Here is a 115343-nt window from a genome sequence, read left to right as displayed (position 1 = left end):
TTTGGTTGTTTATTTACTACTTTAATTCAACTTTGAAACCTAAAACTAGATAATTAGTGATTTAATAGATTTATCAACTGGGCGTTTGGCTTGGTTGTAGGGATATATATTATCAATTTATTTAAAAGCTAGTTATTTGTTTTGGGTTTACAATGAAATCTCGCGGACCTTTCTGTATTCGTAATGCTGCTGCCGACACTTTTGCAATGGTCGTGTTCTGTTTTATCTCTGGCATGATCATTGAGATCTTCATTTCAGGGATGACGTTCGAACAGTCTTTAGCGTCACGAACCTTGTCTATCCCGGTTAATATCGCGATTGCCTTCCCATATGGCTTGTTCCGAGACTATGTGCTGCGCCAAGGAGCTCGTATTTCTGATACTGGCGTAATGAAGAACATCTCTGACCTTGTGGCTTACGTGCTGTTCCAATCTCCGGTTTATGCCGCCATTCTATTTACCGTCGGCGCGTCAACCGATCAGATCGTAACCGCAGTGACATCGAACGCAGTGGTATCTTGCGGTATGGGCGTGTTATACGGTTACTTCCTAGATATGTGCCGCAAGTGGTTCCGCGTTCCGGGCTACTACCAAGAAGCTTAGTTAATAGTTAAATAGAAACGTAGCCAAATAGACGCTGCGTTGAATAATTCATGATCGAATGAGTTAGTTAATAACCAATCGGTCAAACAAAGGCGCTTTTTTTAGGGAATAGGCTTGACCTAACCTAATAGAATCATTAAATTAGCGCCTCGTTGGTTAACGAAACCAACCACAATTTGATTCGGTGAGTTGTCCGAGTGGCTGAAGGAGCACGCCTGGAAAGTGTGTATACGGCAACGTATCGAGAGTTCGAATCTCTCACTCACCGCCACATTCTAGAAAAAGACGTCTTAGGGCGTCTTTTTTTGTATCTGTGAAACAGTGAGCAAATTGAGTAGTGATACATCGCATATTTAATGGCTCAAAAACTTAGGATTGTTGCTTTATTGCCGCGTTTTTTCTTATACAACACGATCGTATTTACGGGCCGCGTTGACAGCCATACATCCGATAAGACTACCAGTTAAAATATACAGCAAAGAGTTTTTCGATTGGTTGCAGTGAGCCAAAAGCAAACCTGCAACAGCGCCAAGCCCCGCCCCTTGTAACTGCTCACTTGAAGGTTTGCCATGTAGTACTGTAGAGACTAAATGCTCACAGTTATTATCTAACACGCCATATTTTCGAGCTTTCTTAATCAACTTCTCTGCTTGATTAAACAACTCATTTTTCTTTTCTTCACTTAGATGGGTTAAGACTACCTTGATTGGTTTGCCATTTGCGTACTCTTCTAAGGCACAAATTTCTACGTTGCCATCTGGAGAGTTGTGAAGTACTCGCCCTTTACCTAGGTAGATTCCGGCATGTTCTACCAGCAGCTTTGAACGATAAAGTAGGTCACCAATACTAAGATTACTATTCATAATTCCCTCTTTTTGATTTAAAGTATGTGTATCCAAAATTAATATTGAGATGCGTAAAACGTATATCAATGCATTTAAATTATACTATGCACTTAATTGATCAAGTGTTATTTAGTTATTGGTGGTAAAAATGCAAGATAAAATGGTTTCTTACTCATCGATTCTGGGTGTGGTCGTCGCGAATAAGCGCAAAGAACTAGGCATAGAGCAGAGCGTATTAGCTGAAAAAATGGGCCTCTCACAAGCTAGCTACAGTCGTTTGGAATCAGGAAAGTCAACATTCTCTGTTGATCAGATGTTTGAATGTGCTAAAGCTCTTGGTATTGCTCCAGACGAACTTTTTCATTCGGTTGTGAATACAGTTAACAATCTCAAGGAAAGTGAACAGGTGTCTGTTCAAGCTCAACCTAGAGGTAACGCAACAAAAGCTAAGTCTGAAGGGGGGAGCAATGTAGGTACTTTCATTGCGGGAGCTGCCTTAGGAGCATTAATAATTGGATTGGCTGGCAAGTCCAAATAAACGTAACGAATATCAAGGTTATTTCAGAAGGGGTAACGAAGCGTGAGCTTCATCGAATGACAAAACGCAATATTGAATTTTGAGGTCAAAAATTCAACTTCAAGTTAAATTTTTCAGCTTAAAGAAGAAACTTTGATAGAATCCTGCATTATCAAAAAGTCTCGCCACTATGGATAGGAAGACATGATCAAGTGCCACCTTGCCCGCATGATGGGGGAGAGAAAACTGAAAATTTCAGATGTCATTCGTGAAACTGGTTTGAGCCGAAATACTGTGACACTTCTGTATAAAGAAACAGCGCAAAAAGTGGACCTAGAAGCCATAGATAAGTTGTGCGTGCTATTTAACTGTCAAGTTGGTGAGCTTCTAGAGCAGTCACCAGGAAATGATCAATAAGAACAATAACGAAGGACTGATATGAGCTTTACTGAAGATTCACGAGTAAAAATACCGACTATCCTGCACCTTATGCGTTTGGGGTATGATTACCTATCTTTGAAGGGGGCTAGCTGGGACAAAGAGACCAACATCTTCCCTGAGCTATTTTCAACAGCGGTAAGTCGTATTAACCCAGAATTAAAATCAGAAGACGTGGGTCGTTTGTTTGAAGAGGTCAAGCTTACTCTGGAAAACGAAGATTTAGGCAGAGCCTTTTTCAATAAGTTGAAAGCACGTTCAGGTAACAAGCTGATCGACTTTGAGAACTTTTCCAATAACAGCTTTCATGTCGTTACTGAGCTAAAATGCAAAAACGGCGATGATGAGTTTCGTCCGGATATCACCTTGTTAATCAATGGTATGCCGTTGGTGTTTATTGAGGTGAAAAAGCCCAATAATCGCGATGGGATCATTGCGGAAAGAGAACGCATTAATAAACGCTTTCAAAATCCTAAATTCAAGCGCTTTGCTAACATCACTCAGTTCATGATTTTTTCCAATAACATGGATTATGTCGATGGTGATCCTGAGCCAGTGCAAGGTGCCTTTTATGCGAGTAGTTCATATCACAAGCCTGTATTTAACTACTTCCGTGAAGAAGAAGAGTTAGATCTGACTGCACTTCTAAAGCAGTTAACTGATGACCAAGAGCTTGTAGTACTCAAGGATAACAACCTAGAGGTTATTCGCTGTAATCCTGAGTTTTTGAGTAACAAAGAGCCTAGTCGCCCTACCAACCGCATTTGCACATCCTTGCTTAGTAAAGAGCGTTTATCGTTTGTACTGCGCTATGCGCTAACCTACGTATCAGAAAGTGACGGCTTGCAAAAGCACATCATGCGCTATCCACAAATGTTTGCGACCAAAGCTATCGAAAGAAAGCTCAATGAAGGTGTTCGTAAAGGCATCATTTGGCATACCCAAGGAAGCGGTAAAACGGCGTTAACCTATTACAACGTTGGCTTCTTAACGGATTACTTCCAAAAGCAAGAGATTATACCCAAGTTCTATTTCATCGTAGATAGACTGGATTTGCTACAGCAAGCGCAACGCGAGTTTACTGCTCGCGGTTTGATTGTTCACACTATCAATTCACGTGAAGAGTTCACCCGTGATATTAAAGCGACCCAAGTGATCCATAATCACTCTGGCAAAGCAGAGATCACGGTTGTCAACATCCAGAAGTTTAAAGACGATCCTGATGTTATCTCAACTCAGGACTACAACGTCACCATCCAGCGTGTGTATTTCCTAGACGAGGTTCACCGTAGCTATAACCCTAAAGGCAGTTTCTTAGCAAACTTAACTCAGTCTGATACCAACGCAATCAAGATTGGTTTGACGGGCACGCCTTTACTTGGGGAAGACTATAATTCACGAGTTCTTTTCGGTGACTATATTCACAAGTACTACTACAACGCCTCAATTGCAGATGGTTATACTTTGCGCTTGATCCGCGAGGAGATTGCAACCAACTATAAAATGACACTTCAACAAGCGCTCGAAGAAGCCGAAGTGAAAATGGGTGATGTGGACCGTAAAGAAATTTATGCGCATGCGAGCTTTGTTGAGCCCATGCTGGATTACATCGTAACCGACTTTGAAAAAAGCCGTGGCACTTTGAATGATGCAACAATCGGCGGAATGATTATCTGTGACAGTTCAGACCAAGCTAAGAAGATGTTTGAGCTATTTAATGCAGTATACGCTTCAAAATCTCTCTCTACTGATTACAGTTCGGAGCAGGTACTTGAATCTGCTGTGATACAGGACAGTGCGTCGGAGATCGCGGAACCTGTTTCAAGTTACACGACAACAGCACAATTGGAGCCAACTAAGCAAGCGCATAAAGTGAAAAATGCAGCCTTGATATTGCATGATGTGGGAACAAAGCAGGAGCGCAAGGATTGGGTAGAAGACTTCAAAGCTGGAAAGATCGATCTGCTGTTTGTTTACAATATGCTACTTACGGGATTTGATGCTAAACGCTTGAAGAAACTCTATCTTGGTCGCGTGATCCGCAAGCACAACTTGCTGCAAGCACTGACCCGTGTAAATCGAACGTATAAAGACTTCCGATATGGTTATGTGGTCGATTTCGCCGACATTCGTAAAGAATTTGATGCGACCAACAAAGCCTACTTTGACGAATTACAGTCAGAGCTGGGCGATGAAATTGAAAGTTACTCTAAGCTGTTTAAGTCACAAGACGAGATCAAACAAGAGATAGAACACATTAAAGATGTGTTGTTCCGCTTTGATATCGACAATATGGAAACCTTCTGCGACCAAATCAGCCAGATAGAAGATAGAGAAACCGTCTTAGCGCTTAAAAATGCCTTAGCTGATGCGCGAAGCCTATACAATCTAATTCGCCTGCAAGGTGAATATGACTTCCTTGATGAACTCGATTTCGCCAAGCTAAATGTGCTTTATCGCGAAACCAGTAATCATTTGGATCTACTCAATCTCAAGCAAGATTTAGAGCAAGGAACTGATACAACTAACTTGTTGAATCGTGCACTGGAAGATGTGATCTTCAAGTTCGTTAAGATCGGTGAAGAAGAGCTCGTTTTAGCAGATCAGCTAAAGAATACACTGCGTCAAACCCGTGAAGCACTCGCGAGCAATTTTGATCAGCAAGATCCAAAGTTCATTAATTTAAAAGATGAACTTGAACGCTTGTTTAAGAAAAAGAACCTCAGCGAAGTCACGCAAGATGAAATGGTTGCCAATATTGATGCATTGAATAAAATCCACCAGCGCGTGAAAGAGCTCAATCGTCAAAACAACCAACTACGTCAAAAGTACTTGGGCGATACCAAGTATGCGCGCTTGCACAAGCGCTTGTATGAACGTCAACAGCAGCGACATGACATTACTGATTCTGAACGAAAGATTTTTCAGGCTCTTATGGGCGTTAAAGAGGACGCCGATAGGCAAGTGCTGGACAACACGTCTGTTCTCGATAATGAAAGTTACTTTGAGCGTCAGTTGATGCCAAAAGTTTACAACCGTTTTATCAAACAACAGAGCATTTCATTGAATGCAGAGGCGGTCCGTTATGTGAACCAGCTTGTCGTTGCAGAATATTTGAAAGAATTTAACACAGGTAGCCAATCCTGGTAAGAACATAAACCAAGGCAGTACTAACAATGGTCGAACTCGAATTTAGAGAAAAAACAAAAGCCCTTATAGATAGCTTGAAGAGTATCTGTGCAACCAATGGGTTAGGTAATAGCACGGGGGAGTTTGAAATCATCACTCAGGTATTTTTATACAAGTTCCTGAATGACAAGTTCGCCTATGAAGCCAAGAAAATTGACGAGAAGATCGCCAGTGCGGAAAAGTGGGAAGAAGCTCTGGTTGAAATGAGTGAAGAAGATCTAGACATGCTCCAGATCCAGATGGGCGGTGACACTGCTCGTCTCAAACCACATCATTTCATCAGCCACCTGTTTAATCAGCAAGACAAGCCAGGTTTTGCTGAATTGTTTGACGATACATTAATGGATATCGCTATCAGCAATAATGATGTGTTTGCTGTAATGACGGATACTGGCGAAAAAGTCCAACTGTTTACTCGCATCAGTGAAAACGTGACCGTTTCAAAGCGTGATGCTTTCTGCAAAGCGATTATCAATAAACTGATTGAGTTCAGTTTTGAGCGTATCTTTAATCAGAAGTTTGACTTCTACGCTACCATCTTTGAATACCTGATCAAAGACTACAACAGCAACTCTGGCGGTAAATACGCCGAGTACTATACCCCTCATGCAGTAGCACGCATTATGGCAGCAATTTTGGTACCTGAAGACCAACAAGGTACCGTACGCAATGTGAGCTGTTATGACCCATCGGCGGGCTCTGGCACCCTGCTAATGAATGTGGCTCACGCCATTGGTGAAAATCGCTGTAGTATCTATACGCAGGACATTTCAAAGAAATCATCAAACCTACTGCGTTTAAACTTAATTTTGAACAATCTCGTTCACTCGATCCCGAATGTGATTGAGGGTAATACGCTGTGGCACCCTCACCACAAAGAAAATGGTGATTTACGCAAGTTTGATTACATTGTCTCTAACCCGCCATTTAAACTGGATTTCAGTGATTTTCGCGATGAGTTGGACAGTAAAGAAAATAAAGAACGCTTCTTTGCCGGTATTCCTAAAATTAAAGCCAAGGCAAAGGACAAGATGGAAATCTACCAATTGTTCTTGCAGCATATTATCTACTCGCTAAAACCAGGTGGTAAAGCAGCGGTTGTGCTGCCAACAGGGTTTATTACCGCTCAATCTGGCATTGATAAAAAGATCCGTCAGTACTTGGTGGATAACAAGATGCTGGCGGGCGTGGTATCCATGCCATCCAATATCTTCGCGACCACAGGTACCAACGTCTCCATTCTGTTTATTGATGACAGTAACAAAGACCAAGTGGTACTGGTTGATGCATCCAACCTAGGTCAAAAGGTCAAAGAAGGTAAGAATCAGAAAACGGTTCTAACACCAGTAGAAGAACAGCAAATCATTGATGCGTTCAACAACAAGTGGACCGAAGAAGATTTCTCCGTTGCAGTCAGCTATGACGAAATCACTGCGAAAAATTACAGCCTCAGTGCCGGACAGTACTTCGAAGTTAAAATTGAATACGCAGATATTACCGCAGAGCATTTTTTGGAAAAAATGCAGGGCTTTAGCAGTAATTTGGACAGTTTGTTTAAACAATCACGTGAGCTAGAAGTAGAGATTAAAAAGCAGTTGGCAGGCTTGAAATATGAATAACATCCTCAGTGATAATCTTGGCAATTTAGTAAGAGCTGGCGGAGGTAAGATCCACACAGGTCCTTTTGGAAGCCAACTTCATGCTGCTGACTATGTTCAGGAAGGAATTCCATGCATTATGCCTGCAAATATGAAGAGCAACAGAGTCGACCTTTCGGATATAGCTTACATAACTGAAGGTGATGCTAATCGGCTTTCGAAGTATATCGTCAAGAAAGACGATATTGTGTATAGCCGTAGAGGAGATGTAACACTTAAAGCCTTAATAAGGGAAAAAGAAGATGGATACTTCTGTGGTACTGGCTGCCTGTTACTTCGTCCTGGTGACAAATTTGATTCTAGGTTCTTAACTTATTATCTCAGTACTCCAGCAATTCAGAACTGGATTGTTCGCCAAGCGGTTGGGGCGACAATGCCCAATTTGAACACAGGTATCCTTTCTAGCATACCGTTCATGGGGCCAAAGAAAGGAGAGCAAGAAAAGCTCGCAGATGTTCTTTCTACTATTGAAGATAAAATAGAACTCAACAACCGCATCAACTCTGAACTAGAAGCGATGGCGAAGACGCTTTACGACTATTGGTTTGTACAATTTGATTTCCCAGATGAGAATGGGAAACCATATAAATCTTCGGGTGGAAAAATGGTGTACAACGATACCTTGAAGCGTGAAATTCCGGAGGGTTGGTTAGAGCGGACTTTAGGTGATTTGATCAAGCTTGGACGAGGTGTAACTTATGGAAAGCAAGACGTCGTAAGCAAAAGTACTCTAGAGTCGGAAGGTGTGTTACGTGCAACTAACGTCACCGGAAACATAGTCGATAATGACGATTTGGTTTATGTATCAAAATCAGTTGTTGATGATTCTCAAAAAATACATTCATTTGATACCTTGATAGTTATGTCTAGTGGAAGCAAAGAACACGTTGGTAAAAATGGTATTTACTATTTTGATGAGCCTCTCGGGTTTGGGGCTTTTTGCTCAAAAATCACACCGCACAAAGAAGCTTTGTTTTTTGTCAATACCTTTCTACAGACAGACTGGTTTAAAGCGTATATTAAGAAACAGTGTCTTGGTACAAGCATAAATAATTTAACAACAAAACATATATTGAATTGTAATGTTGTGGTCCCTAATTCAGAAGTTCTACGATTGTTCGAAGAAACTGTTGAGCCACTATACAATAAAATAGCGATTAATACGCTTGAGAATAAGAGATTAAAAGAGCTCAGAGATTTTCTCCTACCTATGCTAATGAATGGTCAAGTAACGGTAAACCCAAGTGCAGAGCTCAAGAACGCTTAATTGGTTCCAATAAAAAGGATGATAAATGCCCGTACCAGCACAGCCTAAAATCTTTCATATTGTCCACGTAGATCGATTAGCTTCTATTCTCGGTTCGAACGGACTTTTGTGTGATGCCCAGATCATCGCACAACAAGCTGCAGGGACTACGATTGGTATGAATACGATCAAGCAGCGCCGTTTGACAGAGCTGACACTGGATAGTCACCCTGGTTTGTACGTTGGGCAATGTGTGCCGTTTTACTTTTGCCCTCGTTCAATCATGTTGTATGTGATTCATCGAGCAGACAGTGATGAGCTGGCTTACAAAGGTGGGCAGGGGCCGATTATTCACCTTCAAGCAGATCTCAATGCTACGGTGCAATGGGCGCAGCAGCAGGGGCATCGCTGGGCATTTACGCTGTCAAATGCAGGCTCTTATTACTTTGAAGATAGAAGTGATTTGGCTCAGTTACATGAGCTAGATTGGTCTGCAATTGATGCGAGGCTGTGGCAAGGTTGTAAGGAAGGAAAGCAAGCAGAGTTTTTGATTGAGCATAGTTTTCCTTGGCATTTAGTTGAAGAGATCACTGTCCAATCTCCACTTATTCATCAGCAGGTAGTCAACACGTTGCAAATGGCAGTTCACAGACCACCTGTTACAATTAACCCTAACTGGTATTACTGAGGAGGCCGTAGATATGATCGAAATTACTCGTGGTGACATACTTCGCGCTGATGCAGAAGCTATTGTAAATACAGTCAACTGCGTCGGTGTGATGGGGCGTGGTATTGCTTTGCAGTTTAAGAAAGCGTGGCCTGATAACTTCAAGGCTTATGCCGCTGCATGTAAAAACAAAGACGTTCAGCCAGGAAAAATGTTTATCTTCGAAACAGGGCAATTGGCGAGTCCACGTTTCATAGTGAACTTCCCAACCAAGCGTCATTGGCGTGGTGCTAGCCGAATTGAAGATATCGAATCTGGCTTAGCAGCATTGGTGGAAGACATTCAACGTCTGGGCATCAAATCTATTGCTATTCCTCCATTAGGTGCAGGCTTAGGCGGGCTTGATTGGCTGGTGGTGCGTGAAAAAATCGAAGCAGCGATGAAGCCGCTAACTGATGTCCAGGTTTTGCTTTATGAGCCATCAGGTGCCCCTCAAAATGACAGAATGGTAAAGCAGAAAGAAGTGCCAAAGATGACAGCTGGTAGAGCGGTATTGATAGAGCTAATGCAGCGCTACCTGAAAGGCTTGCTCGATCCATCGGTATCATTACTTGAAGTACATAAGCTTCTGTATTTTATGCAAGAAGCAGGCGAACCACTGCGTTTGAAGTATCAAAAAGCACACTATGGGCCTTATGCGCAAAACTTGCGTCATGTTTTGAACGCGATTGAAGGGCATTTTGTCTCTGGTTATTCGGATGGTGGTGATGCGCCAGATAAAGTACTTCAGTTAGTACCAGGTGCAATCAAAGAAGCACAAGCATATTTAGAACAGCACCCCGATACTCGTGAGAGATTTGAAAAGGTATCTCGATTGGTAGAAGGTTTTGAGTCACCTCAGGGCCTAGAGCTTCTTGCAACAGTGCATTGGTTAAACAAGTATGAGCAAGCGAGAAATACTGACCAGGTAATTGAAGGTGTTCATTCTTGGAATGCAAGAAAGCAGCAGTTCACGCATCGGCAAATTTCTATCGCAGAGAAGGTTCTTGGCAATCAGCATTGGCTAAGTGCTTAATGTGAAAATGGGCTCTTGATGAGCCCATTTAGGTGCTGACTAGATTAAAGGGCTAATCCAATAGAAGAGAATGTTGTACCCTCTATTCTGGCTGTGCGAGATACATGTCGACCAGCGTCAAAGTGTCTAAGTTTCTGGAAACGTTCATCTTGTAGATAGGCATGAACAATTTCTAATGGTTCGTCTAATTTCAGTCCAGAAGCGTCCAATTTACTCGAACCTTCAGCACGATAGTTTCCTCCATCATACACGTCTAATATGGCAGTTCTGCCAGTCAGTGCACGTAAAAACGTTGGTATATCATATAGCCAAATGTTTGAATGAAGCTTAATCATATCCATACTACCGCAGTTATGAACGAGTATAGGTACAATATAAGGGATTTCACTCTCAAGAATTCCATGCTGAATTGAGAAGCTCTGCAATAAATACGTTGTTATCTGATAAGTCACTTCTGACGTCAATTCCATTTAACGACTCAGCCAAGTTCAAGTTCATCCTCGAAACTATATTGGTAACTCCTAGTTCGAAAAGCTCGGACGGAGCATCAGGGCATAGTTCGGATTTTATGTTAACGTATTGTTCTGATTGATTTTCTATTACGTTGTTGATGAGCTTGTGTTCGCTCGTCGATGCTTGTGAAAAGTTCAAGTAACTAGAAAATTGTGTTTGTTGCTGTTTTAGTATGTTGATAACTTTCAAGGCACGTTCGTCACCTTCGACAATGGATTCAAGACGCTTGATGTTATGAAGTACTTCAGAGGGTAGTTAAGCATTGATTTAGCCGCTTGGGTTGCTCTGTGGCGGCGAATGTCAATCAGCGATGTATTCATGTGGCTCTCCCTTTTGCTGTTTAGATGTACATGTGTTTTTATAAACAGTATTTCAAGGGTTGGGGCAAATTTAATCCAATTTAGTTTGATGGTTACTCTTTATCGCACCTAATTATATTATTGCTACGTGCTTGGCTAAATGGGCATTTAATGTGAAATTCGTCACAAATTTGGCATGTATGACAGAGTGTATGTCTCCGAAAGTCGACTTGATATAAGTCTTTATTAATCAATAAGATATTGTGCTTGGTCGACTTCCTCACTCCCGCCACATTCTAAAGCCCCAGCAGAAATGCTGGGGCTTTTTCGTAGGTTACTGTTGAACACCGTTCGTATGCGTAAAAGTGGTTTGTACGCCGCAGTTACAGCTTACGGTGTAAAATTGCTTTCGTTTAGAGACTCGAGTTTTTTTGTTACCGCAGTTCAAACATGCTTGAACCATCGAAGTATTTGTTTTGCATTCAGAGCAGGTTACGTAGTAGCCGAATTTTCCATACTTTGGCTCGGTGTTGCTGCTTTCACATTTTTTACATTGAAACCATGATGAGCGATTATTTGAATCTATACATTTAGCGTCTTCATTTTTTGTTGTTTTCGCATCGCTAGCGTTAGCTTTTAAGTCTTCGGTAGATTCTTTTTGAGGTGGCAAATTTGGTGTGTGAGCGGCTAGTAGAAAATGCTTAATATTGTTGAGTTCGGATGAGCTGAAAGAAGGGTTAGGTTTTAAAATATTGCTGTTGCTGGAAATGATTTCTTTTACACGACTGCCAATTGCTTCCGCTTTAACGATTTTCGGTGAGAGTTTTGACGGAATATGTGAGCGGTCTATGATTGCATCGTTTGAAGCTGCACATAATATGTCCCAGCAGCGCCCGCCAAAATAACCTTGAAGTACTACTACAAGTACCTTTGCTAACATTGACTCTGCATTTTCATTTAGCAATTTTTTTAGAAGTTTTGCCTGTATTTCAGCTTGAGTGATTGGGGATGGCATTCCAACCCAACGTCCACGAACCGTTCTTTGCCATTCCAATTGGTCATTGATTTTCACCGTGCCTTTTATGGATTTTGACTCTACAAGAACGAATCCTTTTTTATAGACAATCAAATGGTCTATTTGGGCGAACTCTTGGTTATGTTCGATTCTTAGATTATTGAAAACGAAAATATCGTCCTGCTCTAAAAATTGACGCTTTAAATAAAAAGCCACATCACTTTCAACCTGATCACCGAGCTGCTTTTTATAATAGGTCGATACCGAAACATCTTTGTCCTTAATTATCATTATTCCTAGCCTGTGATTTTCTTTTTATGCTATCACGCTCTTATCATTCTTTGGACAAGCAACTGCTCTGGAACATGCTCAGTTTGTGACGCATCGTAAAAATAATGGTCATATATGAACGATGTTAACTCGCAATAACTCATTCTTTCCTAATACTTTATCGCCATATACACTCAAGATAGTTATTATGCCTTTAGGGAAACTTTTGGGTATAGCCATGGATGTAAACCTCTCTTTTTACGACGAAAATGCTGTTCAGTTGGCTGAGCAGTATGACTCTGTTGATTTTGAATCTGTACATAGCAGTTGGCGTTCATATTGGCCTCTGTCTGGTAGCCGAGTGCTGGATGTCGGAGCTGGTTCTGGCAGAGATGCTCAATGGTTCGATTCACATGGCTGCAAGGTTGTCGCTATCGAGCCTTCGAAAGGATTTCGTCAGTTAGGCCAACAGCGTACATCAGCTCAAGTGCATTGGGTCGATGCCCAGCTCCCAGACCTTAGTAGCCTAGACGCCTTATCCTATAGCTTTGACCTTATTCTTGTTTCAGCAGTGTGGATGCATATTCCTGTGGCTAAACGCTCTCAGTCTTTATGCTCCTTAGTAGAGCGGTTAGCTGACAGGGGCAGAATTGTCATTACTTTACGTCATGGTGCGTTCGGCGATGGTCGTACGAGCTTTGGTGTCTCTCTTGCAGAATTAGAACAACTTGCGCAGCGATTAGGTTTAGTAGTCTGTCACGTTGAAGATACTGAAGATGGACTATCTCGGACAGGTTTGAGTTGGCAAACAGTGGTATTAGAAAAAGCATCATCAGTGCAGACAAAGAGGAAGTAAGCCGTGTCTCTTGAGTTCTATGTTGAAAAGTTCCAGAACCTGAATATGAACAGTGCTGGTGGTAAGAAAAGCCCTCACAAGGTATGCATGTTGCTGACGGTAATGGATTTGATCCAAGCTGGCCATATCTCTACTAATAGGATTGAGTTCAACCAACCTTTGAAACAGCGCTTCACCCATCACTTTGAAAGTTTCGCACAAGGCAATGATCGTAACACTCCAGAGAATCCGTTCTACTACCTAAAAAGTGAAGGCTTTTGGCACCTGAGTTATCACGCTGGTTTTGATGAGACAAACACCAAAAGGTATTCATCCAAAGCGATTGAATGTGTCTATTTAGACCAGGAGCTGTTTGACTATCTGAATAGCCCTATTGTTTCAAATGAGTTGAAAGATGCGCTTGTAGCTAATCTCGCTGATCTCCCATCTTTGTTTCACCAGTGGCTGCTCGATATTGGTAAGTCAGAGAGTACTGCAAATAAATATGTAGCGGATATCCAAGGCGCTATCTCCAATTGGCTTGCAGATATTGGTGAACTCGAACAGCCACTCACCGAGGTTAAATCTTATAAGCAGTTTATTCGTTATGAAGAGCGAGTCAGGCAGTTGAATGAGTTTAAGATTCGGGACTCACGCGGTAAAGGGATGTATAGCGAAGCGTTAGATCATTACCACCAATTTTTGATCGATTTGTCCCAGATTGATATTAATGCCGATGTTCGTAATGTTATGAGTGATAAAAAACTGACGGAAACTGAAAAAACGATCTTGGTTAACACTCGAATGGGGCAGGGGCAATTTCGCTCGAGGCTGGTGGATATGTGGGGTGGTTGCGCGGTAACAGGCTATCGTAATACGCAGCTTCTGGTTGCTTCTCATATTAAGCCTTGGCGCAGTTCAAACAACGAAGAGAGGCTTGATAAGTTTAACGGATTGCTGCTCGTGGCGAACTTGGATAAAGCGTTCGATCTCGGGTTTATATCCTTTGATGATGGCGGTAAGGTGATGATCTCAAAGTACCTAGAAACGCCAGATGTTCTGGGCCTTAGAGAAGGGATGTCATTTAACATCAGACGAGAGAATAAGCCTTACCTCGGTTACCATCGTGGGGAATTGTTTAAAGGGTTCTAATGTCACAGATCCATCGTTGTGGATGTGGCCAATTTTAGTTGACCACTACACTCTCTGCTTCTGTCCAATTAGACGATTTCACATCCACTAAAGTAACTCCTGTCGGCGTAATCTTGGTTGGACCACGCTTTATCGGTCTTAATACTGGCTGCAATAACCGCAGTATCTTTTCCAACTTCAAACCATACGTTATGTAAAATCTTATGAGCATCTTCAAGATCTACAATCATGACGTGCTGCTTGTTCTTCGTCATTTCTTCTTCAAGAGAACCCTGTAATCCCAATGAATCTCCAAGTCGTTGAGAGGCATTTCGTTTGGTTAACGTCTCTGCTCTTTGGGCAGAAAAAACAATGTTACCTACGCTTGAAAACGGTACGTCATTCTGTTAGCGTTGAGTTAAATGATGTTAAGAGAGGAAGAGCAAATGGAAAAGCCTGTCGTATCGCTAATTGCTCTAGTGATTTTATCTGGTTGTAACGCGGATGATTCTAATACCACACCAGATGTGCGTACTGTAAAAATTTCAATTGGGTTAGAACAAGTCAGTGATGGTTTGGTAATCAAGTCACTTTCTGGTGATACGTGTATGCCACAAACTGATTCAATTGGTTTCCAACACAAAGTTGCGACTGACGGTTACTTACTTGAAGTATCTGATGCAGAGTATAATTTTTCAGAGTTCGTCACTCTTCCTCTTGAAAACTACGAGTTAACTATTCGTGGTTCAGCTGATATTTCTCTCACTCATCCGTCAGACACTTCTAGCACGACGCGTGACTGCTACACCGTTGAAAAAGCAACACATATTTCAGCAACTGACACTGACATATCGATGACCGCAGTGAATGGTAACTGGCAATACGTATCGGTTGAAAACTCAAATGCTGTCAATCTTATCTCTGTAAATGGTCAGGATCTGAATCATGTCTCCAAAAATGCGATGGTAGATTATGATTACGGGTTTACCTATGTGTCTCATGATTCAACGGTTACTCTGTTAACGGTGGATGGAGATGTGATTGATCAGGGGATTCTTCATGATGCAGATACTCACATTGAAGTGAGATATGGTGGAACGAAAGATAGGGGAATCGGTATTGGTGACCCAAACTTTGGTGGTCCTCTCTTTGGCGAGCCCATAGTCATTGAGCCTATTAAGCCAGTGCCAACCTATGACGCAGAAACCTCATGTCTTACCGGAGTTGTTGGTGGTCATTCTGGGTATTGGAATGCGAGCGACAATCGCTGTACTTTTACCGCTGGTAGTGATGTTAGTGATTTTATTGCACAAGAACATTCTACGTCTTTCGTTGAAGATACAGGGAATCATTGGGCTTACTCTGTCACTCCAGACGGTTTGACGACGTATGCACAATTTGGCCCAATTCCAGGCTCCTATGATGCCCAGTCGGTTTGTACTGCGGCTAAAGGGATATGGGATGGTTATGAGATTTGTGATGGGTTAACTAATTCGGCTGAGTCGCACCTATTCACTACTGAAAATCAAAAGCAGCTTGTTCAGACCTCCGGAGAGTGGACAAGCTTTGGTGGCAGCGCCCTATGGGATACATCGCCTTCTGAATGGTCATCGACTGGTGCCGCTAACAATGAGTTCGAATGCTACTCGCAAGTTGAAGGCGCTGGCTATTCACACTACGCTTGGGTTCAATCAGACACTCAGTGTTACGCTCCATATAATTCAGAAACGACTTTAGATAGCCTTAAATCTGCAGGGGCAGTAATCAAAAAAGTGAGAGCACCTAATGCAGAGCCAAATGGGTCTGATGAGTTCGGCTTCGATGGTATGATTGCTCTCAGCACACAAACACTTCAACAGGCTACAGATTACTGTGTTGGAATTGCAAAAGCATATGGCAGTGATACAGGTCTTCTTATGTATCATCCAAATAACATGATGTGCTTCTACAAAGTTGGAGGTGGTACGCCATACTCGTCAGTTGTCAGTAATTTCGACTACTACAACACTTTTCCCGTTCACTAAGTTCAAGTGGCTTTAGTTCCGAGGCATTTTCGAATGCCTCTTTGTTTATTGGGGATGGCGGTGCCGTTTAGTCTTAGTTAAATCATAGACTAAGAGCAAAAATGCAGTTAACGGATGTGTTACATCAAACAAAAAAGCCAGACATTACTGCCTGGCTCGTGAGCAATTCGGATTTGCGCATTTAACTAGCGGCGGAAGTTTCGACCACGTGATGATTTTGCTTTGTGCGCTGAAGCCGCTTTTGCTTGAGACTTCAAGATAGAGTCAACAGTCAGAGTCATCGGTTCTTTTGGTTTCAGACCATGCGGGAAGGTACGAGCGCGAGGAGGCAGATCATACTCTTCAGCTGATGCGCGAGGCATACGCTTAAAGCGGTAAAGATAAAAATTCTCTAGCTTTTCACGCGCCCATTCCGTTTTCTTAAGGTATTTCACGCTACTCGCAATCGTAGGCTTGGTATTGAAGCAGTTAAAGCGCATTGCGGTATCAAGAATGTCCCAACCATAGAAATCGACCAACTCTTGCAGCATGGTTTCTAGCTTCAGACCGTGCAACGGGTTGTTTTGCTGCAGTTCAATTCTTTCTTCATCAGTCATCATAATAAGCTCCTAGTTTCTACTTATCTAGCTGGTGGTTGGGTGGCTTTCGAGATCGATAAACGATGGTCGTTGGCCCTAAAAGTAATAGGGGGCGGATACTAGCAGAGTTGGTCATTTTTCCCTAGCAACAAGTGTGAACTATTACTTGATGGTAATCGCTGAATGTAAAGCTAACTATAAAACTTTACTTGATATAGCTATCTACAATGTGCTGCAGTGTGCCGTCTTTCTTAGCGTGATCGATCAGCTGATTAATTTGAGGGACAAGGCCAGCGCAAGGGGATAAACGAGAAATACCGAAGTAGACATCCGTGGTAGAAACAGGATAGGGCAGCGCAACAATCTTATGTTGGAGGTTATGTTGCTTAAGATACATTGAGGCGTCTAAATAGTCCTGAATAAAGTAATCGACTCGCTTCGCCAGCAACATTTTTATACTGTGTTCTTTACTTTTTCCTCTAAAGATATCCAATTGGTTTTGATTGGCAAAAGAATCGAACTCATCACCAAAGCTTGCACCGAGAGAAGCCATTCCGGTGAGGTGCTTCAAATCCTCAAAGGACTCAAACTTGAACTCATCTCCTTTGAGCACAAACAAGCGCGACTCATTGGTAAAATAGGCTGCTGAGTACTGATAATAGGAGGCGCGCTCTTCTGTCCAATATAACGCGTTAACAAGATCTGTCTTACCTACTCTAGTCTTTGCGAGAGTGCGCTTCCAGGGTGTTTTTAAATCGATTTTAACTGGGATACCGAGCTCGCTACCGATGAAGGTAATAAAATCATTGGCAATCCCAGTAGGTTGATTCGTCTCAGGATGCATATACGTAATAGGTAACCACTTATCGGCTCCTCCAACTTTAAGCATTTCACAATCTTGCGAATAGACACTGTGGGTAAAAAGTACGAATGAAACAGCATGAAATACAGCAGCTTTTCTCTTCATACACTTCCCCTGTCTCGCCTGTTAGTTCTACGGATTATAGTAGAGATGGGCGCTAGAGGTTGAATTCAAGAGATTGTAAAGTGGCTGAAGAGCTGCGCAAAACCTTGGTCTATTTATCTCAAATAGTCGGTAAATTTAAGGGTTGCAGTGAAAGAATAAATAACGCCACCTTGAGCGATGGCGTTTTTGTTTAGGGGGAGGTTTCGACTAAATTTATTGAGACTAACTGTTGATGAGCTCAGCCGCTTTCTTCATTGCTTCTTTGGTTGAACACTCAACCACGTTCGCGTTAGTAAAGCGCTGTGCATCTTTCACTTGAATGTCGTGAGCCAAGATAACCAGTTTAGCGTTAGCTACATCTAGGTCGGTAATGCGGTTCTGAATGCCGTTTTGACCTTGCGTTTCTACCTTAATCTTAATGCCTGCTGCTGCGCCTGCTTTCTCTAGCGCTTTCGCTGCCATGAATGTGTGCGCTACGCCTGATGGGCAACATGTAACTGCAACAACGTCGTACTCGCCTTCGCCTGCTGCTGGAGCCGCTTGAGCTTGTACAGGTGCTGCTGGTTCGATTTCTTCTTCTGACTCTTCAGCGACTGGTTTCCAGAAGCCTACGATAAGTGCAGTCGTTAGCGAGCCTAGCGCAATACCCACCACGTACATTGGGATGTTGCTTGATACAGGCGCTGTGATTAGGCCGCCCCATGGTGCATGTAGTAGTACGTCAGTCAGGAAGCCGAACACACAGCCCACGATACCACCTGCTACGATTGAAGGAAGCACGCGCATTGGGTCGTTCGCTGCAAAAGGAATCGCACCTTCAGAGATACCGATAGAACCCATGATAGCGGCTGCTTTACCTGCTTCTTGTTCTTGCTTAGTGAACTTCTTCTTGAATAGGAAGGTCGCTAGCGCCATACCTAGAGGAGGCGTACAGATAGCGATGCCCACACCGCCCATTAACCATGGTTGAGTGTCTACTTGAGTTTGAGCAAATAGGGTTGCTACTTTGTTGATAGGGCCGCCCATATCGAACGCCGTCATACCACCAAGAATCGCACCTAGTACTACTTTAGATGCGCCAGCCATTGAAGCTAGGAACTCGTTCATAGACGCCATGAACAGTTTGATTGGCTCACCGATACCCCAAAGAACGATACCAGCAGAAACCAGCGTACCGATAAGCGGGTAGATGAAGTAAGCGCCCAGTGCCGTCATGTTAGCTGAAAGTGGGATCTTCTTAAGTTGGAATACCACGCCACCGGCAATGAAGCCAGCCACGATACAGCCTAAGAAGCCGCCGCCCATATCCGCCATGATGCCAGAAGAGATCATCGCTGGTGCAAGCGCTGGTTTATCAGCGATAGAGTAGCCAATGAAGCCGCCAAGGATGATAGGGAATAGCACTAGGCCTTTAATACCGATATTGGAAATATCCGCCAGTAAGCCGTCAGCCGGAACCGCACCTTTACCTGATGCCATTACCGCCAATGCCAGAAGTACACCACCCGCAACAATAAATGGAAGCATATGAGAAGTACCGAATAAAAGGTGTCCTTTCATGGTGCTGAGTAGTTTTTTAAAATCGCTATTGTTAGTAGCTTGAGCTGTTAGGGTACTCATAATTACTACGCCTTATGAATTGATTAAAATATTAAGGATTTGTTGTTCGTCTTTCGCGTTTTGGATCTCTTCAATAAACTCTTCGCTGAATTTTCCGAACAGTTCTTGAAGGACATAAATATGGTGATCGGCGCCGTTATCTGGTGAGGCGATCATAAAAAATAGAGTGGGTTTGATACCGTCTTCATCGCCGTATTCGATGCCTTCACGCTTAACGCCAACGGCGATAGCAGGGTTGGTTACGGCTTGGCTTTTCGCATGTGGGTAAGCAATGCCATCCATAGAGGTAATGCTTAAGGATTCACGCGTTTCAATATCATCTAAGAATGCGGATTTATTATTAATGCACTGGTTGTCTAGCAGCATTTGAGCAAGCTCTTCAAACACTTCTTTTTTATTATTTGCTTGAAGGTTGCCAGTAATTAAATTGACGTTTGTTAGTTCAGTAATCATCTATTTTTGACTCATCAGTGCTTATGCAATGGAGTCAATTTAATCCTTGCCGCTAAACTCGGAAATAGTAAAAAAAATCCAACTACTAGACTTTTGTATCCGCTAATTTTAAGTGTGATAAACGTCATTTTTAACTTGTGCGGATGCTCACAAAATAAATTTAAATCAACAGCTTAGATAGAAATAAAAAAGCCCTGCATAAGCAGGGCATTGTGTTAGTGCTGACCTTGGGGGAAGGCAGGAGCACGTTGTTAACTGTATGCGCGAGCGACTCGACCGGTGCAGTCAATGGTGTACTGCTGAGCGAAAGCTGGAATAAACACCGATTGGCCTTTTTCGATGATGCACTGCTCGCCACAAATGTGGGTGAGGGTCATCGCTTCATCGAGTGGCAGCAGTATTTCTGCGCCTTGCGTGTCAATCTCTCGCTGCTCGGAGTGTTCAATAATGGCGAATTTAAAATCTTCGACCGGAATAGGGTATTCCAACATGCCATTATCCTTAGTCGGCTCTAACAGCAAGCTATCAATACGCTTTTCATTAAAACGAGTGCAAGAGACCAGCTCTTTCACATCCATATATTTTGGCGTGAGTCCGGCGCGAAGTACGTTGTCAGAGTTTGCCATGATCTCAAGCCCTGTGCCTTTGATATACGCGTGAGGCGTTTCGGCATCTAAGTACATCGCTTGGCCGGGTTTTAAGGCGATCACGTTAAGGATCAATGGAGCAAACAAGCCCACATCGCCCGGGTATTGCTCTTCTAGCTCAGTAATCAGGTTAAACAGTGGCGTCGGTGACAGCTTGGCTTTCATGATCAGCATCATCATCGCCATTTCTTTCTGTTCACCTTGCAGTGATAGTAATCCAGCGAAAAAGCTCGCTAGGCCATTGGGGGTTTGATCGCCCGATAAGTCGTTCACAAGCGAGTTAAGTTCAGGAATATCTAGGTAGTTGAAATGAGCAAGGATCTCGCTAATCGGCCTAAAGCCATTCATCGCCGTATACTCGGTTAACGCGTAGACCAGCTCTGGCTTATGGTTGGCATCCTTGTAGTTGCGGTTACTCGCAGAGAGCGGAATACCTTGCTGCTCTTCGTGTTCAAAACCAAGTTCGGCTTGTTGTTTGTTTGGGTGTACTTGGATAGAGAGTGCTTTTTCAGCGGCGAGTACTTTAAACAGGTACGGCAGCTCACCAAAGCGGCTAGCAATCTTGTCACTTAAGAACAGGCTAAGATTTTGGCTGATTAGGTTGGAGAGTTTAGTTTGCTCAGCGCCTGTATCGACCATTGAGCAACCATTTGGGTGAGCGCCCATCCAGATCTCGGCTTGTGGTTCACCTGCGCTGTTCGCAGTACCAAACAATTGAGTAAACGAAGATGGGCTGCCCCATGCGTAGTTTTGAATCACGTTGGTCATCGGGTAAAAAACGCGCTCAAGCAGCGATTCAGTATTGATAGTTAGTTCAGACATCGACATCACCATAAAGAGAAAAGTGGCTTGGACGCGTTGCCCAAGCCAATATCAGTAGAGAAGGATTAAGCCGCAGCGGCTGTGTATTTCGCTTTACGAAGGTTCTTTAAGGTGATGCAAGTCAGTGCGGTTACACCTGCACCTGCCGCCATACAAACAAGGGCTAGCAGTGGGTAGTTCATTGCGCCAAGTAGAGCAACAACTGGACCACCGTGAGCAACGCTATTGGTAATGCCGAATGAGAACGCCATAACCGCTGCAACCATAGAGCCCAGTACGTTGGCAGGGATCACTGACATAGGGTCTTGCGCAGCAAATGGAATCGCACCTTCAGAGATACCAACTAGGCCCATTGCGCCTGCGGCTTTACCTGCTTCAATTTCAGAAGACTCGAACAGGTCAAACTTGCGACCAAGTACCGTAGCCAAAGCCATACCCAGTGGAGCAACAGGGATTGCACATGCCATTGCACCCATAAATTGAGTTTGGCCGCTAGCAATCATGCCGACAGAGAATAGGAACGCGACCTTGTTAAATGGACCGCCCATATCAAAGCCAGCCATGCCACCAAGTACGATACCAAGTAGAACCACGTTACCTGTGCTCATGCTGGTTAGCATTGCGGTTAGGCCGTCCATTAGGCTTGCGATAGGCGCGCCGATGACAAAGATGAACAGACCAGCGATAAACAGAGAACCAGTGATTGGCGCGATCATGATTGGCACAAGTGGTTGAATAAACTTGTGGTAGTTGATTGAAGTGATCCACTTAACGAAGTAACCCACTAACAGACCAGCGATGATGGCGCCGATAAAGCCTGTACCTGCGTCAGCGCCATAAAAAGAGCCGTTGTTGGCAATCCAGCCACCGATTAGACCTGGAGTCAGAGCAGGGCGGTCAGCAATCGCATAGGCAATGTAACCGGCAAGAATTGGGATCATCAGGGTAAAGGCAACCACACCCACTTCTAAGATTTGGTTCCAAAGACTGCCATAAGGAATCGCCATGCCCGCTTCAGTTGGTTCACCACCAACCGCTAGAGCAAGGGCGATAAGTAGACCACCCGTCACTACGAATGGAATCATGTGTGATACGCCATTCATTAAGTAACGGTAAAGATCAGAACGTGCTTGAGAGGCTTTCTCTGTGACTGATTGTGGTGCGCTGGTGGTTTCTGCTTGGTAGGCCGGAGCATTCAGCGCTTGTGTAATCAAACCTTCTGCATCGCGAATCGGCGCTTTTACGTTGGTTTTAATCATTCGTTTACCGGCAAAGCGTGCCATATCAACTTGTTTATCACAGGCGACAACAATCGCATCAGCGCGAGCAATCTCTTCTTCTGTTGGGCTGTTCTTCACACCGATAGATCCGTTGGTTTCGACCTTAACGTCGTAACCCATGGCGTGTGCGCCTTTCTCAAGTGCTTCAGCTGCAAGGTAGGTGTGGGCAACGCCAGCAGGGCAACCAGTCACACCGACGATGAAGCCTTTAGTGTTTTCTAAAGGTTGCGTCTCTTCTGCTTGAGGTTTTTGTAGTAGCAACTCAAGCGCTTGAGCTGGAGAAGTCGCGTTGATAAAGCTTTCCACAAAGCCATCTTCAATCAGTTTAGAAGAGAGTTCTGCGAGCACTTCGATGTGGTGGTTATCACCGCCATCAGGAGAGGCGATCATAAAAAACAGTTTTGATGGCTGGCCGTCATCGGCACCGTATTCGATGCCTGCTTTGTGAATACCAATCACGACTGCAGGTTCAATTACCGCGGTACTTTTTGCGTGTGGGATGGCAATGCCATCTTCAAAGCCAGTGTTTCCTTCTGCTTCGCGCTTTTGGATATCTGCTAAAAAATCTGCCTTATTAGAAATTCGACCTTGTTGGTGCAGAACCTCAATCAGCTCTTCAAATACCTCTTGTTTGGAGGTGGCTTGCAGCTCAAGCTTAATTAAATTTTCGTTGATCAATTTGGTGATCATAGTGGACCCCTAATGCGTTTCTTGTTTTGTTAGGGATATTCTGAAATCTATCAGCAAGGCTCTGTAGTGAAGAAAAAATGCATTTACTGGAGGATTGTTGCGTCAGTTTTAGAGTGTGATTTTGATCGGTTGTAGGGCGCTTATTGGCTTGGTGTTGACAAAGTAGAGTCGCTTTTCATCCCTTTATCTATATGGGTTACGTCGGTTTTTCATGTTGGTTTTATGCGGTGTTTATGTGAATTTCTAACTGGAGTTTTATTGCTATGGCTGGATTTTTGTAACCTAGATCTCGAATTGTGATTTTGCTCAATAGCGCTATGTTTCACTAAGGAGTATATCTAGACCATTAGCACTGCAATGTGCGGATTTAGCTTGTAGTTAGAGATGATTCAACATGGTATTTCATGACCTAATCTCGTCGGTACTGAATGAACGAGAGCCTTTTCATAACATCTGGTTTGCCGGGGACTTTCATACCCCTCCGGCGTTTAGCTATCAGGTTAACTTTCCGCGTTTAGAACTTGTGCTGGATGGGGAATACGTCAATGAAATGGAAACCCATGAACGCAAAGTGACCAGTATTGTTGCCAAAGCGGGCGATGCGATCTTTGTCCCGCCTAACTGCTGGAATAAACCAGACTGGGATACCGACTGCTCGGTGCTGAGTATGTTGTTTGGGCGTAGGCAGCTAGGGCTAAGCTTGGTCAGTAAACGCAAAGGGGAAGCGAGCTTTTACGATATTCAAAAGCACAGTATTCAAACCCGTTCTGGCTTTGCCATCGATAATATTTTAGAGGCGCTGAGCGCATTGGCGAGAGAAAGCAATAAGAAGCCAATGGATGAGCTATTGCTGCAAGCGTTACTGCAATACAGCAAAACCATGCTTGATGCACCAGTCGAGAAGTCGCAAAGTCGTGTTCAGGATCTTTATCAGGGTATTTGTATCTACATTCAAGAGAACTTCCATCGCCAGATCACCCGTGACAGCATCGCGACTCGCTTTAGTATCTCTTCTAATCATCTTTCTCGACTATTTCGCCAGCAAGGGCATATGACGCTGGCCGATTACATTACCTGGGTACGTATTGATCGCGCTAAGTTCATGCTCAAAAAATACAACTTTAAGCTCAATGAAGTGTCGATGCGTTGTGGCTTTAAAGACGTCAACTACTTCTGTCGAGTGTTTAAAAGTCGCACCGGAAGAACGCCAACCGAATATCGTGGATCGGCTTAAAGATTAGATAGGAAAAATTAGATAAAAAATTCGAAGGTTAAGACAATAACTGAGACATGGAGTACATCAGCAGCGCTTGTAGATCAACGCTGCTTCGAGTGAGTTTAAGTCTTTCAGGCAGCTGTTCGCAAAGTAGATTTCGGGTGAGGTTAGTGGCAGCGATGATCTGCTCGCGAGTCGGTTTGGCAGGCATCACCAGTGCTATAGCAAGATGTACATCACCCATTTGTGAGGCCCAATCAATTGGAGTGTCACTGGCAATCACCGCAATGGCAATATGGTCGATATTATCAAACATCACATGAGGCAGGGCGATACCCGGAGTGACGCATGTGGAAGAGCGCTCTTCACGTTTAATAAACGCGAGCAGCAGTTCGTCAGGATGGCCGGGATGAATCAGTTGTGCTAACCCTTTTAAGTACTCAAATTTGGTCAACTCGGTGTGGGCCTTAGCATAGTGCCACTTGGTATCACTTGCCGGACACAGCTGAGGCAGGCGTTCAGAAAGCTGGCTGGAAAACTCATAATTAATCTGCGAGCCAATCAGGGTGTAATGGTCGGCAATCACATCTTTGAGGACAAAACAGGCCAGCTCTGCATCCATACCAACTGCCGTGATTTGGCACAGATCACCTTGAACCAAACCCACTTGCAGCATTGCCACCGCCTTAGTTAAGTCAGCGCTACGATTGCGAGTGATGTTAATGATCTTAATCGTACTTTTGAACTTCTTGGCTAAGCGACGCAGTGGCTGGGCGATATGAGCATTTGATTCGCTGCTTTCGACTAAAAAGGTGATTTGATATTCGTTCATAGTTAACGGCTTACGGCAGAGAGTCGTTAACGGCAGTGCAGTAGGAACACTTTATCAACATTGACTAAAACGTCTTCAATAGAAACACGAATCGCGTTACAGCCTTCAAAGCGCGCAGCTTGGTCAATATCAATGTCAGACACAATCAGCACTCTGTCTGCTTGTGCAATATCTTGCGGTGAGAGCAGGTTTTCGATGCCCATTGCACCTTGCGTTTCGACTTTGATTTGGACCTTATATTTGGGCGCGGCTTTGATAAGAGCATCGGCTGCCATATAGGTATGTGCAATGCCTGTTGGGCAGGCGGTGACAGCGACTATTTTCACGGTGTTTCTCGGCTTGTTATTTTTTCGGATATTAGCACAGCATAAAACGCTGGTTTTGATTTGGCACCATGATTCGACAGACGCATATCACAGTTTGGTGTGAGTGTTACAATAATCCAGTTAATGGTGTTTTCGTCCTATATCTAACACTATGGGCGGTGGTTAATCTATGTTCGAGCGTGAACATTGCAAGGTAAGTACAATGGACATTACTAATCTAATTGAGCCCGAGACGATTTGTTTGGATCTTCAGGCCACCACCAAAGCTGACGCGCTCAAAGAGTTAGTTGAGTTGCTCGATGCGGCAGGAAAATTAGCCGATAAAGAGCAGTTTTTATCCGATTTATGGAAACGTGAAGAGATCGGTAACACCGGCTTTGAAGATGGTGTCGCTATTCCACATGCGAAAAGTGATGCGGTCACAGAGCCTGCGGTCGCGGTGGGCATTAGCCGAACCGGTATTGATTACGGCGCTGAAGATGGTGAACTGTCGGATGTGTTCTTCATGCTCGCGTCACCCGATGGTGGCGATCATCACCATATCGAAGTGCTGGCACAGCTTTCAACCAAACTCATCGAAGAAGAATTCATTAGTCAGTTAAAAGCGGCGCAAAGTGTTGAGCAAGCGCGAGAACTTTTGACCGATATCCAACAGCCAAGTCATGAGTTTTGGGATGAGGAGCCGTTGCCTTTGCCAGAACCATTAAGTCCGTGGAAGGTTCGTTTAGCCCACATCAAAGAACACTTATTGTTTGGCACCTCGCATATGATCCCTTTTATCGTTGCTGGTGGGGTGTTGTTGTCCCTTTCTGTGATGATTTCTGGTCATGGCGCAGTCCCAGAAAGCGGCGTATTGGCTGATATTGCTAAAATGGGTATTGCAGGTTTAACCCTATTTACCGCAGTGCTTGGTGGCTATATCGCTTATTCGATTGCCGATAAGCCGGGACTCGCGCCGGGCATGATTGGTTCTTGGGTCGCAGTTGACCAATACCATACCGGATTTTTAGGTGCGATCGTGGTCGGCTTTTTTGCGGGCTTTGTAGTACGCATGCTGAAGAAGATTCGCCTGCCAGACAGCATGACCTCACTCGGTTCCATTTTTATCTATCCACTGGTCGGTACCTTTGCCACTTGCGGTTTGGTGATGTGGTTAATTGGATCGCCAATATCAGCCGCTATGGCAGGGCTCAATGATTGGCTCACTGGTATGGCGGGTGCGAGCAAAGTGATGCTTGGTACGGTATTAGGCGCAATGACAGCGTTTGATATGGGCGGCCCAGTAAATAAAGTCGCGACCTTATTTGCTCAAACCCAAGTTAATACCCAGCCATGGCTAATGGGCGGGGTTGGGATCGCGATTTGTACGCCGCCACTCGGATTAGCATTGGCGACTTTCTTATCACCGAAGAAATTCAAACGTGATGAGCGTGAAGCAGGTAAAGCGGCTGGCATTATGGGCATGATTGGTATCAGTGAAGGGGCGATCCCATTTGCAGCGGCCGATCCGGCGCGGGTATTACCTGCGATTGTGCTTGGCGGTATTGTCGGCAACGTGATTGGCTTTACGTTCCATGTGATTAACCATGCGCCATGGGGCGGCTGGATAGTGCTTCCTGTCGTCGATGGCAAACTCGGTTATATCGTCGGTACACTAGCGGGGGCATTAACTACGGCATTGATTGTTATTCTGCTTAAGAAAAACGTTCTTGATGAGGAAGAGGAGGCCGCGCTGGCCCGAGCTTATCACGCTATGGATGGTGGGGGAGAAGCGGAGATATTAGCCGTGACATCTTGTCCGTCTGGCGTGGCACATACCTTCTTAGCGGCTAAGTCGTTAGAGAAAGCAGCGTATACCATGGGTATCAAAATCAAGGTCGAGACCCAAGGGGCTAACGGCATCAACAATCGCATTACAGAAAAGGACATTAAGAACGCGAAAATGGTGATTTTGGCGCATGACGTGGCAATCAAAGAACCCGAACGATTCAAAGGAATGAAGACAGTAGAAGTTCCAACTCGTGATGCCATATTAAACGCGCGCGCCTTAATTTACAGAAGCCGCTAGCGCTGACAGATAATACAGCACCCTTAAGGTAAATAGTCCCCCTGACTATTATGCTCTTTGCTCCGCTAATTTGGCGGAGCTTTTTTGTTGATAAGTCTCGGGCTATTTATTGGTGACAACCAACTCGGTGAAGCCGGTGTTCTCATCGAACTCGCGAGCAAAACTCATATTGTGGTAACTATGGATTATCAGTTCTGCCGTGGTATCAATTAGGCATCCTTCTAGCAAGTGCCCACCAATTACCTCACCATTTCGCTTGGCAACGGAAAGATGAATATGTTGGTGATCTGGAGTGAGCGTCCCCATAATAGACACAATCTCAAGTGGCTCATTCAGCTCTAAGGTTTGGGTCGCCCCTGCTAAACGAATATTGAATTGAGTAAAGCAGCCAACGCACGAAGCAATAGTGCCTGCTTGAATGTTGTGCTCGTCCACAAGGTGTTGAATTGCGAGTTTTAGGTCGTCACCTTTAACAAGGCGTACTGCGATAGGTGTTATCAAAATAGGCCTCGTATAGATCAGTTAACAGAGTAGCGCTTTCCAGCTTTTGGTGTTTGTTCTATTTCTTCTTGAGCAGGAACTGCTTCTGAGCCGAGCTGTACCCATTTTAGGGCACCATTGGTTTCAAAATCATTGGCTTCTTTACACACCATATAGTGCTCACCCACTTGAAGAATCGCACCGTCAGAATAGGCTTGGTCTTGGTAATAGCAGACTCTTTTGGCGCTCTCTGAAGCATTTATCCCAATCACTGGCTTTGCTGGAGTGGTGATGATGTTTGCTAAACAAGGCACGCTAAAAAGAGATAGGGTCAAGAGTAGTAGTCGTATCATCGTGTTGCTCCTAAATCACGCCATATTTTCGTTCATAGCGCGGTAACATGCTTTCATTGCCCAGAATCCCGCCTTGGTGAACGTAGATAATCGATTTGTCGGAATTTTGTTTATACCATGATTGTAGACACTGCCACATCATCGGGTCATACAGTAGGTCAAACTCAATATCCGTTTGCTGAAGTAATTGATGCCAGATTTGATAGTCTTGCGGGTAGAGCTTACCGAAATGGTGTTTTGTCTCGAGTTCTAAAACCGTCGGGAAATCAGACTCGCCAAGTTCCTTAAATTGCTCAATCAGATACTCACTGCCACCAACACATGGGCAAGTGAGCACTTCGATGCCATGAGGTTTAAGATATTTGTGTAGGTAAAGCGCGGTGGTGCCAGTGCCTGCAGGAAGTGCGACAACAAAATTATGTTCAGGCTCGAACCGGCTCCAAGAAAGGATCTCACTGGCCAGTTGGCTGATGCCTTGTTTTGATAGAGAGCTTCTACCTCCTTCTGGCAATACCAAACAGTTTGAATCGGGCTGACGCTGTTGTTCGATATAGTCGCGAGGATGTAACCCGGTGTCAGCAACAGGAATCACTCTTGCACCCAGCTCTAACGCGCCGCGGAAATTACCTAGGGGTTTGTCGATCAACCAAGCAGGAATGCGGTCGACATAGAACTCCAGTTGCCAACCTTTAATCGCCGCTAAGGCTGACAGTGAATAGAGTGTATTGGCTTGCGCACTGCCGTAGCTGATAAGGGTTGTCACTTCCGGATAATCTTGCTCTAACACCGCCATAAACTTACGGGCTTTGTTGCCACTAAAATGACTGTGAAGTTGGTCATCCCTCTTCAAGAAAAACGGAATATCATAAAACTGGTGTTGGGTAATGGGCGTGTCGGCTAGTTTCATTGAGCAATAGGATAAGAGCAAAACGGACGATCAGTTTACCTGATTGCCGTCCGTTCGTATCAAGATGGATCAAATTTAATGCTTGCCGTACAACCTCGTTGTGGATGATTTGAGAGCTTGAATTCCCAACCATATCGCTGGCATAAGTCATCGACAATCAGCAGCCCCAAACCGTGGCCATCTTCATTTGGGGTGTCACTTAAGCCTGCACCATCATCAGTAATAGAAAGCTCGGTCTTATCAAGGCAAACACTGATCTGCCCATGTTCGGTGGCAGCAATCGCATTACGTAGCAGGTTACCCAGTACCATGCTAATGACGGCTTCTGTTGCACGAGTGCTCGGTGAGCCATTACAGGACAGCTGAATATCAAGCTTTTTACTCATGGCTTGCGCGGAATTGGCCTCGATAATGGCGGTGATCTCTTTCTCTAAGATCTCACGCTGAGGCGCATCGTCTATGTTGCGCTCATAGCGCACTATAGAGAGTAGTGCATCGACCATGGTGGCCATTTCTCGGCTTGCATCTTGGATTCGATGGATCTGGCGTTCTTGAAATGAGGTTAACTCAGAACGGGTTAATAATGTGTTCGCCCCTTTGATGACTGTTAGTGGGGTACGCAGCTCGTGGCTGGCATAGCGGGCAAAAGCTTGCTCGCGTTTTAAGGTCAGATTAAGCTCGCTACGGTATTGGTTAAGTCGTGCCGTAAGGAGCTGAAATTCTTGTGCCGATTGAGGGTGAATCGAAAAGGCTTTTTCGACATCAATGAACTCTTGGTCTAATTGTGTTGTGATGTCATTCAGTGGTTCAATCAGTCGGATGGAAAGGCGATACAATATGGTACCAAAGGTAAACATCAACCCAGCAACAAACAGAACCACAATCACGCCAGAGTAAATCAGCTCATCGACACCAAACTCGACCCGATCAATCAATGTCAGCAAGACAATGGGTTTAGCCTCACCATCTTGTGTGTATTGGCCTTTAAATACCATGTGTGACAAGGGGTTAAAGTCTTCACCGACTTCGCCGAGGTACTGCTGTTTATCTTCTAAGTATTGCTGATAATCATCAGGCACTAAACTCATGTCGTTATAGGCTGCGGTGAGCTCATCGATTTGAATCATGCCGTTTGCGCCATTAAGGAACTGAGCCACAGCCGCGTCTCGATCAATGAGGATGCGTCTTTCGCCGACACGATCTTCTGACCATTGCAGAGCCAAGTAGAAAATCAGAAAACTGACCAGTCCGACAACGATCGAAACCGCGGTGAAAAATATCGCAAGATGACCCGTCAGCGTTTTAGTGTTAGAGAAACTACGGTCGAGCATCATATCGCCTCTAAGCGGAAGCCAATTTTAGGGATCGTGGTCAGCATCGGTTTAGCGAAGGGTTTATCGAGTTGGTTTCTTAGTTGGTAGATATGGCTGCGAAGGACGTCATTATTCGGTTCACTTTCTTGCCACAGTTTTTCTGACAGTTCCTGACGAGTGACAATTTCTGGTGCTTTCTGACACAGCATTTCTAAGATGGTGTAAGTGGTTGGGTTGAGAGCAAGTAGCTTATCTTCGCGGTAAGCTTGACGCGTTTTTTGATCGATTCTTAAGTGAGAAAACTGCATTACCGTTGAGGCAACTTGGCCACGGTAGCGTTTGATTAATGCTTGAATGCGAGCTTCTAATATTTCGAGATCGAACGGCTTAGTCAGGTAGTCATCTGCACCGTGTTTAAACCCTTTGAGCATATCGTCACGGTTATCGAGCGCAGTCAACATTAATACAGGTGTATTCACTCCGGCCTCGCGAAGCATATTACAAACCGTTAGGCCATCCATTCTAGGTAGCATTAGGTCGAGAAGAATCAGATCAAAGGTGCCTTCTAACGCGAGTTGAAGACCGAGTTCGCCGTTATCGGCATAGTCCAATTCCATTCCTTCACACTCAAAGTAATCAAATAGAATACCGGCGACTTCGCGATTATCTTCAACCAACAGCACTTTATTCATAATTTTCTCTCTTTATTTGTTCTCGTTATGATCTCACACGGGCGTGAAAAAAACGTGAATCACAAGGTTTTCACAACACTATTGATAAATTTGATGTCAGTAGGCGATGGAGGGCTCCATCGCATTGATCAAATTCAAATAGTTAGGGGGGCTACATGGGTATTGTCACTTCAGTTCCAAGACAGACAAAATCCGCAGTGACGCTGAGCGTGATTGTGCCTTATTACAACGAACAAGAAGTGTTACCTGAGCTTCATTCTCGCTTAACAGCCGTACTTGAACAGCTGCCTGAAACCAGTGAAATCATTTATGTCGATGATGGTAGCACAGACCATAGTTTACAGCTTGTGAATCGCTTCACGTCTAGTCAATCGTCGATTCAAAGTGTGGCCTTAAGCCGTAATTTTGGCAAAGAATCGGCGATGAGCGCTGGGCTAGAGCAAAGTTCGGGCCTTGCGGTGATCCTGATTGATGCCGATTTACAAGATCCACCAGAGCTCATCCCAGACATGCTGGCCAAATGGCGAGAAGGGTACGATGTGGTCAATATGCAAAGAGCAGAAAGGCTAGGCGAAACCTGGTTTAAGCGTCAGTCAGCGGCGGCGTTTTATCGCTTACTTAATTCGATGGTGAAATCAGATATCCCTGAGAACGTCGGTGACTTTCGTCTGCTGGCGAGAGAAGTGGTGGATCACATCAATCGCCTGCCAGAGCGTAACCGTTATATGAAAGGCATTTTTGCTTGGCCGGGATTTCGTCAAGCAACGATTCAATTTCAGCGCGATGCTCGTTTTTGCGGTGAAACCAAATGGAACTATTTCAAACTGATTGGACTTGCGGTAGACGGCATCACTTCTTTCTCTATCCGACCACTACGTATTGCGACCGTTCTTGGTGGGCTGATTGCGTTCGCCGCCTTTGTCTATGGTGTCATCATTGTCTCTAAGACCTTGATGTTTGGCGACCCTGTCACAGGCTACCCATCAATGATGGTCGTGCAATTGGCATTAGGTGGAATCCAGCTACTGAGTATTGGTGTTTTGGGTGAGTATATCGGGCGCATTTTTATCGAAACCAAGCAAAGACCGCTTTATCTCATTCAATCAATTAATGAAAAACAACCTCAACAAAAACTGCAAGCTGTGGAGACAAGAGCGTGAGTTTAAACAAAGTCCATTTATGGGTGATTCTGGGCGCAGCCCTAATGATTCGACTACTGAGTTTGGGTGCCTACCCGCTAATGGATACCACCGAAGCAAGATATGGCGAAATGGCGCGTTTGATGATTGAAACGGGCAACTGGATCACACCACAATTTGATTATGGTGTGCCATTTTGGGGTAAGCCACCGCTGTTCACTTGGATGAGTGCTGCGGGAATTGAACTGTTTGGATTGAACGAGTTTGCGGTGCGTGCGCCTCATTGGCTAGCAGGACTTGCCGTAATCGGAATAATGGCTCTATTTGCACGTCGGCTCGGTTACAGCGCGTTGGTGACATCTTTAGTGCTAGCAACGTGTGGTATCTTCTCAATCGCGGCAGGCGCGGTGATGACTGATATGGCTCTGACCTTAGGCATGACGATGGCCATGGTCGGGTTCTATTTATGCTGGCTTAGCTATGAGCAGGGTGAGGGCAGTAAGCGTTGGGGTTATATCGGCTTTATTGGCTTAGCCATTGGGTTGCTGGCTAAAGGGCCGTTAGTGATTGTGTTGATGGGACTCGCTGTGTTTCCTTGGTTGGTGATTCAGCACGGAATTATCGGTTCGTTCAAAGTTCTTTGGCAACGCTTCCCTATTGTGACTGGCTTTCTATTGATGTTGATAATCGCGCTACCTTGGTACGTGATGGCAGAGCAAGCGACACCGGGCTTTATTGATTACTTTATTGTCGGCGAGCACTTCAAGCGTTTCTTAGTTAGCGGTTGGGAAGGGGACTTATATGGCAGCGCCCATGATGAAGTTCGTGGAACAATTTGGTTGTTCTGGCTTTATTCCGCAGCGCCTTGGTCAATCGTGTTACCAATTTTACTTTGGATGAAACGCAAAGCCTTCGGTTCAACGATCATCGCTAACAACGGTGTGTTCAGTTTCCTAATCTTATGGATGGTAGCGCCGCTTATTCTGTTTACGTTTTCGGGCAATATTCTTCCCGCTTACGTACTGCCAGGTGTGCCTGCTATTGGCCTGCTTATCTCGATCTTGATGTCGGACACCAAACAAGATGCGAAATGGCTTAAAGTCGTGGCGAGTATTTTGCCAGCGTTATTGATCATTGCGGTGGCTTACATTCATTTGGGCACTGGCGATAAAAAAAGTGACAAGGTGATTTTTTCGATGGCGGACCCAAACGTTGAGACCTTCTACATCGGGCATCGACCATTTTCGGGCCAGTTTTATAGCCAAGGGAAAGCGAAGAAGTTATCCGATGAATCGGTATTGGATAGCGTTGAACCTCTCCAGCTGATCGGCAAACCCCATGACGTTGATGATCTGGTGAAAAAACATTCACTGAATTGTATTGTTGAGTTCACGGCGAAAAGTAAGCGTGCTCTCTACCGCTGTAACAACACATGATCTCTCATCGACTGATTAAATTTGCGATAGTAGGAGGTGTCGGCTTTATTGCCGATGCCTCGACTTTCTTTGTGAGCCACTATCTTTTTCAGCTGCATATCTTCTCCGCGAGAGTCATTGCGTTTTTCATCGCTGCAACGGTCACTTGGCTTGGGAACCGCCTGTTCACGTTCAACAATAAGGATGTTGGAATCACAGCTCAATGGTTCAAGTTCATGCTGGGCGCCTGTGTTTCTGCCATACCCAATTTTATGGTTTTCAAGTCAATCTTGTTCATGGTTGGAGACGAGGGCATCGCACCGATGATGGCTTTGGTTGTAGGCATCCTAGCGGGCATGGTCAGTAACTATTTAATTAGCTCGTTTTGGGTGTTTAGACCAAAAAAATCGACAGAGTAGAATAAAAAAAGCCCAGAGCAATCAGGCTCTGGGCGGATACAAATAAACATAGGAGTTAATAAGAAAAAGCAGCGTTAAATGAGTAGCTTCAGTAAGAAAACAAGTTTGACGGCCTGTAAACTTTTGGGTTGTCCAAACCCTGAATACTCTGCTAACTACACTTAGTAAGACTCACCGTTTTCCATTCAGTTCCCACTAATTTCAAAAAAATTAAATTTTTCTTCAACTCAACAAGTTACCTCACCTGGTCAGACCAATCTCCAAAAGTGTGATGTTAACAACTTGTTGCTCTCGTGTTTCGAATGTATATTTTCAAACAGTTGTTTAATACGAGTGATTGAAATGCCAGTGAGAAACTCCACCAAAGAGAAAATTCTTGATGTTGCAGAAGCGTTGTTCGCTGAGCATGGCTTCAAAGATACTTCCTTACGCACCATTACCAGTAAGGCTGGGGTTAACCTTGCGTCTGTGAATTACCACTTTGGTGATAAGAAAACATTGGTGCGAGCAGTGCTGAACCGCTATCTAGAGGCATTCATGCCAGCGGTGCAAGATGCACTGATCAACCTAAATTTGAATGAGCGTTATGAAATGGCCGATGTGTTCGAATCACTACGAGCGCCGCTTCGTAACTTAAACGACGTAAGACCTAATGGCACCAGTCGATTCATGCTACTGATCGGCCGTGGTTACACCGATGTTCAAGGTCATTTGCGTTGGTTTATCACTACTCGTTACTCAGAAGTACTGTCTCTGTTCACTGAGTCGGTGATGAAAGCGAACCCTAAGCTGACTCAAGAAGAGCTGTTTTGGCGTTTGCACTTCACCCTTGGAACGTGCGTATTCACCATGGCATCAAGCCAGGCTCTATTAGAAATAGCCGAAAATGATTACGGAAAATCGATGGATGCCAAATCCGTGGTTGACCAACTGATTCCATTTTTAGCTGCAGGCGTCGCAGCGGAATAAAACTTAAAAACTGTACCGATAATAATATAAGAATATTGGACCACCAAATAGCGAACAAAAGGATCTGATTATGGGCTCTCTACGAAGAAAATGGATAAGCGACCCAGCTTTCAAAATGTTTAAGAAAGTACTGCCACCTCTTTCAAGCACTGAAAAAGAAGCAATGGAAGCGGGTAGTGTATGGTGGGATGGAGAGCTGTTCTCAGGTCGTCCTGACTTCACTAAGCTACACCAATATCCAACGCCTTCATTGTCTGCGGAAGAGCAAGCGTTCATGGACAATGAACTGGAAACCCTGCTCGATATGCTAGACGATCACAAGATTGTCAAAGAAGACCGTGACTTGCCACATGAGGTATGGCAATTCCTACGTAAAGAGCGTTTCTTCTCTTTGATCATTTCTAAAGAATACGGCGGTCGTCAGTTCTCGTCACTGGCGAACTCGACCATCGTAACTAAAATTGCGACTCGCAGTATCAGTGCGGCGGTATCGGTAATGGTACCTAACTCATTAGGTCCGGGTGAGCTTCTGTCTCACTACGGTACGCAAGAACAAAAAGACTACTGGCTGCCTCGCTTAGCAGATGGCACAGACATCCCATGTTTTGCATTAACTGGCCCAGAAGCGGGTTCAGATGCGGGTGGTATTCCAGATGAAGGTATCGTTTGTTACGGCGAACACGAAGGCAAAGAAGTGCTGGGTATCCGACTTAACTGGAACAAACGTTACATCACGCTAGCGCCAGTAGCGACAGTGCTTGGTCTGGCATTCAAGATGTACGATCCAGATGGGTTAATGGGTGACAAGAAAGAGCTAGGCATTACTTGTGCGCTTATCCCTGCAGACCATAAAGGTGTCGAGATTGGTGAGCGCCATGATCCACTAGGTCTAGCATTTATGAATGGCCCTACACGCGGTAACGATGTATTCATTCCGATGGAGTGGCTAATTGGTGGTCAAGAGTACGCAGGTAAAGGCTGGCGCATGCTGGTGGAATGTCTGTCGGCAGGTCGTGGTATTTCCCTTCCAGCACTTGGCACGGCCATGGGTCACCTGACTGCACGTACTACCGGCGCGTACGCTTATGTTCGTAAGCAGTTTGGTATGTCGATTGGTAAATTTGAAGGTGTCGCAGAGTCACTTGGGCGTATCGGCGGTTTAACTTACCTATTGGAAGCGACGCGAACGCTAACCACAACCTCTCTCGATCTCAAAGAAAAGCCGGGCATTGTTACTGCGATCGCTAAGTACCACATGACTGAGATGGCACGTACCATTCTTAATGATTCGATGGATATTCACTCTGGTCGTGCTATTCAAGATGGCCCAATGAACTATCTGGCAGCACCATATCTTGGTATTCCTGTGGCAATCACAGTAGAAGGTGCGAACATTCTGACTCGTAACTTGATGATCTTTGGTCAAGGTGCAACACGTTGTCACCCGTACGTACTGAAAGAGATGGAAGCGGCCGCGAACCCAGATGAAAAGCAAGGTGCTAAAGAGTTCGATGACTTGCTGTTCAAACATATCAAACATGCGATGGGTAATACTTTTGGCGCGTTTGGTGCGGCGTTAACAGGTTCTCGCTTTATTAAAGCAGACATGTCGGGACCAACTCAAGGTTACTACAAAGACATGACTCGTTTGAGCCGAGCGCTAGCAGTGAGTGCTGATATCGCGATGGCAACATTGGGTGGTGATCTCAAACGTAAAGAGATGATCTCAGCACGCTTAGGTGATGTGCTTGCTTACCTATACATGGCGTCAGCGGCGTTGAAGAAGTATGAAGACGAAGGTCGTCAGCAACAAGATCTAGACTACGTTCATTACGCGGTTCAGCACTGTTTGCACAATGGCGCGAAGTCGCTACAAGAAGCATTCAGCAACTATCCGCAAAAAGCGGTAGGCCGTTTACTGAAAGTGATCATCTTCCCGCTGGGTAATCACTTTGCGAAACCAAGTGACGACTTAACGGTTAAATTGGCAGAAAGCTTAATGACTCCGGGAGCACATCGCGATCGCTTAACGAATCTCTGCTTCGTTGGTAAAGATGAGAACGACAGTGTTGGCTTGATGGAAAATGCATTCCTAGCGATGTACGACATTAAGAGCCTAGAACGTAAAATGATGCGCGCGGCAAAAGAGGGCAAAGTAGCACGTAAAGGTCTACTGAAAGATCGTCTAGCTCAAGCACTTGAAGCGAACGTTCTGACCCAAGAAGAAGTGGATCAGATTGTAGCGGCTGACAAGTTACGTTACAAAGCGATTCAAGTTGACCACTTTAGCCATGATTTCAGCGAAGTTCGCACTCAAGAAACGCAAAAGAAGTCAGCAGCAAAGCTTGATAGCGTCGCTTAAAGTCGACTAAGTCGTTCGGCTCTGAGTAAAATTTGTTCTATTACTCAATAAGGCGTCCAATTGGACGCCTTTCTTTCGTCTGCAAGAGAACAATTGGTTTAAAGTGCTCCAACCACTTGCATTTTGGCGACATTTTTACAGAAATTAGATGCGATCTTACGTCGAAACTTTTATTCTAGCGGGGTTATTTAAAGGAAGTTGAATATGATCATCAAACCTAGAATTCGTGGATTTATCTGTACTACAACGCACCCAGTGGGTTGTGAAGCTAACGTAAAAGAACAAATTGCTTACACAAAAGCACAAGGCCCAATCAAAGATGCACCTAAGCGTGTACTTGTTGTGGGTGCATCAAGTGGCTACGGTCTATCTTCTCGTATCGCTGCGGCATTTGGTGGCGGCGCTTCAACTATTGGTGTTTTCTTCGAAAAAGAAGGCACAGAGAAAAAACCAGGCACAGCAGGTTACTACAACTCTGTAGCGTTTGAAAAACTTGCTCGTGAAGAAGGTTTGTACGCGAAAAGCCTAAACGGCGACGCGTTCTCAAACGAAGCAAAAGAAAAGACAATCGAGCTGATCAAAGAAGACTTAGGTCAGATCGACATGGTGGTTTACTCACTGGCTTCTCCAGTACGTAAAATGCCAGAAACAGGTGAGCTGATCCGTTCATCTCTAAAACCAATTGGTGAGACTTACACAGCAACTGCGGTAGACACCAACAAAGATGTGATCATCGAAGCAAGTGTTGAACCTGCAACGGAAGAAGAGATCAAAGATACTGTTACTGTAATGGGCGGTGAAGATTGGGAACTTTGGATCAACGCGCTATCTGACGCTGGCGTTCTAGCTGAAGGCTGTAAGACAGTAGCATACAGCTACATCGGTACCGAGCTGACTTGGCCAATCTACTGGGATGGCGCACTAGGTAAAGCGAAGATGGACCTAGACCGTGCAGCAACGGCTCTTAACGAGAAACTTGCGACAACTGGCGGCACAGCCAACGTTGCTGTTCTTAAGTCAGTAGTGACTCAAGCAAGTTCTGCAATTCCTGTAATGCCACTGTACATTGCAATGGTATTTAAGAAGATGCGTGAAGAAGGCGTTCATGAAGGTTGTATGGAACAGATTTACCGTATGTTCAGCCAGCGTCTATACAAAGAAGACGGCTCAGCGCCTGAAGTAGATGATAAGAATCGTCTACGTCTAGACGATTGGGAACTGCGTGAAGATATTCAGCAACACTGTCGCGATCTATGGCCAGGCATCACGTCTGAAAACCTAAAAGAATTGACTGACTACGTTGAGTACAAAGAAGAGTTCTTGAAGCTATTCGGCTTTGGTGTTGAAGGTGTTGACTACGACGCTGACGTTAACCCAGATTTGAAAGCAGACTTTATCGCTATTTAATTAAGCCGATTAAGAGCTGATTACAAAATCCGGAGCCAATGCTCCGGATTTTTTGTTTTGATAACCGCTTCAAACTAGCTTCCTTCCAGAAACGAGGTACGAGTCACCTGGAATCTCAAATAGCGACAAAGGAAGCCAGATTCTGAATCACGGTCGTGCCTCCCTGTTCAGAATGACGATGTACTCGCGACTACTTAAACGTCGACCAAATTGGCGCATGGTCAGACGGCTTTTCAATGCCACGCAATTCGTAGTCGACATCAGACTCGATACACTTCTCAGCCAGCTTTGGCGTAGCCAGAACCACATCAATGCGTAGGCCGCGGTTATCTGGGAAACCTTTAGAACGGTAGTCAAACCAAGAGAAACGATCGTTTACGTCTGGATGGATCTGACGGAACGTGTCAACAAAGCCCCAATCTAGCAACGTTTTTAGCCATTGACGTTCTTCTGGTTGGAAAGAACACTTACCTGTTTTCAACCAACGCTTACGGTTTGGTTCACCAATACCAATATCAGCGTCAATTGGACTAATATTAATGTCGCCCATCACGATTAACTGCTCATCATTATTGTGATGATCGTTTAGGTAAGTCATCAAGTCTGAGTAGAACTGACGTTTATAAGGGAATTTCGTCTCGTGGCCAATATTGTCACCTTGAGGGAAGTATCCGTTGAGCACAGTCACTTTTTCGCCATTGTCGTCTTCAAGCGTCACCATGATCATGCGCTTTTGGTGCTCATCATTGTCAGTTGGAAACCCTTTCTGAACAGAAATTGGCTCTTTCTTACACAGCATAGCTACGCCGTAATGCGCCTTTTGACCGTGGAAGTAGACTTTGTAGCCCATTGCTTCAACGTCTTCTAATGGAAAGGCTTCATCGTGAACTTTGATTTCTTGAAGGCCAATCACGTCCGGTTGGTGTTTGTCGATGACGGCTTGAAGTTGATGAAGTCGGGCACGAAGACCGTTAATGTTGAAAGAAATTACTTTCATTTCTAATCCTTAGCGTTGGCTACTCTCTTTTTATTAGCGCAATATTAGCATCAAAATTCTGTTGTCGCGAAAGGGAAATGGACTATTGTTACTGTTAACATTTATGTAATGTTTCGATTGATATCTCACTCATTTATGGTGTAATTGATAATCATTTTGTTGGATAAATGACTGAAATCCCCGAGTTTGCTAAAAGGAAGTAGTATGCGAACGCTATCTGTGCAGTGGAAGATCACACTTCTCGCGGGCATGTGCCTGCTTATCACCTCTCTGTCGTTGATCGGTTTTTCGATTTACAACGCTATTTCAAATCAACATCAAATCAAGCTGCAGAGTTCTGCTTCTGTGATCGACAAGTCTGAGCAGATTGTTGAAACAAGAGCGTTACTTAGTGCAACCGAAGTGACTGAATACCTTAACGAAGCGCTGTACCGAGCGGAAATGCTTGCATCAAGTGCGATGTTTCAAAAGAACTTAAGTGAAGAAAACTTCGGTGATAGTGAAGAGCTACGTATTGCTTTGGATGAAATGGTCCGTAGAGCCGTGCTCGACTTTGATACGATTCAAGGTGCTTACTTAGTCTTTAGGCCAGAAATGTTGGACGGTGAAGACAGCAATTATGTTGATGCCGAATACGTAGGTTCAAACGACAGAGGGCGTTTTGCACCCTATTGGATAACGGCGCAAAACGGTGAAAATGTATTATCCAACGTGCTTTCGGAAGCGGTGCTATCTGATGCGATAAACAGCGAGCGTTTTTACTGTCCGATAGCTTCAGGAGAAACGTGTGTGACCACGCCACGTGCGGTTATCCAAGAGGGGAGCACCTTTTTAACCTCCTCGATTTCGGTTCCTTTAAAGATTGAAGACACGACGATTGGCTTTTTTGGTATTGATCTTAGGTTAGACTCGCTTGCGGGGATTGTGACCAATTCCGATCAAGAGTTGTTTTCCGGTAGTGGTGCCATCAATTTAATCAGCTTGGATGGTTCTCTTATTGCAAGTGACAATGCTGAAAGTCTGGTTGGTCAGCCATATATGAGTGAGATTTTATCCAATGATCAGCTCACCGATTTACTCTTTGGCCAAGAAGTAAAAACGCAATGGAGTGTCAATGGCGAGTGGTTGAGTGTATTCGCACCTATTATGGTGGCGAATCAAACGTGGGGTGTGCTGTTTGACATGCCACGCAGCAGTGTTCTTTCTGATGCGAACGAGCTTGATACCATTATCAGTCAGCAAGTGCAGTCTAGTGTGCAAACAGAATTGTTCGCGGGTGTGACATTAGTGATCTTAGGCTTAGCAACGATTGCTTTCTCAGCCTCACGATTAGTAAAACCAATACGAGAAGTTGCCGATCGTTTAGAAGATATCGCCTCGGGTGAAGGGGACTTAACTCAGCGTCTAGAGGTGAAATCAAAAGATGAGATTGGTCAGCTGGCGCAAGGCTTTAACGGATTCTTAGACAAGCTTCAATCCATCATTAGTGATGTGGTTGATACCACGATGCAAATCGGGACAACGACAGAACAATCGAAAGTGGCGGCTCAGCAAACTCGAACCAGTAGTGATGCTCAGTTTAGGGAAGTGGATTTGGTGGCAACGGCCTCTGAAGAGATGACCCAAACCGCCAGCTTAGTGGTGCAAAATGCAGAGGTTGCCGTTCTAGCTGCAGAGAAGGCCAACCAAGTCGCAGCCAGCGGTCAAAACGTGATTGAACAGTCGCAAACAGAAATGATGCGCTTGGTGGAACGTATGACAGCGGCAGTACCAGTGGTTGAAGAGCTGGCAAACAACAATGCCAACATTACAGAGATCTTAGGCGTTATCGAAGGCATTTCTGAACAGACTAACCTATTAGCGTTAAACGCAGCGATTGAAGCCGCGAGGGCAGGCGAACAAGGTCGAGGTTTCGCTGTGGTAGCTGATGAGGTGCGTAACCTTGCTAGCCGAACTCAAGAATCTGTCGGTGAAATTCGTCAGGTGATCGACAATGTACAAAATGGCACTCGTGACGTTGTTAAAGCGATCCAAGATGGAAACGATCTAGCCAATGACTCAGCCACTCAGGTACAAAATGCAGCAACAGAATTGAGCCAGATCTTTGACGCCATCGCGTCGATCAACGATATGAACTCACAGATCGTTAAGGCAGCGGAAGAGCAGCAATCGGTGTCAGGTGAAGTGAACCAAAGTGTTAGCAATATAAGAGACTTGAGCGCGCAGATCTTAAGCCAAGCAGAAGAGTCTGAAACGGTCAGTACTCAAATCGGTGAGCTTTCATCTCAACAGCAAAATTTGGTTAACCAATTTAAAGTGTAGACTGGCGACCATACAAAAAACGAAAAGGGCTTCGAAATATCGAAGCCCTTTTGCTATTTAAGGAAGGGTGTGGCTTTAGTCAAAATACCAATAACCGCGATTGATCAACTGAGTGAGTAGGGCAACTGACTCAGTTAAGCTTTCTGGGTCTAGTTGGCTGCTATCGAGCTCTTCTTGGTTACATAGTGCCTTTGTTAACTCAATATCTTCGTTACTAAAGGTTTCGCCGTTGATGTGTATATCGGTTGGCTCTCCTTCAAGATAGAGTGCACGTAAGCCTGATACTCTGCGTAGGATGCCACCATCAATCAAGAAAGCTCGTACTTCCTCAGTGGAGACTTCCTCTTCTGACTCGACAATATCAAGCTGGTGGCGAGATTGGCTCAGTATCGCACCCATGAAAGAACGAATATCTTGCTCAGAGTTCAAAGCCGCTTTGAGCATGTCGGTCAGCTTGTCGATGTCTTGGTTGAGCAGCTCACCATTATTGGTTTGAGTGCTTTGCTCTGGGTTATGTAGATGAACGTCACCAATATCATGAGCCAAAACGTAATCAGCGAAGTTGCTCAAAAGCTCCTGCTCTTTAGGAGAACGAAAACCAATTGAATAACTCATACTTGGTTCAAGGGTGTTGCCTTCGTGAGGAAAACCCGGCGGGATGTAAAGAATATCACCCGGCTCTAGCACTTCATCAATAATGGCATCAAAGCCTTCGATTTGGCGAAGAGCACCAGCTTGAATGGACTCTTTATATTGCCCTTTATCGATGTCACCCACGCGCCAGCGGCGTTTACCGCTACCTTGAATGATGAACACATCGTATTGATCGATGTGTGGACCAACGCCGCCTTCTGGAGCAGAGAAGCAAACCATCAAATCATCAAACAACCACTGTGGTAGCTGCTTGAAAGGTTCAACTAATTCAGCTGCGCCAAGGTGCCAATGGTTACACGCTTGTACAATTAACTGCCAATGGCTCTCATCCAATGATTCAAAATGAGATTCCGGCAAAGGGCCATGAGTTGCAGTCCAGTTGTTGTCTTTATTGCTGATGAATCGAGAATCGACTTCCTCTTCCATAGAAAGGCCTGCCAGTTCATCAGGAGAAATCGGGTCAACGAAATCAGCAAATCCACGTTTGATAACGGTGGGCTTTTTATGCCAGTGCTCAGCAAGAAACTCAGTCATATCAAAGGTCAGTTGGTACATTATTGCTCCAGCTTGCGTTCAAGGTCTGATTGGACGATCTTCAAAGCTTCGATCGCGATTTTTGGGTCCACTTCATTGCTTTCTAGAAGATAGATGAGATCAACGGCGAGTTTAATTTCATCAGGCGCTTGTTCTAGGCCGGCGTTTGGTGACGACATTACTGATTTCTCTCTCGGTAGGTAATCTGTTTTTCAATTTTTAATTTGGCTTCTTGGCAGCGTTTTAGACGTTGCTCAGTAGCAAGTAACTCTTGTTGGGCAGACTGCTGCTGAAAAGGAGGGGCGTATTGCAATGCCATCTCTTTGCCTTGAACCATTTCTATCAAGCGACGTTCCCAATCTTGGTGCTGAGAAAGCTGTTGATAGAGTTCATTAATCGGACGTTGAAAGTAACGTTTATGTTTAGGCTCGTTCTTGCGGATCTTGGTCGTTGCCAGCTCACGCTGTACCGCACTGATTTGGGCGAGTAGCCTTTCGGTCAAGTACTCGGCTCGCACGGTGGTGAGTTTGCCAGCTTCTTCTTCCTGGATGAGCGATTGCAGAGTGGATTGTGTTTCTTTCACACAGGGTACGAGTAGCTTGGCTTTACACTGAAATAAGCGTTCATCAAATAGTGTGAGGTGATGCTCACCTCTCTGCCTATCAAGCGAGGTGGCATTGACGGCTAACTCTTCTAATGTGGATTGCAGTTGCTTTATTTTGCTCATACAAAATGGCCTATAAGCTCACAAACCAAGCTTCATATGCCAGTTTTACCGCAAGAATACTCACAACTGTCACGAATACAGGACGAATAAACTTTGCACCAAACTTAATTGCTGAGTGAGCGCCCACGAAAGCCCCCGCCATCAGACAGATTCCCATCGTTAAACCTAACACCCAATCAATATGGCCAAGAATGGCAAAGGTAACCAGTGAGGTAAAGTTACTGGTAAAGTTCATTGCTTTGGCAAGACCTGAAGCCAGTAATATATTCAAACGATAGAGCGCCATTGAACTTACCGTCCAAAACGCTCCAGTTCCTGGGCCAGCAACGCCGTCATAAAAGCCAAGGGTCAAACCTTGCGCATACTGCTTTTTATTAAAGGTTGGGCAAGGTTGAGGCGTTTCGTTGTTCACCTTATTGGGCGTTTTGTGCCAAATGGTGTAAATCGCAGCCGCGAGAATAACCAGAGGTAAGATTTTTTCGAGCCACTCTGTGCTGATGAAATCAACGAATAACGTTCCCAAAATCGCGCCGATTAAGGTTGAGACAAAAGCACGTCCCCAGCACTTTGGCTTAAAGAGCTTTTTACGATAATAAGTGAACGCCGCTGTCGATGAAGCAAACGTCGCGGCCAACTTGTTCGTCCCTAGCGCAATATGGGGGGGTAATCCCAACGACAGCAAGGTAGGTACGGTTAGCATGCCACCGCCCCCGGCGACCGCATCAATAAATCCAGCAAGAAAGGCGACAAGTGCCAACACCAACAGCATGGTTGGCTCTAAAAAATCCATATAGTTATTCTTCTTTATATAGGAGCAAGATTATTCAATGACTCGCTTAAAGGGTGGCAAAGAATCAAGTAGGGCACTTCCGTAACGTTTGGTGACCACCCGGCGATCAAGGATGATGACTTTACCAGAATCTCGCTCCTTGCGCAGTAGTCGACCTGCTGACTGAATCAGCTTTTTACTCGCTTCTGGGACGGTTATCTGCATAAAAGGGTTTCCGCCACGATTCTCAATGTATTCAGCGTGTGCTTGTTCTACCGGAGATGTCGGAACCGCAAATGGAATCTTGGTAATAATTAGGTTCTCTAGCAATCCGCCTGGCAAATCCAAACCCTCAGAAAAGCTTCCGGTTCCAAATAGGATGCTGGTTTTTTGTCTGTCTACTAACGTTTTATGTTTTTTTAGGATCTCTGAGCGCGACTCTTTGCCTTGAACTTGCAAAGCCCACCCCTGTTTAACGAATTGTGTTGATAGTGCTTCTGCAACTTGATTCATCTGCCAGTAGGAAGAGAATAGAACCAAATTAGCTTTGTTGTCTTCAATTAAGTTAGGCAATATCTCAATAAGATATTCCGTAAACTGAGGTGCTTGCGGTTCGTACTTCATCTTAGGCACATAAAGCTCAGCTTGATTGGCGTAATCAAACGGAGAGGCGAGTGCTAAGAAGCGAACTCCGTCATCCGGTTTTTCACTGATTCCAGCTTGGCGGCAGAAAAAACTGAATGAGTTAAGAGCGCGCATGGTTGCTGAGGTGAGTACAGCGCCAACGCATCGACTCCAAAGTTGGTGGTCTAGCTGCCAGCCGACTTCTAATGGAGATACATTGACGATGAAATCGCCTTCACGTTCTGGACTGACTTCAAGCCAACGTGCGAGTGGTGCGCCTTTTTCTCGGCTCGGTTCTGCCATTAAGTTCCACACTGCCGCTAAGTTATCCATACGCTGGATGTAAAAGCCAAGTTCGGCTAATGCTGGTTCAGCCAGACGATTGGCAAGTTCGCCATCTTTTACTCGCTCTGCAATCAGGTCGGCGATTTTGGCAACGGCCTGAGCCCCCTTTTGGCTCAGTTTTTTTAACTCTTTAGATTCTTCCTCTAACCAAGTCGGCAGCTCACCATTCTCAAAGCGATAAATTTTTTCATCGAAATGCGCTGGATCAAAGCGAGTCGCAAGTTGTGACAATGAAGGGATCAACTGCTGAACAGAGTCTTGAAGTTCGTTTCTGAATCGAGCGACACGTTTCTCATCGGCCATATTGGCAAATTTTGTCACGGATTGATTTAAACGCTCTAACCAACTTGCAGCCCCTTTTAAGCTAGCCGCAGCTGAAGAGTGGTCACGGGCAACATGAGGTAGGTGATGCGCTTCATCAAACACATAAATCGTATTCTCAGGTTCTGGCAAGATAACGCCACCGCCTAAATCCGCATCAGCCATGACTAAGCTGTGGTTGGCAATAATGACGTCAGTTTTGTCCAGTTCTGCGCGGGCTTTTTGGAAAGGGCAGTCCCGATGAACAGGCATACTATTATTACAGCTGTGTTTGTCACTGACGATTAACTGCCAAATCTCATCTTTGATCGGCTTCGGCCACGAATCTCTGTCGCCATCCCACTTCCCATTGGCCAGTGACTTATACATGGTTTCGAGTAGATCGATGTCTTTCTTCTTCGGTTTGGATTCAAACATGGCGAGCTGACCGCCATCAACACCACTAGCGGAAGCAAGTTTCTCTGCACAGCAATAGCGTTGACGCCCTTTCGCTAAGATAAAAGAGAACTCTCGATCAGTCAGCCTTCTATATAGAGGGAGATCTTTATTCACGAGCTGTTCTTGAAGCGCCACGGTTGCTGTAGAGATCACCACTTTACGATTATTGAGCACAGCAACAGGAATAACCGCCATTAAATAGGAGAGGGACTTACCGATACCAGTTCCGGCTTCAGCCACAATCATACGGTTAGATTTGTGATAGTCACCACAAAGTGTCTTGGCGATTTCCGCAACGAGATAATTCTGCGCTCGACGAGGTACAAAGTTTTCGAGCTGTGATTGGAGGTTTTGATAACTGTGGCGGATAGATTGCTGGATTTTACTGGTAATCATACTGTGACCTATGTAGCGAGTGCCGCATCATAGCACACTTTGCTAAACACTACTTAGTTCACGAAATAGAATCCTTATTCACCAAATGTGGATCTTGTTCACAAAAAAAAACTGAACCATCAGGAACTTACAATTAATTCTAAATGTAAAAAATATATAACCCCGCCCGGCAATGTTGTTAAGTGTAAAATTCTGTGTGATGACTTATTTATCCCAAAAACCAGAGCAATGCTCTAAATTATTTGATCGTGATAATAATATAATTAGTTCCGTACGGAGTATGAACTTGCTCGTATTTTGTGCGTGAAATTGTGCAAATCATTGTTTTGCTTGGTTTTTATGTTTTTTTAGCAAAATCTTTTAGAACATTTGACAGTCCGAATAATCTTTTGCAATCTAGACCCCGAAATTTAGTGGCGATGATATCTAACCCAGAAGAGGTTGGAGTCATCATCAAAAAACATAAAGGGAACCGGGCAAGGATCTCCCATTCTATAGAAAAGGCAGTGGATTATTATGAAAAAGACTCTAGTAGCTCTTTCAGTTCTAGCAGCAGCATCAGCACAAGCTGGTTTTGAAATTTACAACCAAGACGGCGTTACAGTAAACATGGGTGGTGACATCGAAGTTGTTTACGTACAAGGTAAAGCTAAAGATTCAAACCCAGTTCAAGAAATTCAAGATGCTGACCTAGACTTCGACGTACGTTACGCAGTAAACGACAGCTTCCAAGTTGGTGGTTTCTGGCAGTTCACTGACGTAGGTCAGTCTGAAGGTGATGCTTACGTTGCAGTTTACTCTGACAACTACGGCTCTCTAAAATTCGGTCGTACTTGTACAGCTCTAGATGACGCTGGTATTGGTTCAGACTACCAGTTCGGTCTAACTACATTCTTCGAAGATTCAGAAGTTTACTGTGCTGACGAAATCGCTCGTTACGACTTCGACAACGGTACGTTCCACGCTACTCTTGCAGCAGCTCAAGACATGAACGGTAACACTGGTCTTCAAGACAGCTCTACATACGTAGATGGTAAGCTAGGCTACCGTGTTGCAGATTTCGACCTAATCGCATTCTACGGTCAAGGTACTGTTGCTGGTAACATCGAAGAAACTCTTTGGTCTGCACAAGCTAAGTACTCTGGTATCGAAAACGTTGAACTAGCAGTAGCTTACTACGACATGATCGCTAAGCCTGCAACTGGTTCTAAGACTGATACTGACACAATCGCTCTTGCTGCTACTTACTCTATGGAGAAAGTAACATTTGCAGCTGGTTACTCTTTGTCTAGCAGCAATGCTAACCTATACGGCACAGACGTAAACGGTGATCAAATCAACGAGAAAGATATGAACGCTTGGTACATCAATGCTGGCTACGCAATTGCTCCTAACACGACTCTATACGCTGAAGTTGGTGGTGATGACGGTTACACTGGTACTACTACAAACTCTTACACACTAGACCCAGCTAAAGGTGTTGTAGCGACTCCAACTACTTCTGATTACCAGAAGAACGACATCGGTTTCGCTGTTGGTGTTAAAGCTTACTTCTAATCTTAGTTGAATTAGCTATCATAGAAGCCACCCTTTTGGGTGGCTTTTTTAATTAAAATTTTCAGGATTTCACTATGAAAAGATATCTATCTCTAGTCACGATGTTATTCGTTACTTCAGCGACCGCAGCAACAATTGAGCCTAAAAATGATTTAGAGATATTGTTTATTGATGGTGTAAAGGTTGAAGAGAAGCGTGAATCTGTCGATATTCAACCGGGTTTAGTCCAACTGGTTGTTAAATATACAAAGAAGTTAAAAGACAGTGGTAAAGATCGAGTCTACGACTCTGCGCCATACGTGGTAAATTTGGACGCTCCCGATGCCGATTTAACAATTAGTGGACCCAAGCTATTTAGCTATAGCCAAGCTAATACACACTTTAAAAAAGATCCTGAATGGAAAGTTGAAACTGAATCTGGTCAAGCCATCGAGTACACTCAAGAAGTGTTAGACCGTGGTGACGGCATCTTCCCTTACTACGACATGCCAAAGCTTGTTCGTGAGCATAACGAAAAGCGTGGCCTAGTTGTTGGCTCTGGTGCGGCCCTAGCAGCGACAGCGCAAGATGCGAATGCGACAGTTGTCGAAGTCGCTGAAACGGGCGAAAAAACGGTTGTTCAACTTGATACTAGCAACCTAGACCAACTTAAAGCTTGGTACCTAAAATCTTCTAAGGAAGATCGCAAAGAATTCCGCCGTTGGATGATTGACCAAGAGTAATTATTGCAGCGCGCAAACAAGAAAGGCTTCCAATTGAGGAAGCCTTTTTACTATTTGATTGATAATAATCACTATTGGAAACAGTTAGGATCGGCAAGGGCAGTTCCTATAGCGTTTACGAGCTTTTCTATATGTTTGGCCTCACTGATAAACGGTGGCATCATATAGATCAGTTTGCCGAATGGGCGAATCCATACCCCTTGCTCAACAAAGTGGGCTTGAATCGCTTCCATATCAACGGGTATTTTCGCTTCTACTACGCCAATGGCGCCTAACCAACGAACATCCTCAATTAAGTCATGCTTTTTCAATTTAGGTAGCAGCTCAGCAAATAAAGTTTCAATCTGCGATGTCTGCTGTTTCCACTGATTCGTTTCTAGTAGTTCCATACTCGCCGTCGCTACTGCACAGGCGAGCGGGTTACCCATAAAGGTTGGACCATGCATAAAGCAGCCAGCTTCTCCGCCACAGACAGTATGCGCCACTTCGCTTGATGCTAGCGTAGCTGAGAGCGTCATATAACCGCCAGTCAAAGCTTTGCCAACACACAAAATATCAGGCTGAATCTCAGCATGCTCGCAGGCGAACATCTTTCCGGTACGTCCAAATCCAGTGGCAATTTCATCCAGGATCAACAGCACACCAAATTGATCACACAGATCACGCACGCCTTTTAGAAAGCTAGGGTGGTAAATGCGCATACCGCCAGCCCCTTGAACAATCGGCTCTAAGATCACCGCGGCTATCTCTTTATGATGTTGAGTAAGCTTCTCTTTAAAGTCATCAAGGTCAGACTCATCCCACTCTTGCCAATACCCAGTTTGCGGAGACTTGGCAAAGATGTGCTCAGGTAGAAAGCCCTTATATAAAGAGTGCATTGAATTGTCAGGGTCGGTCACGGACATCGCTGCGAACGTATCGCCATGATAACCGTCTCTTAGCGTTAGAAACTTAGACCTTGGTTGCCCCTTTGCGTGCCAATATTGCAGCGCCATCTTCAAGCTGACTTCAACGGCGACCGAACCAGAGTCGGCCAAGAACACATGCTGCAGGTTATCTGGTGCTAACGCGAGTAACTTCTTACACAAATTGATCGCTGGCTCATGGGTAATACCACCAAACATGACGTGCGATACCTTATCAATCTGGCTATGAGCTGCCGCATTTAACTGCGGATGATTATAGCCGTGAATCGCTGACCACCAAGAGGACATGCCATCGACAAGTTGCTTACCGTCCTCTAATTCAAGCATTACACCCTTAGCAGAGCTCACTGGATAGCAGGTCAGAGGTGTCAGTGTTGAAGTGTAAGGATGCCAGATATGACGGCGATCGAAAGCGAGATCCATGTGCAATTCCTGAAAACTAAAAGATTAAAAATCAGCCAAATGTAAACTTTTGATTTTTCATTGTGTTGACAGTCTACATTGTGTCAGTAGACTAGCCAAGTAATCAAACTAACTATAAATAAGGGAAAGCACGTGGAAGTACGTCACAACTGGACTGTTGCACAAGTTCGTGAACTGATGGAGAAACCATTTATGGATCTTCTGTTCGAAGCGCAAATGGTTCACCGTCAATATCAACAGACCAACTATGTACAAGTGAGTACGTTACTTTCTATCAAGACGGGTGCTTGCCCAGAAGATTGTAAATATTGTCCTCAAAGTGCGCGTTACACCACGGATATCGAAAAAGAGCGTTTGATGGAAGTGGAACGCGTACTTGATGCAGCGCAAAAAGCCAAGAATGCTGGTTCAACTCGTTTCTGTATGGGGGCTGCATGGAAGAACCCAAAAGAGCGCGATATGCCGCATCTGACCGATATGATCAAAGGCGTGAAAGGCATGGGACTAGAAACCTGTATGACGCTTGGAATGCTAACCTCTGATCAAGCGGAGTCTTTGGCAGAAGCCGGTTTGGATTACTACAACCACAACCTTGATACCTCCCCAGAATTTTACGGCAACATCATTACCACTCGTACTTACCAAGATCGCTTAGATACTTTGTCACACGTTCGTGATGCAGGTATGAAGATCTGTTCAGGCGGGATCATTGGTATGGGTGAAAGCGCCAATGACCGTGCAGGTCTTTTCGTTGAACTGGCGAACCTGCCTACTCACCCTGAGAGTGTGCCAATCAACATGTTAGTTAAAGTCAAAGGGACACCGCTAGAGGAGGTGGATGATGTTGAACCTTTCGACTTTATCCGCCTGATTGCCATTGCGCGTATTATGATGCCTATGTCTGCAGTTCGTCTGTCTGCCGGTCGTGAAGATATGAACGAGCAGATGCAAGCATTGTGCTTCATGGCAGGTGCAAACTCGGTATTCTACGGCTGTAAGCTACTGACAACGCCGAATCCATCAGAAGATAAAGATATGCAGCTGTTTAACAAGCTGGGTATCAACAGCCAACAAGTGTCGCAAAAACCGGATGAGATAGAAGAGAACGATCTATTAGACCGTGTTGTTGAACGCGTTGCAGCAAGACCGACCAAAGACGATCTATTCTACGATGCTGGCGTTTGATCTACGTGTAAACAACGCCCTTGCTGCACGAGAGCAACAAGGGCTAACTCGTCATATTCGTACCGTTAGCGGCGGAAATACTCACACCTTACATCATGGTCATGATGCCTTTATCAATTTTTCTAGTAACGACTACCTTGGTTTGGCTTCAGATAAGTCGTTGGCCAACGCTTGGCAAACTGGAATAGATAACTATGGCAACGGCAGTGGTGCTTCTCCACTAGTGACAGGGTTTAGCGGCGCTCATCAACAGCTTGAAGAAACCCTGTGTGAATGGTTAGGTTTTGAGCGAGCTATTTTGTTTAGCTCCGGCTTTTCTGCCAATCAAGCCTTATTGTTCTCATTGCTGAATAAAGAAGACTTGTTGCTGCAAGACAAGTTGAATCACGCGTCTCTGATGGAAGCAGGGATGTTATCTCCGGCAACCATGAAGCGCTTCAAGCACAATAATGTCGAACACTTGAACTCGCTATTAACTAAAGACGCCCTCGTTGTAACTGAAGGCGTATTCAGTATGGATGGTGATCGTGCGCCGTTGGCTAACATTCACCAAACGACGCATGGCAAAGCTTGGCTAGCAGTCGATGACGCTCATGGGATCGGTGTGTTAGGAAACCAAGGTCGTGGCAGCTGTGAAGCAGCCAATATCAAGCCTGAATTACTGGTGGTGACGTTTGGCAAAGCGTTTGGTTTATCGGGGGCGGCGATCATGTGTAGCGAAAGTGTCGGGGATTACTTAACCCAGTTTGCTAGGCATCATGTTTATTCAACCGCAATTCCTCCGTCTCAAGCTTTTGCTTTAACGCATGCGGCTAAAATGATTCAAACCGAGCAATGGCGTAGAGACAAACTCCATGAGCTAAATGAGCGCTACCACCAACATCTTGCAGGAATAGAGGGGTATGTTGAAACAACCACTCCAATTAAGCCTTTCATTATTGGTGAAGATCAGCAGGCACTTGATGTTGCAGAGAACTTAAAAAGATCCGGATTATGGGTCACTGCGATTCGACCTCCAACAGTACCTAAAGGGACAGCAAGGCTTCGAATTACATTGACCGCGAATCATGAATTACGCCATATCGATACTTTATCAGAACATCTGAAAGTGGCTTTGAAAGGGTGAAACAATGGAACAACGAGTATCAAACGATTCACTCAGCTGGGTAAATAAACAAGCCATCGCAGATGCCTTTGGGCGTGCGGCAAAGAGCTATGATCAACATGCGGCATTTCAGCGTGATGTTGGTGAGCGTTTACTTGCGAAAATGCCTGAAGATCTCTCAGGGAAAACGGTTCTCGATATCGGCTGCGGCACGGGCTATTTCTCTTATGAGTTATTAAAGCGAGGTGCTCAGGTTATCTGTTTTGATTTGTCGCCAGATATGCTCGAAGCGGCCAAAGAAAAGTGCGGAGATGACCATGTGATGTATAAGCAAGGTGACGCTGAACAGTTACCTTTTGCCAATAACAGTGTCGATTACGTGTTCTCTAGTCTTGCCCTTCAGTGGTGTGATGATTTGGCTATTCCCCTTAGAGAGATAAAACGAGTGGTTCGACCCCAAGGGCAGGCGTTTTTGTCAACCTTGCTAGATGGGTCACTGTTTGAGCTTAAAAAAGCGTGGGCCAAAATTGATTCATATCAACACGTCAATGAGTTTATTTCAGCCAACCAGGTAAAAATTGCGTTAGCGCAATCTGAGTGCCATAGCCATCAACTAGACTTAGCGCCCATTACAGTATGGTACGACACGGCCTTTGCTTTAATGCGAGACCTCAAAGGTATTGGTGCCACGCACGTTGATGGACGCGCGCAAGGCTTAACCAATCGCAAAGCGCTACTTGGTGTTGACAAAGCGTACCAAACTCATCGAAATCATCAGGGTCTTTTACCTGCAACATATCAGGTCTGTTTAGGGGTTATTCAATTATGATTGATGCATTTTTTATTGCGGGTACGGATACCGATGTAGGCAAAACAGTGGCCTCAAAAGCCATTCTTAACGCATTAGCGGAAAAAGGATTAAATACGATTGGCTACAAGCCAGTTGCGGCTGGAAGTGATAAGACCGAGCAGGGGTTTCGTAACTCCGACGCGCTCTATTTACAGAAAGCAGCGACGGTAGAGGTCGACTACGACGACGTTAATCCATACGCATTAGAGTTACCAGCTTCCCCACATATTGCTGCGAAACGTGAGAGTGTCGAGATTGAGTATTCGGTACTCAGTGACAAGTTGGCTCAACATAAACAGAACTCGGATATTGTTTTAGTTGAAGGAGCTGGCGGTTGGCGCGTTCCTGTGTCTGATTCAGACTGCTTATCAACGTGGGTGCAGCAAGAGAAGCTTCCAGTTGTACTTGTTGTTGGCATTAAGCTAGGTTGTTTAAGTCATGCAATGTTAACGCTTGATGCGATTAAAGCGGATGGGTTGGAAGTGATTGGTTGGGTTGCAAACCGTGTTAACCCAGGCACAGAGCATTATGCGGAAATCATTGAAATGTTAGAGCAAAAAGTCGATGCGCCAAAGATTGGTGAGATCCCTTATGTTCCTGCGGTGAAGCGTCAAGGGCTTGCGAAGTATATTGATGTTGCACCGTTACTAAACCGAGACTGATTGACAATATCAGTAAACATCAAAAGGGCTGCCAATTGGAATTGGCAGCCCTTATTATTTTGTCAGAGGGTTATTTATCTTGGTTTAAGCCCATTAACGCGCTCTGAGTTTCAATGATTCGTTTTTGTGTGTTGTCTTCAGAAGAAATCCCTAATTGTTTTTTAGCTTCGTCTTCAGATAGTCCTAAGTGACAGCACAACAAATCAATAGCCATTTGATAGTCGTTAGTTTTAACCATGTTCTCGTTTCCTTTAACCATGGAGATCGTTATCTGAACCCAATCTAACATGATTGAATATGGGTACAATACGACCAAAGTCTAACGTCAACGTCTAATGCTTTTGAAGGCAAGGCTAAGTGTTAGGAATCATGTAACTTTGTGCAAAAAAAGCCAGTTAAAGTAAATGCAGAAATCAAATGTTTCAATTTGCTTCTTAACCTTGTAATTAAAAGGAATAGACTATATCTATTAGGTTAAGAAGAAGCTGGGGGCGTTTCCTCAGCGATAATAAAAAGCTTCCGATTTTTGGAGAAAAGTAATGAAGCGTGTCATGTTATTCCTTATCACCAACCTAGCTGTTGTTTTGGTGCTAAGTGTTGTACTCAACATTGTTTATGCTGTAACGGGGATGCAGCCAGGTAGCCTATCGGGTTTGCTGGTGATGGCTGCTGTATTTGGTTTTGGTGGTTCTTTTATCTCTTTGATGATGTCAAAGGGGATGGCACTGCGTTCTGTTGGCGGCATGGTGATTGAAAGCCCACGCAATGAGACAGAACACTGGTTGCTTGAAACGGTGCGTCGTCAGTCTGAGCAAGTAGGCATCGGTATGCCGACAGTTGCGATTTATGACTCAGCAGATATCAACGCATTTGCAACAGGTGCAAAGCGCAATGATTCGTTAGTTGCGGTTTCTACGGGCCTGTTGCACAACATGACTCGTGATGAGGCCGAAGCGGTTCTTGCTCACGAAGTCAGTCACATCGCCAATGGTGACATGGTCACAATGACGTTGATGCAAGGTGTCGTCAATACGTTCGTTATCTTCCTTTCTCGCTTCATCGCGAACATTGTTTCTTCAAACAGTGATGAAGAAGAGGGCGGTAGCAACATGATGGTTTACTTTGGTGTATCTATGGTGCTTGAACTCGTGTTTGGTTTCTTAGCGAGCTTCATCACAATGTGGTACAGCCGTCACCGCGAATTTCACGCGGACTCAGGCGCGGCGCAACTGGTTGGTAAACATAAGATGATCGCAGCACTCGAACGCTTAAAAATGGGCCAAGAGTCTCAACTTGAAGGGTCAATGATGGCATTTGGCATCAACGGTAAACGTTCTATGACTGAGCTACTGATGAGCCACCCTCCATTAGACAAACGTATCGCTGCGTTACGTAACTCTTAATCGAATTATTTCTAATTCATTGAAAAGGCTTGGTTTCTAACCAAGCCTTTTTTGATCCCTTTTCTGTTTAACGCGTACAACCATTAAAAGTTATACAAAGTTATATTTGTACAACTTTGAAACTTCACCTATGGTTGTAATTAATTGTACATGTAATATTTTTGTACAACTTAAAGGGGCGTGTAAATGGATGTTCAATCGGTAGTTAATTTCTATCAAAAGCTCAATAAGTCAAATCTGCATTTGTTGGCTGAGGTCTATCACCAAGAGGTGGTCTTTGAAGATGCCGCCCACAGACTCGAAGGACGAGAAGCGTTAGAGGACTATTTTGAGGCGCTCTATGCCAATGTAAAGCGTTGTGACTTCTCTATCCATGAACACCAACAAGTGGGGGACAGCGGATTTCTCACTTGGCAGATGAGCTTGGAGCATCCCAAGTTGTCTAAAGGGTCCGTCATCTACGTCAATGGCGTAACCCATATTAAGTTTTCCCAAGGTCAGGTGATTTATCACCGAGATTACTTTGACTTAGGTGAAATGCTCTACGAAAACCTTCCTTTACTTGGTTCAGTGATTAAAAGCATCAAACAGAGGTTGGGCCAATGAAAAGAGTACTTATCACCGGTGCCACTTCAGGTATTGGTCTTCAATTAGCAAAAGATTACGCCATTCAGGGTTATGAGGTGTTGGCGTGTGGCCGCAATCAACAGCGACTTAATGAGCTATCTCAAGCTTCTCGCAACATAACTCCTTTGATATTCGATCTCACTGATCCAGCTGAAACTTCTGCTGCAATTTCTAACCTTCCTTTTATTCCCACGCTTTGGATTTTTAACGCCGGCGATTGCGAATATATAGACGATGGCCATATTGATGCTTCTTTGGTTAAGCGTGTTTTCGACATCAACGTGATTGGCCTCGCTCATGCGATAGAAGCGTGTCAGACATATTTTGAACCTGGGCATCATATCGGTGTGGTTGGCTCTATTGCGAGTGAAGTGGCTTTACCGAGAGCCGAAGCTTATGGAGGCTCAAAAGCGGCGGTCAATTACATGGCAAGAACGCTGCAAGTTGACTTAAAGCCAAAAGGCATCGACGTTTCAGTGATCTACCCTGGCTTTGTTAAGACCCCTCTCACCGACAAAAATACTTTCGATATGCCTATGCTGATCTCAGTTGAACGAGCATCTGAGGAAATACGCCAAGGCTTATCGAAAAGAAAGTCACACATCTATTTCCCTCGAGTGTTTACTTCTGTATTGAGGCTGATAGGGACACTTCCATACCGTTGGCAAAATGCCATCACCTCTAAACTATTAGCGTAAGGCTTGCGGAGAGAATAATAATGAAAATAGCAATCATCGGCACCGGCATTTCTGGCTTAACGTGTGGCTACTACTTGAATAAGAAGCATGACATCACCTTATTTGAAGCGAATGACTACATAGGCGGGCATACTGCGACGGTAGATGTGGATGTTAATGGGCACAGCTATGCGGTTGATACGGGCTTTATTGTTTATAACGACAGGACCTACCCCAATTTTATGGCTTTAATGGCTGAGATTGGCGTCGAAGGTAAAGTCAGTCAAATGAGCTTCAGCGTGCGCAATGATAGCAACGGTTTGGAATACAATGGCCACACGTTAACCACACTTTTTGCTCAGAAAAGAAACTGGCTTAATCCTAAGTTTTACGCCTTCATCTTAGAGATATTACGTTTCAACAAGCAGGTAAAACAGGTTGCAGCAGAGTCGCACCTTTACGAGAAAACAACATTAGGTGATTTTCTGTCAGAACATAAGTTTAGCGACTATTTCTGTGACAACTATATTTTGCCAATGGGGGCTGCGATTTGGTCATCTACGCTGGCGGATATGCGCGCATTCCCTCTTTGTTTCTTTGCGCGCTTCTTTCTCAATCATGGCTTGCTTGATATTACAAACCGACCTCAGTGGTATGTTATCAAAGGGGGCTCGAGAGAATACATTGCGCCTTTGACTGCCTCTTTTTCAGACCGAATCAAGCTCAATAGTCCTGTCGAGTCAGTGACGCGTGACCAAGCGGGTGTCAGTGTTAAAGTGAATGGAAAAAGTGAACGTTTTGATCAAGTTATTTTCGCTTGTCATAGCGATCAAGCGAGACACTTACTTGGCGATATTAGCACTGTGGAAAATAGCGTCTTGAAAGGGCTTGAGTATCAGGCCAACGAAGTCATCCTTCATACCGATGAATCCTTACTTCCCAAGCGAAAAGCAGCGTGGGCATCATGGAATTATTGGTTAGATGGTGATGATTCAGAGCAGTCACGAGCGCCAACACTCACCTACAATATGAATATTCTTCAGCATATTGAGTCATCCACCACGTTTTGTGTATCACTGAACAGCAGTGATTTGATTGACCCGAAAAAAATCCTGCGCAGCTTCGTCTACCACCATCCAGTGTTCAATCGTGAGTCTATCGCAGCTCAAACTCGGCGTGATGAAATCAATGGTTCATCAAACACATGGTTTTGTGGGGCATATTGGTATAACGGATTCCATGAAGATGGCGTGCGTAGCGCATTAGATGTTGTTCGAGGCATCGAGAGTGTAAGACACAGCTCTAGTGAGCAAGGAGCAGCCTAACATGGGTAGTGGAATACTGATTGGACAGGTTCGACACAGGCGCTTTAAGCCCATAGACCACGCATTAAATTATCCTCTATTTATGCCGTGTTTAGATTTAGATGAGCTCGAACAGTTAGAAAAAAGCGTATGGGGTTTCGGCCAGCGTTGGTGGCACTGGGCTCGTTTCAAACGCAGTGATTATTTAGGCAAAGGGGAACTGAAACAAGCGGTATTCGATAAGTTGCACGAGCTGACTCAAGTTCGTCTTTCAGGAAGAGTAGAAGCGGTGTTGCACCTTCGCTATCTCGGTATCTATTTCAGCCCGGTAAACTTTTACTACATTTATGACGAACAAGGCCAGTGGCGTTATTTACTGGCGGAAGTAAGTAACACCCCTTGGAATGAGCGCCACTATTATGCACTTGATGCGCAAGATGAGAGCACTTGGCAACATGCGAAGCAGTTTCATGTTTCGCCTTTTAATCCTATAGAGCAGCAATATCAATGGAAGATAAAGCCGTTGAATCAACAACTTTTGGTCCATCTTGAATGCCACAAAGAGGCGAAAGTCTTTGATGCGACCTTGAAAATGCGCAAATACCCGTTTAACTCTAAAGTATTAGTAAAGCAGTTGATCTCAACACCAGTCATGGCAGTAAAAGTCACTACAGGTATTTATTGGCATGCGCTGAAATTGTGGGTAAAAGGTGCGCCTTTCTATTCCCACCCCAAATCTAGCGACCATGATCCTAAATCCGGACATAGAAAAATAACAAGGACTCGATGAGATGATGAATACACAGACATTGCCGCTACCGACCCAATTAACTCACGTTCAAAAAAGTGCCCGAACCATCGCCTTTTCTTGCCTTTGTAAACTCAGCGTAGGCTCGTTAACGGTTGTGGAGACATTCCACGGTGAATCTTCAACCCAAGTACGAGAGCTTTTTGGTCAGCCTAACGATGACAAACCGAGTGCACTGATTGAAGTGAAAAATCCAGCATTTTATGCTCGTTTACTTAAAGGCGGGAGCATAGCAGCGGGAGAGGCGTATATGGATGGCTGGTGGGATAGCCCAAATCTCACTGCGTTAATGGAGCTTATGGCACTTAACCTCTCGGCGCTGGACTCTATTGAAAGCCGCTCTAGTTTCTTGTCTAAAATGGCCTATCAAGTTGGCCACTGGATGAACCGAAATACGGTGACGAACTCGGCTAAAAATATCGAAGCTCACTATGACCTCAGTAACAGCTTGTACCAAACCTTCCTTGATGATCGCATGCTTTACTCATCTGCGGTGTTTGAGTCGCCACATGACTCGCTAGAGCAAGCCCAAATCAACAAAATGGAAAGACTCTGCCAGCAACTGAAGCTCACAGCGGATGACCATGTGATTGAAATAGGCACGGGGTGGGGCGCGATGGCGATTTATATGGCAGAGAAGTATGGTTGCCAAGTCACCACGACAACAATATCTGAACAACAGCATCAGTATGCTCAGCAGCGCATCGAAGAAAAAGGCTTATCGGATAAAATTACCTTGCTCAAACAGGATTACCGATTGCTCGAAGGTAAGTACGATAAATTGGTCTCTATCGAAATGATTGAAGCCGTGGGCAAGCAGTATTTGACCTCTTACATTCAAAAGTGTCAGTCGTTATTGAAATCGGGCGGATTGATGGCCATACAAGCGATCACGATTGCCGATCAGCGATATGACTACTACAGCAATAATGTGGATTTCATCCAGAAGTATATCTTCCCCGGAGGCTTTCTCCCTTCGATTACAGCGCTGACTCAAGCGACAACCAAGCACAGCGACCTCGTGTTGAGAGACTTGTTTGACATTGGTCAGGACTACGCTCAAACCCTAAATCATTGGTACGCAAGGTTTAACGCACAGCTCGACCAGGTGGGCAAACTAGGGTTTGATGAACGCTTTGTACGTATGTGGAATTACTACTTTTGCTACTGCGAAGGGGGATTTAAAGCGAAATCCATTAGCACAGTACACATGACGTTCCAGAGAGCGTAGGCCAGTAACACACCGGGAATGAATGTGATGAAACGACTATTACTTATCTCGACGTGGTTTCAAGTGATCTGGCTAATGGCTGTGATTGGCAATAGCGAGTGGGTTTACATCACTGGCTTGTTAGTGAGTGTGACCTATGTTGTCACTGCGGTAAAAGGGAATGTAGAGTGGTCGAAACTGGCGGTCGTGATAGTCGTTGGCGTGATGCTGGATTACTTCCATATGGCGGTCGGCTGGTTTCAATTTGAACCGCAATCATTCCCTATTTGGCTTGTGTTGTTGTGGGCAATCTTCGCGTGGTACGCCTATTTTCTTTCACCTATATTGAACCAATACCCAATTGTACCCGTATCAATGGTTGGTGGCATAGCGGGAGCACTTAGCTATGTCGCTGGGGCGAAACTTGGCGCTGTTTCTTTGAGTTTGTCACTTCCCGTAAGTGGTTTCATTCTATTCGTCGAGTGGTCTCTTTTGATTGCATTGATTTTGAGGGTATATGGACATGAAACCACTTCTAGTTGCAGGGCTATTAACACTGACGATCAGTAATAGCTATGCCTCAAACAGCGATAACTTGGAATGGAGAAGTTGGAATACGGTAGGGGCTGCCCAACTATCGATGCTGTTTTTCGATATCTACGAGTCTGAGCTGTTAACCCCCAACGGTCAATACACCATCGGCAACGACATTACCCCTCATCCACTGGCGCTTTCTATCACCTACCAACGAGACATCAGCCAGCAGCAACTGCTAGACGCGACGGTTGAACAATGGGAAAAGTTAGGTTTCCCAAGCAATGAGATGAATGAGTGGTCTCAACAGCTTGCGATGATCTTTCCTGACATAGAGGAAGGGCACAACATCACGTATGTGACTAACGGATCGCGAGGAGATTTCTTTCATTCTGGCTCAAGTTCTTCGGCTCAGCTTATTGGCTCTATCCAAGATGAAAGCTTTAACGATGCCTTCTTATCCATTTGGCTTTCACCTGATACGGACTATCCGAAGCTACGTCAGGGCTTACTAGGAAATAATCAATGACACATAAACTCTTTTCTACTTTGTCAGTTTTGCTGCTGTCTGTTGTTTTAGTGGGTTGCTCTGCAGACCTTGATGATTACAAAAACAGTGGACCTGGTTTTGACTTATTCGACTATTTTGAAGGGAAAACCCACGCATGGGGGATGGTACAAGACTACACCGACATGCAAACTCGCCGCTTTGAAGTAGTGATTGTCGGAACAATCGATGACAATCAGATTACCTTAGTCGAGGATTTCATATTTGATGATGGAGAGAAGACTCAGCGTATTTGGGTTATTGACAAGCTCGAGAATGGCGAATATACCGGTAAGGCTGATGACATCATTGGAACAGCAGTAGGTAAGGAAGAGGGGAATGCTTTGCAATGGCAATATGACTTTGAACTTGTGATGGAAGACTCTAGTGTTGTGGTTTCATTTGATGATTGGATGTACCGACAGGACGAACGACATGTTTTCAACCTAACTAAAATTAAAAAGTTTGGCGTGGAAGTCGGGCAAATAACGCTGTTTTTTCAGAAGCAGTAGAGCGTTATTGGGAAATTCAGCCCCACAGGCTATGGTCATTCCTTAGAGCAACGAAGTTGCGAGTAAGGAATCTGTTTAAGTTTTCGATACGCTTCGGGAGATCCCCAACTCTCTCGTTCCTCGCTCTCGGGGATGACGGGCATTATAGCAATCGATGCTTTCCTATCGGTACAAAAAGGGTTGATGCTTTCACATCAACCCTTTAGTTTCTTGTAGCTTGTAGCTTGTAGCTTGTAGCTTGTAGCTCTTACAGCTTGTCAGTTAGCTCAATTGCTTGACCGATGTAGTTCGCTGGCGTCATCTCTTTCAGACGTGCTTTCTCGTGCTCTGGAAGCTCAAGACCGTCGATGAAGTTACGCATTGCTTCACCATCTACACGCTTACCACGAGTTAACTCTTTTAGCTTCTCGTATGGCTTCTCAATGCCGTAGCGGCGCATTACTGTTTGTACTGGCTCAGCAAGTACTTCCCAGTTTTTGTCTAGTTCTGCAAGCAGGGCTTCACGGTTTACTTCTAGCTTACTAATACCTTTCAGAGTCGAAGTGTATGCAATGATAGCGTAGCCAACACCAACACCTAGGTTACGTAGAACTGTCGAGTCAGTTAGGTCACGCTGCCAACGAGAAACTGGCAGTTTTTGTGCTAGGTGGCCAAATACAGCGTTTGCAAGACCTAGGTTACCTTCCGAGTTTTCAAAGTCGATTGGGTTAACTTTGTGTGGCATTGTTGAAGAGCCGATTTCACCCGCAATGGTCTTCTGCTTGAAGTGGCCTAGAGCGATGTAGCCCCAAACGTCACGGTCGAAGTCGATTAGGATAGTGTTGAAACGTGCAACGGCATCGAATAGCTCAGCGATGTAATCGTGTGGTTCGATCTGAGTTGTGTAAGGGTTCCAAGTTACGCCTAGAGACTCAGTGATGAATTCTTCAGAGAATTTGTGCCAGTCTAGCTCAGGGTAAGCAGATAGGTGAGCGTTGTAGTTACCTACAGCACCGTTGATCTTACCTAGAATCTCTACGTTAGCGATTTGCTTGTATTGACGTTCCATACGGTACGCAACGTTCGCCATTTCTTTACCCATTGTAGATGGAGAAGCAGGCTGACCGTGTGTACGAGACAGAAGAGGAATATCGCGGTATTCAACAGCAAGTGCTTTGATAGCGTCAATGATGTTTTTGATTTCAGGAAGAATCACTTCATCGCGAGCTTCTTTAAGCATTAGAGCGTGAGAAGTGTTGTTGATGTCTTCTGAAGTACAAGCGAAGTGAATGAATTCGTTCACAGCATCTAGCTCAGGTACACCCGCCACTTTTTCCTTCAGGAAGTATTCAACTGCCTTAACGTCGTGGTTAGTTGTACGCTCGATTTCTTTGATGCGTGCAGCGTCTTCTTCTGAGAAGTTTGCCGCTAGTTCATCTAGGAACTTGTTCGCTTCCGCGCTGAACGCAGGAACTTCTGTGATTGCATCTGTAGCTGCAAGCTTCTGTAACCAACGAATTTCAACGATAGAGCGGTACTTTAGTAGGCCAAACTCACTAAAGATGCTGCGAAGTGCAATAGTTTTACTTCCGTAACGACCGTCTACTGGTGAAACAGCAGTCAATGCTGACAGTTCCATGATGTTCTCCTGAAAAATTGAGTTTCGAAATTTTGAGAGCTTTATACCAGTATCTGACGCGTTTGTCACGAATATTGCGCAAACGTTTGCGTGAGAGTTGTTTTGGTATAAGACAAGTGTTGTTCTGGTAGAAAAAAACAAGCTCGCATCCATGTGCGAGCTTGTAGATATTATGACATTCTAGCGAGTAGAATTTGCGCTTGTTCGACCATCTTTTTGCGGCCGAAAATCAAGTGGCGGCGTTTACCACCAACCTGACGCCAAAGTACCGCACTGCGAATACCAGACAGTAGCAGTGCACGAACTTTATGCTGATTCGAAGTCTGCTGCAGTACCGCGGGAGTGCCTGTCACTTGGATACGAGGGCCAACAGGGCTGATCACATCTAAGTAAACGCTAGCGAGATTGCTGAGCATCTGTTCATCAAGCAGCTCAAAGTGCTCTAACTGACGGTTAAGCATTTGAATGCGATCACCTAGCTGGGACATCGCATCATTGCGTGTTTGCAGTTTACGCTCTAGCGCCATCAAGCTAATAATGTAGCGCGTGATTTCACTGCCAGTTGGCGTGCTGTCTATGCCTTTAACCAGACATTCCAGACCGAGCTTTAGGTCAGCCTCACGTCCGTAGACGCCAACCGTATTCGATGGGGCCGTGTTCAAGATCGCTTTTAAAGAAGTTTCAAACGCGTCAGAGTCACAATGACCATTCTTAGCGACTTGTTGAACCAAAGCAACGGCTTGGCAGATTCCAGCAAATGCAATTGTGCGGTCATAAAGTGTGTTAGCCACGTAGTTCTACTCCTAAAAAATTAAATACGCTCTTCGATGATACCGCCGCCGAGGCAGACTTCATCTTTATAGAAAACAGCAGATTGTCCCGGTGTAACAGCGACTTGCGCTTCATCGAAAATCACTTTGATGTTCTCGTCATCGATAGGGATGATAGTACATGGGATATCCGTTTGACGGTAGCGTGTTTTTACCGTGCATTGTAACGGTTCTTTAATCACTTCACGATCAACCCAGTGAAGTTGTGATGCAATAAGACCTTGAGACTTCAACAATGGGTGATCTTTGCCCTGTACCGCGATAAGCACATTGCGTTTCAGATCTTTAGCGCCAACAAACCAAGGGTCTTCGTTACCGCCGCCGCCTTTTTGGCCACCAATATGCAGACCTTTACGTTGGCCTAGTGTGTGGTACATCAAACCATTGTGCTTACCAATCACGTTACCTTCTGGCGTTTCGATATTACCTGGCTGAGCTGGTAGATATTTACCTAGGAATTCGGTGAATTTACGTTCGCCAATGAAACAGATACCGGTTGAATCTTTTTTCTTCGCGGTGATGAGGTCTTGTTCCTCAGCGATACGACGCACTTCTGGTTTTTCAAGCTCACCAACGGGGAAGAGGCTACGCGCCACTTGGTCACTGCTTAATGTGTATAAGAAGTAGCTTTGGTCTTTGTTACCATCAAGGCCACGCAGCATTTGTGGTTTTTGACCTGCGGCTTGTTCTTCTGCTGTTGGGAATGTACGGCGAACGTAGTGACCCATTGCGATGTAATCCGCATCGAGCACTTCATCAGCGAACTCTAAAAACGCTTTGAATTTGATTTCTTTGTTACACAGAATATCTGGGTTTGGAGTACGGCCAGCTTTGTACTCAGCAAGGAAGTACTCAAATACGTTATCCCAGTACTCTGCGGCAAAGTTGATGGTGTGTAGGTGAATGCCTAGCTTGTCACACACGGCTTGTGCATCGGCGAGATCTTCAGCTGCTGTACAGTACTCTTCATTGTCATCTTCTTCCCAGTTCTTCATGAACAGGCCTTCCACTTGGTAGCCTTGTTGCTTGAGAAGGTAAGCAGAAACCGATGAATCAACACCGCCGGACATGCCAACGATGACTTTCTTTTGACTGTTATCAGTACAGTTGTCAGACATTACTAAACACCACTTAAATTAACTGGACGCAGATTTTAGCAGAAAGCATAGCAGCGGGACAGATCCGAGAGGAAAATCACACTTCCAAATTTCACTATATCTACGGTTTTACGAGTATAGATTGCCTATATATGGCATAGTGAGCGGAATTCAAGTCAACACGAGAAAATAAAATGGCTGATGAAAATCAGGTGATGGGCGAAGAACAGCTAGTTGAAGTGATCGAAAACCAACTAGAAGACGGTAACCCAGTTAAAACGAAAGAAACGTTAATGCGATTGATGATGACAGGGACGCCGCGCGAAGAAGCCATCGCGATGATGGCTTGCGCAGTCGCAATCGAAATCTTTGACGTGATGAAAAACGGCAATGAATTTGATTTAAAACGCTATTCAGAGAACTTAGACTCGCTTCCTGATCTAGGTTTTATGGAAGGCGAATAGCCTCTAAATCGTGAGTGGGCAATCGGGCTCGCTCACAAATCATCTTCCCTCTTATTTATTACACCTTAAGTCGCTAGCAAAATTATTGCCCTTGCAAACGTTTGCTATACTTGCGCTTGTTGCCGCCCCCAAATCTGCAAGGTAGAATCCGGCTTCTTTTCATCCCTTATTCAGAATCCTTTACGGCAGAAAAACAGTTATGAAATTTCCTGGTCAACGTAAATCTAAGCATTATTTTCCTGTTCATGCCCGCGATCCGCTTGTCAGCCAATCGCAAGAAAGCAAGAAAATGTCACGTACGCACATTATCGGTATCGATCAAACGTTGGTTGATATTGAAGCGAAAGTGAGCAGTGAACTGATCGAAAAATACAATCTGAGTAAGGGACACTCTTTAGTTATTGATGACGCAACAGCCGAAGCGCTTTATAACGAACTAAAAGAGAGTGCGTTGATCACCAATGAATACGCTGGTGGTACAATTGGTAATACTCTGCATAACTACTCTGTGCTCGCTGATGATCGCTCAACGTTATTAGGCGTAATGAGCCAAGACATCAAAATTGGCAGCTACGGTTACCGTTACCTGTGTAACACTTCAAGCCGTATGGATCTAAACCACTTACAAGGTGTTGAAGGCGCAATCGGTCGCTGTTTTGCTTTGATTACGGAAGATGGCGAACGTACTTTTGCAATCAGCGAAGGCCAAATGAACCAGCTTAAGCCAGAAAGCATCCCTGAGAAGATTTTCAAGAACGCATCGGCTTTAGTCTTAACGGCTTACTTGGTTCGTTGTAAAGAGGGCGACCCAATGCCTGAAGCAACAATGAAAGCGATTGAGTATGCAAAAAAATACGATGTACCCGTGGTTCTCACGCTAGGCACAAAGTTTGTGATTCAAGACGATCCAAAATTCTGGCAAGACTTCTTACGTGATCATGTTTCTGTTGTCGCGATGAATGAAGATGAAGCGGAAGCATTAACGGGTGAAGCGGAACCTTTAGCGGCATCAGACAAAACGTTAGAGTGGGTAGACCTTGTACTTTGCACCGCTGGTCCTGTTGGTCTATTTATGGCAGGCTACACAGAAGAATCTGCAAAACGAGAAACATCGTTACCTCTATTACCGGGCAGTATTGCAGAATTTAACCGTTACGAATTTAGCCGCCCGGCTTCAAAAGATTTATGTGACAACCCAATTAAAGTGTATTCGCATATTGCACCTTACATGGGTGGCCCTGAAAAAATTAAGAATACTAACGGCGCAGGTGATGCTGCATTATCAGCATTACTGCATGATATGGCCGCGAACAAATACCACAGAGAGAATGTGCCTAATTCAAGTAAGCACGCGCATTCTTACTTAACGTATTCATCGTTCTCTCAGGTTTGTAAATATTCAAATCGTGCGAGCTATGAAGTGTTAGTGCAGCACTCTCCGCGTTTATCTCGTGGTTTACCAGAGCGTGAAGACAGCTTAGAAGAAGCTTACTGGGAACGATAAGCCTCTTAATTGAATAAATAAGAAAGCCCTCATAAATAAGTGAGGGCTTTCTTTTTTTAGAGGTATAAAAAAAGCGCCAAGTAGGCGCTTTAAGCAATTAGTCAGAAGAACGGATTAGATTAGGAAATCTTCTAGAGATTTACCCGCATCAAGCTGCTCTTGAATTGCAGATGGTGTACGACCTTGACCTGTCCAAGTCTTCTCTGCGCCAGTTGCGTCAACAAACTTGTATTTTGCTGGGCGAGGAGCGCGCTTAGATTTTGATTTACTTGGTGCTTCACCAGATAAAGCGCTTAGTACTGCTTCTTTATCTAGACCAAGAGATTCGATCTGCTTTTTAATATCCGCAAGTTTCGCTTCTTGTTCAGCCAGTGCTTCACGTTCTGCTTCTTCTGCTTCTTTACGTTCCGTAACAACAATAGCTAATTTTTCTAGTGCTTCTTCTAGTTGCTCTAGAGTTAGCTCACGTGAAAAAGCACGTAGGCTACGAATGTTTAATAGTGTCTTTGTTAGTTCCGACATTTATTCATCTCTTCATATAAGTTGCCGATATAGGAATCATAAACCGCTCAATTAAATAATACAATCAAAGTGTGATGAAATAATTAAATAAAACTTAGTGAACCAAATAATTGTCGTCAAAGGATAATTGAAATACTTAAATTAGTGCTTTGATTTAACTAATAGCAGAAGTCTTTGCCTTTGTTTCATATTAATCGTGATCAATATTAAAAATTGCAATAACTATAATGTGAACGTTATGACTGCCGTTGTTATTTCTTGAATGGTGAATTGTAAGGTGCGCTTCTTAGCTGCGTATCTTTAAGTAGGGCAGTGTGAATTAAGTGTCATTCTATAAAAGAGGTGTTTTTTATAATTGCAATCTCAAGGATGTCTATGCGCAATGCTCGGAAGGTTAGGCATAAACTTGTTAACAATAAAACTCACAATAAAGTTGGAATGATATGTTGAAATGGTGGGTAAGATAAGTACAATGAGCGGAACCTAATGCGTAGTGTTGGTTAAATTGTTGTTAAAATGACTTAACAGTGGTTTAAAATTTCATCACTCGCGGTAGAGGCGCGGAATAAATAAGTAATGCTTACTGGGGTGATACCAATGAGTAAGCAGGAAAGGTTATTTCGCCGAAGTGAGATTCCATATCAAAGGAACTTGCTGGGGTTACACTCGAAAGGGGTAACACTGCCATAGTCTATAATTTGTAAAACTATGGAGCGCTACTGTAGGGCTGAGTAAGCATTCGTTTGCTCGTCGCTTATATTTGCTTGTTCGCTAGGAAATGAATTCCTTCGTCGAGTCTGCAGTAGATCTCTAACCATTTATTACTGGTTTTTGAAGATCATGAATTTAATTGATTTTGCATCATCTCCTTTATCTCTATTGCCGCCTATTGTGGCTTTGAGTCTTGCTATCCTTACTCGCCGTGTTCTTGTATCACTCGGTGTTGGTATCGTTCTTGGCGCTATTCTTCTGAATGACTACTCATTTGGTAGTGCGCTAGGCTACGTCGGTTCTACAGTTTCAAGTGTGTTCATCGAAGACGGTGGCATTAATACTTGGAACATGAGTATTGTTGGCTTCCTACTACTACTTGGCATGATGACAGCCTTACTGACATTGTCAGGCGGTACACGTGCTTTTGCTGAATGGGCGCAATCTCGCGTTAAAAGCAAGCGTGGTTCAAAACTTCTTGCCGCTTTCCTAGGCGTATTCATCTTTGTTGACGATTACTTTAATAGCCTAGCGGTAGGTGCGATTTCTCGCCCTGTGACGGACCGTTTCTACGTTTCTCGCGCTAAGCTAGCGTACATTCTGGATTCAACGGCGGCGCCAATGTGTGTGATCATGCCAGCATCAAGCTGGGGCGCATACATCATGACGATCATCGGTGGCATTCTAGTGTCACATGGCATCACAGAGTATTCTGCTCTAGGTGCATACGTTCGTTTGATTCCAATGAACTTCTACGCAATCTTCGCGTTGTTGATGGTGTTTGCTGTTGCTTGGTTTGGTCTAGATATCGGTAAGATGCGTGATCATGAAATCGCAGCGTCGCAAGGCCGCGGTTTTGAGAAAGACAAAGAGAACGACACAGAAGCAGCGCACGAGCTAAACGAAGAGCTTGATATTCGTGAAAGCGAAGGTGGCAAAGTTTCAGATCTTGTTTTACCAATCGTGTTACTGATTGCAGCGACGGTCGCGTCAATGCTATACACGGGTGGTAAAGCACTAGCTTCTGATGGCATGGAGTTTAATCTGCTTGGCGCATTTGAGAATACCGATGTAGGCACGTCTCTTATCTACGGTGGCCTTGTTGGTCTGGCTGTTGCGCTATTTACTGTAGTTAAGCAGGGTATTGCAGGCGTTGAGATTGCACGTACGCTTTGGATTGGTGCGAAATCGATGTTTGGCGCGATTCTAATCCTTGTGTTTGCATGGACAATCGGTTCAGTTATCGGAGACATGAACACAGGTAAGTACCTATCAACAATGGCTCAAGGTAACATCAACCCACATTGGCTACCAGTTATCTTATTCCTACTGTCAGGTCTAATGGCGTTCTCTACAGGTACATCTTGGGGTACGTTCGGTATCATGCTGCCAATTGCAGGTGATATGGCGGGTGCAACCGATCTTGCATTAATGCTGCCTATGCTGAGTGCGGTTCTAGCGGGTTCTGTATTTGGTGACCACTGTTCACCAATCTCAGATACGACGATTCTGTCATCAACAGGTGCTCGTTGTAACCACATTGACCACGTTGCGACTCAGCTGCCTTACGCTCTGTCTGTGGCCGTTGTATCTTGTATCGGCTTCATTACCCTAGGCATGACGGCTTCAATTGCAATTTCGTTTGCGGCATCAACCGTAGCATTCGTAGCAATTTGCGTACTGTTATCGGTTCTGTCTAAGTCAAAAATGGCAAGCTGTCAGAACGCATAATTAAAGCGTGTAAATGATTGAGACAAAGGGGGCTTCGGCTCCCTTTTTATTTGTATTAGACAAATTGAAAAAAGTTTAAATAAATAGTTGAAAAATGTTTACACCTTGGTTAGTGTGGATATCAACAAAGCGAACAAGCAGAGCTTAAAAGTATGCGTAAATTAGTCATGAATATTCATCACCATCATCACCCAGTCTAGTCTTTCGGGAGATGCTCGCATACCCGGGAGACAAGAAACTCCCGGAGGCTAAAATCGCAAACTACAAGATTTAGAACCCTCGGGAGACACACTCTTCCGAGGGTTTTTCAGTTTTAAGCACGATTAAAAGTTTATAAATATCAAAATTTTGCACAGGGACAACGCAATGCAGACACAACGCCTAAGAATCGCAATTCAAAAGAAAGGTCGCCTAAGTAAAGAGTGCCAAGCACTACTTAAAAAATGCGGCGTTAAATTCAACATCATGGGTGAGCGTTTGGTTGTTCACTCACTAAATATGCCAATTGATTTACTGCTCGTTCGTGATGATGACATCCCGGGTCTTATCATGGACGGTGTGGTTGACCTTGGCTTCATCGGTGAAAATGAGCTAGAAGAAGTTCGCCTAGACCGTAAAGCGCTTGGTGAGCCATGCGAGTTTGTTCCTCTCCGCCGTTTAGACTTTGGCGGCTGTCGTCTTTCAATCGCTCTCGATAAAGACGAAGAGTACAACGGTCCTCAAGATCTTGCAGGCAAGCGCATCGCGACCACTTACCCTCAACTGCTTAAAGCCTACATGGATGAACAAGGCGTTCCTTTCTCTACTTGTATGCTAACCGGTTCGGTGGAAGTTGCTCCTCGCGCTGGTCTTGCTGATGCGATTGCGGACCTGGTTTCAACGGGTGCAACACTCGAAGCGAATGGTCTAAAAGAAGCGGAAATCATCTTCAAATCTAAAGCGACTTTGATTCAGCGTAAGGGTGAATTTGATGCGGATAAAGAAGCGCTCATCGAGAAATTACTGACTCGTATGCAAGGCGTACAGCAAGCGAAAGAGTCAAAGTACATCATGCTACATGCACCAACTGACAAGCTAGAGCAGATCAAATCACTTCTCCCAGGCGCTGAAGATCCAACGGTTCTTCCACTATCGAGTGATAAAGATAAAGTTGCAGTACACCTCGTAAGTACAGAGAACCTTTTCTGGGAAACGATGGAGCAACTGAAAGAGCTTGGCGCAAGTTCGATTCTTGTTCTACCAATCGAAAAAATGATGGGGTAAATCAGCATGAGAACGGTCGTTTGGCAATCACTTAGTGAGTCTCAGCAAGACTCTATTTTAGAACGCCCAGCTATTACTGAAGGCGCAAATATTACTGCGGCAGTCTCTGAGGTTATCGCAAAAGTACGCAGTGAAGGCGATGCTGCACTGCGTGAACTGACACAAAAATTTGATGGCGTGACTCCTGAATCTATTCGTGTTTCAGAGCAAGAAGTGGATGCTGCCTGCGATCGTCTATCGAGTAATATGAAGCAAGCGCTTGAACAAGCGTACGCAAACATCGCTAAGTTCCACAAAGCGCAAAAGCCGCAGCCTATTAAAGTGGAAACTCAGCCAGGCGTATTGTGTGAACAAGTGACTCGCCCAATCCAAAAAGTGGGCTTGTACATTCCGGGTGGCAGTGCGCCACTGCCATCAACGGTGCTTATGCTGGGTGTCCCTGCAAAGATCGCAGGCTGTCGTAAAGTGGTGCTTTGTTCACCGCCACCTATTGCAGACGAGATTCTTTATGTCGCAAAACTGTGTGGTATTGATGAAGTGTATAACGTTGGTGGTGGCCAAGCGGTTGCAGCAATGGCCTATGGCACAGAAAGCGTTTCTAAAGTAGATAAGATTTTTGGCCCGGGTAATGCGTATGTGACCGAAGCGAAACGTCAAGTGAGCAATGATTTCCGAGGTGCAGCGATTGACATGCCAGCAGGACCGTCAGAAGTCTTAGTATTGGCTGATGAAACAGCAGACGCAGACTTTATTGCAGCAGATCTATTAAGCCAAGCGGAACACGGTCCAGACTCTCAAGTGGTGCTTGTGACACCATCACCTGTAATTGCAGATCAAGTGACGGATGCGGTTCAGCGTCAACTGAAAGAGCTTTCTCGCGCTGATATCGCAGAAAAGGCGTTGGCATCGAGCCTGATTATTATCTCTGAGTCGTTAACTCAAGCCGTTTCTATTTCTAACTACTACGGCCCTGAACACTTAATTGTTCAAACTAAGAATCCGCGTGAACTCCTGCCTTTACTAGACAACGCAGGATCAATCTTCTTGGGTGACTGGTCACCAGAATCTGCCGGTGATTATGCATCAGGTACTAACCATGTTCTTCCTACTTATGGTTATACACGAACTTACTCAAGTTTAGGCTTAGCAGATTTTTCTAAGCGTATGACGGTACAAGAGCTGAGTGCAGAAGGCCTGAAAATTCTCGCACCAACGGTTGTAACAATGGCTGAAGCTGAAGGCTTAGATGCACACAAACGCGCAGTAACGATTCGTGTCGAGAAGTTGGCAGCTAAAGCGTAAGGATAATTTGAGATGGAAAAGCTAGCACGTAAACAAGTCCAAAAATTAACGCCTTACCTTTCTGCAAGACGTATCGGCGGCACAGGAGACGTTTGGCTTAACGCTAACGAATCTCCGTTTGATAATGAATACAAAACTGACTTTGCACGTTTAAACCGTTATAGCGAGTGTCAGCCAAAAGAGTTGATTGAATCGTATGCTGCTTATGCTGGTGTCAAACCAGAGCAGACGCTAACCTCGCGTGGTGCTGATGAAGGTATCGAACTGCTGATTCGTGCGTTTTGTGAGCCCGGTGAAGATGCAATTCTATACTGCCCACCGACTTATGGTATGTACTCAATCAGTGCTGAAACCATCGGTGTCGAGCGTAAAACGGTTCCACTTACAGCGGACTGGCAACTCGACCTAGAAGGCATTAAACAAAACCTTGAAGGCACTAAGTTAGTGTTCGTCTGTAGCCCGAACAACCCAACTGGAAACTTGGTTAAGCGCGAAGACATCGTTTCTCTGCTTGAGATGACCAAAGACAAAGCGATCGTGGTGATGGATGAAGCCTACATTGACTTCTGCCCAGAAGCTTCAACGGTAGGTCTTTTGGCTGAGTACCCAAATCTTGCCATTTTGCGTACCTTGTCTAAAGCATTTGCATTAGCTGGGCTACGTTGTGGCTTTACGCTTGCCAATGAAGCACTGATCAATATATTGCTGAAAGTGATTGCTCCTTACCCTGTGCCAATTCCTGTTGCCGACATTGCAACTCAAGCACTTTCTGAAGCGGGTCTTGCCCGTGCTAAGTTCCAAGTTCTTGACCTGAATGCAAACCGAGCGTACCTACAGGTAGGTTTGTCGATGATTCAAGGCCTGGAGGTGTTTGAAGGGTGGGGTAACTATCTGCTGGTTAAATTCCCAGATGGCGACGCAGTCTTTAAAGCGGCATGGGACAGCGGCATTATTTTGCGTAACTCTCCAATTGAGAATTGTGTCCGTATTAGCGTTGGTAGCCGTGACGAGTGTGAAAAAACACTCGGCTTTATCAGAAATTACTATAACTAACCGATTTTTAGCTCTTGCCGATTGCGAGAGCTACCCAAATTGAAATAAGGAAGTTCGTGTGAGTAAGCAACAAAAAATTCTATTTATCGACCGTGACGGCACACTTATCGTTGAGCCGCCGGTAGATTTCCAAGTTGACCGCCTAGATAAATTAAAACTAGAGCCGTTCGTTATTCCTAGTCTTCTTTCTCTGCAAGATGCAGGCTACCGACTCGTGATGGTCACCAACCAAGATGGTCTTGGTACAGACAGCTACCCTCAAGCCGACTTCGATGCGCCGCACGATATGATGATGGAGATCTTTGAATCTCAAGGTTTGAAGTTTGATGATGTTCTTATCTGCCCACACTTCGAAGAAGATAACTGCTCTTGCCGTAAACCTAAACTGGGAATGGTGAAAGAGTACCTTCAAGCTGGCAAAGTTGATTTCCAAAATTCAGTTGTGATTGGCGACCGTCAAACTGACCTGCAGCTGGCTGAGAACATGGCTATTCGTGGCATTCAGTACAACCCAGAAACCATGGGTTGGAAGCAGATTCTTAAAGATCTGACCGTTAAAGCACGTGTGGCTGATGTGGTTCGCACAACTAAAGAAACCGACATCAAAGTAAAAGTGAACCTAGACGAGCAAGGTGGTAACCAAATTTCGACAGGCCTTGGCTTCTTTGATCACATGCTCGATCAGATCGCAACTCACGGCGGTTTCCAAATGGTATGTAACGTGGAAGGTGACTTACACATCGATGACCACCACACGGTTGAAGATACTGCTCTAGCACTTGGCCAAGCGTTAAAAGACGCATTGGGTGACAAGCGTGGAATTGGCCGTTTTGGTTTTAGCTTGCCGATGGATGAGTGCTTAGCACAATGTGCGTTGGACCTTTCTGGCCGTCCTTACCTTAAGTTTGAAGCCGAATTTAGCCGAGAGCAGGTAGGTGATCTATCAACAGAGATGGTGGTTCACTTCTTCCGTTCACTGACTGACACGCTAGCGTGTACTCTGCACCTTTCATCAGCAGGTCATAACGATCACCACATCATTGAGAGTCTGTTTAAAGCCTTTGGTCGCACGCTCCGTCAAGCAATCAAAGTCGAAGGTACAGAGCTTCCAAGTAGTAAAGGCGTACTCTAGTAAGGGCAGGATATGAGTGATCAAAACGTAGTTATTATTGATACCGGTTGCGCCAACGTCTCTTCTGTAAAGTTTGCGATTGAACGTCTTGGTTATACGGTCACTATCTCAAAAGAACCGAGTGTTGTTCTTGCTGCAGATAAGCTTTTCTTACCAGGTGTGGGTACGGCAAGTGAAGCGATGAAAAACCTCCAAGAACGTGACCTGATTGACCTGGTTAAGCAAGTTGAAAAACCGCTTTTGGGTATCTGTTTGGGTATGCAGCTACTTGGCAAAGTGTCACAAGAAAAAGGTCAAAAAGCCAATGAGCTTGTTGAATGCCTTGGCTTATGTGACGGCGAAGTTAAGCTTCTTGAAACTGGTGAACTGCCGCTTCCGCACATGGGGTGGAATACCGTCAAGTCGACTCCGGAACACCCGCTGTTTAAAGGGATTGAAGAAGGTGAGTACTTCTACTTCGTCCACAGTTTCGGTATGCCAGTAGGTGATTACACCATTGCGCAATGTGAATACGGTCAGCCATTTACGGCTGCAGTACAAAGCGGCAATTATTACGGTGTTCAATTCCACCCAGAGCGCTCATCAAAAGCTGGCTCAAAGCTTATACAGAACTTTTTAGAGCTGTAATTTTAAAGAATCAAAGGGAAGTAATTCAGTGATTATTCCAGCGTTAGATTTAATTGAAGGCCAGGTAGTGCGCTTATATCAAGGCGACTACGGACAAGTAACCGAATACAAAGTAGACCCAGCAGAGCAGTTTAATCTGTACCACCAAGCAGGCGCAGGTTGGCTGCACTTAGTCGATTTAACCGGTGCAAAAGATACCACTGCACGTCAGCTTGATTTAATTGCCAAACTGCTTGCGAGCACACCAGCGAACATCCAGATTGGTGGTGGCGTACGCAGCGAACAAGACGTGGTTGATTTGCTTGAAGCAGGAGCCCAGCGAGTGGTTGTTGGCTCAACAGCCGTCAAACAGCCAGAGCTTGTAAAAGGTTGGATGGAAAAATACGGCGCTGAAAAGATTGTACTAGCACTCGATATCAATATTGATGAGCAAGGCGTTCGTAAAGTCGCGATTTCTGGTTGGCAAGAAGACTCGGGTGTCACTATTGAAGCCTTGGTTGATGACTACTTAACGGTTGGCCTAAAACATGTCCTTTGTACTGACATCTCACGCGATGGCACGCTAGAAGGTTCCAACGTAGAACTGTACGTTGATCTATGTAAACAGTACCCACAAGTTCAATTCCAATCCTCTGGTGGCATCGGTTCCCTCGCTGATATCGAAGCGCTTAAAGGCAGCGGTGTCTCAGGCGTGATTGTTGGCCGTGCACTTCTTGATGGCAAATTTACAGCAGAGGAGGCATTTGCATGTTGGCAAAGCGAATAATTCCTTGTCTTGATGTTCGTGACGGACAAGTTGTAAAGGGTGTTCAGTTCCGCAACCACGAGATCATTGGTGATATCGTACCTCTGGCACAGCGCTATGCTGAAGAAGGTGCGGATGAGTTGGTGTTTTACGACATTACCGCATCCAGTGATGGCCGAGTGGTCGACAAAAGCTGGGTAAAGCGTGTTGCGGAAGTGATTGATATTCCATTCTGTGTAGCGGGTGGTATTAAATCTGCCGAAGATGCTGCGCGTATTCTTGAATTTGGTGCCGACAAGGTATCGATTAACTCACCTGCATTAGCCAACCCTGAACTGACTACTCAACTTGCAGATAAATTCGGTGTTCAGTGCATCGTTGTGGGTATCGATTCTTACTTTGATAAAGAGACAGGTAAGTATCAGGTCTATCAATTTACCGGTGACGAAGCTCGCACTAAAGCGACTAAGTGGGAAACTCGTGATTGGGTACAAGAAGTCCAGAAACGTGGTGCCGGCGAAATTGTTCTCAATATGATGAACCAAGATGGTGTTCGTAACGGTTACGACATAGAACAGCTCAATATGGTACGCGAAGTGTGTCATGTGCCTCTTATTGCGTCGGGCGGTGCGGGTGCGATGGAACACTTTGCAGAGGCATATCAGAAGACCAATGTGGATGGTGCTCTGGCAGCGTCTGTTTTCCACAAGCAGGTCATCAATATTGGTGAGCTAAAACAGTATTTGAAACAACAAGGTGTAGAGGTGCGTCTATGAGTTTTGCAGCGGCAGAAGTAAATACGCTAGCGGAACGTATCAATTGGGACAAAGTCGACGGCCTTGTTCCAGCGATCGTTCAAGATTTTCAATCAAGCCAAGTGCTCATGATGGGTTACATGAACCAAGATGCGCTGGTTAAGACAGGTGAAACGGGTCAAGTGACGTTTTTCTCTCGTACGAAAGAGCGTCTTTGGACTAAAGGCGAAACGTCTGGCAACGTACTACAACTGAAAAACATCGCACTAGATTGCGACAATGACACGCTATTGGTTAAGGTGAACCCAATTGGGCCTACTTGTCACACGGGAACGACAACTTGTTGGGATGGTGACCCACAAGAAGAGAGTCAGATGGTGTGGCTTCATCAACTTGAGCAGCTACTGGCTGCCCGCAAGGACGCCGACCCAGAGTCCTCTTACACTGCGCACCTTTATTCTCGTGGCACCAAGCGTATTTCGCAAAAAGTGGGCGAAGAAGGCGTTGAAGTCGCGCTTGCGGCGACGTCGGGCGACAAGGCGGAGTTAGTGTGTGAGTCGGCTGATTTGATTTATCACTTGATGGTTCTGCTTCAAGATCAAGGCTTATCAATGAACGATGTCGTCAATAAGCTCAAAGAACGTCACAAGTAATAGTTAGGGTCAACAGGCCCTAGTCTCAGTTAAAATAATTAGCGCCCTCAAATGAGGGCGCTTTTTTCTAATACCAATCTGGGTTGGTACCAACCTAGCCAGGTTGTTAGTGTTATAATTCGAATAAGAAATAGTAGCCGTAACCGACGATAAAGGCCGGAACAGCAGAGTAAATCGTCGCAACAAGCGCCGCTTTTGGTGCTAGAGCGATAGCTGGAAATAGCGCGTCACCGTCATTTGAAATCGCATTGGCAAGCTGAGCGGAAAGAGGCGCAGCACCTGATATGTAAAGACTGGTTACTAATATTTGTGGCCCACAACCGGGTAGCAAGCCAACCGCTAATCCCATCAACGGCATCCATACCCCCCATCCAGAGAACGTTGCAGCAAGGTCAATATGGCCAAAAAAGGTAATCAGTTCAAAAGCCATGAACGCCAGTATGACCCATGCAGTCACAAAGTTTGTGTCTTGCGCGGCTTTTTGCAGTGGGTGAGAAGAGACCTGTTTTTTGTCCTCGGCTACGGTAGATTCGTAGTCCTTAATCTCTTTGGTCAGTGACCACAGTAACATGCTGATGATAATCAAGATTGCCCCAAGCCATTCAATCGACATTTCAGGTAAATGGAACAGCTGATTGACGTCAACTTGAAATGACCCGAGAGCGGCAATGAACGCAGCAGGAATCAATAGCCATTTCCAAAATGCGCCTTGAAGGTTAATCGCTTTCCTTTCCATTCCATTGACGCTCTCTGGCTGACATTGGAATCGCTTGGCTAGATTAGACACCTTCGGGCGTAAAAAATCGTCGGCATGAATTGCATTCACTACCCACCCGGAAAGCGCACCAACGAAGACACCGAGCGCCACTACCGCTAAACCGATATCAGGCTTACTGGCTAATAGCAGGAATGCTGCGTCACCCATTGTGGAGGTTAAGACAGCGACGATGGCACCAAAACCAACTCGCCCGCTAACAAATTGTGTCGTAACGATGATGGCGCCACCACAACCGGGCAGGGCACCAAGTAAAGCGGCAAAAAAGACCTGATGATCTCTCGACGTACGGTAGAGGTTGACGATGCGGCTTTCTTTGTTGATGAACCCCGAAATGTAGTGGTAGATCGCTAAGGTAAAAGCAACATAACTCGAGACCGCCCAAAAGGCATCGGATAGCGTGGTAACCGTGACTTCGCGGGTAACGTCACTGGCGATCAACACGATAAGGGTAATAGGAAGAATAAGTCGTTTGTATGCTGGTCTAAATTGACTCACAGAAAGCCAGCTCGGTAACATTTGAAAAGCGCGTAATGAATCCATAACAAGCCGATAAGTTGAATGCGAATTATTATCAACTATATGTTAATGAGAACTATTTGCAATAATTATTTTTTCGTTCTTGAGCTAGATTACCGGTACTTCTCCAGCAGGGCATCATAGCGACCGTTTTGTTTTAGGGTATGAAGCCCGATCATGAATTTGACCATGAGCTTTTGTTTATCAGGGTGGTCCTTCGCTACAGCGAGGTGGACGGGTTTGATCATTAGACTTTTGTCCACGAAATAGAAATCTTGAATGTCGAGCCCGAGTTGTTTCATGGTGTGCAGGGTGGCCCGTTCATCAGCAATGATTGCGTCTATGCGTTTGGCTCGTAGCTTGCGCACATTGGTTTCAAGATCTTCTGCGACAATACGTGTGAAAGCATCGGATTGGTTGAAGGCTTCACCGTATCCATAGTCTTCAATGACACCGACTTTCATTCCTGACAACGAAGTGAAATCTTTGTACTCAAATGCATTCTCTTTCAAGACAACAAACTTAAGCTGAACGAGTAGATAGGGGACACTAAAATCGAGTTTTTCTGTACGATCGTCAGACCACCAAATAGAGACCAATACATCTTTTTGTTTGTTTCGCACTTCTTTCAATGAGCGCAGCCAAGGCTTTATTTCCATCGTTAAATCATATCCTTGGGTTGCGTAAGCTTCTTGTACTATCTCAATTGCAAGCCCCGAATTTACAGAGTCGAAAACGTATGGCGGCCAAACTGCTTGAGTGGCATCGACATTTTTGGCAGATGCTTGAAAGCTTAGAGATAAAAAGCAGTATGAAACGAAGCAGAGAATGTGTTTCATGGCAATTACTCCTGAATAGGGTAAGCAGCGAAATGCAACAAAAGTGCTAGACTTATAAGAAGAATAGACAGGATTAATAGAGTCGTAATGGCTTATACCTAAATATTCTCTTCTGACCCGATGACAAATTACCAAATTCAGGTAAAATGTCGTGTTTGTGAGTAATAGCCCCTCATTGGGAACAAATTTAGTCAGATAGGAAAAAAGATGATTCTAGTTGTAGGTCACAAGAACCCTGATAGCGATAGTATTTGTAGTGCACTAGTAGCAACAGAGCTACTGAAAGCGCGCGGCGTTGAAGCTATGCCAATTCGCCAAGGTGAAATTAACCGTGAAACCCAACACATTCTAGAAGTTGCAGGTGCAGAAGTTCCTGAACTACGTACTTCTGTTGCTGGCGAGAAAATCTGGCTAGTAGACTACTCAGATCTAGCTCAGGCACCAGACGATGTTGCTGACGCTGAAATCCTAGGTATCGTTGACCACCACCGTCTAGGTGACGTAATGACGATCAACCCAATGGAAGCTTGGATCTGGCCTGTAGGTTGTACTAACACAGTACTATTCAACATGTACAAGATCGAAGGTCATGAGATCACGCCTCAAATCGCTAAACTAATGATGTCAGCAATCCTATCTGACACGGTTGGTTTTGCTTCTCCAACTTGTACTCAGAAAGATAAAGATGCCGTTGAAGAGCTGGCGAAAATCGCTGACGTATGTGACGTTGACGCATTCATCAAAGATCTTCTGATCGCGAAGACGAACATCGAAGGTCTATCAGCCTCTGAACTCGTTGAAAAAGACCTTAAAGGTTACCCATTCAACGGTCGTGACGTCGTTGTTGGTCAGGTTGAACTTGCAACACTTGAGCAAGTTGACGGCATGATCGAAGCGCTAGAAGCGGATCTAGAAGCTCGTTGTGAGTCTCAAGGTCTAGCATTCGCAGCAGTAATGCTAACAGACATTACAACGGCTCAAACTCGTCTACTATTCAAAGGTGAGTGGGCTGAGAAACTGGTTAAGCATGAGAAAGATGGCATGCTGATGATGGAAAATACACTAAGCCGTAAGAAGCAAGGTTGGCCTTGGCTTCAGACTGAACTGGCTTAATTTCCACAGTTTGATTAATTCTAAACGCCCATGGCTACGTGCCGTGGGCGTTTTATTTAGGGGATAACAAATGTCGCTAACTCAAGACCAACTAGATTCAGTAAACAAAATGCGCCCTGATGAGCGCTTTAACTACTGTGTTAAAGAAATCGCAGCTAACCGAAAAGTGTGGATCCTAACGGATGAACACGGTTGTGTGATGCTTAATACAGAAGATGAAGATTGTGTGCCTGTATGGCCTCACGAAGAGTTTGCTGCTGAGTGGGCTACAGGTGAGTGGGAACACTGTAAAGCGGAGTCTATTTCGACCGCTAAGTGGTTTAGCCGCTGGACACATGGCCTAGAAGAGGATGAATTATCTGTGGTTGTTTTCCCAAATTCAAATGAAGAAGGGGTGGTACTTTACCCAGATGAATTTGAATTTGAGCTAAAGAAGCGCGCTAAGTAGTAATACTTTAATCCAGCTTTCCAAACGGATAGTGGCACTGTGCGACTATCCGTTTTTTATTGCCTGCGGTCTAGCTTTAGTAACCAATGAGCTGGAATAGCTCTCCATCTTTCGCAATGGCGACTGCGCGATTCAGCGTCCCATCTTTTTGGTATTGTCGAACCAGTTGCATCACGATAGGGCGTGCTTGCTGCTCTGTCATACCTGCAGTGAGTTCGGGTTGATACAAGAGTTGAAGTAACACAACATCTAAAGGCGAGAGCAAATCTTCCGGTGTGTTGTCGTTAAAAATCGATGGGAAAGCACTCTCGGCATCATTGGGTAGTCCAAGTGTTTGAGTAATCTCTTCGACAATACAGGCCAGCAGTTTGCCATGTTCGCGCGCTCTATCAACGGGAATAATGATTGCAGCAGAGTCGATATAGTTATCTGAACCCACTCGGTAACCTGCTTTACAGATTGCGCCTCTGACATGCTTTAGGGAGTCAGCGCCCATCTCTTTTTCGATATCCTCTTCCCATTTGGATTCTCGGGTGTAAATCCAAATCACATTGGCTTGTGACCGAGAAGAAACTCGTTTGATAGGCAGTCCGGTAATTTGGCTGAGGTGATTCAAATGAGCATCGGTAAGCTCGTCATGTAGTGCTTGATCAGGCACCTTATGCTTTACCCAGACCGCTAAAGGCTTGTTCCACTTCACCAACGGTTTTTCGCCAGATGAGTATTCATTGCGCAGTGCAACATCGATAAAGGCTGTTGTGACAAAGTTAGGGTCAAGCCATGTACGTTGGTCTGGATAGGTTTGGGCGATCAACGGAAAAGAGGCGAGTAATGTGGTAAGCAGAGCCGTTGCTATCCTTAGCATAGTGGTCCCTATTTAAAGCAAGTCGCTTTATTAAAGTGGCTCTCAACAAGACGTTGAGTAATTGGGTGGTCAGGACAAGAGAGCACTTGCTGCGTATCGCCAGACTCGACGACCACACCTTCATGCATCACCATAATTTTGTCGGTAATGTGCTTTACGACACCAATGTGTTGAGACACATAGACAAAAGACACGCCCATTTCTTCTTGCAGCTCTAAGAACAAGTTAATGATCTGAGAGCGCATTGCCATGTCTAAACCGTTCAGCGCTTCATCAGCAACGATAACCGAAGGTTGCAGTATTAATGCTCGAGCAAGACAGACACGCTGTTTTTGGCCGGTTGCCAGCATCTGAGGGTAGAAATACGCATGTTCGGGAAGCAAACCAACACGCAATAATGTCTCTTTCACACGTTTAATACGCGCCTCAGGAGACATATTGGTATTTCGCTTTAGTGGACCTTCTAAAATTCGACCGATCTGAATGCGCGGATTCAAAGAGGTGTTTGGGTCTTGGAAGATCATTCGAATCAGCTTACAGCGAGTCGAATAGTCTTTGTGTTCAAGCGGTTCCCCGTTGACACGAATTTCACCCGAACTCGGCTCCACGACGCCTGAAAGCATACGCGCTAATGTCGATTTTCCTGAACCATTTTGACCAATAAAGCCGATGGTTTGCCCTGCTTCTAAGCTAAAGCTAACAGGCTTTACCGCCTCTTGGACTTTTTTACGGAACAAGCCTGAACGGGTGACAAACGATTTAGAGAGATCGGTAACTTCTAGCAATGCACTCATGCTTTATTTTTCTCCCGTTCTTTTGGCGAATGGTTGAGTGGGAAGTGACAAGCGAACTTGTGATTCTTAATACGGCGAGTCATTGGGATCTCGACACATTGACGCTGAGCATATGGACAACGGGGACCAAGTCGACAACCAATCGGCAGGTGCTGAAGTGGCGGAATGGTACCAGGCAACGATTGCAGCTTCTCTTTGTGAGGAATCCAATCACTAAAGTCAGGCATCGCTTTAAGCAGTGCCACGGTATATGGGTGCTTAGGTTTATCTAAGATCTTTTTCGTGTCGGCAGACTCTACAGATTGACCGCAGTACATTACAGTAATACGGGTAGCCCACTGGGTGATGGTGGTTAAGTCATGGCCAATCAACATGATAGAGGTGTTATGAACTTGGTTCATACGACTCAATAAGCGTAAGATTTGCGACTGGGTTATTGGGTCAAGGTCATTGGTTGGTTCATCAGCAATCAGCAACTTAGGTTTTGCCGCAATCGCCATGGCAATCATGATCTTTTGACATTCCCCATCCGTCAGCTCATATGGGTAGCTGTTCATGATCTGTTTGTGATCTTTGATGCCGACTTTATGGAGTAGGGCAATAGCTTGCTTTCTGCGCCATTTAAAACGTTCCCACCATTTTCCTTCAAACGAACGAGAAGGGATTGCTTCAATCAGCTGGCGTCCCACTTCTTCTGAAGGATCTAAACAGGTTGAAGGTTCTTGGAAGATCATCGCGATATCACGGGCAATAACACGGCGGCGCTCTTTGGGCGTTAATTGAAGCAGGTCGATATTGCCTAAGCGCATTCGGTCTGCCGTTACTTTCCAATTATCTTTACAAACGCCAACGATCGCTTTTGCTACCAAGCTCTTGCCTGATCCAGATTCACCCACCAGACCGCGGATTTCACCTTCGTTCATGGTCAGGCTCATGCGGTCAACGGCTTTCATCAAACCTTGTGGGGTTTCAATCTCAATCGTGAGGTGTCGAATATCAAGTAATGGCATTATTCGATCCCCGCGTTTAGAGCTTGGCGAACACCTTCACCAACCAAATTAATAACAATAACGGTAAACATGATCGCAAGTCCTGGTAGCGTCACTGTCCAAGGTGCTAGATAGATAAGCTCTACGGAATCACCCAAGATTGCGCCCCATTCGGTACTCGGTGCTTGAGCGCCTAAACCAAGGAAGCCAAGCGCAGTAATATCTAAAATCGCAATCGACAGTGCCAACGTTACTTCGCTAGCAATGACGACAAGGATATTAGGCAAGATGGAATTCCACAGCAGGTAAAAGTCATTTGCACCATCTAAACGAGCGGCCATGATGTAGTCTTTCTCTACTTCGGTGTGCACGGCAATATAGACCGAGCGAACGAAACGGGGAATAAGCGCCAAACAGATTGCCAGTAGAATGTTGAACTCACCAAAGCCGAGAAACGCCACGAAGATAATAGCCAACAGCAGTGATGGGATAGACATGACGGTATCAAGCAAGTGGTTTAACGTACTTGAAAGCAAGCCTTTAGTCATACCGGCAAGAACGCCAATCACGCAGCCAATGACGGTTGCGATGAAGGTGATGATCACCGCTGCGCCAAAGGTCAGCTGAGAGCCTTCGATAAGACGAGACAGAATATCGCGGCCTAAATCATCGGTTCCTAAGAAGTACTCGACAGTGCCTGCCGGGTTCCATGAAGGTGGTACCAACAATTCACCGGTTTGCGCTTGAGGGTCATGTGGCGTGATCCACGGTGAGATCAGGGTAAGCACGACGATGAGCCCTAGGCACCACAGGCCAAACATAGCCAGGTTGTTGGCTCGGAAGCTACGCCAAAAGCGCTCGAACTGAGTCGGGATCTGCTCTTCTTGATAGACGTTATCGGTTAGCATACCACTCTTTCCTTACTAGCGGATTGATCATCGCACCAATCAAATCAGACAAGATATTTGCAGTTAATACTAAGGTTGCAACCACAATAACGCCTGCTTGAATCGCCACATAATCTTGGTTCGATAAAGCATCGAGTAACCAACGGCCAATGCCCGGCCAGTTAAAAATCGATTCAGTGATGATCGCCAAGGTCAACATACTTGAAAGCTGGACACCAATTTTAGGGATGATAGGTGGAATCGCGTTACGCATAACGTGCTGAGTGACGATTTCTCGGTTTGACAGACCTTTAATTCGAGCCGCACGAATATAGTTTTGGCTCATCACTTCACTGACTGAGGTACGCATCAAACCAATAACTTGAGTGGTTGGCGCTAACGCCAGTACAAGGCAAGGTAAGATAAGGTGTTCAATGACACTTTGCAGTGCATGGGCTCGGTATTGACCGTCGGCAAAAAAGGCATCGATCAGCGCAAAACCAGTGACATGATCGATCTGGTACAAAAGGTCGTAGCGGCCGGCAACCGGAAAGATTTCAAAATGCAGCGAGAAGATCATGATCATCAACAGCGCAATCCAAAACAGAGGTGCTGAATACCCTGACATAGAGGTAAAGGAAATCGCCGTGTCTATCCACTTACCTTGTTTCATGCCTGCGATCGTGCCAATAGGGATGCCGATGAGCAATGAAATGACAAACGCAATCAAACACAGTTCTAACGTGGCAGGGAAGACGACGGAAATCTCATCATAAATTGGCACACCGGCTTTGTTCACGCCAAAGTTGAGTTGCATTAGCTCACCTAAGTAGGTCATCCAGCCGTTCCAAAAGTCTTGAATAGCCCAAGGGGAGCTTGGTTCAAGACGCAAGATACTAAAGCCAACCATGGTCAGGATCAGTAAGGTAATGATGAAGAGGTTTAAGCGCCTAACGGTATAGAGCAGCATTATTTAACCCTCTCAACAGCATCAAAGGGCTGAGCATTAAATGGGCTCACTTTAAATCCTTGTAATGAACGATGGTGTGCTTGCATCTGCATGCCATGGTTAAGAGGAATGACAGGAAACTCCTCATTTAAGATGTTCTGCGCTTGCTTATAGAGGTTAAGTCGGTAACGAGGCTTATCAACTTCTAAAGCGAGATCCAATAAGAAATCGAAGTCAGGGTTACACCAACTTGAGACGTTTAAGCCTACACGTTCAGAATCACAAGACAGTAACGGTCTAAAGAAGTTGTCAGGGTCACCAGTATTGGCACTCCAACCTGTCAGATAAAGGTCGATGTTGGTGTCATCACCTAGTGTTGTACGATCAAAACGGTCATCGGCCATTAAATTGAGTTTGATACCCACATCGGCGAGGTTCGACTGAATCAGCTCGGCTGTCTTGCGTGGGCTAGGGTTGTATGCCCGCGGTTGAAGCGGCACAGACATAGTGAGCTCAAGGCCGTTGCTATAGCCCGCTTCTCGCAGCAGTGCGATAGCGTAGTTACGATCAAAACGAATTTGAATCGCGTCTTTGTGATACGCCCAAGACGATGGCGGAAGAACAGAATAGGCTTGGCTGCCCGTTCCATAATAAACCGAATCCAAAATATTCTGACGGTTAATAGCGTAGTTTAGCGCCTTACGCACACGGGCATCGTTTAGGGCCGGATGCGAGGTATTCACTGCGACAAAAGAGACATTCATAGCCGGTTTGGCCGTGAGCTCGATGTCATCATTACGCTCGATGATAGGTAGTTGGCTCGAGAGCGGAGAATTAAGCACATCGCACTCATTGCGAAGCAGTTTAGCGAGTGTGCCCGTTCCGCGTTGAGAGATGTCAAAGACCACTTGATCCATTTCTGGTCTAGCTTGCCAATAGTTAGCGTGGCGCTTTAAACGAATGAGATCATTGACTTGGTAGTCCGCTAGGTAGAATGGCCCCGTGCCCACTGGGTGGCTATCGAGCATACCTTTTTCATCACTGAGCTCAAGTTGGCCGGCATATTCTTTTGACAGAATAACCGCATGGCTGGTGGCAATGTTGGATAAAAAGCTGTTGTCAGGTCGACTTAGGGTAAATCTGACTTTGTATTGAGAGAGTGCAACGACATCAACAACTAAATTCTGAAAGTCTATACCGCTGAACCAAGGGTAAAGCCCACTGCCAACATAATGAAAAGGGTGTGTGCTATCTATGATACGACGAAAGCTGAAGACGACATCGTCAGCATTCATAGTACGAGATGGTGTGAACCAAGCCGTGGTTTGAAAAGCAACGCCTTTACGCAGATCAAACGTATATTCAGTACCCTCGGCGTTAACTTGCCACTGCGTTGCCAAACTGGCTTGCGGGCGATAGGTACGATTATCGAGTGTCAGTAAAGTATTGAACAGCTGTGGACTCAAGGTTTCAGGCGTAATGCCACTGTCGACCAACTGCGGGTTAAAAGTCGCAGGGCCGCTCTGACCACAATAAACGAATCCTTTTTGGCGGATTTTGTTGTGATCAATCTCTTCACCACAGCCAGCTAATAGGCCAAGGCTGAATAAACCTAATGTAAAACGAGTGATTGCTTTCATAGAAAGAAACTTGTCTGGGACAAAGCACAATGGAACTCACCATTATGCCCTAGAATCCCGATAATTTACCACTATTTAGCGTGGGTAACCAAAGTAAAACCACAAATATGATAGGTTAACTCTCGTTGGTTAAATCATACTTTCTAACCATGCCACGCAATTGATGATAACTCAGCCCTAAAAGCTCAGCTGCACGCTTTTGGTTGTACTGACTTTGGGCCAGTGCCTCTTTGAGTATGAGTTGGTCTTGCTCTTCTTGCCACTGCTTGTAATCGATAGGGAACGAAAACTCTGCTTGTTGCTGTTCTGGTTTCGATTTCGATAGAAGGGCTTCTTTCGCTTCCCAGTGAGATTGAAATGGGTCGAAGATCAGAGACTCAATAGGATAGTCGGCAGTACCATGTTGATAGACCGCGCGCTCAATGACGTTTTTAAGCTCTCGCACGTTTCCGGGCCAATGATAAGCTTGCAGTGATTGCTCCGCTTCAGAACTGAACCCCACAAAGTATTCAAATCCTAATTCTCGACACATTTTGATGGCGTAGTATTCAGCCAAGAGCAAAATATCTTCTTGGCGCTCTCGTAGCGGAGGGAGGTGAATCACGTCAAACGCCAGTCTATCGAGCAGATCGGCTCTAAATTCACCATTGGCCGCCATCTCCGGTAAGTCGGCATTGGTGGCACACACCAAACGAACGTTGGCGTTGAGTAACTGATGCCCACCAACTCGCTCATATTGACCGTATTCGATGACTCGAAGTAACTTTTCTTGAACAAGTAAGGGAGCAGTCGCTAACTCATCCAAAAACAGAGTGCCATTTTCTGCACGTTCAAATCGCCCTTTATGACGCCCTTTAGAACCGGTGAAAGCGCCTTGTTCATGACCAAATAGCTCTGAATCGATTAAGCCTTCGCTAAGCGTTGAGCAATTTAATGATATTAATGGTTGATCCCAACGTTTGGAGAGGTAATGCAAGCGCTGAGCAATCAGCTCTTTACCGGTTCCTCGTTCACCAATAATCAGAACAGGTCGTTCAATGGCCGCAATTTTGGATACTTTATCGAGAACCGATAAGAAAGCCGGTGATTCCCCTATCAAATTTTGTTGCATGCGCTACTCCGTGGCGAAATTTACCATTAGTTGGTTAAATTCATCACACCAATAAACCTATTGCAATAGTAGTTTTGTTAAGTGTTTGATTTTGTTTGTGTTAAAAGTTGGCACGCAACTTGGAATACTTAGAACAAGATAAAACATGAACACGATTCAATTGGGTGCTGACGCATCCTCACATCACCATTGTAAGGAGCCTAGCTATGGGTATTTTTTCTAGATTTGCAGACATCGTAAATTCAAACATCAGCGCTCTACTGGATAAAGCGGAAGACCCTGAAAAAATGATTCGCCTTATTATTCAGGAAATGGAAGATACGTTGGTTGAAGTGCGCACTAATTCAGCGAAAGCGATCGCCGACAAGAAAGAGCTGGCACGCAAAGTGGAATCGATCGAAGCAACGATCGAAGAGTGGCAACAGAAGGCAACATTAGCGTTAGCCAAGCAGCGCGAAGATCTAGCGCGTGCAGCATTGATCGAAAAACAGAAGCTGCAAGATATGCTCAAAGGCCTTCACACAGAGCAAACGCTAGTAGAAGAAACGATTGAGAAACTGACAGGTGAAATTGGTAAGCTCGAAACCAAAATCACTGAAACTCGCGCAAAGCAGCAAGCGTTAGCGATTCGTAGTCAAACCGCGTCTAATCGCCGTGATGTACAAAAGCACTTACATACTGCACGTACCAGTGAAGCGATGGCTAAGTTTGAACAATACTCACGTAAAATTGATGAGATGGAAGCGGAAGCGGACTTGTATGCAAAAACAGGTAACGCGAAGTCACTTGATCAAGAGTTTGCAGAGCTAAAAGCGCAAGATGAAATTGAACAAGAGCTTGAAAAGCTAAAGCAGCAGATGGAAGATAAAAAGTAATTCCTACCTGTAATCCATCGTTTAGCCGGAAAGGTGACTGGCAACGTCACCTTTCCCCACTAAGGAGTTATATATGTCATCATTTCTCATTGCGGGCCCGCTGATTGTCTTTCTGATTTTCGTCGCTCCGTTGTGGCTGTTTTTGCACTACCGAAGCAAAAAGAACGCGAGTACGGGTCTATCGACAGAAGACCTTCAGCGTTTAGAAGCATTATCCGAAAAAGCCGAAAGCATGCAAAAGCGTGTTGATACGTTAGAACGTATTTTGGATGCGGAGTCACCAACGTGGAGACGCCGTTATGATTAAGAGAGAACTTTACCGAGATACGGCTAACGGCAAAATTACTGGCGTTTGCGCTGGTTTAGCGAACTACTTCTCTCTTGAGGTTTGGTTGGTTCGAATTTTAGTTATTTCTGCGGCGTTACTGGGTGGCAGTTTCCTTGTCATACTCGCTTATATTGCAATGACGCTCATGATTGAAAAGCAACCGGCCAATTATGTTGAGGCGATGAAAGCGGAGCAAGAACATAAGCTCAAAAACAAGCCTTGGAAGCAAGGGCAAACGCCGGAAGTGTTATTAAATACGATTGAAAAAGACTTTGATCGCCTTGAAGGTCAAGTGCAAAGCCTCGAAGCCTATGTCACTTCCGATGCGTTTAAGGTTAACCGAGAATTTCAATCCCTCTAACTCCTCATAAAACCGCTTCATTGCCTGAAGCGGTTTTTTCAGTTTTGCGACTTCCTACTCACTGAACGCCAAATTACTAATTTTCATAATAATTTACTCCAATTCATCTGGCACTCGCGTTAGCATTCATCTATCTTTGTAACTAATCGCTACAAATGGATAATTGATAATGCAAAAACCTATATTGCTCCTCGCGATAACAGCAGCACTGAGTGGCTGCGGTAAGGAGCTTCCCCCTGTTCCAGAACCCGACTCAAGACCCGCCAAATTATTCACCGTTTCAGTAGGCAATGCTCAGTTTGAAAGAACCTTTCCTGCGACATCTGAAGCCGGCGATAAAGCGGTATTAGCCTTCCGAGTTCCAGGTCAAATGCAATCTATTGACGTTCTATCGGGGCAGCAAGTCCAAAAAGGTGATGTACTAGCCTCCCTTAATCCTGACGAATATTCATTACTTGCTAAACAAGCAGAAGCCCAGTTTCGCTTAGCGGATGTTCAATATCAGCGTTATAAAAAACTACGCAAAGACAAAGTGGTGTCTGAGCAAGATTTTGACCAAGCGAAAGCGAATCACAATTCGGCGAAAGCGACGTTAGAGCAAGCTCGCGCTAACCTACGCTACACTCAACTTGTCGCCCCGTATGATGGGACAATTTCGATCATTCCCGCTGAAACGCACGAATACATTGCTTCGAAACAAGGGGTAATGAATATTCAAACCAACCAGCTCATGAAGGTGATCTTCCAACTACCAGATCATCTGCTCAATCGCTTTGCTAGCGGGATAAACTTGAACGCAATGATGACGTTTGATGCGTTCCCAGAAAATCAGTATGAGTTGATTTTCCAAGAAGTCGACACCGAAGCGGATCCTAAGACCGGTTCTTACAAAGTGACGATGGTGATGGAACGTCCGAATGACGTGGGTATCTTGCCAGGTATGGCCGGCTCTGTTCATGTCGAGGTGGATTCAACCGGTGCGACACGTATTCCTGAATCAGCATTGATTAATGAAAATGGCCAGATGTATGTTTGGCGTGTTGATACGCAGGGTATTGTTGCAAAAGCTCAAGTGCTGTTGGATGAAAAACGCCAAGTTAAGAGTGGCCTAAATGAAGGTGACCAAATTATCGTATCGGGTGTCAGTGGTATTGAGCCAGGTATAAAAGTCCGTGAATGGGTTAAAGAGCGAGGGTTATAAGATGAAGCAATGGTTAACTCTATGCGCATTGTCATCTTCTGCGCTCTTAGTCGGTTGTGGTGGTGAGCCACAGTACGTCGATTTTGGTACACCGAAAGTCAAAGTGCTTGAACTCTCAGACCATATTGTCAATGAAGACCGACTCTATTTCCCTGCTGTAGCGAATGCCGCTGAGCGTTCCCACTTAAGCTTTCGTGTGGCGGGTGAGATAAGCAAAATTTACGTCAAAGAAGGTGACCAACTTAAAAAAGGCGATCTGATTGCTGAGTTGGATCCTACCGACTATCAATTAGACGTAGACAACGCAAGTGCACGTTACAGTGTGGTCAATAGTCAGTACAAACGTTCGAAGCCGTTGGTTGATAAAGGGCTTCTCGCAAAATCTCAATTCGATGAAATTGCGGCGAATCGTCAGATTGCCTATGCAGAGCTACAACTTTCTAAGTTACGCCTTTCCTTTACTCAGCTGAAAGCGCCGGTTGACGGCATTATTTCACGCGTGAGTGCAGACCAATTTGAGAATATTCAAGTGGGTCAGCAAGTGGTGAATATACACAGTGTTGAAAGCGTTGAGGTTTTGATTCAGCTTCCTGACCGTTTGTATGTCAATCAGCCAAGCCAGAAAGGTTTAGAGAAAGTGAACGCGGTAGTAAAAGTGCCAAGCGGCAATGAATACAGTGCACAGATCAAGGAATTTACCACTGAGCCTGACCCAGCAACGGGAACCTTTACGGTGACACTCTCTCTTCCAATGCCAGAGCAAGAGTACATTCTTGATGGTATGGCAGTCGAAGTGACGTCTAAAGGGGAAGATATTGGCCTTGATCTTAACCGCGGTGTTCAAGTCCCAGTTGAAGCGATCTTTAACGCAGATGGGGATGAGCTCGGGCGAGAGAACAAGTTTGTTTGGGTGCTCAATACGGATAGTACGGTCTCTAAACAACCTGTCCAAGCTGGTAAGGCGAGCAAAGATTCCGTGCAGATTTTAGAAGGCTTAACCAATGAACAAACCGTTGTGATTGCCGGTGTTTCAAAACTAAGAGATGGAATGCAAGTGCAAGTAATTAAGCAGGAGGCTGGTAATGAGTGATAAAAACGTTAACTCGCCTCAAAGCGATGATGATGTAACAGGGATCGCCGCGTATTTTATTCGCAACCGAGTGATCAGTTGGATGATATCACTGATCTTTTTGATCGGTGGTGCAGCCGCTTTCTTTGGATTAGGTCGATTAGAAGATCCGGCTTTTACCATTAAAGATGCGATGGTGGTGACGTCTTACCCGGGTGCAACGCCACAGCAAGTGGAAGAAGAAGTGACCTATCCACTTGAAAAAGCGATTCAGCAATTAACCTATGTTGATGAAGTGAACTCTATTTCAAGCCGTGGTTTGTCACAAATTACGGTAACGATGAAGAACAACTACGGTCCAGATGATTTGCCGCAAATCTGGGATGAACTGCGCCGAAAAGTGAACGACTTGAAAGGGCAGTTGCCTCCAGGGGTTAATGACCCTCAGGTGATCGATGACTTTGGTGACGTTTACGGCATTTTGCTCGCCGTGACCGGTGATGGCTACAGTTACAAAGAGCTGCTCGACTATGTGGACTATCTAAGGCGTGAACTAGAGCTGATCGATGGCGTAAGTAAGGTGTCGGTTTCTGGTCAGCAGCAAGAACAAGTATTCATAGAAATCTCAATGAAACGCTTGAGTAGCTTAGGACTGGCCCCTAGTACCGTATTTAATCTCCTCTCGACTCAAAACGTGGTGTCTGACGCCGGAGCGATCCGAATTGGTGATGAATATATCCGTATTCACCCAACTGGTGAGTTCCAAAATGTCGACCAACTGGGTGACTTGATCATCACCGAAAGTGGCGCGCAAGGTCTTATTTATTTAAAAGACGTTGCGGACATTACGCGCGGTTATGTGGAGGTGCCTACCAACATTATTACCTTCAATGGTGATTTGGCGCTTAATCTTGGTGTCTCATTCGCGCAAGGTGTCAATGTAGTCGAAGTGGGTGAGCGTTTTGACCGCCGACTTGCTGAACTTAAGTTCCAACAACCGGTTGGCGTTGATATTTCAGAAATCTACAGTCAGCCAAAAGAAGTGGATAAGTCGGTTAGCGGCTTTGTGGTCAGTCTTGGTCAAGCGGTGGCTATCGTAATCATCGTTCTACTTTTCTTTATGGGCATACGCTCAGGCTTATTGATTGGTCTTATTTTGTTGCTCACGGTGCTAGGTACTTTCATCTTTATGAAGTACTTCGCCATCGACTTGCAACGTATCTCGCTGGGTGCATTGGTTATTGCGCTCGGGATGCTGGTGGATAACGCCATCGTGGTGGTCGAAGGGATATTGATAGGGACGCAAAAAGGCCGGACGCGGATGCAAGCGGCTACCGATATCGTAACGCAAACCAAGTGGCCTCTTTTAGGGGCAACGGTCATTGCTGTTACTGCGTTTGCGCCTATCGGACTTTCAGAAGACGCGACTGGTGAATACTGTGGCACCTTATTTACCGTTCTACTTATCTCATTGATGCTGAGTTGGTTTACCGCTATTTCATTAACGCCGTTTTTTGCTGACATTTTCTTTAAAGGTCAGAAATTTAAGCAAGACGGTGAAAATAGTGACCCGTACAACGGTATGATCTTCGTGGTATACAAAAACTTCCTAGAGTTTTGTATGAAGCGAGCATGGCTGACGGTAGTGGTTCTGATTCTTGGTCTAGCGGCAAGCATCGTTGGCTTCTCTCAAGTGAAACAATCTTTCTTCCCATCTTCTACGACGCCAATTTTCCAAGCGGATATTTGGCTGCCTGAAGGGACAGACATTCGTGCAACCAATACTAAGCTCAAAGCACTGGAATCTTGGATTTCCGAGCAAGATGGCGTTGCTCACATTACCACCACGGCAGGTAAAGGTTTGCAGCGCTTTATGCTGACCTACGCACCAGAGAAAAGCTATGCAGCGTATGGTGAAATCACAACACGAGTGACTGACTACGAAAAGCTTCCTGAGCTGATGAAGAACTTTAGACAGCATCTAGAGGACAACTTCCCTGAGATTAACTACAAGCTTAAGCAAATTGAGTTAGGCCCAGGTGGTGGTGCAAAGATTGAAGCGCGTGTGATTGGTTCTGATCCTACCGTGTTACGCGGAATTGCGAAGCAAGTTGAAGACATCATGCAAGCGGATCCAGGCACGACCAATGTTCGTCATGACTGGCGTGAAAGAACTAAGGTGCTTGAGCCTCAGTTTAACGAAAGCCAAGCTCGCCGTTACGGTATCACTAAATCGGATGTGGACGAGTTCTTAGCGATGTCGTTCTCAGGAAAAGCAGTCGGTGTGTATCGAGATGGTACAACGCTAATGCCGATTGTGGCGCGATTACCGGAAGATGAGCGTATTGATATCCGTAACATTGAAGGGATGAAGATTTGGAGTCCAGCACTTAGCGAGTACATTCCATTGCAACAAATCACGATGGGATACGATCTACGTTGGGAAGACCCAATCATTGTTCGTAAGAACCGCAAGCGCATGCTCACGGTGATGGCTGACCCTGATCTGTTAGGTGAAGAGACGGCTTCGACATTGCAGAAACGTTTGATGCCGCAAATTGAAGCGATTGAACTTCCTCCAGGTTATTCACTAGAGTGGGGCGGGGAGTATGAGTCTTCAGGTGAAGCGCAAGCGTCGCTGTTTACGACCATGCCAATGGGTTACTTGTTCATGTTCTTGGTGACGGTCTTCCTGTTCAACTCAGTGAAAGAACCCTTGATTGTCTGGTTAACGGTGCCACTTGCCATTATAGGTGTTACAACCGGCTTATTAGCACTTAATACGCCATTTGGCTTTATGGCACTGCTTGGTTTCTTAAGCTTGTCAGGGATGTTACTGAAAAACGGCATTGTTCTTCTCGACCAAATTGAAATCGAAATGAAGACAGGTAAAGATCCGTATGTTGCTGTTGTGGACGCTGCACTTAGCCGTGTACGCCCTGTATGTATGGCGGCGATTACGACGATTTTAGGTATGGTTCCACTCCTACCTGATATCTTCTTTAAGCCAATGGCCGTTACCATTATGTTTGGTTTAGGTTTTGCAACGGTACTGACGCTTATTGTTGTACCTGTTCTTTACCGTTTATTCCACAAGCTGGCGTTACCTGAGTAAGGGCGGCTAGAAAGGCTAAATCAAAACGCCTCTGAGTTGTCTCAGAGGCGTTTTTATAAGCATAAGAGTAAAAGGAGACGAGTAGATGGAAGACAGAACGTGCGCGTGGGCAATGAGCCACCCGCTTGAGCGCCAGTATCATGACGAGGAATGGGGGAAGCCCGTTTACGATGACAAAGTACTGTTTGAGTTCATCACCCTAGAAGGAGCACAAGCTGGGCTAAGTTGGATTACCATCTTGAAAAAGCGAGAAGGTTATCGAGCGGCTTTTGAAGATTATGACTTGGATAAGTTGATTAAGGGTGACGACGCACGAACAGAGTTGATCATAGAAAACTTCGATGTGGTCAGACACCGAGGCAAAATCAACTCTGTGTTTGGTAACGCGAAGGCGGCTAAAGAATTGATCGAAGAGTATGGAAGCTTATCTAATGCGCTTTGGCAGTTTGTCGATGGTAAGCCTATCATCAATCACTGGAAAGAGATGAGCGAAGTGCCAGCCTCAACTGAACAGTCTAAAGCAATGAGCAAATTTCTTAAAAAGAAAGGCTTTAAGTTTGTTGGCGAGACGATCTGCTATGCCTTTATGCAAGCGGTTGGCATGGTCGATGACCATGTGGTTGGTTGCCCTAAAAAACAAAAGAGCGCCAAGTGAGGCGCTCTTTTGATATCTAATATTGTTCGCTTATGCCGTTGCTTCTTTCTCTAGAATCAACGCATTGTAGCGAGCAAAACCAGCTTCTAAATCCGCAATAAGATCATCGGTATCTTCTAAACCGATGTGTAAACGAATCAAAGTACCTTCGAAGTTCGGGTTCGCGACAGTGCGCAAGCTGTTGAAGCTTTTAGGCTCATTGGCAAGGATCAAGCTTTCAAAGCCGCCCCAAGAATAACCCATACTGAAGTGCTTCATTCCATCAAGTAGAGCCGTTGTCGCTTTTGAGTATGAACTCTTCAGAACAAAAGAGAACAGACCGTTACCACCGGTAAAGTCACGCTCGAAAAACTCATGGCCTGGACAGGTTTCCAGTGCTGGGTGGCGAACATGATCAACTTCAGGACGGCTTTGTAGCCACTTTGCGACTTTCAAACTGTTCTCAGCGTGTTGGCGCAGGCGCACGTCCAAGGTGCGGATACCACGTAAGCCTAGGTAAGCATCATCGGGTGACACACATTGCCCCATCAAATAGCTTTGTTCTCTCAGTGGTGGCCAGTATTTTTCACTTGCGACAGCTGTCCCGAGCATAACATCAGAGTGACCAACGATATATTTAGTTGCTGCTTGAATAGAAATATCGACACCGAAATCAAAAGGAGAAAAATTCACGCCAGCGCCCCAAGTGTTATCAAGCATCACGATAATGTCTTGCTCATGAGCGATCTTAGAAAGGGTCGGGACATCTTGAACTTCCATGGTGATAGAACCAGGAGACTCCAAAAATAAGATCTTGGTATTTGGCTTGATCAGTTCACGGATGCCGTCACCAATCGTTGGGTTGTAGTAAGTGGTTTCAACGCCCATCTTTTTCATGATGGTATCGCAGAAATCCCGAGTCGGCTCGTAACAGGTATCGACCATCAAAATGTGATCGCCGGTCTCTACAAAAGAGAGGATCGCGTTGGAAATCGCAGCAGTACCACATGGATAGAGCGCACAGCCCGCACCGCCTTCAATCTCGGTCATGGCATCTTGAAAAGCAAAGTGCGTGTTCGTGCCACGGCGACCGTAGAAAAGGGTCTTGTTTGCGCGATTAATGGTGGCTTGCTGCTTCTCCGCAACGGTATCAAATACGATAGTTGAAGCGCGTTGAACGGGTGGGTTGACCACGCCATTGGTCCATTTTTTATCTCGACCAGCGGTAACAAACTTGGTCTTCGGGCTTTCTGACATTGGAAATCCTTGTCTGAATCATGATTTGCTTTATTTAAACCATGGCAGACAAGGAATATCAAGAAGGATTGCTATGTCTAATAGCAATAGTTTTAAAGTAGCGGATTGAAGAGATAAAAAACACGCTCAAGAAATCGAGAGGAGAGAGTGCGTTTTTTCCAATGTTCAAAGTCTACTTGATGAGATTGCTCAATGTAGCTTTGCTGCAACCAGTACATCTCTTTGGTAAACGCTTCATCATCGATCGCGAGCGTTAATTCAAAGTTGAGCCATAAGCTGCGCATGTCCATGTTTACGGTGCCAACAAGACAGAATTGTTCGTCAATGACGACCGACTTGGTATGCAGTAGGCCCCCATAAAATTCGAAAATCTTAACACCAGCATCCAGCAGTTCACTGTAAAAAGCACGAGAGGCCCACTGCACCATTAATGAATCATTCTTGTGCGGGATAATAAGCTCAACATTAATCCCTCGTTGGGCTGTCATTTTTAGCGTTTCAAGAAGATCGGAACTTGGGACAAAATATGGCGTTGTAATGCGTACCGATTTATTCGCTTGATTGATGGCGAGTGTCAGCACCTGAGAAATCAAATGCTCAGGCATACCCGGACCCGACGGCACAACTTGGACTGGGTGTTGAGGCTCATCAGGTTTGATCTTGTATTCAGGAAGCTGGGGGAATGTACGAGAGCCGGTTTCGACTTCCCAATCCCAACAATGTATCGCAGAAAGTACATTAACCGTTGGTCCAGTAATGCGCACCATAATATCAATCCACTGACCAACTCCGGAATTTTGCTTGAAATGGGCAGGATCGACTAAGTTCATTGAACCGGTATAACCAATCTTTTCATCGATAACGATGATCTTTCGGTGTTGACGTAAATCCAGTCTTCTCAGGAAAATTCGCCAAGGGCTGACTTCGAGTGCGTGAACGAGCTGTATCCCAGACTGTTTCATCATCTGTGCCCACTGGCTACGGAAAAATCGTGGGCTGCCTGCAGAATCTAGCAATAATTTAACATCTACACCGCGCTTCGATGCACGAATTAACGCAGATGCAACAGAATCCGCTAAACCACCAGGGTGCCAAATGTAAAAAACCATACGAATACTAGACTGTGCATTTTCAATGTCTTCGATGATTGAGTTGAGGATATTGTCAGGTGAACTTTGCAGCGAAAGAGAGTTGCCTGACAAGGCTGGTAAACCAAGACGGTTGTTACATAGCTCATCTATTCGGTAGATGTGGCGACCTAAGCTCTCTGGAGAGTGTGCATGACAATCATTGAGATTAGAAAACCAATTAGCAAACGGAGCAAGCATATCTTTGGCTCGCTCTGCACGTTTGCGGCCAAGATTCAGCTCACCAAATAAGAAATAGCAAGCCACACCAACGATAGGAATGATGTAGATAATCATCAACCAGGCAAGTGAGACGCTAACGGCACGGCGCTTTAATACAACACGAATCGTCACACCAGCAACAAGAATCCAATATAGAGCAATTCCTGCGAGCGTGAGGAAGTGATAAAACTTTTCCATTCAATAACCTAGAAGACAGTGGCTATGACAATAGTAGAACCGAAGGCAAGGGACGACAAGCAAGATTTTCGGAAATGGACGACAGGAAGCTAAAAGTCCATAAATAGAACAATTCTGTTAGCTAAATGTAAAAATTAGTGTCAACAGGATGTTTAAGGCTAAAAAAACAGCATTTAAACATATTAATTACAATTGTGGTGGAAAAATGTACTTTGTGGGCTTCCAATTTTACTTTTAAACTGGTTTACTTGCCATAACGTTAGCGTCACTCAAAATTCTAATAAGTGTAAAAAAATATATACACTCAACTTTTATAGGCGCCTAACAGAAGCAAACACAACTTATAAAATGATTTTAATGGAGTAAATCGTGGCTACTAGTTCAAGTACACAGCCCCGTGATACATGGGGGTCTAAATTAGGCTTCGTAATGGCTGCAGCAGGTTCAGCTGTAGGTCTTGGTAACATTTGGAAGTTTCCTTACACAGCTGGTGAGAGTGGTGGTGGCGCATTCGTTCTTATCTATCTTATGTTCGTACTATTTATCGGCTTCAGCGTAATGCTTACAGAATTCGCTGTTGGTCGTAAGACAGGTCTATCAGCAGTAGGTGCGTTCAAATCGACTGATCGTCGTTGGGCGTTTACTGGTGTTATTGGTGTTTTAAGTGGTCTACTTATCATGGGTTTCTACCCAGTAGTAGGTGGTTGGGCACTGGCTTACATCTTTAAAGTAGGTGGTGGTCTATTAAGCACGCCTGAAGCAATCGGTGATAGCTTCGGTGGCTTTATCTCTGACCCAGTTCAGCCTCTAATGTGGATGGGCGTTTACCTAATGCTAAACATCGTTATCGTAATGAGAGGCATCTCTGGCGGTATCGAGAAAGCAGGTAAAGTTCTTATGCCTCTACTATTCGTTATCCTTATCACGGTAGCGGTATACGGCATGACGCTACCAGGCGCAATGGCGGGTGTAGAGTTCCTATTCAAACCGGACTTCTCTAAAGTAGACAGTAACGTTGTTCTTGCCGCTCTTGGTCAAGCGTTCTTCTCTCTATCTCTTGGTATGGGTTGTATGATGACATACGGTTCTTACCTGAAGAAGAAAGAGAACCTAGTACAGACGACAGGTATGGTTACCGCGATGGACACGGGTGTTGCTATCCTAGCAGGTGTTGCAATGTTCCCAGCAATGTTCGCGTTCGGTATGGCGCCTTCAGCAGGTCCTGGTCTAGTATTCGTTGTTGTTCCTCAACTGTTCGCTGAAATGGGTGGCTTAATTGGTCTTCTACTTGCTCTACTATTCTTCATCGGCCTAACGGTAGCGGCTCTAACTTCTTCAGTATCTCTACTAGAAGTAGTGGTTTCTTACCTAATCGATGAAAAAGGCATGAAGCGTTCAAGAGCGGTAATTTCTGCAAGTGTAGTAATGGCAACACTCTGTGTGTTCGCGTCACTGTCGCTTGGTGGCGTTGGTCCAACTCTATTCGGTACGGGCGCATTCGATATCTTTGACCTACTAACAGACAAGATCTTCCTAGCGGTTGGCGGTATGTTAGTGTGTATCTTCGCGGGCTGGCGTCTATCTCGCTCAGAGCTTGAAAAAGAAATCACGAACGACGGCAAAGTATCTTTCCCACTGTTCGGTCTATGGTACAACCTAGTTAAGTACGTAATCCCAGTTGCAATTGCTATCGTAGCGTTCATGGGTATTAAGTCTGGTTTCGACAGCGGTAAAGGCGAAATTATGCTAGTAGGTATTGGTATTATCGCTCTCGCGGGTGTCTTCTCTAAGAAGCTATAGCAAAAACCGACTAAGTTCGAAATAACAAACCCCAGTGGCTGAAAAGCTGCTGGGGTTTTTCTTTATTAAAACTTATTTGTCAGTGGTAAAACTGACGATATGAAAGTCGGGATTATTGCCAAGTACAGCCGTTAAAAGATTCGTCGTATATCGTACCTGCTGGACATAACTGTACATAAGTAGCACCCTCAAGGCATACATAGAATTGAGTTTTGGACTCTGGGTCTGCATAGGTGCCATCCGGTCTCTCACTACAAAAACCTGAGTGAGGGTGATTGTCTGCGTAAGCAATACCAGAGGTGAAAAGTAGTGATGCTGCAATGATAAGTGCCTTGTTGTCCCCATGGTAATAAGGATAAATCAGGCGTTGATTTGAAGGTAATGAGAAGAAGTGACGATGGAAGTATATTGAGCCCCAAGATCTAGGGCTCGAAAACATTGATGAAATCAAGATTGAGCGATATAGACGTCGTTTTTGCCGTTTTTCTTGACGTGGTACATGGCTTTATCGGCCTTCGCTAGAGACTGCTCAAATTGAGAACCCTGCCCAAATGCAACACCAATACTGACGCCGACAGAGACGGTATCCCCTTGCTTTAAATGAATCGGCAATGAAACGCTACTGATAATATTGCGTGCAATTTTGTTTACGATGTCGATATTCTCATCGCTACAAGAAAGTAAAACTGCGAATTCATCCCCACCTAAACGGCTAACAACGTCGCGCTTTTTACGCACTTGATTACTCACACGTCGTGCGACAATGCACAGCACTTCGTCACCAGCAGCGTGCCCATGGGTATCGTTGATTGATTTGAAGCCGTCGAGGTCGAGCAGCATAACGGCTAAGGAGCTCGCCTCATTGGGTTTTGTGACGGGAAGCGAATCAACAAAGGCCTGGCAGCCTAGGCGGTTTTTTAATCCCGTTAGGGTATCCACCTGTGCGAGTTGAAGAGCATGCTGTTCTTTAATTACGCGATCAGTGACATTGTAGATGACACCTTCAAACAGGTACGTATCGGGTGAAGAGCCCCTATAAACGGATAACACGGCTTGAACGTACAGGGTTTCACCATGGCGAGACTTAACAGCAAACTCTTTGCTTTGTGGCTCTTGGCTTTCGAGTACCTGCTGGGAAAGTGCCCACCCTTGCGCTTCATCGAAAAGCTGAAAAAGGTTACGGCCAATGATATCACTAGGCGTGAACTCGAGGTGCTTCTCTATGTTCTCAAACAAGACCTCATTGCCTTTGACGAGCTTCATTTCATGATCCAGGACGAAGGTACCAATTTGCGCCTGTTCTAACACATTGCGGTAATGTTTCTCCATGTAAGAGATCTTTTCGCGAAGGTCACGCTCGGTTCGAAGCGCTTGAGTTGAGCTTTCAACAAACAGGTTCACGCTATCTGTTACCAAACCAATTTCGTCGTTGTGGTGGCTGGCATGGAGAGACAGTTTCGTATTGTCTCCCGGGCGTAAGGTACTTAATTGGCTGGCGACTCTCTTCAGTGGCTGACCGACAATCTTTCGAATCATGATAAACGTGAAGATCAACAAGAGAAGCGTTTGTGAAAAGAGTAACTGGGTTTGCTCTCTTACTTCTGTGTAGGCCTTCTCGTTAAGCAGTTCTTGATTCAAAACCAGCTGAATCTCACCAATGGACAAATTATCTACCGGAGAAAACAGCGGGTAGGAATAACGCTCTTTGAAATCAGCTTGAATATCCCTTTCTAGGCTTGAGTCGGCTTGATAGCTAAAGTCGTCGTTTGAACGAATAAGGACAGATAAAATCTCAGGATGGAGCAGCAATGACTCGCCGACTTCAGCCGCAATATCTTCATTACCGACGTAGGCAGCGATGGAAGCAGAAGCGCTGACCGTTTTGATCAGCTTTTCTTGTTGCTCAAGCGCACGTTGTTTTTCATCTTCTAAACCAAACTTAGTCAGGGCCGTCGCTGCGATGACTAAGTAGATAATCGCCACCGCAAATATAGAAACGATCAGTTTGCTGGTCAGTGAATGCTTCATCCATTGCCTCGTTTTAAGGTAAGTACAACCCTTAAGTCAGGGTGGTTAGGATAATTCTCAACGTAGCTGAGTGCGTTTGGATTCTCGGTGAGAACACGAACGACGTCCGACTCTTGCACAATTTCTTGTGGGGGGATCATTCGACCAGAGAAAGTCAGACGAGACCAATAGGCGTTCAGTCGTGAAAGCGGCATTTTATTTAATGCATAGAAGAAATCTTCACGCAGTTTAGAGTCGATGCCTCGGTCGACCATCAAAGCGGACTTTCCATTGGGCAATGTACGCTTTTTTCCTAAAAATAGTGCGGTTACGTCGTTTCTCGACAGCGAACTGAACTCGTTGTTCTTGTGCGTCACGACGAATATTTGGGCGTAACAATTGGCACTCGCGAGAGCGAAAAGCACGCTACAAAAGAACAAAAGTAGAAGTTTCATCAGCAGCCTCTAGAATACGAACGCGATAGAGGCAGAAAAGAGGTCAACCGTGTTCTCTTTATCTCGACCTTTTCCAACGCCAGCCCACATGCCAGAGCCATTTTCACTAATGATGAAGTGATCCCACTGAAGGGTAAGTGCCGCTTGACGATAAAAGTCCCAACGCACGCCAATCGAAGAGCTTTGCTGTTCAATTCGTCCGGCGTTAATGATTTCAGCGGATGCGGCCCCAAGTCTTGCGAGATCTGGGTGGATATTTTCCCATTGCTCATCAGCTTGGTAAGCGGGGTCGTTGGCTTTAAATAGCGAGTATCCGGCAAAAGGTGTGAACTCATTAAAGCGCTTCGCGACTGTGATGTATCCGCCTAAGCCGTTTGGCATGATGCGAGCTTGTGAATGGCTGTAGGCGAGCTCACCAGCCACCAACCAGTCGTAGTTGTCGAACGTCGCACTGAGCTGAAAATAATTAATTGATTTACCAAGGATATCAATTTGATTGCTCAGATCGTTGGCTTGTTGGCTCACGTTAGTTGGAACCATTGAAGGCCCGAGAGAAGCGATATAGTCGAGCGTGTCTTTAACTAATTGAGCTTCATTCGGCAATGGAGTCCCAATCGTTACTCTGGCGGCACTCGAACGTAACGTCCAATCGCCATGTTCAGCCGTCAAACTAAGTGCAAATAAGTCATCACCCTCAAAGTGATAGATAGAGGAGCCCTCCATCATCATCGACTTTGATTGACTCGAGCCGTACTGCGCTTTGAGTCGCCAGAAAGTGTTGTCTGTTTCAAAGTGATAAGTCGCATCAATGCCGTCGACAGAATAGAGTGGGATCCAACCGTATGTCTCTGCAGGCGGGCGCACCCAAATATGGGCATAGTCAACTCGACGAGTGTCTGATAAAGAGAAGATATCGATCCCCATCCGGCCCAAGCGCACATCAAGGCTTTGGGTTGGGTGCAGAGCCAAGTAAGCCCACTCTAAGCTATCGATAGGCTCATACTCGATATAGTCGGTAGCGACAACTTGAGCCGTCATATCCCAATAAGGGGATGAACGATAGGATATCTGAGCACCGAGTTGAGAGTCGGTTAGCCAAGAACCAGATTGGTCTATGTCAAGTGGTTTAGAAAAATCACGGATGAAGGCAATGTTATCTTGGTTTTCGTAGCTATAGCCTAACGTACCAAAACCGGAGAAAGACCAAGGGCTTAAAGAGTCATTCGCGAGGGTAAATGGAGTAAAAAGCGCACAAGAGAGCACACACACTAAATGTCGGTAAATCATCGCGAACGGAGCCTGAAGAGAAGTGAAAATTTATATATACAGTTTGTTGTTCTGAATGATACCGCATTTCACGCTAATTAAATAGGGCCACTTACTGACCACGATTTAACCTGCAAGGTCATGCACATCACTGTCATTGATAATATGCACTATATTTAACTAAAGACTTGAGTCACTTGGCCGATAATTCAATTAGGTTAATAAGCTTCTAATAATGAAACATGGAAGGTATTTTGTGAAATTATCTGTTCGTAAAAAGCTATATGCAGGTTTTGGGTGTGTTTTGGCAATAATGACCACCATGGCAGCAACGATTTGGATTGAAGTGATTCAATCACACAATGTCGCTGAGGAAATCCGCACAGATGATGTGCCGGAAGTTGTTGGTTACCTTATCTTGATTGATGAAGCGGGCGATGTTTATCGTGATGCGACAGGCTCGATCACGGGTGTGCCAGGCGCGATCAATGATTATAGAGCGAATAAACAAGAATTTGCTGACGCTATTGCCGTCGTGAAGAAATTGGAAACGCCTGGGGGAGAGGATTTCCGTCGTGTTGAACAGATCGAAAAATTGATGGCTGGATTTACTCAAGGTTTCGAGAGAGAGATTGTGCCGCTGCTCGGGGATAAAAGTGCGTTAGAAAAAGAGATCTCTCAGCTAAGAGAACTATATGAACGATACCTAGCGCCAATCGAAGCGCATTTAGATGAAGCCTCGTCCAACGAAATCTCCGAGACTTATGCTTCTTTACTGGGTTTGAACGACTCTTTCGATACCATCGAAACGACCATCATTGTGCTATTTTTGATTGCGTTGGTGTTAACTTGCGTGATTGCTTATGTCTTGTCTAACTCGATCACCACGCGTCTATCTAAACTCGATAGCGTTGCACAACGCGTCGCGGATGGTGATTTGACGGCAGAAGACATCAGGGATGATTCGGGTGATGAGTTGGCCAACTTAGCCGGTTCTATTAACAAGATGCAGTCATCACTCACTACCTTAATCGGCAGTATCTCTTCGGTGGCTGTTGAGGTGAAAACGGTAACGGGTGAGCTTTCTAGTGTAAGCCAAGATATTGTTCAAGGGGCGTCATCACAGGCCGACAAAGCCACGCTGATAGCAACCGCTGCTGAGGAGCTGAGTCTTACGATTGCTGAGGTTGCTCAGCAGGGGACCGCAACTTTCGAAGAGGCACAGCGTTCTGAAGGCAGTGCAGAGTCAGGTCGAAACGTTATTAGCGAAATGGTCGACTCTATTCAGCAAGTGAGTTTGCAAATGTCTGAAATGTCGAATCAGATGAATGAGTTGGGCACTCACAGTGAACAAATTGGCTCTGTGATCCGTGTGATTGAAGAAATTGCAGAGCAAACTAACTTACTGGCGCTGAATGCAGCGATTGAGGCGGCGCGAGCGGGTGAATTTGGTCGCGGATTCGCTGTGGTTGCTGATGAAGTTCGAGCCCTTGCCGAGCGTACAACCAAAGCCACGCAAGAAGTTGGAGGCATCATTCAACAAATTCAATCAGGCACACAAGAGGCGGTAACATACACCGTTGAAAACTGTCAGCTTGTTGAGATTGGTGTTGAACGCAGTTCTGGTGCGGTCAGTGCGTTGGATGAGATTGTAGCAGGTGCGGCCAATGTTCAAGCGATGGTTAACTCCATTGCAACGGCGGCTGAAGAACAAACGGCCGTGACCAAAGAGATTGCTGCCGATATTACCGCGATCAGTGATATCTCAGAACGATCTCTGACGCTGGCGAATAGCAGCTCGCAAAATGTCGATGGCTTGAACCAAAAAGTCACCGAATTAGAAGCGCTAGTCGGCAAATTTAAGCTGAGCTAATTCCCCCTTCAAAACTGGCTTTCACTTGGATAATGGGTATACTCATCCGTCCAAAGTGGAGCCAGTTACATGTTTGATATCTTACACACCCACGCCGATTTTCTCGTCATCAACAAACACCCTAATGTCTCGGTACATAAAGATGATGGCGATACGATGTTGCTTCAAGAAGTGGCGAAAACAACCGGCGACCAACAGCTATACCTTATTCACCGATTAGATAAGATGACATCAGGTATTTTGTTGTTGGGCCGCAATGCTAAAGCAGCCAGTCTTCTTTCCCAGCAGTTTGCCGACAGAAATGTCGAAAAATTCTATCTTGCGCTTGGCAGTAAAAAACCGAAGAAGAAACAAGGCTTAGTCAGTGGTGATATGGAGCGTTCACGCCGATCGTCATGGAAGCTTCTTAACAGCCAACATAATCCTGCCATTACTCAGTTCTTCTCGTTAGGCTCAGAGCCGGGTGAAAGACTCTTCTTATGCAAACCGCATTCTGGCAAAACGCACCAAATCCGTGTCGCGCTAAAATCCGTTGGTTCTGCCATTATCGGCGATCCTATTTATAATGCAGGCAGTGAATCTGACCGAGGTTATTTGCATGCATTTGCACTGCGCTTCCACTATTTAGACAATACATACGACGTCATTTGTGACCCAAGAGACAACCCGATACTTGGTCGTAAATGGAATAATGAGAACACTAGCCAAGGCATCGATTCTTGGCTTACTCCATGGGAGCTATCATGGCCGAAGATCAACAAGTAATCCCTGCGCCAATGCAGGCCACTAAACTGCCAATCTTCTTTGAGCAAGTTAACCAACGTTTATCTGCTGCACCAAACGAAGTACGCCGTTTATTCCATGGTCGTGGCCGTCAGTTTGAAGGGCTAGAACAGCTCACTTGTGATTGGGTACAGGGCCAACTGATTGTGGCTATATTCAAACAAGTTGATGAGCCGTTTATCGAGGCGCTCAAACAAGGTTTGGTCACGTTATCGGAATCTGAACTTTGGCAACAGAAACAGGGCCAAGCGATGGTTGTTCAGTACCGTTTTGCTGAAGGGGCACCTTCAGAAGTGCTGCTTGGCGAACTTGATCACCAGCCAATTGTGGAAGAGTCAGGACTTAAGTACCAACTAAACATTGGTCGCAACCAAAACTTTGGTCTGTTCCTAGATATGCGCTTTGGCCGAGATTGGGTGAAAGACAACGCTAAACATAAAAATGTGCTCAACCTGTTTGCTTATACTTGTGGCTTCTCTGTTGCGGCGATAGCTGGTGGCGCTGACCAAGTGGTGAACGTCGACATGTCTAAAGGCTCGCTTGCGAAAGGGCGTGAAAACCACAAGCTGAATGGGCACAACATCAACCAAGTGAAGTTCCTAGGTTACGATATTTTCCGCTCTTGGGGAAAAATCAAAAAGATGGGCCGTTATGATCTGATTGTTATTGATCCGCCATCATTCCAAAAGGGCAGCTTCGCGCTAACTAAAGACTACAAACGCATTCTGCGTAAGCTTCCTGATTTGCTGGCTGAAGGTGGTGAAGTGATTGCCTGTGTGAACTCACCACAGGTAACCAGCCAATTTCTGATTGATGGAATGAAAGAAGAAGCGCCGGAGTTAAACTTTATTGAGCGTTTGGACAACCCGCCAGAGTTTGATGACATTGACCCAGAAGCGTCCCTAAAAGTCTTAAGGTTTCAATAACCCGTTTAGTTATATGGATAAGCACCCAAGTTAGGGTGCTTTTTTTTGCCAGTGTGAAGCTTATTTATTGAGCATCTTGTTTTTGGATAATTAATAAGTCCCGTGTATGTAACGCCACTTCGTCTCACTTTTGAGAAAAATGAATCTTGTAGGTCATTTCCTACGCAGATTTAATAGAGTGTCGCTTGTTTGTAATTTATAAATTGTCACCTTAGTGATATCTCTATTATTTATTTGCTTGGTAAATGAGTTGCCTGGTAGAGTCTTTGCTTTATTATTAATCAAATTGTTTGTTTTGTAGTTATTTTTCTTTGATTATTTATAAAATCACAAACATTGAACTTAACAATATATCTACATAGAATTGCCGCCGAAATTCAGGGTAGAACCCTATATTGATTAAATTTAATTTTAAGGAAAAATAAAATGATCACTAAGCTATTCGTTAAAGCGCAAGTTGCACTAGCAAACTACAAAAATGACGAGCAAGGTGTAACTGCCATTGAATACGGTCTGATCGCTGCGGGTATTTCGATTATTATTGCAACTCAGGTTGAATCAATCGGCACAGCATTGACAGGTATCTTCACTGATATTGCTGACGCATTATCGTAAGTCTTGAGCTTCGACATATTAGGGTGGCTAGTGTTACTAGCCACCCTCTCTTTGTATGTATGTTATTCGGATATAAAGAGTAGAACGATTGGTAATAGAGTGTGTGGCGTTATCGCGATTAATTGCATCGCACTCAGTGTCGTCAATGGGAATAGCGCTTTCATTACTGCTCCACTGATTGTACTTACCTTTGGAATAGTGCTTAGTAATTTTAAATTACTCGGTGGTGGCGACAGTAAGTTGTTGGCTGCTTATTTAATCGCTATTGAACCATCAAACATTGCTTCAATACTTGTCATTATTGGTATTTTGGGCGGTATCTTAAGTCTCGCGTACCTCATCATAAATAAACTCACTCAAAAGTTAAAACCTGGTGTTCCCTACGGTGTTGCGATTGCGATGGGTGGCTTCATAGGTGTCGCGGCCTCGTTATAAGGATTGTATATGAAAAAAATACTATTGCTTGCCATTGCCGGTTTGGCGATTCTATTTGGCTTGCTTGGTCTTGCAAATAGTTTAAGCCAGTCAGAGCAGCCCCAATCGACGAAAGTTGTCGCTGAACAAGAGTCATTGATCACCATCTGGCGTTTGAAAAAAGCGGTTGCTAAAGGGCAATCACTTGAGCGTGAGCATTTTGAACTAGCTCGGCTTCCTGAATCTGAAGCAAATAAGCTCGGCGTAGAAAAGAACATGCAGTTTGAGCTTAAGCTGGGCTCAGTGTACAGACAAGACTTGCAGGCCGGAGATTTGGCCTTCAGTGAACGTATTATCACCCCTCAACAAGACGGCTATGTGGATTTTGTGATTGCGCCAAATCGCGTCCCATATGCGGTTGTTGTTCAACCTGAATCTATTGTCGGTGGCGTCATTAATCACGGCACTTTGATTGATGTCCTCTCGCTTTCTTTACCTACAGAATATTCCCTTGAATCGGCCGATGCCGAAGCAAGCCGTAAACGAAATATGTTCGTTACTCCTATCTTGACTGCCGTAAAAGTACTGCAAGTGAATAAAAGCTTGATTGAAGGCAGCCGCAATACAGCCCCGAGCACTGAAGTCAGTCTAATTCTGGAGTTAACGCGTAAACAAGTTGCCACCATCACGGTAGCCAAGCGCATTTCAGAACTCGAAGTGCATAAGTCGATTGGCGATTACCAACAAGAAGATTTGCACGCTGACGCGGGCGATGTTTTGTCCAACTTTAAGTCAGTGGTTGAATTCCGCGCTGACACCGTGACGATTAACTGAGAAAGTGATGAAAAAGATATTTAGCTCTCTATGCGCGTTAATGGTGTGCTTTTCAAGCCACGTGTTCGCCAAAACCACTTACCTTTCGGAAGGTGAGATGAAAGTGATTAGCGTCAGTGAAGATATTGAATCTGTGTTTGTGTCTAACCCGACCATTGCTGACTACCAAGTGATCGATAAACGCAAAGTCGCACTGTTTGCCAAAGTGATGGGTAACACCGGTTTTGCGGTGTTTGGTTCAAATGGAAAAACGCTTGTTCAACATCAGGTTAACGTTAATTTTTCATTGGCGGAGCTCGAGCAAAAAGTCGCTCTCTTACATCCAAAAGCGGAAGTTAAGCTGACTCACATTGCCGATAACGTTGTACTGACAGGTACCGTGCCGAATGAACAGATTAAAGACAACATCAACCAAATGGTGGGTGAACTGTTAGAACGTGAGAGAACGGAATTTGCGATCGAATGGGACTTAGATGACACCGACTACGAAATGGAGTTTATGAAGAGACTTCATTACAAAGGCGTTGTGAATAACATTCAGGTCGTTACGCAAAAGCAGGTTAACGTTAAGCTTTCGATTGCAGAAGTATCGCACTCATTTTTAGAAGAGTTTGGCGTGCAGTATGGTAGCGAGGGAGCTGGCGCTGGCGTATTCGTTGACAAACTTACCTCTTTCAGTGCTTCTGATATCGTTTCTGTGATTACTGCAATCGGCAGTGATACCGTTGGTCAAATTTTGGCTCAGCCAAACCTCTCTGTGATGTCCGGTGAAACGGCCAGCTTCCTTGTTGGTGGTGAACTTCCAGTCGTTACCGTTGTTGATGGCACGACTAACGTTGATTACAAAGAGTTTGGTATTCGCCTCGATTTGATGGCAAAAGTGCTTGATGATGACAATATCAAGCTTTCGTTGATCCCTGAAGTCAGCTCTCTTGATACTCAGTACAGCAATGAATCGTATGATCTTCCTGCTTTGAAAACTCGTCGAGCTCGCACTACTGTGCAGTTAGCGGATGGCAAAAGCTTTGTTTTAGGTGGCCTATTAAGCACCGAAGATAAAGAGTCTATTAGCCAGATCCCTTTTATCGGCGAAATCCCTATTCTTGGCGCATTGTTCCGTTCAACAGGTACAGAGCGCACGCAAACCGAGCTGATCATTGTGGCAACGGTGAACTTGGTTCAGCCAGTAGAGCCGCAGTTGATTCAGCTTCCTACCATGCAAAAAACGACCAGCTTAGAGCGATTCTTGAATATCGAACCAGCTCGTGACGTTACCCCAGGTGACAAATGGGCACGCGAAATTTACTCAGTCGGAGGCTTTAAACTATGAACAAACCACTCAAAAAAAGCCTACTGATCGCAGTTGCTGCGATGGGATTAAGTGCGTGTGCAGAAGTGATAACTTTGCGTGAAGGAAGCTCAGTTCAGGTTGTTCCTATGACCTATACCTGGGCCGTTTCATTGGATTCGAAAGGAACAAATCAAGCACAGCAAGAAATTGAAAAGATCATGTCTAACAATTGGCCACTGGTTGCTAATAAGGGTGTGTCTATCAGCTGGGCGACTTCTGCAGGCAAGAAGCTGGCTGATGCTATTGAGCAAGCCTTGATTCAACAAGGTGTCGACGGAAACAATGTTACGGTGACGCAGGAAACATTACCCTACTCACAAGATATTCGCGTTCAGTTTAATGAGGCTCAAGTCGTGACCCAGTCTTGTACACCCGTTGTAATTGGCAGTTTCGGTAAGAAACACGGTGGTTGCTACGCAGAGAATGCTCGTTGGCACTCGATGGTTAACCCTGAAAATATGATTGCAGCACCGGCAGCAAGTGAGTCGGTGGGTGGAACTGTGCAGATAGCGACGGAGTAGAGAGTATTTATGTTTGATTTAGTCGGTAAACTTCAATCAAAGTCCCTTGAAGAAACAGTACAAAAGGAAACCATTACATCTGTACTGTTTCACCAGACACAAGAATGTGTGGATTTGGTTGATGAAGCGTTTCGTTTCGAAAATATCAATGCGCCATCCATGCTTTCTAACCGGGATGCTGCTATTCAACAACACGTTCGAGAATCTCGGGTAGAGATCGTTATTGTTGAATTGAACTTGAGCCAAAATGTCACGAAAGATATGGAGCGAATCAGTCATCTATTGCCGAATAGCGCATCGGTGATTGTGATTGGTAGTGAAGATGCGATCTCGACGATCCGAAATCTCAAAGAAATGGGTTTCTATTACGTCTTTTGGCCTATCACTAAGCAAGAGCTGATCGATTTTGTGCGCAATGTGAACAGTAACCGACAGCGTAATTCCGGTTTAGGCAAAGATAGAACCGCAAAACGTGTCGGCATTTGGGGCACCAAAGGCGGAGTCGGCGCGACGATGTTGACGGCTGAAATTGCGTTTGAGCTCTCTAACTTACAAAAATCTTCAAGCCTAATCATCGATCATGATTTTCGTGGCGGCAACCTAGATATTTTCCTCGGCATTAAACAGTTTGAGAAAAAACACATATCACGCGCTTCGCTTGCCTCTAGCATTGATGCGACGTATGCATCGGGCTTAGTGAAGAAGGTGAATGATATGCTCGCTTTCATTTCGCTAGAATCGAACGAGCTTAATGAGTTAGAGCTGAAAGACTATATCCGTACCTTGGCTGATCAGTTGGCAGGTCAATACAATTTCATTCTAGAAGACCTCTCAAGAGCCAATAACTCAAAACAAGACCTCGATTACATCGCCAATGCCTATGATGTTGTTGTGTTGTTGGTAGAGCCAACAGTGTCAAGCGTTAGAGAAGCAAAAAGAACGCTACGCGCGCTTGAAATTGCCAATTCTGATGCGCGTTACCTAGTGGTTCTAAATTACACAGTGTCTGAAAAAGCGGCCTCTGTGAGCGAAAGTGAAGTCAAACAATTCTTAGGCCGCGACGTTGATATCGTTTTCCCTAACGAACCAAGACTGAACAAGCTTATTCTTGATGATAAGCACATCTATCAGCACGACTACCCAGTGAGTCAAAGCTTACATTGCTTAACTTCTGCGTTGCTTGGGCAACCGGAAAACAGCGATAAAGTGTCTTGGATTCATCGATTGCTAAAGCGAGGTAACTGATGGATACGGCAAAGTCGGCTTATGTCCAGATCCGTAAACAGATCTTTGAAGCGTTAGATGCTGAGGCTGTTCAAAGCCTAACCAAGGACATGTTAACTCAACAGCTTTCTAATGCTGTCGATATGCTGATCGACAAACTGGGTTTTTCGGTAGCGACGGTGATTCGCCGAGAGTATGTGAAGAGCTTAGTGGATGAATTACACGGATTAGGCCCACTTCAATCCTTGATGGAAGATGAATCGGTCAGTGACATCATGATCAACGGCTGTAACAACGTCTTTGTCGAAAGAAATGGCATTGTTGATAAAGTGAATGTTTCCTTCATTGATGAAGATCAGTTGCTGCAAATTGCGAAACGCATTGCTAACCGAGTAGGGCGCCGAGTTGATGAGTCTTCACCGACCTGTGATGCTCGATTGCCTGACGGAAGCCGCGTCAATATCGTCATTCCTCCGATTGCAATCGATGGAACCTCTATATCGATTCGTAAGTTTAAAAAGCAGAGTATCGATTTAGGGCAATTGGTCGATTTTGGTGCCATGAGCCCTGAGATGGCAAAGGTGCTAATGATAGCAGCACGTTGTCGACTGAATATCCTAATCTCTGGCGGCACGGGTTCGGGTAAAACCACCATGCTTAACGCCCTGTCTCAGTTTGTTTCGGAGAAAGAGCGCATTGTTACCATCGAAGATGCGGCGGAATTGAAACTGCTTCAGCCTCACGTCGTCCGTCTAGAAACGAGAACTGCGGGAACGGAAGGATCAGGTGCGATTGCTCAGAGAGACTTGGTTATCAATTCACTGCGTATGAGACCAGACAGGATCATTGTCGGTGAGTGTCGTGGCGCAGAGGCATTTGAAATGCTGCAAGCGATGAATACCGGTCACGATGGTTCAATGTCAACACTGCACGCCAACACGCCCAGAGATGCGATTTCAAGGGTTGAATCGATGGTGATGATGGCAACCAATAACTTACCCCTTGAGGCGATTCGCCGCACTATTGTTAGCGCCGTTGATTTGGTTGTACAAATCAGCCGACTGCATGATGGTAGTCGCAAAGTAATGAGCATTACTGAAGTGGTGGGGATCGAAGGATCGAATGTCGTTCTAGAGGAAATGTTCCGCTACCAACCAATTTCAGCCAGTTTAGAGCATGGCAAGATACAGGGGCGCTTTGTAACAGCAGGCCTAATGCAGCGTTCAGTATTGGTCGAAAAAGCGAAATTCTTCGGCTTAGAGCAGCAGTTGTCGCAAGCATTCAATGTCGAGGAAGTCGCATGATCTATTGGCTTGCGTTGATCCTTGGGGGAGTGGCTGTATTAGCGGCATTTTGGCCAGAAAAGAAAGCCAAGCGTACCTACTATCTTGAGGAAGCCAATCAATCGCTAAAGATCTCATCCATTGATGAAGCTCAACAAGCGGTTGACCTGAAAGCACTCTCTGACAAAACCATACTGGACCAACTTAAAG

At 45.0% G+C, this 115343-nt stretch carries 110 protein-coding genes, 1 tRNA gene, 1 pseudogene, 1 riboswitch and 1 other annotated feature (1 of these 114 only partly in view); of the genes and pseudogenes, 68 read left to right on the top strand and 44 right to left on the bottom strand.

Translation table 11 applies throughout. The features are described 5' to 3' along the window. Positions 1-152 precede the first annotated feature (152 nt). Entirely contained in the window at positions 153-602 is a 450-nt protein-coding gene (locus EJ063_RS11500) for an L-alanine exporter AlaE (RefSeq protein ID WP_126574423.1), read from the top strand. A gap of 183 nt (positions 603-785) precedes the next feature. Next, positions 786-873: transfer RNA gene (locus tag EJ063_RS11495), tRNA-Ser, on the top strand. Between the two features lie 130 nt (positions 874-1003). Here EJ063_RS11495 and EJ063_RS11490 read toward each other — a convergent pair. Then, a complete protein-coding gene (locus tag EJ063_RS11490) occupies positions 1004-1501 on the bottom strand; it encodes a lecithin retinol acyltransferase family protein (RefSeq protein WP_279630378.1) in 498 nt (165 codons plus the stop codon). Between the two features lie 94 nt (positions 1502-1595). Between EJ063_RS11490 and EJ063_RS11485 the strand changes: the two genes are divergently transcribed. The 7 genes from EJ063_RS11485 (at position 1596) to darG (ending at position 10237) form a co-directional block, all read left to right on the top strand. Further along, the gene (locus tag EJ063_RS11485; protein ID WP_126574421.1) at positions 1596-1985 is read left to right on the top strand and encodes a helix-turn-helix domain-containing protein; all 390 of its coding nucleotides are present in this window, start codon (positions 1596-1598) and stop codon (positions 1983-1985) included. A gap of 183 nt (positions 1986-2168) precedes the next feature. After that, on the top strand, positions 2169-2381 hold the full coding sequence (locus tag EJ063_RS11480; protein ID WP_006712439.1) for a helix-turn-helix domain-containing protein: 213 nt from the start codon (positions 2169-2171) through the stop codon (positions 2379-2381). Between the two features lie 21 nt (positions 2382-2402). Beyond that, entirely contained in the window at positions 2403-5552 is a 3150-nt protein-coding gene (locus tag EJ063_RS11475) for a type I restriction endonuclease subunit R (protein WP_126574420.1), read from the top strand. Between the two features lie 26 nt (positions 5553-5578). Next, positions 5579-7210 carry an HsdM family class I SAM-dependent methyltransferase gene (locus EJ063_RS11470; protein ID WP_126574419.1) on the top strand — a complete coding sequence of 544 codons (1632 nt, stop codon included), beginning with the start codon at positions 5579-5581 and terminating at the stop codon, positions 7208-7210. After that, complete coding sequence (locus tag EJ063_RS11465) at positions 7203-8516, top strand: restriction endonuclease subunit S (RefSeq protein ID WP_126574418.1); 1314 nt, start codon at positions 7203-7205, stop codon at positions 8514-8516. The genes EJ063_RS11470 and EJ063_RS11465 overlap by 8 nt, the downstream gene beginning before the upstream one ends. A 25-nt stretch (positions 8517-8541) precedes the next feature. Beyond that, positions 8542-9183, top strand: coding sequence for a type II toxin-antitoxin system toxin DNA ADP-ribosyl transferase DarT (darT, locus tag EJ063_RS11460; RefSeq protein WP_126574417.1), 642 nt, complete (start codon positions 8542-8544; stop codon positions 9181-9183). Positions 9184-9196: 13 nt separating this feature from the next. Further along, entirely contained in the window at positions 9197-10237 is a 1041-nt protein-coding gene (darG, locus tag EJ063_RS11455) for a type II toxin-antitoxin system antitoxin DNA ADP-ribosyl glycohydrolase DarG (RefSeq protein ID WP_126574416.1), read from the top strand. A gap of 44 nt (positions 10238-10281) precedes the next feature. On the opposite strand, the gene EJ063_RS11450 is transcribed toward darG, so the two are convergent. Together EJ063_RS11450 and EJ063_RS11445 are read right to left on the bottom strand one after the other, a co-directional pair. Continuing rightward, positions 10282-10707, bottom strand: coding sequence for a hypothetical protein (locus EJ063_RS11450; protein ID WP_126574415.1), 426 nt, complete (start codon positions 10705-10707; stop codon positions 10282-10284). Positions 10708-11383: 676 nt separating this feature from the next. Next, positions 11384-12355 (bottom strand): NERD domain-containing protein, encoded by a 972-nt coding sequence (locus EJ063_RS11445; RefSeq protein WP_126574414.1) that lies wholly within the window; start codon positions 12353-12355, stop codon positions 11384-11386. 217 nt (positions 12356-12572) lie between these two features. Between EJ063_RS11445 and EJ063_RS11440 the strand changes: the two genes are divergently transcribed. After that, on the top strand, positions 12573-13190 hold the full coding sequence (locus EJ063_RS11440) for a class I SAM-dependent methyltransferase (RefSeq protein ID WP_126574413.1): 618 nt from the start codon (positions 12573-12575) through the stop codon (positions 13188-13190). Between the two features lie 3 nt (positions 13191-13193). After that, positions 13194-14321, top strand: coding sequence for an HNH endonuclease (locus EJ063_RS11435; RefSeq protein WP_126574412.1), 1128 nt, complete (start codon positions 13194-13196; stop codon positions 14319-14321). Positions 14322-14437: 116 nt separating this feature from the next. Here EJ063_RS11435 and EJ063_RS11430 read toward each other — a convergent pair. After that, positions 14438-14674 (bottom strand): annotated as a pseudogene (locus tag EJ063_RS11430) (hypothetical protein); the annotation flags it as partial. Between the two features lie 72 nt (positions 14675-14746). Here EJ063_RS11430 and EJ063_RS11425 point away from each other — a divergent pair. Beyond that, complete coding sequence (locus EJ063_RS11425) at positions 14747-16324, top strand: hypothetical protein (RefSeq protein ID WP_126574410.1); 1578 nt, start codon at positions 14747-14749, stop codon at positions 16322-16324. 185 nt (positions 16325-16509) lie between these two features. Here the strand turns inward: EJ063_RS11425 and EJ063_RS11420 are convergent, their stop codons facing one another. From EJ063_RS11420 to EJ063_RS11395, 6 genes are all read right to left on the bottom strand, one after another. Then, complete coding sequence (locus EJ063_RS11420) at positions 16510-16923, bottom strand: VF530 family protein (RefSeq protein ID WP_167469900.1); 414 nt, start codon at positions 16921-16923, stop codon at positions 16510-16512. A gap of 184 nt (positions 16924-17107) precedes the next feature. After that, positions 17108-17869, bottom strand: a complete 762-nt coding sequence (locus tag EJ063_RS11415) for a substrate-binding periplasmic protein (protein WP_126574409.1) — start codon at positions 17867-17869, stop codon at positions 17108-17110. 222 nt (positions 17870-18091) lie between these two features. Beyond that, on the bottom strand, positions 18092-19489 hold the full coding sequence (locus EJ063_RS11410) for a PTS fructose transporter subunit IIBC (protein WP_126574408.1): 1398 nt from the start codon (positions 19487-19489) through the stop codon (positions 18092-18094). A 12-nt stretch (positions 19490-19501) separates the two neighbouring features. Continuing rightward, on the bottom strand, positions 19502-19942 hold the full coding sequence (locus tag EJ063_RS11405) for a PTS sugar transporter subunit IIA (RefSeq protein WP_126574407.1): 441 nt from the start codon (positions 19940-19942) through the stop codon (positions 19502-19504). Between the two features lie 251 nt (positions 19943-20193). Next, positions 20194-21411, bottom strand: coding sequence for a mannose-6-phosphate isomerase, class I (gene manA, locus EJ063_RS11400; RefSeq protein WP_126574406.1), 1218 nt, complete (start codon positions 21409-21411; stop codon positions 20194-20196). Positions 21412-21476: 65 nt separating this feature from the next. Next, complete coding sequence (locus tag EJ063_RS11395) at positions 21477-23381, bottom strand: PTS fructose transporter subunit IIABC (protein WP_126574405.1); 1905 nt, start codon at positions 23379-23381, stop codon at positions 21477-21479. A 394-nt stretch (positions 23382-23775) separates the two neighbouring features. On the opposite strand from EJ063_RS11395, the gene EJ063_RS11390 reads away from it, so the two are divergent. Continuing rightward, on the top strand, positions 23776-24615 hold the full coding sequence (locus EJ063_RS11390) for a helix-turn-helix transcriptional regulator (RefSeq protein WP_126574404.1): 840 nt from the start codon (positions 23776-23778) through the stop codon (positions 24613-24615). A 37-nt stretch (positions 24616-24652) separates the two neighbouring features. Here the strand turns inward: EJ063_RS11390 and EJ063_RS11385 are convergent, their stop codons facing one another. Both EJ063_RS11385 and EJ063_RS11380 read right to left on the bottom strand, forming a co-directional pair. Continuing rightward, positions 24653-25429: a PTS sugar transporter subunit IIA gene (locus tag EJ063_RS11385; protein WP_126574403.1), complete on the bottom strand. Its 777-nt coding sequence runs from the start codon at positions 25427-25429 to the stop codon at positions 24653-24655. Between the two features lie 26 nt (positions 25430-25455). Beyond that, on the bottom strand, positions 25456-25755 hold the full coding sequence (locus EJ063_RS11380; RefSeq protein WP_126574402.1) for a PTS fructose transporter subunit IIB: 300 nt from the start codon (positions 25753-25755) through the stop codon (positions 25456-25458). Between the two features lie 202 nt (positions 25756-25957). On the opposite strand from EJ063_RS11380, the gene EJ063_RS11375 reads away from it, so the two are divergent. After that, positions 25958-27823, top strand: coding sequence for a fructose-specific PTS transporter subunit EIIC (locus EJ063_RS11375; RefSeq protein WP_126574401.1), 1866 nt, complete (start codon positions 25958-25960; stop codon positions 27821-27823). A gap of 102 nt (positions 27824-27925) precedes the next feature. On the opposite strand, the gene EJ063_RS11370 is transcribed toward EJ063_RS11375, so the two are convergent. Genes EJ063_RS11370 through EJ063_RS11350 form a run of 5 tightly spaced genes read right to left on the bottom strand, consistent with a single transcriptional unit; the run spans position 27926 to position 31568 of the window. Next, on the bottom strand, positions 27926-28324 hold the full coding sequence (locus tag EJ063_RS11370) for a PPC domain-containing DNA-binding protein (protein ID WP_126574400.1): 399 nt from the start codon (positions 28322-28324) through the stop codon (positions 27926-27928). Positions 28325-28341: 17 nt separating this feature from the next. Next, the gene (locus tag EJ063_RS11365) at positions 28342-28656 is read right to left on the bottom strand and encodes a DUF1496 domain-containing protein (RefSeq protein WP_126574399.1); all 315 of its coding nucleotides are present in this window, start codon (positions 28654-28656) and stop codon (positions 28342-28344) included. Positions 28657-28666: 10 nt separating this feature from the next. Beyond that, complete coding sequence (locus EJ063_RS11360; RefSeq protein WP_126574398.1) at positions 28667-29563, bottom strand: 1-aminocyclopropane-1-carboxylate deaminase/D-cysteine desulfhydrase; 897 nt, start codon at positions 29561-29563, stop codon at positions 28667-28669. A 59-nt stretch (positions 29564-29622) separates the two neighbouring features. Then, a complete protein-coding gene (locus tag EJ063_RS11355) occupies positions 29623-30894 on the bottom strand; it encodes a sensor histidine kinase (RefSeq protein ID WP_126574541.1) in 1272 nt (423 codons plus the stop codon). Continuing rightward, positions 30894-31568: a response regulator transcription factor gene (locus EJ063_RS11350; protein ID WP_126574397.1), complete on the bottom strand. Its 675-nt coding sequence runs from the start codon at positions 31566-31568 to the stop codon at positions 30894-30896. The genes EJ063_RS11355 and EJ063_RS11350 overlap by 1 nt, the downstream gene beginning before the upstream one ends. Before the next feature lie 155 nt (positions 31569-31723). Between EJ063_RS11350 and EJ063_RS11345 the strand changes: the two genes are divergently transcribed. The 6 genes from EJ063_RS11345 (at position 31724) to fabV (ending at position 39279) form a co-directional block, all read left to right on the top strand. Further along, on the top strand, positions 31724-32728 hold the full coding sequence (locus EJ063_RS11345) for a glycosyltransferase family 2 protein (RefSeq protein ID WP_126574396.1): 1005 nt from the start codon (positions 31724-31726) through the stop codon (positions 32726-32728). Then, positions 32725-34143, top strand: a complete 1419-nt coding sequence (locus tag EJ063_RS11340) for an ArnT family glycosyltransferase (protein ID WP_126574395.1) — start codon at positions 32725-32727, stop codon at positions 34141-34143. Before EJ063_RS11345 ends, EJ063_RS11340 begins: the two co-directional genes overlap by 4 nt. Further along, entirely contained in the window at positions 34140-34541 is a 402-nt protein-coding gene (locus EJ063_RS11335) for a GtrA family protein (protein ID WP_244225182.1), read from the top strand. Before EJ063_RS11340 ends, EJ063_RS11335 begins: the two co-directional genes overlap by 4 nt. A 342-nt stretch (positions 34542-34883) precedes the next feature. Beyond that, on the top strand, positions 34884-35510 hold the full coding sequence (gene psrA, locus EJ063_RS11330; protein ID WP_126574394.1) for a TetR family transcriptional repressor PsrA: 627 nt from the start codon (positions 34884-34886) through the stop codon (positions 35508-35510). A gap of 70 nt (positions 35511-35580) precedes the next feature. Beyond that, on the top strand, positions 35581-37872 hold the full coding sequence (locus tag EJ063_RS11325) for an acyl-CoA dehydrogenase (RefSeq protein WP_126574393.1): 2292 nt from the start codon (positions 35581-35583) through the stop codon (positions 37870-37872). A gap of 204 nt (positions 37873-38076) precedes the next feature. Next, positions 38077-39279 (top strand): enoyl-ACP reductase FabV, encoded by a 1203-nt coding sequence (fabV, locus tag EJ063_RS11320; protein ID WP_126574392.1) that lies wholly within the window; start codon positions 38077-38079, stop codon positions 39277-39279. Positions 39280-39469: 190 nt separating this feature from the next. Here the strand turns inward: fabV and xthA are convergent, their stop codons facing one another. After that, a complete protein-coding gene (xthA, locus tag EJ063_RS11315) occupies positions 39470-40276 on the bottom strand; it encodes an exodeoxyribonuclease III (protein ID WP_126574391.1) in 807 nt (268 codons plus the stop codon). A 204-nt stretch (positions 40277-40480) separates the two neighbouring features. On the opposite strand from xthA, the gene EJ063_RS11310 reads away from it, so the two are divergent. After that, positions 40481-42598 (top strand): methyl-accepting chemotaxis protein, encoded by a 2118-nt coding sequence (locus EJ063_RS11310; protein ID WP_126574390.1) that lies wholly within the window; start codon positions 40481-40483, stop codon positions 42596-42598. A 75-nt stretch (positions 42599-42673) separates the two neighbouring features. On the opposite strand, the gene EJ063_RS11305 is transcribed toward EJ063_RS11310, so the two are convergent. Genes EJ063_RS11305 through dinG form a run of 5 tightly spaced genes read right to left on the bottom strand, consistent with a single transcriptional unit; the run spans position 42674 to position 47406 of the window. Then, positions 42674-43807, bottom strand: coding sequence for a ribosomal protein uL16 3-hydroxylase (locus EJ063_RS11305; RefSeq protein ID WP_126574389.1), 1134 nt, complete (start codon positions 43805-43807; stop codon positions 42674-42676). After that, positions 43807-43965, bottom strand: a complete 159-nt coding sequence (rsmS, locus tag EJ063_RS11300) for a pleiotropic regulatory protein RsmS (protein WP_126574388.1) — start codon at positions 43963-43965, stop codon at positions 43807-43809. Before rsmS ends, EJ063_RS11305 begins: the two co-directional genes overlap by 1 nt. Then, positions 43965-44513 carry a primosomal replication protein gene (locus tag EJ063_RS11295; protein ID WP_126574387.1) on the bottom strand — a complete coding sequence of 183 codons (549 nt, stop codon included), beginning with the start codon at positions 44511-44513 and terminating at the stop codon, positions 43965-43967. Before EJ063_RS11295 ends, rsmS begins: the two co-directional genes overlap by 1 nt. A 10-nt stretch (positions 44514-44523) precedes the next feature. Then, positions 44524-45303: a sulfite exporter TauE/SafE family protein gene (locus tag EJ063_RS11290; protein WP_126574386.1), complete on the bottom strand. Its 780-nt coding sequence runs from the start codon at positions 45301-45303 to the stop codon at positions 44524-44526. Positions 45304-45333: 30 nt separating this feature from the next. Continuing rightward, positions 45334-47406 carry an ATP-dependent DNA helicase DinG gene (gene dinG, locus EJ063_RS11285; RefSeq protein ID WP_126574385.1) on the bottom strand — a complete coding sequence of 691 codons (2073 nt, stop codon included), beginning with the start codon at positions 47404-47406 and terminating at the stop codon, positions 45334-45336. Positions 47407-47922: 516 nt separating this feature from the next. Between dinG and EJ063_RS11280 the strand changes: the two genes are divergently transcribed. Together EJ063_RS11280 and EJ063_RS11275 are read left to right on the top strand one after the other, a co-directional pair. Beyond that, positions 47923-48963, top strand: coding sequence for a porin (locus EJ063_RS11280; protein WP_126574384.1), 1041 nt, complete (start codon positions 47923-47925; stop codon positions 48961-48963). 74 nt (positions 48964-49037) lie between these two features. Beyond that, on the top strand, positions 49038-49685 hold the full coding sequence (locus EJ063_RS11275) for a YccT family protein (protein ID WP_126574383.1): 648 nt from the start codon (positions 49038-49040) through the stop codon (positions 49683-49685). A gap of 71 nt (positions 49686-49756) precedes the next feature. Here the strand turns inward: EJ063_RS11275 and bioA are convergent, their stop codons facing one another. Continuing rightward, positions 49757-51034: an adenosylmethionine--8-amino-7-oxononanoate transaminase gene (gene bioA / locus EJ063_RS11270; protein ID WP_126574382.1), complete on the bottom strand. Its 1278-nt coding sequence runs from the start codon at positions 51032-51034 to the stop codon at positions 49757-49759. 132 nt (positions 51035-51166) lie between these two features. Between bioA and bioB the strand changes: the two genes are divergently transcribed. The 4 genes from bioB to bioD are packed head-to-tail and all read left to right on the top strand — an operon-like array spanning position 51167 to position 54836. Continuing rightward, positions 51167-52219, top strand: a complete 1053-nt coding sequence (gene bioB, locus EJ063_RS11265; RefSeq protein WP_126574381.1) for a biotin synthase BioB — start codon at positions 51167-51169, stop codon at positions 52217-52219. Further along, a complete protein-coding gene (gene bioF / locus EJ063_RS11260) occupies positions 52206-53345 on the top strand; it encodes an 8-amino-7-oxononanoate synthase (protein ID WP_126574380.1) in 1140 nt (379 codons plus the stop codon). Before bioB ends, bioF begins: the two co-directional genes overlap by 14 nt. A gap of 4 nt (positions 53346-53349) precedes the next feature. Continuing rightward, positions 53350-54153 carry a malonyl-ACP O-methyltransferase BioC gene (gene bioC, locus EJ063_RS11255; protein WP_126574379.1) on the top strand — a complete coding sequence of 268 codons (804 nt, stop codon included), beginning with the start codon at positions 53350-53352 and terminating at the stop codon, positions 54151-54153. Then, a complete protein-coding gene (bioD, locus tag EJ063_RS11250) occupies positions 54150-54836 on the top strand; it encodes a dethiobiotin synthase (RefSeq protein ID WP_126574378.1) in 687 nt (228 codons plus the stop codon). Before bioC ends, bioD begins: the two co-directional genes overlap by 4 nt. 70 nt (positions 54837-54906) lie before the next feature. Here bioD and EJ063_RS21020 read toward each other — a convergent pair whose 3' ends face one another. Beyond that, positions 54907-55074 carry a hypothetical protein gene (locus EJ063_RS21020; RefSeq protein ID WP_167469899.1) on the bottom strand — a complete coding sequence of 56 codons (168 nt, stop codon included), beginning with the start codon at positions 55072-55074 and terminating at the stop codon, positions 54907-54909. A 301-nt stretch (positions 55075-55375) separates the two neighbouring features. On the opposite strand from EJ063_RS21020, the gene htpX reads away from it, so the two are divergent. From htpX to EJ063_RS11205, 9 genes are all read left to right on the top strand, one after another. Further along, positions 55376-56239 carry a protease HtpX gene (htpX, locus tag EJ063_RS11245; RefSeq protein ID WP_126574377.1) on the top strand — a complete coding sequence of 288 codons (864 nt, stop codon included), beginning with the start codon at positions 55376-55378 and terminating at the stop codon, positions 56237-56239. Between the two features lie 186 nt (positions 56240-56425). After that, positions 56426-56845, top strand: a complete 420-nt coding sequence (locus EJ063_RS11240; RefSeq protein WP_126574376.1) for a nuclear transport factor 2 family protein — start codon at positions 56426-56428, stop codon at positions 56843-56845. Continuing rightward, complete coding sequence (locus EJ063_RS11235; protein WP_126574375.1) at positions 56842-57564, top strand: SDR family NAD(P)-dependent oxidoreductase; 723 nt, start codon at positions 56842-56844, stop codon at positions 57562-57564. The genes EJ063_RS11240 and EJ063_RS11235 overlap by 4 nt, the downstream gene beginning before the upstream one ends. 20 nt (positions 57565-57584) lie before the next feature. Further along, on the top strand, positions 57585-58868 hold the full coding sequence (locus EJ063_RS11230; RefSeq protein WP_126574374.1) for an NAD(P)/FAD-dependent oxidoreductase: 1284 nt from the start codon (positions 57585-57587) through the stop codon (positions 58866-58868). Position 58869: 1 nt separating this feature from the next. Further along, complete coding sequence (locus tag EJ063_RS11225) at positions 58870-59637, top strand: DUF1365 domain-containing protein (protein ID WP_126574373.1); 768 nt, start codon at positions 58870-58872, stop codon at positions 59635-59637. A 1-nt stretch (position 59638) separates the two neighbouring features. Continuing rightward, positions 59639-60886, top strand: a complete 1248-nt coding sequence (locus EJ063_RS11220; protein WP_126574372.1) for an SAM-dependent methyltransferase — start codon at positions 59639-59641, stop codon at positions 60884-60886. A 27-nt stretch (positions 60887-60913) separates the two neighbouring features. Further along, positions 60914-61435, top strand: coding sequence for a DUF2878 domain-containing protein (locus tag EJ063_RS11215; protein ID WP_126574371.1), 522 nt, complete (start codon positions 60914-60916; stop codon positions 61433-61435). Beyond that, positions 61389-61928: a chalcone isomerase family protein gene (locus EJ063_RS11210; RefSeq protein WP_126574370.1), complete on the top strand. Its 540-nt coding sequence runs from the start codon at positions 61389-61391 to the stop codon at positions 61926-61928. The genes EJ063_RS11215 and EJ063_RS11210 overlap by 47 nt, the downstream gene beginning before the upstream one ends. Next, positions 61925-62458: a DUF3833 domain-containing protein gene (locus EJ063_RS11205; protein ID WP_126574369.1), complete on the top strand. Its 534-nt coding sequence runs from the start codon at positions 61925-61927 to the stop codon at positions 62456-62458. The genes EJ063_RS11210 and EJ063_RS11205 overlap by 4 nt, the downstream gene beginning before the upstream one ends. Before the next feature lie 247 nt (positions 62459-62705). Here EJ063_RS11205 and purB read toward each other — a convergent pair whose 3' ends face one another. The 3 genes from purB to mnmA all read right to left on the bottom strand — a co-directional run bounded on the left by purB (position 62706) and on the right by mnmA (position 66024). Continuing rightward, the gene (gene purB, locus EJ063_RS11200) at positions 62706-64076 is read right to left on the bottom strand and encodes an adenylosuccinate lyase (protein ID WP_126574368.1); all 1371 of its coding nucleotides are present in this window, start codon (positions 64074-64076) and stop codon (positions 62706-62708) included. 170 nt (positions 64077-64246) lie between these two features. After that, a complete protein-coding gene (gene hflD / locus EJ063_RS11195; protein WP_126574367.1) occupies positions 64247-64867 on the bottom strand; it encodes a high frequency lysogenization protein HflD in 621 nt (206 codons plus the stop codon). 20 nt (positions 64868-64887) lie between these two features. Then, on the bottom strand, positions 64888-66024 hold the full coding sequence (gene mnmA, locus EJ063_RS11190) for a tRNA 2-thiouridine(34) synthase MnmA (RefSeq protein ID WP_126574366.1): 1137 nt from the start codon (positions 66022-66024) through the stop codon (positions 64888-64890). Between the two features lie 173 nt (positions 66025-66197). Between mnmA and EJ063_RS11185 the strand changes: the two genes are divergently transcribed. Further along, positions 66198-66467, top strand: a complete 270-nt coding sequence (locus tag EJ063_RS11185; protein WP_126574365.1) for a hypothetical protein — start codon at positions 66198-66200, stop codon at positions 66465-66467. Between the two features lie 199 nt (positions 66468-66666). Then, the gene (locus tag EJ063_RS11180; RefSeq protein WP_126574364.1) at positions 66667-67971 is read left to right on the top strand and encodes an inosine/guanosine kinase; all 1305 of its coding nucleotides are present in this window, start codon (positions 66667-66669) and stop codon (positions 67969-67971) included. Positions 67972-68085: 114 nt separating this feature from the next. On the opposite strand, the gene EJ063_RS11175 is transcribed toward EJ063_RS11180, so the two are convergent. Next, positions 68086-68493 carry an H-NS family histone-like protein gene (locus EJ063_RS11175; protein WP_126574363.1) on the bottom strand — a complete coding sequence of 136 codons (408 nt, stop codon included), beginning with the start codon at positions 68491-68493 and terminating at the stop codon, positions 68086-68088. A gap of 545 nt (positions 68494-69038) precedes the next feature. Continuing rightward, positions 69039-69220: riboswitch (Lysine riboswitch) on the top strand. A 113-nt stretch (positions 69221-69333) separates the two neighbouring features. On the opposite strand from EJ063_RS11175, the gene tet(35) reads away from it, so the two are divergent. From tet(35) to hisIE, 9 genes are all read left to right on the top strand, one after another. Continuing rightward, positions 69334-70935, top strand: a complete 1602-nt coding sequence (gene tet(35), locus EJ063_RS11170) for a tetracycline efflux Na+/H+ antiporter family transporter Tet(35) (protein WP_126574362.1) — start codon at positions 69334-69336, stop codon at positions 70933-70935. A gap of 175 nt (positions 70936-71110) precedes the next feature. Next, positions 71111-71247: a sequence feature (His leader region), on the top strand. Between the two features lie 54 nt (positions 71248-71301). Beyond that, positions 71302-72198 carry an ATP phosphoribosyltransferase gene (gene hisG, locus EJ063_RS11165; protein ID WP_126574361.1) on the top strand — a complete coding sequence of 299 codons (897 nt, stop codon included), beginning with the start codon at positions 71302-71304 and terminating at the stop codon, positions 72196-72198. Positions 72199-72204: 6 nt separating this feature from the next. After that, complete coding sequence (gene hisD / locus EJ063_RS11160) at positions 72205-73500, top strand: histidinol dehydrogenase (RefSeq protein ID WP_126574360.1); 1296 nt, start codon at positions 72205-72207, stop codon at positions 73498-73500. 12 nt (positions 73501-73512) lie between these two features. Further along, a complete protein-coding gene (gene hisC, locus EJ063_RS11155) occupies positions 73513-74553 on the top strand; it encodes a histidinol-phosphate transaminase (protein ID WP_126574359.1) in 1041 nt (346 codons plus the stop codon). 58 nt (positions 74554-74611) lie between these two features. Next, the gene (hisB, locus tag EJ063_RS11150) at positions 74612-75685 is read left to right on the top strand and encodes a bifunctional histidinol-phosphatase/imidazoleglycerol-phosphate dehydratase HisB (protein ID WP_126574358.1); all 1074 of its coding nucleotides are present in this window, start codon (positions 74612-74614) and stop codon (positions 75683-75685) included. A 12-nt stretch (positions 75686-75697) separates the two neighbouring features. After that, the gene (hisH, locus tag EJ063_RS11145) at positions 75698-76312 is read left to right on the top strand and encodes an imidazole glycerol phosphate synthase subunit HisH (RefSeq protein ID WP_126574357.1); all 615 of its coding nucleotides are present in this window, start codon (positions 75698-75700) and stop codon (positions 76310-76312) included. Between the two features lie 28 nt (positions 76313-76340). Then, positions 76341-77078 (top strand): 1-(5-phosphoribosyl)-5-[(5-phosphoribosylamino)methylideneamino]imidazole-4-carboxamide isomerase, encoded by a 738-nt coding sequence (gene hisA, locus EJ063_RS11140; RefSeq protein WP_126574356.1) that lies wholly within the window; start codon positions 76341-76343, stop codon positions 77076-77078. Beyond that, positions 77060-77833 (top strand): imidazole glycerol phosphate synthase subunit HisF, encoded by a 774-nt coding sequence (hisF, locus tag EJ063_RS11135; protein WP_126574355.1) that lies wholly within the window; start codon positions 77060-77062, stop codon positions 77831-77833. Before hisA ends, hisF begins: the two co-directional genes overlap by 19 nt. Beyond that, positions 77830-78465: a bifunctional phosphoribosyl-AMP cyclohydrolase/phosphoribosyl-ATP diphosphatase HisIE gene (gene hisIE, locus EJ063_RS11130; RefSeq protein WP_126574354.1), complete on the top strand. Its 636-nt coding sequence runs from the start codon at positions 77830-77832 to the stop codon at positions 78463-78465. The genes hisF and hisIE overlap by 4 nt, the downstream gene beginning before the upstream one ends. 112 nt (positions 78466-78577) lie before the next feature. On the opposite strand, the gene EJ063_RS11125 is transcribed toward hisIE, so the two are convergent. Both EJ063_RS11125 and EJ063_RS11120 read right to left on the bottom strand, forming a co-directional pair. Then, entirely contained in the window at positions 78578-79783 is a 1206-nt protein-coding gene (locus tag EJ063_RS11125) for a putative manganese transporter (protein ID WP_126574353.1), read from the bottom strand. Positions 79784-79872: 89 nt separating this feature from the next. After that, a complete protein-coding gene (locus EJ063_RS11120; RefSeq protein WP_126574352.1) occupies positions 79873-80598 on the bottom strand; it encodes a transporter substrate-binding domain-containing protein in 726 nt (241 codons plus the stop codon). Positions 80599-80805: 207 nt separating this feature from the next. Between EJ063_RS11120 and EJ063_RS11115 the strand changes: the two genes are divergently transcribed. Both EJ063_RS11115 and EJ063_RS11110 read left to right on the top strand, forming a co-directional pair. Then, the gene (locus EJ063_RS11115) at positions 80806-81711 is read left to right on the top strand and encodes a manganese-dependent inorganic pyrophosphatase (RefSeq protein WP_126574351.1); all 906 of its coding nucleotides are present in this window, start codon (positions 80806-80808) and stop codon (positions 81709-81711) included. A gap of 70 nt (positions 81712-81781) precedes the next feature. After that, positions 81782-82159 carry a DUF2750 domain-containing protein gene (locus EJ063_RS11110; protein ID WP_126574350.1) on the top strand — a complete coding sequence of 126 codons (378 nt, stop codon included), beginning with the start codon at positions 81782-81784 and terminating at the stop codon, positions 82157-82159. A 76-nt stretch (positions 82160-82235) separates the two neighbouring features. On the opposite strand, the gene EJ063_RS11105 is transcribed toward EJ063_RS11110, so the two are convergent. The 7 genes from EJ063_RS11105 to pspF form a co-directional block, all read right to left on the bottom strand. Then, positions 82236-83024 carry a DUF2927 domain-containing protein gene (locus EJ063_RS11105; protein ID WP_126574349.1) on the bottom strand — a complete coding sequence of 263 codons (789 nt, stop codon included), beginning with the start codon at positions 83022-83024 and terminating at the stop codon, positions 82236-82238. Positions 83025-83032: 8 nt separating this feature from the next. Further along, entirely contained in the window at positions 83033-83818 is a 786-nt protein-coding gene (locus EJ063_RS11100; RefSeq protein ID WP_126574348.1) for a peptide ABC transporter ATP-binding protein, read from the bottom strand. After that, positions 83815-84828, bottom strand: a complete 1014-nt coding sequence (locus tag EJ063_RS11095) for a peptide ABC transporter ATP-binding protein (protein ID WP_126574347.1) — start codon at positions 84826-84828, stop codon at positions 83815-83817. Before EJ063_RS11095 ends, EJ063_RS11100 begins: the two co-directional genes overlap by 4 nt. Continuing rightward, positions 84828-85715 (bottom strand): putrescine export ABC transporter permease SapC, encoded by an 888-nt coding sequence (gene sapC, locus EJ063_RS11090; RefSeq protein WP_126574346.1) that lies wholly within the window; start codon positions 85713-85715, stop codon positions 84828-84830. The genes EJ063_RS11095 and sapC overlap by 1 nt, the downstream gene beginning before the upstream one ends. Then, positions 85702-86664 (bottom strand): ABC transporter permease, encoded by a 963-nt coding sequence (locus EJ063_RS11085; RefSeq protein ID WP_126574345.1) that lies wholly within the window; start codon positions 86662-86664, stop codon positions 85702-85704. Before EJ063_RS11085 ends, sapC begins: the two co-directional genes overlap by 14 nt. After that, positions 86664-88283 carry an ABC transporter substrate-binding protein SapA gene (gene sapA, locus EJ063_RS11080; RefSeq protein WP_126574344.1) on the bottom strand — a complete coding sequence of 540 codons (1620 nt, stop codon included), beginning with the start codon at positions 88281-88283 and terminating at the stop codon, positions 86664-86666. The genes EJ063_RS11085 and sapA overlap by 1 nt, the downstream gene beginning before the upstream one ends. Positions 88284-88398: 115 nt before the next feature. Then, positions 88399-89394 carry a phage shock protein operon transcriptional activator gene (pspF, locus tag EJ063_RS11075; protein WP_126574343.1) on the bottom strand — a complete coding sequence of 332 codons (996 nt, stop codon included), beginning with the start codon at positions 89392-89394 and terminating at the stop codon, positions 88399-88401. Positions 89395-89600: 206 nt separating this feature from the next. Between pspF and pspA the strand changes: the two genes are divergently transcribed. The 7 genes from pspA to EJ063_RS11040 all read left to right on the top strand — a co-directional run bounded on the left by pspA (position 89601) and on the right by EJ063_RS11040 (position 96998). Next, the gene (gene pspA / locus EJ063_RS11070) at positions 89601-90269 is read left to right on the top strand and encodes a phage shock protein PspA (protein ID WP_126574342.1); all 669 of its coding nucleotides are present in this window, start codon (positions 89601-89603) and stop codon (positions 90267-90269) included. 73 nt (positions 90270-90342) lie between these two features. Continuing rightward, on the top strand, positions 90343-90576 hold the full coding sequence (gene pspB / locus EJ063_RS11065; RefSeq protein WP_126574341.1) for an envelope stress response membrane protein PspB: 234 nt from the start codon (positions 90343-90345) through the stop codon (positions 90574-90576). Further along, entirely contained in the window at positions 90569-90958 is a 390-nt protein-coding gene (pspC, locus tag EJ063_RS11060) for an envelope stress response membrane protein PspC (RefSeq protein WP_126574340.1), read from the top strand. The genes pspB and pspC overlap by 8 nt, the downstream gene beginning before the upstream one ends. Positions 90959-91127: 169 nt before the next feature. Further along, complete coding sequence (locus EJ063_RS11055; protein ID WP_126574339.1) at positions 91128-92159, top strand: efflux RND transporter periplasmic adaptor subunit; 1032 nt, start codon at positions 91128-91130, stop codon at positions 92157-92159. Between the two features lies 1 nt (position 92160). Further along, the gene (locus tag EJ063_RS11050) at positions 92161-93249 is read left to right on the top strand and encodes an efflux RND transporter periplasmic adaptor subunit (protein ID WP_126574338.1); all 1089 of its coding nucleotides are present in this window, start codon (positions 92161-92163) and stop codon (positions 93247-93249) included. Beyond that, positions 93242-96343 (top strand): efflux RND transporter permease subunit, encoded by a 3102-nt coding sequence (locus EJ063_RS11045; protein WP_126574337.1) that lies wholly within the window; start codon positions 93242-93244, stop codon positions 96341-96343. The genes EJ063_RS11050 and EJ063_RS11045 overlap by 8 nt, the downstream gene beginning before the upstream one ends. Positions 96344-96428: 85 nt before the next feature. After that, positions 96429-96998: a DNA-3-methyladenine glycosylase I gene (locus tag EJ063_RS11040; RefSeq protein WP_126574336.1), complete on the top strand. Its 570-nt coding sequence runs from the start codon at positions 96429-96431 to the stop codon at positions 96996-96998. 30 nt (positions 96999-97028) lie between these two features. Here the strand turns inward: EJ063_RS11040 and EJ063_RS11035 are convergent, their stop codons facing one another. After that, a complete protein-coding gene (locus tag EJ063_RS11035) occupies positions 97029-98234 on the bottom strand; it encodes a cystathionine beta-lyase (RefSeq protein ID WP_126574335.1) in 1206 nt (401 codons plus the stop codon). 92 nt (positions 98235-98326) lie between these two features. Beyond that, positions 98327-99781, bottom strand: a complete 1455-nt coding sequence (gene cls / locus EJ063_RS11030) for a cardiolipin synthase (protein ID WP_126574334.1) — start codon at positions 99779-99781, stop codon at positions 98327-98329. 366 nt (positions 99782-100147) lie between these two features. On the opposite strand from cls, the gene EJ063_RS11025 reads away from it, so the two are divergent. Then, a complete protein-coding gene (locus EJ063_RS11025; RefSeq protein ID WP_439333287.1) occupies positions 100148-101581 on the top strand; it encodes a sodium-dependent transporter in 1434 nt (477 codons plus the stop codon). 112 nt (positions 101582-101693) lie between these two features. On the opposite strand, the gene EJ063_RS21350 is transcribed toward EJ063_RS11025, so the two are convergent. The 4 genes from EJ063_RS21350 to EJ063_RS11005 are packed head-to-tail and all read right to left on the bottom strand — an operon-like array spanning position 101694 to position 105330. Continuing rightward, on the bottom strand, positions 101694-102020 hold the full coding sequence (locus tag EJ063_RS21350; protein ID WP_126574332.1) for a chitin binding peritrophin-A domain-containing protein: 327 nt from the start codon (positions 102018-102020) through the stop codon (positions 101694-101696). Positions 102021-102028: 8 nt separating this feature from the next. Further along, entirely contained in the window at positions 102029-103609 is a 1581-nt protein-coding gene (locus tag EJ063_RS11015) for a GGDEF domain-containing protein (RefSeq protein WP_126574331.1), read from the bottom strand. After that, positions 103606-104043, bottom strand: coding sequence for a hypothetical protein (locus EJ063_RS11010; RefSeq protein WP_126574330.1), 438 nt, complete (start codon positions 104041-104043; stop codon positions 103606-103608). Before EJ063_RS11010 ends, EJ063_RS11015 begins: the two co-directional genes overlap by 4 nt. 9 nt (positions 104044-104052) lie before the next feature. Next, positions 104053-105330, bottom strand: coding sequence for a hypothetical protein (locus EJ063_RS11005; protein ID WP_126574329.1), 1278 nt, complete (start codon positions 105328-105330; stop codon positions 104053-104055). A 235-nt stretch (positions 105331-105565) separates the two neighbouring features. Here EJ063_RS11005 and EJ063_RS11000 point away from each other — a divergent pair, with 235 nt between their 5' ends. The 11 genes from EJ063_RS11000 to EJ063_RS10950 all read left to right on the top strand — a co-directional run. Continuing rightward, positions 105566-107182: a methyl-accepting chemotaxis protein gene (locus EJ063_RS11000; RefSeq protein ID WP_126574328.1), complete on the top strand. Its 1617-nt coding sequence runs from the start codon at positions 105566-105568 to the stop codon at positions 107180-107182. A 69-nt stretch (positions 107183-107251) separates the two neighbouring features. After that, positions 107252-107947, top strand: a complete 696-nt coding sequence (locus EJ063_RS10995) for a TIGR01621 family pseudouridine synthase (protein WP_126574327.1) — start codon at positions 107252-107254, stop codon at positions 107945-107947. 11 nt (positions 107948-107958) lie between these two features. After that, the gene (locus tag EJ063_RS10990) at positions 107959-108891 is read left to right on the top strand and encodes a class I SAM-dependent methyltransferase (protein ID WP_126574539.1); all 933 of its coding nucleotides are present in this window, start codon (positions 107959-107961) and stop codon (positions 108889-108891) included. Between the two features lie 426 nt (positions 108892-109317). Further along, positions 109318-109506 (top strand): Flp family type IVb pilin, encoded by a 189-nt coding sequence (locus EJ063_RS10985; RefSeq protein ID WP_126574326.1) that lies wholly within the window; start codon positions 109318-109320, stop codon positions 109504-109506. Positions 109507-109536: 30 nt separating this feature from the next. Next, positions 109537-109941 carry an A24 family peptidase gene (locus tag EJ063_RS10980; protein WP_158675998.1) on the top strand — a complete coding sequence of 135 codons (405 nt, stop codon included), beginning with the start codon at positions 109537-109539 and terminating at the stop codon, positions 109939-109941. A gap of 9 nt (positions 109942-109950) precedes the next feature. Further along, positions 109951-110754 (top strand): Flp pilus assembly protein CpaB, encoded by an 804-nt coding sequence (gene cpaB, locus EJ063_RS10975; protein ID WP_126574324.1) that lies wholly within the window; start codon positions 109951-109953, stop codon positions 110752-110754. A gap of 7 nt (positions 110755-110761) precedes the next feature. Beyond that, entirely contained in the window at positions 110762-112084 is a 1323-nt protein-coding gene (locus EJ063_RS10970; protein WP_126574323.1) for a type II and III secretion system protein family protein, read from the top strand. After that, positions 112081-112626, top strand: a complete 546-nt coding sequence (locus EJ063_RS10965; protein ID WP_126574322.1) for a hypothetical protein — start codon at positions 112081-112083, stop codon at positions 112624-112626. Before EJ063_RS10970 ends, EJ063_RS10965 begins: the two co-directional genes overlap by 4 nt. A 9-nt stretch (positions 112627-112635) precedes the next feature. Next, complete coding sequence (locus EJ063_RS10960; protein ID WP_126574321.1) at positions 112636-113871, top strand: CpaE/TadZ family protein; 1236 nt, start codon at positions 112636-112638, stop codon at positions 113869-113871. Then, complete coding sequence (locus EJ063_RS10955; RefSeq protein WP_126574320.1) at positions 113871-115154, top strand: TadA family conjugal transfer-associated ATPase; 1284 nt, start codon at positions 113871-113873, stop codon at positions 115152-115154. The genes EJ063_RS10960 and EJ063_RS10955 overlap by 1 nt, the downstream gene beginning before the upstream one ends. Next, a protein-coding gene (locus EJ063_RS10950) for a type II secretion system F family protein (RefSeq protein ID WP_126574319.1) crosses the window boundary here: on the top strand, positions 115151-115343 show its 5' portion. Its footprint extends 734 nt past the window's final position; the window shows 193 of its 927 coding nt (coding positions 1-193); the start codon lies at positions 115151-115153; its stop codon lies off the right edge, out of view. Before EJ063_RS10955 ends, EJ063_RS10950 begins: the two co-directional genes overlap by 4 nt.

Source organism: Vibrio aquaticus, assembly GCF_003970385.1.
Taxonomy (GTDB): Bacteria; Pseudomonadota; Gammaproteobacteria; order Enterobacterales; family Vibrionaceae; genus Vibrio; species Vibrio aquaticus.
The sequence above is the reverse complement of the archived record's forward strand: the minus strand, read 5'-3'. Positions and strand labels throughout refer to the sequence as shown.

Coding starts and splice junctions, on each gene's coding strand:
- hisG (WP_126574361.1), top strand. CDS start 71,302: ATGCAGACACAACGCCTAAGAATCGCAATTCAAAAGAAAGGTCGCCTA.
- EJ063_RS11480 (WP_006712439.1), top strand. CDS start 2,169: ATGATCAAGTGCCACCTTGCCCGCATGATGGGGGAGAGAAAACTGAAA.
- pspA (WP_126574342.1), top strand. CDS start 89,601: ATGGGTATTTTTTCTAGATTTGCAGACATCGTAAATTCAAACATCAGC.
- EJ063_RS10955 (WP_126574320.1), top strand. CDS start 113,871: ATGGATACGGCAAAGTCGGCTTATGTCCAGATCCGTAAACAGATCTTT.
- EJ063_RS11050 (WP_126574338.1), top strand. CDS start 92,161: ATGAAGCAATGGTTAACTCTATGCGCATTGTCATCTTCTGCGCTCTTA.
- EJ063_RS11360 (WP_126574398.1), bottom strand. CDS start 29,563: ATGAAACTAGCCGACACGCCCATTACCCAACACCAGTTTTATGATATT.
- EJ063_RS11100 (WP_126574348.1), bottom strand. CDS start 83,818: ATGAGTGCATTGCTAGAAGTTACCGATCTCTCTAAATCGTTTGTCACC.
- hisIE (WP_126574354.1), top strand. CDS start 77,830: ATGAGTTTTGCAGCGGCAGAAGTAAATACGCTAGCGGAACGTATCAAT.
- htpX (WP_126574377.1), top strand. CDS start 55,376: ATGAAGCGTGTCATGTTATTCCTTATCACCAACCTAGCTGTTGTTTTG.
- EJ063_RS11485 (WP_126574421.1), top strand. CDS start 1,596: ATGCAAGATAAAATGGTTTCTTACTCATCGATTCTGGGTGTGGTCGTC.
- EJ063_RS11175 (WP_126574363.1), bottom strand. CDS start 68,493: ATGTCGGAACTAACAAAGACACTATTAAACATTCGTAGCCTACGTGCT.
- EJ063_RS11385 (WP_126574403.1), bottom strand. CDS start 25,429: ATGAACGAATATCAAATCACCTTTTTAGTCGAAAGCAGCGAATCAAAT.
- EJ063_RS11350 (WP_126574397.1), bottom strand. CDS start 31,568: ATGAATAAAGTGCTGTTGGTTGAAGATAATCGCGAAGTCGCCGGTATT.
- EJ063_RS11035 (WP_126574335.1), bottom strand. CDS start 98,234: ATGTCAGAAAGCCCGAAGACCAAGTTTGTTACCGCTGGTCGAGATAAA.
- pspB (WP_126574341.1), top strand. CDS start 90,343: ATGTCATCATTTCTCATTGCGGGCCCGCTGATTGTCTTTCTGATTTTC.
- EJ063_RS11280 (WP_126574384.1), top strand. CDS start 47,923: ATGAAAAAGACTCTAGTAGCTCTTTCAGTTCTAGCAGCAGCATCAGCA.
- EJ063_RS11205 (WP_126574369.1), top strand. CDS start 61,925: ATGACACATAAACTCTTTTCTACTTTGTCAGTTTTGCTGCTGTCTGTT.
- EJ063_RS11115 (WP_126574351.1), top strand. CDS start 80,806: ATGATTCTAGTTGTAGGTCACAAGAACCCTGATAGCGATAGTATTTGT.
- sapC (WP_126574346.1), bottom strand. CDS start 85,715: ATGCTAACCGATAACGTCTATCAAGAAGAGCAGATCCCGACTCAGTTC.
- pspC (WP_126574340.1), top strand. CDS start 90,569: ATGATTAAGAGAGAACTTTACCGAGATACGGCTAACGGCAAAATTACT.
- bioF (WP_126574380.1), top strand. CDS start 52,206: ATGCTGGCGTTTGATCTACGTGTAAACAACGCCCTTGCTGCACGAGAG.
- psrA (WP_126574394.1), top strand. CDS start 34,884: ATGCCAGTGAGAAACTCCACCAAAGAGAAAATTCTTGATGTTGCAGAA.
- EJ063_RS11085 (WP_126574345.1), bottom strand. CDS start 86,664: ATGCTGCTCTATACCGTTAGGCGCTTAAACCTCTTCATCATTACCTTA.
- purB (WP_126574368.1), bottom strand. CDS start 64,076: ATGGAACTGTCAGCATTGACTGCTGTTTCACCAGTAGACGGTCGTTAC.
- EJ063_RS11345 (WP_126574396.1), top strand. CDS start 31,724: ATGGGTATTGTCACTTCAGTTCCAAGACAGACAAAATCCGCAGTGACG.
- EJ063_RS11005 (WP_126574329.1), bottom strand. CDS start 105,330: ATGATTTACCGACATTTAGTGTGTGTGCTCTCTTGTGCGCTTTTTACT.
- EJ063_RS10990 (WP_126574539.1), top strand. CDS start 107,959: ATGCAGGCCACTAAACTGCCAATCTTCTTTGAGCAAGTTAACCAACGT.
- hisH (WP_126574357.1), top strand. CDS start 75,698: ATGAGTGATCAAAACGTAGTTATTATTGATACCGGTTGCGCCAACGTC.
- EJ063_RS11240 (WP_126574376.1), top strand. CDS start 56,426: ATGGATGTTCAATCGGTAGTTAATTTCTATCAAAAGCTCAATAAGTCA.
- dinG (WP_126574385.1), bottom strand. CDS start 47,406: ATGATTACCAGTAAAATCCAGCAATCTATCCGCCACAGTTATCAAAAC.
- EJ063_RS11095 (WP_126574347.1), bottom strand. CDS start 84,828: ATGCCATTACTTGATATTCGACACCTCACGATTGAGATTGAAACCCCA.
- EJ063_RS11225 (WP_126574373.1), top strand. CDS start 58,870: ATGGGTAGTGGAATACTGATTGGACAGGTTCGACACAGGCGCTTTAAG.
- EJ063_RS10965 (WP_126574322.1), top strand. CDS start 112,081: ATGAACAAACCACTCAAAAAAAGCCTACTGATCGCAGTTGCTGCGATG.
- EJ063_RS11015 (WP_126574331.1), bottom strand. CDS start 103,609: ATGAAGCATTCACTGACCAGCAAACTGATCGTTTCTATATTTGCGGTG.
- rsmS (WP_126574388.1), bottom strand. CDS start 43,965: ATGTCGTCACCAAACGCCGGCCTAGAACAAGCGCCTGATGAAATTAAA.
- mnmA (WP_126574366.1), bottom strand. CDS start 66,024: ATGTCTGACAACTGTACTGATAACAGTCAAAAGAAAGTCATCGTTGGC.
- EJ063_RS11045 (WP_126574337.1), top strand. CDS start 93,242: ATGAGTGATAAAAACGTTAACTCGCCTCAAAGCGATGATGATGTAACA.
- EJ063_RS11055 (WP_126574339.1), top strand. CDS start 91,128: ATGCAAAAACCTATATTGCTCCTCGCGATAACAGCAGCACTGAGTGGC.
- EJ063_RS11440 (WP_126574413.1), top strand. CDS start 12,573: ATGGATGTAAACCTCTCTTTTTACGACGAAAATGCTGTTCAGTTGGCT.
- xthA (WP_126574391.1), bottom strand. CDS start 40,276: ATGAAAGTAATTTCTTTCAACATTAACGGTCTTCGTGCCCGACTTCAT.
- EJ063_RS11405 (WP_126574407.1), bottom strand. CDS start 19,942: ATGATTACTGAACTAACAAACGTCAATTTAATTACTGGCAACCTTCAA.
- EJ063_RS11310 (WP_126574390.1), top strand. CDS start 40,481: ATGCGAACGCTATCTGTGCAGTGGAAGATCACACTTCTCGCGGGCATG.
- EJ063_RS11125 (WP_126574353.1), bottom strand. CDS start 79,783: ATGGATTCATTACGCGCTTTTCAAATGTTACCGAGCTGGCTTTCTGTG.
- EJ063_RS10995 (WP_126574327.1), top strand. CDS start 107,252: ATGTTTGATATCTTACACACCCACGCCGATTTTCTCGTCATCAACAAA.
- sapA (WP_126574344.1), bottom strand. CDS start 88,283: ATGAAAGCAATCACTCGTTTTACATTAGGTTTATTCAGCCTTGGCCTA.
- EJ063_RS11395 (WP_126574405.1), bottom strand. CDS start 23,381: ATGATCACCAAATTGATCAACGAAAATTTAATTAAGCTTGAGCTGCAA.
- EJ063_RS11465 (WP_126574418.1), top strand. CDS start 7,203: ATGAATAACATCCTCAGTGATAATCTTGGCAATTTAGTAAGAGCTGGC.
- cls (WP_126574334.1), bottom strand. CDS start 99,781: ATGGAAAAGTTTTATCACTTCCTCACGCTCGCAGGAATTGCTCTATAT.
- EJ063_RS11365 (WP_126574399.1), bottom strand. CDS start 28,656: ATGATACGACTACTACTCTTGACCCTATCTCTTTTTAGCGTGCCTTGT.
- hisC (WP_126574359.1), top strand. CDS start 73,513: ATGGAAAAGCTAGCACGTAAACAAGTCCAAAAATTAACGCCTTACCTT.
- EJ063_RS11105 (WP_126574349.1), bottom strand. CDS start 83,024: ATGCTAAGGATAGCAACGGCTCTGCTTACCACATTACTCGCCTCTTTT.
- EJ063_RS11390 (WP_126574404.1), top strand. CDS start 23,776: ATGGTATTTCATGACCTAATCTCGTCGGTACTGAATGAACGAGAGCCT.
- EJ063_RS11185 (WP_126574365.1), top strand. CDS start 66,198: ATGGCTGATGAAAATCAGGTGATGGGCGAAGAACAGCTAGTTGAAGTG.
- EJ063_RS11120 (WP_126574352.1), bottom strand. CDS start 80,598: ATGAAACACATTCTCTGCTTCGTTTCATACTGCTTTTTATCTCTAAGC.
- bioC (WP_126574379.1), top strand. CDS start 53,350: ATGGAACAACGAGTATCAAACGATTCACTCAGCTGGGTAAATAAACAA.
- darT (WP_126574417.1), top strand. CDS start 8,542: ATGCCCGTACCAGCACAGCCTAAAATCTTTCATATTGTCCACGTAGAT.
- EJ063_RS11325 (WP_126574393.1), top strand. CDS start 35,581: ATGGGCTCTCTACGAAGAAAATGGATAAGCGACCCAGCTTTCAAAATG.
- manA (WP_126574406.1), bottom strand. CDS start 21,411: ATGTCTGAACTAACTATCAATACTGAATCGCTGCTTGAGCGCGTTTTT.
- EJ063_RS11275 (WP_126574383.1), top strand. CDS start 49,038: ATGAAAAGATATCTATCTCTAGTCACGATGTTATTCGTTACTTCAGCG.
- EJ063_RS11295 (WP_126574387.1), bottom strand. CDS start 44,513: ATGAGCAAAATAAAGCAACTGCAATCCACATTAGAAGAGTTAGCCGTC.
- EJ063_RS10960 (WP_126574321.1), top strand. CDS start 112,636: ATGTTTGATTTAGTCGGTAAACTTCAATCAAAGTCCCTTGAAGAAACA.
- EJ063_RS11235 (WP_126574375.1), top strand. CDS start 56,842: ATGAAAAGAGTACTTATCACCGGTGCCACTTCAGGTATTGGTCTTCAA.
- fabV (WP_126574392.1), top strand. CDS start 38,077: ATGATCATCAAACCTAGAATTCGTGGATTTATCTGTACTACAACGCAC.
- hisD (WP_126574360.1), top strand. CDS start 72,205: ATGAGAACGGTCGTTTGGCAATCACTTAGTGAGTCTCAGCAAGACTCT.
- EJ063_RS11215 (WP_126574371.1), top strand. CDS start 60,914: ATGAAACGACTATTACTTATCTCGACGTGGTTTCAAGTGATCTGGCTA.
- hisF (WP_126574355.1), top strand. CDS start 77,060: ATGTTGGCAAAGCGAATAATTCCTTGTCTTGATGTTCGTGACGGACAA.
- EJ063_RS11445 (WP_126574414.1), bottom strand. CDS start 12,355: ATGATAATTAAGGACAAAGATGTTTCGGTATCGACCTATTATAAAAAG.
- EJ063_RS11470 (WP_126574419.1), top strand. CDS start 5,579: ATGGTCGAACTCGAATTTAGAGAAAAAACAAAAGCCCTTATAGATAGC.
- bioD (WP_126574378.1), top strand. CDS start 54,150: ATGATTGATGCATTTTTTATTGCGGGTACGGATACCGATGTAGGCAAA.
- bioA (WP_126574382.1), bottom strand. CDS start 51,034: ATGGATCTCGCTTTCGATCGCCGTCATATCTGGCATCCTTACACTTCA.
- EJ063_RS11425 (WP_126574410.1), top strand. CDS start 14,747: ATGGAAAAGCCTGTCGTATCGCTAATTGCTCTAGTGATTTTATCTGGT.
- EJ063_RS11110 (WP_126574350.1), top strand. CDS start 81,782: ATGTCGCTAACTCAAGACCAACTAGATTCAGTAAACAAAATGCGCCCT.
- EJ063_RS11290 (WP_126574386.1), bottom strand. CDS start 45,303: ATGGATTTTTTAGAGCCAACCATGCTGTTGGTGTTGGCACTTGTCGCC.
- EJ063_RS10985 (WP_126574326.1), top strand. CDS start 109,318: ATGATCACTAAGCTATTCGTTAAAGCGCAAGTTGCACTAGCAAACTAC.
- EJ063_RS11010 (WP_126574330.1), bottom strand. CDS start 104,043: ATGAAACTTCTACTTTTGTTCTTTTGTAGCGTGCTTTTCGCTCTCGCG.
- EJ063_RS21020 (WP_167469899.1), bottom strand. CDS start 55,074: ATGGTTAAAACTAACGACTATCAAATGGCTATTGATTTGTTGTGCTGT.
- EJ063_RS11220 (WP_126574372.1), top strand. CDS start 59,639: ATGATGAATACACAGACATTGCCGCTACCGACCCAATTAACTCACGTT.
- cpaB (WP_126574324.1), top strand. CDS start 109,951: ATGAAAAAAATACTATTGCTTGCCATTGCCGGTTTGGCGATTCTATTT.
- EJ063_RS11335 (WP_244225182.1), top strand. CDS start 34,140: ATGATCTCTCATCGACTGATTAAATTTGCGATAGTAGGAGGTGTCGGC.
- EJ063_RS11500 (WP_126574423.1), top strand. CDS start 153: ATGAAATCTCGCGGACCTTTCTGTATTCGTAATGCTGCTGCCGACACT.
- EJ063_RS21350 (WP_126574332.1), bottom strand. CDS start 102,020: ATGTTTTCGAGCCCTAGATCTTGGGGCTCAATATACTTCCATCGTCAC.
- EJ063_RS11375 (WP_126574401.1), top strand. CDS start 25,958: ATGGACATTACTAATCTAATTGAGCCCGAGACGATTTGTTTGGATCTT.
- EJ063_RS11410 (WP_126574408.1), bottom strand. CDS start 19,489: ATGAGTACCCTAACAGCTCAAGCTACTAACAATAGCGATTTTAAAAAA.
- EJ063_RS11180 (WP_126574364.1), top strand. CDS start 66,667: ATGAAATTTCCTGGTCAACGTAAATCTAAGCATTATTTTCCTGTTCAT.
- EJ063_RS11305 (WP_126574389.1), bottom strand. CDS start 43,807: ATGTACCAACTGACCTTTGATATGACTGAGTTTCTTGCTGAGCACTGG.
- EJ063_RS11040 (WP_126574336.1), top strand. CDS start 96,429: ATGGAAGACAGAACGTGCGCGTGGGCAATGAGCCACCCGCTTGAGCGC.
- EJ063_RS11420 (WP_167469900.1), bottom strand. CDS start 16,923: ATGATGACTGATGAAGAAAGAATTGAACTGCAGCAAAACAACCCGTTG.
- EJ063_RS11475 (WP_126574420.1), top strand. CDS start 2,403: ATGAGCTTTACTGAAGATTCACGAGTAAAAATACCGACTATCCTGCAC.
- EJ063_RS10970 (WP_126574323.1), top strand. CDS start 110,762: ATGAAAAAGATATTTAGCTCTCTATGCGCGTTAATGGTGTGCTTTTCA.
- EJ063_RS11230 (WP_126574374.1), top strand. CDS start 57,585: ATGAAAATAGCAATCATCGGCACCGGCATTTCTGGCTTAACGTGTGGC.
- EJ063_RS11210 (WP_126574370.1), top strand. CDS start 61,389: ATGAAACCACTTCTAGTTGCAGGGCTATTAACACTGACGATCAGTAAT.
- pspF (WP_126574343.1), bottom strand. CDS start 89,394: ATGCAACAAAATTTGATAGGGGAATCACCGGCTTTCTTATCGGTTCTC.
- EJ063_RS11450 (WP_126574415.1), bottom strand. CDS start 10,707: ATGGAATTGACGTCAGAAGTGACTTATCAGATAACAACGTATTTATTG.
- EJ063_RS11355 (WP_126574541.1), bottom strand. CDS start 30,894: ATGCTCGACCGTAGTTTCTCTAACACTAAAACGCTGACGGGTCATCTT.
- darG (WP_126574416.1), top strand. CDS start 9,197: ATGATCGAAATTACTCGTGGTGACATACTTCGCGCTGATGCAGAAGCT.
- EJ063_RS11415 (WP_126574409.1), bottom strand. CDS start 17,869: ATGAAGAGAAAAGCTGCTGTATTTCATGCTGTTTCATTCGTACTTTTT.